The sequence below is a fragment of the Sphingosinicella sp. genome (assembly GCF_013911755.1).
Classification (GTDB): domain Bacteria; phylum Pseudomonadota; class Alphaproteobacteria; order Sphingomonadales; family Sphingomonadaceae; genus Sphingosinicella.
Genome location: NZ_JACESP010000001.1, coordinates 110,095 through 221,519 on the forward strand (window position 1 = coordinate 110,095; position 111,425 = coordinate 221,519).

Genomic DNA, 111,425 nt, shown 5'->3' on the forward strand with positions numbered 1-111,425 from the left:
TCGCGCGCAACACGCAGATCGTCATCCAGGAAGAGACGGGGATGACGAAGGTCGTCGATCCGCTCGGCGGCTCTTACTATGTCGAGGCGCTGACGCAGGACCTCGTCGATAAGGCGTGGGAGATCATCGAGCGTGTCGAGGCCGAAGGCGGCATGGCGAAGGCCGTGGCGGCGGGCTGGCCCAAGGCGATGATCGAAGAGGCCGCCGCCGCGCGTCAGGCGCGCGTGGACCGGGCCGAAGACGTCATCGTCGGTGTCAACAAATACCGCCTCGCCAATGAAGACCTTCTGGAGACGCTCGAAGTCGACAACGACAAGGTCCGTCAGGGCCAGATCGCGCGTATCAACGCCGTGAAGGCGTCGCGCGACGAGGCGGCCTGCCGCGCCGCGCTCGATGCACTGCGCGATGGTGCCGCGAAGCCTTCGAGCATCGAGAACAACCTCCTCGCGCTCGCCGTCGAAGCCGCGCGCGCCCGCGCCACGCTCGGCGAGATTTCCTCCGCGATGGAAGAGAGTTTCCAGCGTTATGGGACGACGCCGACACCCGTGAAAGGCGTCTACGCGGCGCCCTACAAGGGCGACAGACGCTGGGAGCAGGTGGTGGACGGCGTGAAGGCGGTCGAGCGCCGCTTGGGGCGCAAGCCGAAGCTTCTCGTCGCCAAGATGGGGCAGGACGGGCACGATCGGGGCGCCAACGTCATCGCGTCGGCCTTCGGCGACATGGGTTTCGACGTTGTATCAGGCCCACTCTTCCAGACCCCCGAGGAAACCGTCGTGCTGGCGCTCGAAAGCGCCGTTGACGTCGTGGGAGCCTCGTCGCTCGCTGCGGGACACAAGACGCTGATCCCGGAACTGATCCGAGGCCTGCGGGAAAACGGCCGCAGCGACATCAAGGTGATCGCGGGCGGTGTCATCCCGCCTCAGGACTACGACTTCCTGCGCGATGCCGGCGTGCAAGGCATCTACGGCCCGGGCACCAACGTCGTCGAGTGCGCGGCGGATGTGCTGCGCCTGCTCGGCCACAACATGCCGCCCGCCGGAATGTCCGAAGCGGCGGAGTAAGGTTTCAGCGCTGGGTGGCGGGTTTCCGCCGCCCCACGATGATGCCTGCAAGCCCGAAGCCGAGCAGCGCGAATATGCCTGACATCGGCGGTTTCAGGGCCATTTCCGCGAAGGCCGCGGCATCCGAAAAATGGCTGGCCGGTGCGGCCTTGCCGTTCACCGTCGCGTTCCCCGACGCTGCGACGACGCGGCCCCGCTCCGCGATCATCTCGTTGTCGGAAAGCGTCCCGGTGTTGGCGGGCGCCGAGCGGTTGGCGAAGAACGTCACGGTGCCCGGCGCGCGATTCACGAAGCGGTTGCCGTACACGCGCACGGGCCCGGGCGGATTCGCGTAGCTGCCGCCCTTTTGCATCTCGAAGCCATAGGCGATCGCTGTGCAGCAATTGTCGGGGCGAGGGCCTTTCACGAGGAGGTTATCGGCGATCGTGGCCGCGCCGCCCTCCGGCAGATCGATGAGGTAGGAGGCCGAGCCGTTCGTGTCGTCGATCCGATTTCCCGTAATCCGCGTATCGAGCGCGCGGGATTTGATGTAATGGCCGCGCGCACCGCGCTCGAACGTCGATCCCGTCACCACCAGCCGTGCGATGCCGTTCGCATAAACAGCATGGCCCACGCGGTCCGGCGCGCGGCTTGCCGTCTCCGTGAAGCGCGAACGGCGCACGGTCAGCACGCTTCCATCCACGCTGTTCGCAAGGATTCCCATCTCGTTCCCGATAAAGCGGGTGTCGGCCACGGTGAGGTTGCGCCCTTCGGCCCGAATTCCCGCGCCGTTGCCGTCCGCGGCGCGGGCGCCTTCGAACGTGAGTCCCGTGATCGTCGCGTCATCGCCGGAAATGACGAACAGGCCCTTGCCGCCGACCGCTTCGCCGCCCACCACGACGCTGCCGGGCAGCGCGTCTGCCGCGGCACGGATGGTGAGGCCGTCGGCATGGAAGCGCGCGCCCTCGTAGAGCCCGGGGGCGAGGACGATCGTATCGCCGGCCTTGGCATCGCGCGCCGCTTCGGTGAGCGTCGCATAGGCGCCGTTTCCGCCGACCGCGAGCGTTGCCGCCGATGCGCCGGCCGATTCGGTCGCGAGGGCCGCTGCCAGAGCGAATCGAAGTGTCATGTTCGCCAACCTCATTGCCGCCTTGCCGCGCGATGCCCCCGCTCGCGCCGGCCGCTCATGCCCTGCAAATGATGACGGTTTCAATCGCGCCCCTTTCGAAAGCCGGGTAGAGCGCGTGGCATACGGGACATTACGCACCCGTCCCGTGCCGAGCGCGTTTCCAGCGCTGTGCATAGTGTACGGCCGAAACGATCGTCAGGAAAGTTGCTGCAATCATCAGGGCTTGCAGCAGAAGTGGTGATTTGAGCGCGGGCGACAGCGGTAGCAGGATCAGCGCCACGAGCAGCATCTGCACGGCGTTCCCCGCCTTCCCGAACGGGCCGGGGCGCAACTCATCGGCGTGCCCACGCGCGCGGGCCCAGACGCTTGCGGCGAGCACCAAGCTCTCGCGTACCGCGACGACGAGTGCGAACCAGTCCGGCAGCAGCCCCGTCCACCACAGGAGCGCGATGGCCGTGCCGACGAGCAGCTTGTCGGCAATCGGGTCCATCAGCCGCCCGAACGTCGTGATGACATTCCACCGCCGCGCGATCCAGCCGTCCACGGCATCGGTGACGGCAGCGACGGCGAAGAGGATGCCTGCGCGCGTCAGGTCGCCCGAAATCAGGTACAGCGCCATCGGCGCCACAAGGAGCAGCCGGAAGATGGTGAGCAGATTGGGAATGTTGATAGGGCGCCTCCCATGCTGTTTTGGTCGCCAGTCTCGTTCGTACACGATAGACGAGGCATGAACGCCTTGCACGCCCGTGCCCGGCCCTTGTGGAGGAAACCATGTTCCTGAAGCTCAGCGAAACCGTTTCGGTCGCGCCGCAGATCACGGCTGCCGATGTCGGCGCCGCGAAGGCGGCGGGCTTCACCGCGATCATCAACAACCGGCCGGATGGCGAAGCGCCCGATCAGCCCCCGGGTGAGACGATCGCGGCGGCGGCGGCGGCCGAAGGGCTCGCTTACGCCTATATCCCGATGTCGCACGGCGGCATCACGCCTGACATGATCGAAGCCGTGCGCAAGGCGCTCGAAGGCCAGAACACGCTGATGTTTTGCCGTTCGGGCACGCGCTCGACGATGCTGTGGGGCCTTGCCGAAGCATCGGCGGGCAAGGATGCCGATGCGCTTGCAGAGGCTGCGCGCGCCGCGGGATACGACCTGTCGCCGATCTATGGCGTCATGCAGCAGATGGCTGCGCGGTAACGTCATGCTGGGCCAGACGCTGATCTCGATCGGCGGCATCGCGCTCGTGGTCCTGCTGGCGCGCTGGCTTGGCGCGCAGCGTCTGGCGGCAGGCCTTGATGCAAAGGCGGCGGCCGATCTCGCCGAGTTCACGCTTGCCGGGTTCGTGGCGGAGGATGTCGCGGTCGGCGCAGACGGCGGCGCGCTGGTTTCGGGGCAGGGCGGGCGCTTCGCGCTCATCAAACCGCACGGATCGCACTGGGCGGTGCGCGGGCTCGCCGCGCCGGTGCAGGTGACTGTCGAAAGCGCTGACTTGATCGTGGAGAGCGGTGATCCCATGTTCGGCGCGGTTCGCCTGCGGATCGGTGCGGAAGCGGCGGAAACGCTTGCCGCGCGGTTGCGGGCACAGGCTGGATAAGATCGATGGACTTGCCCGATCCCGTTGCGCTCGCCATTCCGGCGTTCATCCTGCTGATGGTGGCGGAGGTGCTCTGGATTCGCTTCGGCGGACGCGGCGAGTATGAGTGGCGCGATACCGCCACCTCGCTCGTCATGGGCTTCGGCAGCACGATCGCCGGCCTTATCACAGGCGGCGCAGTGATCGCGGCGGCCTACTGGCTGCATCAGTTCGCGATTGTCGACCTTGGCTGGCACTGGTGGGTGTTCGCGCTCTGCATTCTGGCGGACGACCTCGCCTACTATGTGTTCCACCGGAGCGCGCACCGCGTTCGCTGGTTCTGGGCCGCGCACGTCATCCACCATTCGAGCCAGCATTATAATCTCTCCACGGCGCTCCGGCAGACGTGGACGGGCTTCATCGCGCTCGCCTTCATCTTCCGGATGCCGCTGTTCCTCGTCTTCGATCCGGCGATGGTGCTGTTCGCTTCCGCGATCAACCTCGTCTACCAGTTCTGGATTCATACGGAGGTTGTCGGCCGGATGCCGCGCTGGTTCGAGGCGGTGATGAATACGCCCTCGCACCACCGCGTCCACCACGCGACGAACCCGCGCTATCTCGACAAGAACTACGCGGGCATGTTCATCATCTGGGACAGGATGTTCGGCACGTTCGAGCCCGAGCGCGACGACGAACCCTGCCGCTACGGCATCGTGAAGAACCTCGGCAGCTTCAATGTGTTCTGGACGGCGTTCCACGAATGGATCGGAATCGCGAAGGACGTGTGGCACGCGCCAACGTGGGCCGCGCGCTGGAACTACATGGTGAAGCCGCCGGGCTGGAGCCACGATGGCAGCCGCGACACGTCGGAGACGATCAAGGCGCGCTGGGCAGAGCGGCAGGCACGGCTTGTGGCTGAGCCCGCCGAATGATCTCCATCGGGCGCGGGCTCGCGATCGATCCGTCCGAGATCACGCTCAGCTTCATCCGCGCGAGCGGCCCCGGCGGCCAGAACGTCAACAAGGTTTCGACCGCGGTAGAGCTGCGCTTCGATCTCGCGCGTTCGCCGTCGTTGCCCGAGGCGGTGAAGCGCCGGGCCGCGCGGCTTGCGGGGCGGCGGTTGACGCTGGAGGGGGTGATCGTGCTGCGCGCCGATCGTTTTCGCACGCAGGAGATGAACCGCGAGGATGCGGAGGCGCGTCTCGTCGCGCTGCTCTCGGAAGCCGCCGTGCCGCCGACCCCGCGTGTCAAGACGAAGCCGGGCAAGGCAGCGAAGGCGCGGCGCACCGACGCCAAGACCGGGCGCGGCAAGGTGAAGGCGCTGCGCCGAAAGCCTTCGGATATCTGATCCGAAAAGGAGAGGGGCGGCGTGGTCGCCCACACCGCCCCGGGATTTTACGCAGGTACTGAACTCAGTAGTTGTAGGCGCGTTCGCCGTGTTCGCCGAGGTCGAGACCTTCGCGCTCGACTTCCTCGGTGACGCGGAGGCCGGTGACGACCTTGGCGATACCGAAGGCAATCGCCGAGCCCACCGCTGCCCAGATGATGGCGACCAAGACCGCCTGGATCTGGATGATGAGCTGGGCGCCCATGGCATAGTCTTCAGCACCCGGGCCGCCGAGCGCCGGCAGCATGGTGACAGCCGTGCCGATGGAACCGATGATGCCGCCCACGCCGTGGATACCGAACGCATCGAGCGAGTCGTCGAAGCCGAGCTTCGCCTTGATCTTCATCACGAAGATGCAGCAGGCGATGGCCGCGATCGCGCCGAGCAGGATGGCGCCGAACGGACCGGAGTTGCCCGCCGCCGGCGTGATCGCCACAAGGCCCGCGATGGCGCCCGAGCAGGCACCGAGCAGCGAGCTCTTGTGGCCGAGCACACGCTCGGTGAGCATCCAGAACAGGACGGCGGCAGCCGTGGCGACGAAGGTGTTGATGAGCGCCAGGCCCGCCGAACCGTTGGCTTCGAGCGCCGAGCCGGCGTTGAAGCCGAACCAGCCGACCCAGAGGAGGCCGGTGCCGATCAGCGTCATGGTCAGCGAGTGCGGCGCCATAACTTCCTTCTGGTAGCCGATGCGCTTGCCGAGGATGATCGCGCCGACCAGCGCCGAGACACCGGCGTTGATGTGGACGACCGTACCGCCGGCGAAGTCCAGCGCCCCCCAGCCGAAGATCAGGCCGGTCGCCTCATCCGTTCCGCCGAGATACCAGACCATGTGTGCGATCGGGTAGTAGACAATGAACAGCCAGACGATCGCGAAGACCATCAGGCCCGAGAACTTCATGCGTTCGACAAGGCCGCCCACCACGAGCGCGACGGTGATCGCCGCGAAGGTCATCTGGAAGGCGATGAACACGAATTCCGGGATCACCACGCCGTCCGTGAAGGTCGCGGCGGTCGAATCCGCCGTCACGCCCGCAAGGAAGAACTTGCCGGTGGAAAGGAACTGGTTCGCGTCACCGCCGAACGTGAGACCGTAGCCGAACATCACCCAGAGGACCATCGCGAGGCTCGCCACGGCGATGATCTGGGTGAGCACCGAGAGCATGTTCTTGGTGCGGACGAGGCCACCATAGAACAGCGCGAGGCCGGGGACGATCATGGCCATGACGAGCACCGTCGCCATGATCATCCAGGCGGTGTCGCCTTTATCGGGAACCGGCACGGTCGCAGCCGCTTCCTGTGCGAAGGCCGGCAGTGAAAACAGCAGCGGGGCGCTGAAAGCCAGCGCGCGTCCTGCCAATCCAAGAGTTGGTTTCATTCCTTACCCCCAGTCTTCTAAAGAGCGGTTTCGTTGGTCTCGCCCGTGCGGATGCGCACCGCGCGGCCGACGTCGAGCGTGAAGATCTTGCCGTCGCCAATGCTTCCGGTCGCAGCCGCGGCGGAAATGGTTTCAACGACGCGCGGAGCAAGGTCGTCGGTAACGACGATCTCAAGCTTGAGTTTCGGGACCATGTTCACGGTGTATTCCGCGCCGCGGTAGACCTCGGTGTGGCCCTTCTGGCGCCCGTAACCTTTTACCTCGGTGACGGTCAGGCCCTGCACGCCGATGTCGCTCAGGGCTTCCCGTACCGGATCGAGCTTGAACGGCTTGATGATAGCAATGATCAGCTTCATGCCTTGCCCCCTCCTGTGGTTGTGCCGGGGAGGCGTTTTGCAGGATGCGTGCCAACTGCTGCACCGCAGCAAAACGGGCGACTCCCGCCGCGCTCAGCGTGAGTTGTGATTAAAAATTAGGCGATGAAGAGTGTCCGCCTAGATTCTAGGCGAGAAAATTGACGAAAATTTAATCGTCGCTGTCGTCAAGAATTTGCCGCGCACGGGCAAGATCGCTCTCCTCCACCATGAGGCGGGCGGATGCGATGGGCCCGAGCCCGAGACTGGCCATGCCGGCATCGAACAGTACGGCGGGAATGTCCGCCGCTTCGAGCGCAAGGCGGGCCACATCGGCGTCGATGCGCCCTGCATATTCGCGAACCATCACCAGCGGCATCAGGCGTCTTCGCTCACGTAGCGATCGGTAACGCGGATCGGCAGCCCGTCGATGCTGCGAGTCCGGTCCGCGCGGCGTTTCAACCACGACCGAGGATCCGTCCCGGCCTGCCGATGGTATTTCACCAGCGTCTGGCGCTCGCGCTCCAGCGTCATATGCGGCACGCCCCAGCCGCAGCTCGTCTGCGTGCTCTCCACTGTGATGTCAAAGATCTGCCGTGTGCCCGGCAGTATCGTGAAATGGGTCGCAAGCGCCTCCCAGTCGGGGTCTTGGGGAAGCACCGGTCTGCCGTGTCCGTAGATGCGGAAGATGAGCGCGGGGTTGTCGAACGCGCAGAACATGATGGTGATGCGCCCGTCCGCCGCGAGGTGCGCGTGCGTCTCGTTTCCCGAGCCGCCGAGATCGAGATAGGCGACGCGTTTCGGCCCGAGCACGCGAAAGCAATCATAGCCTTTGGGGCTGAGGTTGATGCGCGCGTCCGGCGCGGCGGTCGCCACGAAGAATACGGGCTGGCGGCTGACGAATGCGATATGCTCTTCGGTCAGTGCGTCGAAGAAATCCGCCACGCGCTCGCTCTCCCGTCTCAGGCGGCGGTGCCGCCCACCGTCAGTCCTTCCAGCATCAACGTGGGCTGACCGACGCCCGCGGGCACCGATTGTCCGCCCTTGCCGCAGATGCCGACGCCTTCGTCGAGTTCGAGATCGTTGCCGATGGCGACGACCTTCTGCATCGCTTCGGGCCCCGATCCGATCAGTGCCGCGCCCTTGATCGGCGCGCCGAGCTTGCCGTTCTCGATCCGGTACGCCTCGGTGCAGGAAAACACGAACTTGCCGCTCGTGATGTCCACCTGTCCGCCGCCGAAGCTCTTGGCGTAGATGCCGGATTTGGCGCGGCTGAGAATCTCGGCCGGATCGTCCTTGCCCGCCAGCATGAACGTGTTCGTCATGCGCGGCATCGGCGCGTGCGCGAAGCTTTCGCGACGGCCGTTGCCGGTGGGGTCCACACCCATCAGGCGCGCGTTCAGCCGGTCCTGCATGTAGCCCTTCAGGATGCCGTCCTCGATCAGCACGGTGCGCGAGGTCGGCGTGCCCTCGTCGTCGATCGTCAGCGACCCGCGCCGGTGCTCAAGGCTGCCGTCGTCCACGATGGTGACGCCGGGCGAGGCCACGCGCTCGCCGAGCTTGCCGGAAAAGGTGGATGCGCCCTTGCGGTTGAAATCGCCTTCCAGCCCGTGCCCGACGGCCTCGTGCAGCAGCACGCCCGGCCAGCCCGGCCCCAGCACCACCGTCATTTCGCCCGCCGGCGCGGCGACCGCGTCGAGGTTCACCAGCGCCTGCGCGAGCGCGATGTCGATGGCGCGTTCCCACGTCGCGTCCTCGAACAGCTGGTCGTAGAGATAGCGCCCGCCGATACCGTGGAATCCGGTCTCGCGGCGCCCGTCCTTCTCGGCGACGATCTGCACGTTGATGCGTACCAGCGGCCGGATGTCGGACGCGCGGAATCCGTCGCCGCGCAGAATTTCGATCGCGGACCAACTCGCGGTAAGCGACGCCGAGACCTGCACCACGCGCGGATCGCGTGCCCGCGCGGCGGCGTCGATTCGCTCCAGCAGCGCCACCTTGCGCGCAAAGGGGATCGCACTGATCGGATCATCGTCCACGTAGAGCTTGCGGTTGGTTCGCGCGGGCGGCGCGGCCAGCGTACCGCCATGCCCGCCGCGTACCAGCGCCACGGTTTCGCCGGCGCGGCGGATCGCCGCTTCGCTGATCTCGTTGGCGTGCGCGAAGGCGGTGGTTTCGCCCGAAACGCCGCGCAGGCCGAAGCCCTGCGTCGTGTCGAAGCTTGCGGATTTCAGGCGGCCGTCGTCGAAGCTGAAGCTCTCGGCGACGGTGTGCTGCATGTAGAGCTCGCCATCGTCGGTGCCGGCGAGAACGTCGGCGACGACACGCTCGGCGTGGGCCGGGTCGAGCTGCGAATAAAACAGGCGGGTCGGATCGGTCATGCGCCCGATATGGGCGCTGCGGCCCTATTTGTCACGTGTGTCGGCAGGTCCGCCCGAAAGGATGAAGCGCCGGTCGCAATAGCCGCAATCGACGTAGCCGTGATCCATTTCCATGTAGACGCGGGGATGGCCGAGCGGTCCTTCGTCGCCGTCGCACCACACGCGCGTGGTGTCGGTGTAGCGGATTTCGGGGACAAACTCGTTTTTCGGAGCGGTGGCGTTCATGGATGCTGCGCTTAGCACCGGTTTTGCGGGGCCTCAAGCCTGCTCAGATAAAGTGCGGAGCGATGACCGGCCCAAGCGCGACCGCCGTTATGAAGGCGGTCTTGAGCGCGCCCAGCACCAGAACGCGTCGACGGGAGATGGGAGCCATGAACATCGCGCGACGATGGCGCGGAAAAGGTTAGCAAAGTCTTAATGTCACCGGTCCCGCAACGGTTCGGCGTGCGAATTCGCGCGGCACTCATCTAGCCGCTTGCCGCGTGCAGATGCGGACGGTATAGCCCGCGCCGGGAGCGGTCGTTTCGCGCGCGCCTCACCAGCTCGCGGGCCGAAACGGTCGGGGCAGGAGTTGCGTAGAATGATCGATACGGTTGAAGGAATGTCCGTCCTGGCCGACGACGACGATAACCACAAATCGGCTGCCGCGAAGGGCGTTGAATTGCCGCAGGGCTATGTTCCGTCCGAGGACGAGCCCTTCATGAACCCGCTGCAGCTGGCGTATTTCCGCAAGAAGCTTCTCGACTGGAAGGAAGACATCCACCGCGAGGCGAAGGAAACGCTTGCCCAGCTCCAGAAGGAGCCGCTGCAGGAAGCCGACGCCACCGACCGCGCATCAAGCGAGACCGACTGGTCGATCGAACTGCGCGCGCGGGATCGCCAGCGCAAGCTGATCAACAAGATCGACGCGGCGCTGCGCCGCATCGAGGCGGGCGAGTACGGTTACTGCGAGGTGACTGGCGAGCCGATTTCGCTGAAGCGTCTCGATGCGCGCCCGATCGCCACGATGACGGTCGAAGCGCAGGAACGCCACGAGCGCAACGAGAAGATCACGCGCGACGAATAGCGCGGCCCTGCCTTCAGGCAGATCGTTACGCAAAAGTCACGGAAACCCGCGCCTGCCTGCGGGATCGAGCGCATTCATCCGCAACGCCTCGTTAACTACGCAGCGGCTAGTTTGCACCACTGGGTTGCAAACTGGCGGGGCCGATGACGCCGATCGATGATGCCATACGGCCGGAGGAGCTGGCCGCGCTGGAGGCTGCCTTGCCGCGCAAGTGGTGGAGCGGCAAGCGTATTGTCACGGCTGCACTGATCGTCGCGGCCTTCGTCGCCGCGCTTTACGGTCTTCGGTGGGCGGCGGCACCTGGCGTTCTGACGCCCGCGATTCCCCATTATGTCGAGGTTCCGGCGATGATCGTGAACCTCCGCGCGAAGGGCGGTGAACGCCGCTACCTCAAGGTGCAGGTGGTCATCGAGGCCGCGACCCGTGAAGACGCCGCCGCGATCAAGGCCCGGCTTCCGGCGGTGATCGACGGCTTCCAGTCCTATCTGCGCGCGCTGCACCCGCAGGATCTCGGCGGCGCATCGGGGACTTACCGGATCAAGGAAGAGCTGATGGTGCGGATCAATCGCGCCGGGCCGGGGCGGGCAAGCGACGTGCTGGTGCAGGAACTGATCCAGCAATGACCAGCCGCAGCATGAAATTCGATCCCGAAGCGTGGCTCCGCGACGATATCGAGGCGGAGTGGGCGCTGACGCGCGATCAAATGCAGCGCGCCGCGCCGCAGGGTGGCCGCGCGCGCGAAACGCCGCGCGGGATACCGGCCTCCGATCAGGCGGGTATCGACGCCATCATCAACGCCGGACTCGTTTCCGCTGAGCGGCTGCCGATGCTCGATGTGGTCTTCGATCGTCTCGTCCGGCTGATGACGGCGAGCCTCCGCAGCCTCACCTCCGATACGGTCTCGGTCTCGATCGAAACGGTTGCCCCGGTGCGTTTCGGCGCGTTCCTCAACGATCTGCCCCGGCCGTCGCTGATCGCCGTCGCGCAGGTCCGGGCGTGGGACAATTCGGCGCTGCTCATCGTCCGCCCGGATCTGGCTTTCGCGACCGTCGACGTGCTGCTCGGCGGGCGGCGCGGCGTGCCCCCGGCGCGGATCGAAGGGCGCGGGTTCACAGCGATCGAAACGAAACTCGTCACGCGCCTTATCGATGTCGCACTCCACGATCTCGGCGCCGCCTTCGCACCGCTCGCGTCGGTCAGCTTCGCGCGCGACCGGATCGAAACCAACCCGCGTTTCGCCGGGATCGCGCGCCCCACCAGCGTTGCCGTCAACGCCCGCTTGCGTGTCGAAATCGATGAGCGCGGCGGGTTCCTTGATCTCGTGATCCCCCATGCGACGCTGGAGCCGGTGCGCGCGCTGCTCCTCCAGCGTTTCACGGGCGAGACGTTCGGCCGCGACAGAATATGGGAACGGCATCTGGCGTCGGAGCTTCAGCGCACCCGCGTCGAGGTGGAGGCCGTCCTTGGCGAGCAGAAGATGACGCTTGCCGAGGTGATGGCTTTCAGACCCGGCCAGACGCTGTTTTTCGGCACGCGCGAGGAGCACCCGGTCGCGCTGCGCTGCGGCGGCCGCACGATCGGGCATGGCCGCATGGGCCGCTCCGGCAATCAGGTGGCGGTGCGGCTCACCGACCGGGAAACCGAACCGCAGCCGGGAAAGACGTTCCGCCTGCGCGGCGAGGATTAAGCTGTGCGCCTCGCACCCCGACGTTTACTGCTGTTCGCCGTGCTCGCGCTGGCGATCCCCGCGCCCGTGTCGGGAGACGCGCCGAACGTGCGCGCCGCGCTGCAGGCGCTCAGCGTCGCGCCCGATGCCGAGCGCCCCGAGCGGCGCTGGCGGCTCGCGCAGGACTATGCCGCCGCCGGTCTCCATGCCGAGGCGGATGGCGTGCTCGGCGTGCTTGCCGCCGATTCCCCCCGCCGAGCGGAAACCTCTGAATTCCGACTTCTGCGCGCCGAGGTTCTGATCGCGCTCGGCGCGCCTGAAATGGCGCTGGCCGCGCTTGATACGCCTGCACTTGCCGAAGTCCCCGCCGCCTGCCTTCAGCGCCTCGCCGCGTCCGCGCGGCTGCGCGACCGCACCGGGGTTTCTGCCGCGCATCGCTGCGCCGCGCCTGCGCTCGCGGCGCTGCCGGCCACGGGGCGGGCGCCCTATCTGATGGCCGCCGTCCGCACCTATGCGGAGGCGGGCGACATGGATGCGGCTGCGGCGGTGCTGCGCCGGATGGATGGGCTGTCCCCGGTCCAGCAGGGCGAGGCCGAATATTGGCGGGGCGTCACGCTGCGCGGAAATGCGCCGGCGGCGCTCACGCATTTCCGGCGCGCGGCCGTGAGTCCCAATCCGATCGCGGCGCTGCGAGCCGAGGTCGCGGCCACCGAAATCGAGGTCGCGGCCGGGCGCCTCACCCCGAAAGCCGCGCTCGCGCGCCTTGAAGGTCTCGATAATGTCTGGCGTGGCGGCGCTGCCGAGCGCGATCTGCTGATGGCGCTCGGGAGTCTTCGGGATGCGACCGGCGACGTTTCCGGCGCCTTCGCGGCGTGGAGCGCGGTTGCAGGCGGTGTCCCGGACCTTTCGAAGCGGTTCTCAGCCGCTGTCGCAGACGCGCCGCCCCATCAGGCCGTCGCGTTGCTGGGCGCCTATCCCGATTATGCCCCGCAAGGCGCCGAGGCCGATGCCCTGATCCGCCGCCTCGCCGAACGCCTCGCCGCTGCGGGTCGCACAGCGGAGGCGGCGCGCCTCCTCGATCATCAGGTCGCGCACCGTCTCCAAGGTACGGCGCGGGCGAGCGTTGCGGTGCGGCTTGCCGAACTCCTCGTGGCGAGCGGAAACCCGCAGCGGGCGCTCACCGTCCTTGCGGAAACGCGCGCCGCGCTTCCCGCCGATCTCGATCTGCGCCGCCGTCAGGCGGAAGCCGCCGCGCGCATCCGCACCGGCGCCGCGGCCGCGGCCCGCACCCTGCTCGCGGGCATCGACGGTCGCCACGCAGATATTCTGCGTGCCGAAGCCGCCTGGGCACAGGGGGACTGGCCGGCGGTGATCGCGGGGCTCGAACCCATGCTGCCTGAAGGTGCGGCGTCCGCACGGGATGCGGGCCTGATCCTGCGCGTCGCCGTCGCCGCCGCCCGGCAGGGTGATCGCGACCGGCTCCGCAGTCTGGAGAGGCGTTACCGCACGATGCGCGGCCAGGCCGCCCGCGCGCTCGAAGCCCTTGTTAACGCCCCGCGCGATCCGCGTGTCCTCGCGGCCGTCACCGAGACGGTGTCAACCTATTCGGTGATCGAAGGCAGCGCGGCGTAGGCGGCGGGGTCGCCCCACGCGAGGAATGGCCCGTTGAGGTAATCCGCCTTGCCGTAGCGGAACGGCGCGCCTGCCGCGTCGACCATCGCGCCGCCAGCGGCGAGCAGCACGGCGTGCGCGGCGGCGGTATCCCACTCCGATGTCGGCCCAAAGCGCGGATACACGTCCGCCTCGCCCTCGGCGATCATGCAGAACTTGAGCGACGACCCGCTCGGCTTGACGTCCGCGCCGGGAATGCGCGCGACATAGGCCATCGTGCGATCGTCGTTGTGCGATCGGCTGGTGACGACCACGGGCCGCGCCGGAAGCGCCCGGCAGCGGATCGCGGTCCTCGTATCGCCATCGAACCGCCACGCGCCGTCCCCGACAGTGCCTGCCCAGACCGTACCCGTACGGGGCGCCATCACCATGCCGAAGACGGGGACACCGCTGACGATGAGGCCGATGTTCACCGAATAATCCGCGCCGCCGTCGAGGAAGCTCTTGGTGCCGTCGAGCGGATCGATCAGCCAGAAGCGCTCGGCGATGGCGGGCTTGCCATCCGCCTCGCAGGCTTCCTCGCCCACGATCTGCGTGTCGGGATCGATTTGCCGGAGCGCGGCGACGATCAGCGCCTCGGCGCGCTCGTCCGCTTCGGTCACGGGCGAACGATCGGCCTTGGTGCGCGATGCGGCGCCGTTTTCCCGGATTTGCTCGATGAGGGTTGCCGCGTCCCGGATCACCGGGAGCAGCGCGTCAAGAAAAAGGCGTGTCACGCATCCGCGGTATCGAAGAGTTCCGCGGGTTTCAAGCCGATCCGGTCGATGTGGCGGCGGATCGCCGGCCACTCGCGCGTCAGGAACTGTTTGCGCTCGTCGGCGACCAGCCGTTCGCGCGCACCCGGTTCCACGAACAGCCCGAGCCCGCGCCGTGCCGAGACGAGCCCGGCGGTCTGCAGCTCCTGATAGGCCTTAGAGACGGTGAGCGGATTGACCTGTTGCTCGGCGGCAAGCGCCCGCACGGACGGCAGCGAATCTCCGACGCCGTACTGGCCGTCAATGATCGCAGCCGCGATCAGATCGCGTATCTGCACATAGATCGGACGTGTCGTTTGCCACATAGTGTTATAAAACCATAAGACAGTAGCACGGTCAAGCCGCGCTCCACACGCTCACGACGTCTTCGAGGTCCGGGCGCGGGCGCTCTTCCAGCGGTTTCCCCGGTGTTCCGAGGAACATGAAGCCGACGATGCTGTCGCCGGGTTCGCCGAAGAGCCGCGTCACACCCTCCGAATAGGCCGCCCAGCCCGTCAGCCAACATGATGTGAAGCCCTCCGCGTGCGCGGCGTGCGCGAGCGTCATCGTCGCGGCGGCGGCGGAGGCCGCCTGTTCGGCAATCGGGATGTGCGATTCGGGTTTGGGGCGGAACAGCGTCACCACCAAAGTGGGCGCCTGCCGCGCGAAGTCTCGGATCGCCTCGCGTTCGATGCGTCCTGCGTCCGGTTTCTCGGCCACATAGATCGCGCCCAGCGCCTGCGCGAGCGCGGCGCGTTCGCTCTCCGGCACGATCACGAAGCGCCACGGCGCGAGCTTGCCGTGATCGGGCACGCGCGCTGCCGCGCTCAGGATGCGCCTCAGCTGCGCGTCATCCGGGCCGGGCGCGACCATGTCACGCGCCTTGCCGGAGCGGCGGGAGAGAAGCAGTGAGATGGGCGTGGTGAGGTCGTTGAACACGGTCACGGATGGTTGGCCTTCTTGCCGTTCGCCGATAGGCGGTTGCCGGGGGGAGGGCTGCTCGCTAGCAGAAGCGCCTCCCAAAAAGAAAGCAGGTCGCCATCTTGCGGTATCGTTTTTGCCTTTTGCTCGCCTCCGCCGCTCTAGCGCACCCCGCGTCTGCCGACGACACGATCGTCGTCACCGGCCATGCGCTCGAACAGCCGCTCGGCACGCAGGCCTATGCGGTGCAGGTGATCGACGGCGCGGCGCTGCAGGACGTGTCCGGCGGGCTGGAGACGGCGCTGGAGGCGGCGTCGGGCTTCCAGATGTTCCGCCGCACGGACAGCCGCTCGGCGAATCCCACGAGCCAGGGCGCCCAGCTTCGCGGCATCGGCGGCAACGCCTCGAGCCGCGCGCTCGTGCTGCTCGACGGCGTGCCGGTCGCCGATCCGTTCGCGGGCTGGATCCCGTGGCCGGCGATCCGCCCCGAAAGCCTCTCGTCGGTGAGGATCACGACCGGCGGCGGGGCCGGTGCTTTCGGTGCGGGCGCGCTCACCGGCGTCATCGAACTGTCGAGCGCGGGGCGCGACCGCTCGCCTGTCCTCGGTATCGACTACGGCAGCCGCGATTCGGTTGCGGCCTCTGCAGGTGTCACCGTCCCGCTCGGCGGCGGCTTCATCGCGCTCGACGCCGGATACGATCGCGGCGACGGATTCCATCTCCTCAAGCGCTCGCAGCGCGGCGCCATCGATATTCCGGCCTCCTACGAGCAATACGGCGGTTCGGTGCGCTTCGTCGTACCTGTCGGCGAGGAGACCGAGCTTCAGGTGCGCGGTGCGGCATTCGCCGACGACCGCGTGCGCGGCATCGACATCGTCGATTCGGCGAACAGCGGCGCGGACGCGAGCGTGCGGCTGGTGTCGCGCGGCACGCTGCCGTGGGAGGCCGTTGCCTACCTCCAGACGCGCGATTTCTCGTCGCGCTTCGCACGCATAGAGGCGGGTCGCGGCGCCGCTTTCCCCACGCTCGATCAGTATGCGGTGCCCGCCACTGGCTACGGCGCGAAGGTCGAGATTCGCCCCACGGTCGGCACGCACGTCCTGCGTCTCGGCGCGGACTGGCGCGGCGCGAGCGGTGAGACGAAGGAGTTCTACACGCCGGTGGCGAACGTCTTCACGCGCAAGCGCGAAGCGGGCGGCGACAGCAATGTTTACGGTGTTTTCATCGAGGACGATTGGCGGCTGACAGACGCGTTGCTGCTCACAGGCGGCGTCCGCCTCGATCGCTGGTCGCTCGCGAACGGCCATCTCGACGAGCGGCAGCTGACGGGCGCGGTGCTCACCGATACGGACTTCGCGAAGCGGTCGGGCACGGAGCCGAGCGGGCGTCTCGGCCTTGCGCTCTCCGCCACCCCGGCGCTCACGCTGCGCACCGCCGGGTATCTCGGCTTCCGTGTGCCGACGCTCAACGAACTCTACCGCCCGTTCCGCGTCGGCGCGGATGCGACCGCTGCCAACGCGGCGTTGAAGCCCGAACGCCTACGCGGCATCGAGGCGGGCTTCGATTACCGCCCGCTCAGCACCGCGCACCTCTCCGCTACGGTCTTCTACAACCGTGCGAAGAACGCCATCGGCAACGTCACGCTCGGGCAGGGGCCGGGCACCTTCCCCGGCGTCGGTTTCGTCGCGGGTGCGTATCGCCAGCGGCTCAATCTCGACGCGATCGAGGCTTGGGGCATAGAGGCGAACGCCGGCCTCGATCTCGGCCGCTGGGCGCTCAGCCTCTCCTACGCCTTCACCGATGCGACCGTCGAGGCGAGCGGCGTGTCCGCGGCGCTGGACGGGATGCGCCCGGCACAGACCCCGAAGCATCAGGCGAGCGCCTCGGCCAGCTGGCGATCGGATGGATGGAGCGCGGGCGTCGCCGCCCGCTACGACGGCGCGCGCTTTGAGGACGACCTCCAGACGCTCAGGCTGGACGCGGCACTCACGCTCGATGCCTTCGCCGAAGCGCCGCTGGGTAGCGGGCTTTCGCTGCGCCTCGCGGCGGAAAACCTCGCAGACGCGAATGTCGAGGCCGGGCGCACCAGCGACGGCATCATCGATCGCGGCCAGCCGCGCACGCTCTGGGTCGGCATCCGCTGGCGTCCCGGCCGCTGAATTCAAGCGAAGCGCTCTGCGGTCAGCGCTGGCGCCTCAGGCGGAACGGGACTTCCTTTGCGGTGCCTTTCTCGGTGATTTTCACCCACATGACGAGAGCATCCGGGCCGGTGCGTTCGATTGTCATGCCATCGAAGAACCAGCGATCCTTCTCGATGGCGACGAGCGGAAAGACCACGGGCTTGCCGGTTTGATCCTCCCAGCCGGTCATGTCCGGGTTGAAGTGGCGCACGCGATAGGCCAGCGACTGGCCCACGGGCACATAATCGACGATCTCGGTAAACGCGACGCCGCCCTTGCCGTCGGCCATGGCAAAATGGCCCGTGATCCGGCCGCCGAGCGGCGCGGAATAGGTTTCCGTCACCTCAGCGCCCATTCCCGTGCCGACCCAGCTTCCCGCCAGCCAGGCGAGTTGATCGATGGAAGCGGGCGGCGAAACGTTGCCGTCCAGCGAGCGCGTGTTCTGCGCGGCGGCGGGAGCGGTCAGAGCGAGCGTGACGGCGATCAGGGCGCGGATCATGACATTGGCCTCCGGTCGAACGCAGCATAGCGTTTCCAGATGCCAGGTCCATCCGGTGCCGCCGTTGCGGGCGTTGCGGCGCTTTCGGCCTGCACTGTCAAAAAAAGAAGGCTGAAGACGAACACGCTCCAGGCCGCCGAAACATTCTTTCAATGCGCCGGAGGCGGGGCTAGTCTCGCGCCATGGGAGAGCGGCGCGGCCTGATCGCTGCCGTTCCAAAAAGGGAAGAGGGTCCAAGACCAATGACTCAACCGACGGGGGCTGCCGCCGGCGCCCTTCCAGCAAGCGATTCCATGGGAACCATCCTCGGACATCCCAAAGGGCTGTTCGTGCTGTTCTTCGCCGAAATGTGGGAGCGCTTTTCCTACTACGGGATGCGCGCGCTGCTCATCTTCTATCTCGTCCAGCACTGGATGTTCTCGGATCAAGCCGCGTCGGTGATCTACGGCGCCTACACCGCGCTCGTCTACATCACGCCCGTGATCGGCGGCTATCTCGCGGACCGCTGGCTCGGTCAGCGCAAGGCGGTCCTGTTCGGCGCGGTGCTGCTCAGTTTCGGGCATCTGTTGATGGCGGTGGAAGGCGACGGCAGTCAGGGTGGTGCGGCGATCAGTATCTTCTGGCTGGCACTCGCCTTCATCGTCGTTGGCTCGGGCTTCCTCAAGGCCAATATTTCGGTGATCGTCGGGCAGCTCTATCCGCGCACGGACGTGCGGCGGGACGGCGCCTATACGATCTTCTACATGGGCATCAATCTCGGCGCCGCGATCGGCACGATCATCGCGGGCTATCTCGGTCAGACCTACGGCTGGGCCTATGGCTTCGGCGTGGCCGGCATCGGCATGATCCTCGGCCTTCTCGTGTTCATCTGGGGCAAGCCCTACCTCCTCGGCCGGGGTGAGGCGCCGGACCCTGCGGCCTTGTCGCGCCGGGTCGCCGGGCTTCCGCTCGAATGGCTGCTCTACGCTGTCGGTTTCGGAGCGGTGGCGATCGTGTGGGCGCTCGTGCAATACCAATCGCTCGTCGGCGGGCTCCTCGGCATCGCCGGCGCGGCGCTGGTTGCCTATGTGCTCTACACGGCGGTTGTGAAACTCTCGGCGGAGGACCGCGACCGGATTTTCGCGGTGATCTTCCTGATCCTCGGCTCGGTGCTGTTCTGGTCGCTGTTCGAGCAGGCCGGTTCGTCGCTCAATCTCTTTGCCGATCGCCATGTCGATCGCAGTTTCATGGGCGGCGAGGTTCCGGCCTCGCTGTTCCAGTCGCTGAACCCGATCTACATCATCCTGCTCGCGCCGCTGTTCGCATGGGCGTGGACGGCGCTCGGTCGGCGCGGGCTCGAACCCTCCGCGCCGGCGAAGTTCGGCCTTGCGCTCGTCCAGCTCGGCGCGGGTTTTCTCGTCCTCGTGGCGGGTGCCTATGCGGCGGGCACCGGCAATCCGACGCCGGTCATTTTCATCTTCCTCATCTACCTGCTGCACACGACCGGCGAGCTATGCCTTTCGCCCGTGGGACTCAGCGCGATGAACCGGCTCGCGCCCGCGCACATGGCAAGCCTCATCATGGGCGCATGGTTCTTCGCCTCGGCGGCGGGCAATTTCGCGGCAGGGCTGATCGCGGCGGCGACCGGGGCGGAGCACGGCACGGGCGAGGGCGCAGCGAAGGAGGTCGTGCTCGGCGTCTATTCGAATGTCGGCTGGGTCGCCATTGCGGTCGGCGTCGGCGTGCTCGTCATCTCGCCGCTGATCCGGCGCCTGATGCATCTCGATACGCTGAAGGACGATGGCGCGCTGGCGGGCGTCGCCGAGATCGGCGAGCCGCAGGCGGCGGGGATCAATACGGCAGCGGAGACGCGTTCATGAAGAGTCTGGTTTTTGCGCTTGCATCGGCGGCGCTGCTTTCCGCCTGCGCTGGTCAGCAGGAGGGGCCAAAAACCGCAGCCGGCAAGCCCACCCGCGATCTGCCGGTGATCGACAAGAATCCGTTCCCTTCGGTCTACAAGCCTTATGCATCGCAGCCGACGCTGATCCGCGGCGTCAACATCTATGATGGCGCTGGCGGCAAGATCATCGGCGGCGAAGTGCTGCTCGTAGACGGCAAGGTCGCCGCCATCGGCCAGAGCGTGGCGGCGCCCGAAGGCGTCACGGTGATCGACGGCGCCGGCAAGTGGGTGACGCCCGGTGTCATCGATGTTCACAGCCACCTCGGCAACTATCCGTCGCCGTCGGTGGAAGCACATCAGGACGGCAACGAGGTCACCGGCGCGAACACGGCGGACGTCTGGGCCGAACACGGCGTCTGGCCGCAGGACCCCGGCTTCACGCGTGCGCTGGCGGGCGGGATCACCACGCTGCATATCCTTCCCGGTTCGGCGAATTTGTTCGGCGGGCGCGGCGTTTCCCTGCGCAACGTGCCGGGTCGCACGGTGCAGGAAATGAAGTTTCCGGGCGCGCCCTACACGCTCAAGATGGCGTGCGGCGAAAACCCGAAGCGCGTCTACGGCAGCCGCAACCAGAAGCCGGGAAGCCGCATGGGCAACATCGCGGTGGACCGTGCGACGTGGGCGAAGGCGCAGGAATATGATCGCAAGTGGGATGAATACGAAGGCAAGGTGAAGGCGGGCACCGCCGCGCTGAAGGACGTGCCCGCGCGCGACATCGCGATGGACACGCTGCGCGGCGTGCTCGACGGCGAAATCCTTGTGCAGAACCACTGCTACCGCGCCGACGAAATGGCGCTCGTGCTCGATATGGCGAAGGAGTTCGGCTACAAGGTCACCACCTTCCACCACGCTGTCGAAGCCTACAAGATCGCCGATCTTCTGAAGGCGAACGGCACCTGCGCCGCGATGTGGGCGGACTGGTGGGGGTTCAAGATGGAAGCCTACGACGGCATCCGCGAGAACCTGCCCTTCGTTCATGCGGCGGGCGGCTGCGCGGTCACGCATTCGGACGACGATCTCGGTATCCAGCGGCTCAATCAGGAAACCGCGAAGGCGCTTGCGGACGGCAACCGTGCGGGGCTCGACATCAAGCCCGAAGCGGCGTGGACATGGATCGGCATCAACGCCGCGAAGGCGCTTGGCCTCGACAAGGAAATCGGCAGCCTCGCGCCCGGCAAGCGCGCCGACGTCGTGCTCTGGAACGGTGATCCGCTCTCGGTTTATGCAAAGGCCGAGAAGGTCTGGATCGATGGTGCGCTGATGTTCGATGCGCTGTCGCGGATGCGCCCGGTCAGCGATTTCGAGCTTGGCCAGCCCGGTGAAGGAGACCCGAAATGAAGCGTCTGCTCTCGCTCCTCGCGCTGACGATCGCGACGCCTGCGTTCGCGGAAACCATCGCCATCGTGAACGGCAAGGTCGCCACCATCGCGCGCGCCGAACCCATCGAGAACGGCACCGTCGTCATCCGTGATGGACGCATAGTCTCGGTCGGATCGAACGTCGCCGTCCCGGCGGACGCGCGCGTTGTCGATGCCGGCGGCGGCTGGGTGACACCGGGTCTGTTCGCGGGCTACTCGCGCGTGGGCATCGTCGAGGTCGATGCGGTCTCGGGCACCAACGACATCCAGGCCACCTCCGCGCCTTATGCGGCCGCGATCGACATCGCGCCCGCGGTGAACCCGCTCACCACCGCCATCGCCGTTACCCGCATCGAAGGCGTCACACGTGCCGCCGTGATGCCGGACGCGGGCAACGACATCTTCGGCGGGCAGGGCCTCGTGCTGTCGCTCGGCGAGGGAACGCCGATCACCCGGCAGCAGGCTTTCCAGTATATCGTGATGGGCGAGGACGGCGCGCGGCTCGCGGGCGGCTCGCGCGGCGCATTGTTCGCGCGTCTTGCCGACGCGTTCGCCGAAGCGGCAGCTTACGCGCGCAACCCTGCGGGCTATGGCTACGGCCGCGATCGTGGTTCACTGCTGAAACGGGCCGATGCCGCCGCGCTTGCGAAGGTCATCAGCGGCGAGGTTCCGGCGGTCGTCAGCGTCAACCGCGCCAGCGACATCGTGAACGTGCTTGCTCTCAAGAAAGCATACCCGCGCCTGCGGCTCATCCTCGCCGGTGCCGCCGAGGGCTGGACGGTGGCGGACAAGATCGCGGCGGCAGGGGTTCCCGTGCTGGCATCGGTCGCGCCCAATCTTCCTGAGAGCTTCGAAGCGCTTGCAGCAACGCAGTCGAACGTCGGGCGCATGATCCGTGCGGGCGTGAAGGTCGCGATCGTGCCGATCGGCCGCGATCTCAACCATCAGGTGCGGCTCATTCCGCAGCAGGCGGGCAATCTTGTCGCGCAGGGCCGGATTCCGGGCGGCGTTCAGGTCAGCCACGCAGAAGCGCTTGCCGCGCTCACACGCAACCCGGCTGAAATCTTCGGCCTCGGCGGTGAGCTTGGCACGCTCGAACCCGGCAAGCGCGCGGACGTCGTCGTCTGGTCGGGCGATCCCATCGAGCTTGCGTCGGCGCCGACAGCGCTGTTCATCGATGGTCGCGAAATGCCGCTCGTATCACGGCAGACGAAATTACGGGATCGTTACAATCCGCTGAAACAGGATACACTGCCCAAACAGTATAGCCGCTAGGAGAAGGGGAGGGCCGGGAAATGGCCGAGCTTGCAATCGCCGTTGCGTTGTTTGTGCTTACCCATTTCATCCTGTCCCACCCCCTTCGCGCACCGCTCGTCGCAAGGATCGGCGAGAAGGGCTTTCTCGGTCTCTATTCGCTCGTTGCCTTCGCGACATTGATCTGGGCGGTGCTCGCCTACCGCGCCGCGCCCACGGTTCAGCTCTGGGTGCCGCCCCTGTGGGTGGTGCATGTCGGCTGGCTCCTGATGCTCGTCGCCAGCATCCTCTTCGTGGGATCGTTTCTCGCGCCCAATCCGGCGATGGTGGAGGCGGGGAAGGTGCTTTCGAAAGGGACCGAGCCCAAGGGCGTGATGGGCATTACGCGGCATCCGATGATGTGGGCGTTCGGCCTCTGGGCTATTGTGCATGTCGCCTCGACCGGCCGCCTCGAAACGCTGATCCTTGCCGGTGGCATCGGCATACTGGCGCTCGTCGGCGCTTGGTTTCAGGATGGCAAGAAGGCCATGCAGCTGGGCGAAGCGTGGGCGGCCTATGCAGCGCACACCAGCTACTGGCCGCTTGGCGCGCAGCTGTCCGGGCGGCTTGGCTGGGCGCGGGTCTGGCCGGGCGTGCTGCCGATCGTGATGGGCCTCGCGCTCTATGTCATTCTCGTCATGACGCACCCGCTCGTCATCGGCAAATCGACTGGCGCGATGCTGTGGAACTGACTGGCAAGACCGTGTGGATCACGGGGGCGTCGTCGGGCATCGGCGCCGCGCTCGCCGAGGCGTTCAGCAGGGCGGGAGCGCAGATCATCCTCTCGGGGCGGCGGGAAGCCGCGCTCGCAGACGTTGCGCGGCGGCTTGAAGGCGAACGCTTCGCCCTGCCGTTCGAGGCGACCGACTATGCCGCATTGCCGGGCATCGTCGACCGCGCGTGGGCTTGGCGCGGCGCGATCGATGTCCTCGTCAACAATGCGGGCATCTCGCAGCGTTCGATGGCGCTCGATACCGATTTCGGTGTCTACCGGCAGATCATGGAGGTCGATTTCTTCGCGCCGCTCCGGCTCACCCAGTTCGTGCTGCCGAAAATGGTGGCGCGGGGGCAGGGACATTTCGTCCAGATCGCCAGCGTTGCGGGCAAGATCGGGGCGCCGATGCGCACCGGCTACTGCGCTGCGAAGCACGCGCTCGTCGGCTTTTCGGATGCGCTGCGCGCCGAAATCGCCCAGCACGGCCTTCGCGTTACCGTGGTCACACCCGGTTTCGTGCAGACGAACATCGCTGAAAACGCGCTCGATGGCCACGGCAAGCGCTTCGGCCCGAAGGAAGACCCGGTCGGCCACGGCATCACCGCTGCAGAGGCGGCCGACGAGATTCTCGCCGGCCTGCGCGCGGGCAAGCCCGAGATACCTGTGGGCAGGGGCCTTGAGATGCAGGCGCTCTGGCTGAAGCGGTTAGCCCCGCGCTATGTGTTCAGACGCGTCGCGAAGATGGCGCCGAAACGCTAGAGCATCGTGCGGAAAAGTGGGAACCGGTTTTCCGCACCCAACGATGCGACAATAAAGAGATAGAGCGCGCGTCCTACGTCAGATTTCATGCAGCGCGCTCTAAATTCGCAGCATCGCCAGCTTGGCCGGCGTATCGTAGCGTTCGCCTGCCGTGCCGCCCACGGGCGCGGCGGCGTTCAGTGCGGTGACGTCCGCGGCGGAGAGGGCGAGCTCGGTGGCAGCGGCGTTTTCTTCCAGCCGCTTCACCTTCTTCGTGCCCGGGATCGGAATAATGTCCGGCCCCTGCGCGAGCAGCCACGCAAGCGCGACCTGCGCGGGTGTCCCGCCGTGCGCGTCCGCGATGCGCTTCGCGGTGGCGACGAGTTCCATGTTCGCGTCGAAGTTCGCACCCTGATAGCGGGGGTCTTTCCGGCGATAATCCGTTTCGGGATAGTCTTCCGCCCGCTTCACCTCGCCGGTCAGGAACCCGCGCCCGAGCGGCGAATAGGGCACCAGGGCGATGCCGTGTTTGCGGCAGGCTGGCAGGATGTCGTTTTCGATCTCCCGCTCCCACAGCGAATATTCCGATTGCAGCGCGTCGATCCGGTGCGTGGCGGCGGCGCGTTCCAGCGTGCCGACACCGGCTTCGGAAAGACCGATAAAGCGGATTTTGCCTTGGGCCTGCAGGTCCGCCATCGTGCCGACGACGTCTTCGATCGGCACGTCCGGGTCGACGCGGTGCTGGTAGAACAGGTCGATCACGTCGGTCTGCAGGCGCTTGAGGCTCGACTCGCAAACGGCGCGGATGGTCTCGGGCCGGCTGTCGGTTCCCCGCACACGCCCATCGACAATCTTGAAGCCGAACTTGGTGGCGATGAACGCCTTGTCGCGCTTGCCCTTCAGCGCCTCTCCAAGGAATTCCTCGTTCTTGTAGGGGCCGTAGACCTCAGCGGTATCGAGGAAGTCGACGCCGATCTCGAGCGCACGGTGGATGGTGCGGACCGCCTCGTCGATGTCCACCTCGCCGTACATGGCCATGCCGCCAACCCCGGCGATCCCCATGCAGCCGAGCCCGATCGCGGAAACGTCAGTCGTGCCGAGGTTGCGCCGTTTCATCGTCGATACCCTTTCCGTAAATCGTGCCGGCCTTCACGCTGGCAAGGAAGCCGCTCACCTCGCGTCTCACGGGTACGGCCAGCAGCGCAAGCCCGATCAGGTTCGGCAGCACCATCAGGAAGAACAGGCTGTCAATAAGGTCCACCACCTTGCCGGGGGAAAGGACGGCGCCCAACGGTTGCAGGAGGCAATAGAAAAGCTTGAAGGCGAGTTCGCTCGTGCGGCTGTGGCCGAACAGGTAGCCCCATGCCTGGAGCCCGTAATATCCCCACGAAATCAGCGTGGAGAACGCAAAGAGCAGCACGGCGACCGACAGCACATAGGGGAACCATGCCGTCACGGTGCCGAACGCAGCGGAGGTCATGGCGATGTCCGTGTAGCCGTCGTTGTAAACGCCCGTGACGACGATGATGAGCGCGGTCATCGTGCAGACGATCATCGTGTCGAGCAGGGGTTCGATCAGCGCCACCATGCCTTCCGATGCCGGGTGGTGCGTTTTCGCCGCGCTATGGGCGATGACCGCTGTGCCGACGCCCGCCTCGCAGGAGAAGACGGCGCGGCGCATTCCGACGACGAAGCTGCCGAGTATGCCGCCTGCAACGGCGTCGGGCGAAAACGCGGCGCTCACGATGGTTGCGAAGGCGCCGGGAATCGCGCCTGCGTTTGCGGCGAGAATGACCGCGCCGCCGCCCAGATAGACGAAGCACATCACGGGGACGAGCCGCGCGGCGACCGTTGCGATCGACCGCACCCCGCCGATGATAACGATGCCAACCGCAATCGTGAGGATGAGCCCGTAGACGAGCCCGTTACCCGGCGTGCTCTCGATGCCGGTAATCACCGTCAGCTGGCTGAAGCTCTGGTTGACCTGGATCAGCGGCAATGCACCGCCGAGTGCGAAGAAGGCATAGAGGCCGCCGAGCTTCCGGCCGGTGTTCGGCAGGCCGATACGTGCGAGCCCGTTTTTCAGCGTATACATCGGCCCGCCGCGCACTTCGCCCGAAGCGCTGAACTCGCGGTACATCAGGCCGAGCGTCACTTCGGCGGCCTTCAGCGCCATCGCGAAAAAGCCGATCACGAACATCCAGAAGGCCGCGCCGGGCCCGCCAAGCGCGATGGCGATGGCGACGCCGCCGATGTTGCCGAGCCCGATCGTGCCTGAGAGCGCCGTCGACAGCGCCTGAAACTGGCTCACCGTTCCCGGCGCGCTGTCGTCGGCATGGCGGCCGCGGACCAGCTGGAGGCCGATGGCAACGCCGCGTAGCTGGGGAACGCCCAGCCACAGCGTAAAAAAGAACATCGCGGACGCGAGCGCCAGGACGACGAGCTCGATCTCGGTGCCGAAAAAGGGCACTTTCGTGAAGACGAATGCAGAGAGCTGGTCGATAAAACGACCCATTGCTTCGATCATTCCGTGCGGCCCGCCCTTCATTTTAACAATTTTGCGGCATAAAGAGCCTGTTATAGGCGCGTGTGCAAGACACGCCGGGGCTGGAGAGGACGATTATGGGCCGGCGCTATTTCGGCACCGATGGGATCAGGGGGCTCACCAACACCGTACCGATGACGCCGGAGATCGCGATGCGCGTCGGCCAGGCGGCGGGCGCGAAGTTCCTGCGCGGTGACCACAAGCACCGCGTCGTCATCGGCAAGGACACGCGGCTTTCGGGCTACATGATGGAATCGGCGCTGATCGCGGGTTTCACCAGCGTCGGCATGGATGTCGTGATGGTGGGCCCGGTGCCGACCCCGGCGGTCGCGATGCTCACGCGCTCGATGCGCGCCGATCTCGGCGTCATGATCTCGGCGAGCCACAATGCCTACCAGGACAACGGCATCAAGCTGTTCGGGCCGGACGGCTACAAGCTGTCGGATGCGGACGAGCTTGAGATCGAGGCGCTGCTCGAAGCCGAGCCGAAACTCGCGGCTCCCGAGCACATCGGTCGCGCCAAGAAGATCGAGGACGCGCGCGGGCGCTACATCCACTTCGCGAAATCGACCTTCCCGGATCACCTGCGCCTCGATGGGCTGAAGCTCGTCGTCGATTGCGCAAACGGCGCGGCGTACAATGTCGCACCGAGCGCGCTCTGGGAGCTCGGCGCCGATGTCGAGGTGATCGGCGTCAATCCCAACGGCTTCAACATCAACGACGATGTCGGCTCCACGAAGCCCGCGGCGCTCCAGAAAAAGGTGGTCGAGAGCGGCGCGCACATCGGCATCGCGCTCGATGGCGATGCCGACCGGCTCATCATCGTCGATGAGCGCGGGCAGATCGTGGACGGCGACCAGCTGATGGCACTTGTCACGCGCAGCTGGCACGCCGCCGGGCGTCTCAAGGGCGGCGGGCTCGTCGCGACGGTGATGTCGAACCTCGGCCTTGAACGCTATCTCGGCGGGCTTGGCCTCGCTCTGGAGCGCGCCAAGGTCGGCGACCGCTACGTGCTCGAAGCGATGCGCGCCAAGGGCTTCAACGTGGGCGGCGAACAGTCCGGCCACATCATCCTTTCGGATTACTCGACGACCGGCGACGGGCTCGTTGCAGCGCTCCAGGTGCTCGCCGTGCTGGTGGAAGACGGCAGGCCGGCGTCCGAAGTGCTCACGCTGTTCGAACCGCTGCCGCAGCTCCTCAAGAACGTACGCTTCAACGGCGGCCAGCCGCTCGACACCGATAGCGTGAAGGGCGTCATAGCCGCCGCCGAGGCGCGTCTCTGCGGCACGGGCCGGCTCGTCATCCGCAAGTCGGGGACGGAACCGCTCATCCGCGTGATGGCGGAGGGCGAGGACATGGGCCTCGTCGAACGCGTCGTCGATGAAATCTGCGAAGCCGTGGCAAAGGCTGCATGACCAGGCCCCAGCAGGCACGCGTCCTCGTCATCGCGGGGTCTGATTCCGGCGGCGGTGCCGGCATTCAGGCCGATATCAAGACGATCGCGATGCTCGGCGGCTATGCCGCGACCGCGATTACGGCCGTCACGGTTCAGGACACGAACGGCGTCCACGACGTGCACGCCGTCCCGGTCAGCGTGATCGCGGCGCAGATCGAGGCGGTGCTCGCCGATATCGGCGCCGATGCGATCAAGATCGGGATGCTCGGCAGCCAGGCGGTGATCGAGGCGGTCGCCGGTGCGCTCACCGACGTCGCCGTGCCGATCGTGCTCGATCCGGTCATGATCGCGAAGGGCGGCGCCCACCTGCTGCGCCCGGATGCGGTGGAGGCGCTCACGTCGCTGCTTGTGCCGATGGCGGACGTGGTGACGCCCAACATCGTCGAGGCGGAGGCGCTTTCGGGCAAGAAAATCCGCTCGCCGGAGGATGCCCGCGACGCGGGCGAAGCAATCCTCGGGCTTGGTGCGAAGGCCGTGCTGGTGAAGGGCGCGCATCTGAAGGGCGACCAGATCAGCGACTGGCTGGTGACGCCGGGCCGCGCCAAGGAATGGGTCGATTCCCGCATCGCCACGAAGCACACGCACGGCACGGGCTGCACGCTCGCCTCGGCGCTCGCGGTCGGTCTTGCGCAGAAGATGCCGCTCGAACAGGCGGCATGGCGCGCGCGCGATTATGTGCGCCAGGCGATCCTGGCGGCGCCGGGCTTCGGCGCCGGGCACGGGCCGCTCGGCCACGGATGGCCGCTCGCGCGGTGAGGGTCGTGCAGGGACCCGACTACAGCCACGAGGCGCGCTGCCGCGGCGTTGTGGCGGGCGTCGACGAGGCGGGCCGGGGGCCGCTTGCCGGCCCGGTTGTCGCAGCGGCGGTCGTCCTCGATCCCGCATGCATCCCGGAGGGGCTCAACGACAGCAAGAAACTGTCGCACGCGCGCCGCGAGGCGCTGTTCGACATCATCATGGGTTGTGCGCACATCGGGATCGGCGAGGCGAGTCCCGAGGAGATCGACCGCATCAACATCCTGCAGGCGACCTTCCTCGCCATGACGCGCGCTGTCGCGGCGCTGCCGGTCTCGCCCGATCATGTGCTGGTGGATGGCAACCGCACCCCGCGCTGGCGCTATCGCTGCGATGCGATCGTCGGCGGGGATGCGCTTTCGGTGTCGATCGCCGCGGCGTCGATCCTCGCGAAGGTCACGCGTGATCGCTACATGGTTCAGCTTCACGACGCCTTCCCGGGTTACGGCTGGCACGAGAACAAGGGCTATCCGACACGGGCGCATCTGGAAGCGGTCACGCGCTTCGGTATCACCGTTCATCACCGCCGCAGCTTCGCGCCGGTGCAGCGCGAGCTCGAATTCGCACATTGAGTCGTTTTCGCAACACCCACTAGGGCTGGCGTATGCCGATCTGCGCCATCGCAAGGGGTTGCGGTCAAGACTTCATGTTTAATGGAATCTTAAGTTAACTCTGCAACTCTTTGAATCCATGGACTCTTGACGCAAGAGTCCGTGCCGGGCCAAGGTCCGCGCGCATTTGGAGCAAGTGGGCGAACAGGGGGCATTATGGCGGCCAGACCGGACAGCATCGACGAGGCATCACGCGTCTCCTCGCGCATCATTCTCGGCGATTGCATCGCGGAGATGGAGGCCATGCCGGCAAAGTCGGTGGACCTTATCTTCGCCGATCCACCCTACAACCTTCAGCTGAACGGCGACCTGTTTCGCCCCGAAGGCAGCCGTGTCGATGCGGTCGATAACGACTGGGACAAGTTCGACACGTTCGGCGCCTACGACAATTTTACCTGCCGCTGGCTCTCCGCCGCGCGTCGCATCCTGAAGGATGACGGCACGATCTGGGTGATCGGCAGCTACCACAACATCTTCCGCGTCGGCACGGTGCTGCAGGATCTCGGCTACTGGATCCTGAACGACATCGTCTGGCGCAAGACGAACCCCATGCCGAACTTCAAGGGTACGCGCTTCACCAACGCGCACGAAACGATGATCTGGTGCTCGAAGTCCGAAAAGGCGCGCTACACGTTCAATTATCACGCGCTGAAGATGATGAACGACGACGTGCAGATGCGCTCGGACTGGACGATCCCGATCTGCACCGGCGGCGAGCGCGTCAAGGTCGGCGGCGTCAAGGCGCACCCGACGCAGAAGCCCGAAGCGCTGCTCTATCGCGTGATGATGGCGGCCTCGAACCCCGGCGACGTGGTGCTCGATCCGTTCCTCGGCTCCGGCACCACGGGCGCGATGGCGAAGAGGCTCGGCCGCAGCTTCATCGGCATCGATCGCGAGCAGGCCTATATCGAGGTCGCTGAAAAGCGCATCGCGGAAACGACGCCACTTTCGCCCGACGCCATGCAGATCACCCGTGGCAAGCGGCAGGCGCCGCGCGTTGCGTTCGGCACGCTTGTCGAGGCCGGGCTCATCCTGCCGGGTCAGGAACTTGTCGACACGGCACGCCGCTACAGAGCGCGTGTCCGCGCTGACGGCAGTCTCGCCTTCCGCGGCGACGCCGGCTCGATCCACCAGATGGGCGCGGCGGCGCAGGGTGCGCCTTCGTGCAACGGCTGGACCTTCTGGCACATGGAACGCGGCGGCGCGCTCGAACCGATCGATACGGTGCGCGAGGCCTACAGGCGCGACATCGCGGCCTGACACCGGCGCTGTGCGTCCCTCGACTTCGCTCGGGATGATGAACGTTTTACAAGGTACAAAGGCCCTTCATCCCGAGCGAAGTCGAGGGACGTATAACCGTTCTGTCATCCGGCAAGGTGAGCCATGAAAACCTATTTCCGCCCCACCGGCTTCGTTGATGCGCCCTTCGGCTACGACGGGCAGGTGCAGCGGCTTGCGGGCGGGCTCACCTGGTTCTCGGCGGTCGAGATCATTGAGCGCAGCGGCGGCAAGCGCGTGTCGCAGCGGCTGCTGCCGGTCTCCGAGATCGATACCACGCATCCGCTCTGGGCACGGCTGACCGCGCCGCGCGCGGCGATCCAGCTCGGCGAGCGCACGGTGCGCTTTTCCGAGCCCTCGGTGATGGCGATCCTCAACCGCACGCCGGACAGTTTCTCCGACGGCGGCCGCCACGCGACCGATGAAGAGGCCGCCGCTGCTGCCGTCGCCATGGCGGCGGAAGGCGCGGCGATCATCGATGTCGGCGGCGAATCGACGCGCCCCGGTGCCGCCGAGGTGTGGGAGCAGGACGAGATCGCGCGCGTCGCGCCCGTCATCGAGCGGCTGGCGAAGGCAGGTGTCGCGGTCTCGATCGACACGCGCAAGAGCGCGGTGATGGCCGACGCCCTGTCGCGCGGCGCGGGCATGGTCAACGACGTCTCCGGTCTCACACACGATGAACGCGCGCTCGAAACCATCGCAAACGCCGGCTGCCCCGTCGTCATCATGCACACGCAGGGCGGCCCCGAGACGATGCAGCGCGATCCGCAGTACGAAGATGCACTGCTCGACGTTTATGACTGGCTGGAAATACGCATCGATGCGGCGGTGGCAGCCGGTATCGCGCGCGACAAGATCATCGTCGATCCGGGCATCGGCTTCGGCAAGACCGTGCGGCACAACCTCGAAGTGCTGAACGGCCTCTCGCTGTTCCACGGCCTCGGCGTCCCCGTGCTGCTCGGCGCCAGTCGCAAGCGTATCGTCGGCGCGCTTGCGAACGAAGCGCCCGTCGATCGCCGTCTCGGCGGCTCGCTCGCGCTGGTGATGACGGCAATCGGGCAGGGCGTGCAGATGGTGCGCGTCCACGATGTCTTCGAATCGGTGCAGGCGATCCGCGTGTGGCGGGGCCTGCGCGACGCGGCGCTCAGCCCGCCCACGCTGTAGATCGTCGCCGGTGCGGCATCTGCCGCTTGTGAGCGCGCCCGGCCCCCGAGTAGAACGCTGCCGTATCTGACGGGAGTGGCCCCATTCGATTCGTGCTTGGATTGCTGGCTCTTGTCCTGTTCGCCGGAGCGGCTGCGCTCACGGGTGAGCGCATCGCTGCGCCCGGCGTGCCGAGCGCATCCGATGTCCGCGCTGCGCGCAATCTCGCCGTCGCGCTGGCCGAGGTCGCCGCAGCCGAAGAGCCTTCGCCGGTCACGGCCTCGATCGCGGACATGGAAGGCGCCGCGCGCGTCCTCACCAACGGCGTGCCCCGGCTTCGCCTGTCCCCCCGGGTCGCGGACGACGCGCTCGCCGTGAAGGCCGCCTTCCGCCTTTCGGACGGCACATGGCTCACGGGCGGCGTGCGCATCGCCGAGGTGGAGGACTACGGCTACCCGCGGATTTCGGCGAACATCGGCACGCTGCCGATCCCCGCTCTGCTGCTAGAGCCGCTGCTCGGCCTCGCCCACAAGGCGGCGGAGATGCGTGCCGGCACGCGCTTCCCCACGACGCGAGAGGCGATCCTCGCGTTCGAGGCGGGGAAGGGCACTGCGAATGTCGTGCTCGATCTCCCGCAGGGACTGCTCAAGGGGGTCAGCAAGCTCGCCCCCTCTGACGACGCCATCGATGGGCGCCTCGCCAACCGGCTGTACGTCGCGGCGCACCAGCGTCTGGGTGGTCGCGCGGTCGATCTGCCGGAAGTTTATGCCGCGCTGTTCAAGGGGGCGCCACGCACCGGCGAGGCGGCGCGCAGGCACGCGCGCGCGGCAATGGTGGCAGCCGCGATGCTTGTCGTCGGTCCACGCGCCGGGCGCCTTGCGCGCGATGGGGAGGCCTCGTTCAGCCCCATGCTGCCTGCCACGCTGTCCGTGACGCTGGCGGGGCGTGATGATCTTGCCAAGCACTTCACGCTGTCGGCGGCGCTTGCTGCCGCGGCCGATCCGGCGATTGGGCGCGCGCTCGGCACGTGGAAGGAACTCGACGACAGCCTTGCGGGCGGCAGTGGCTTTTCGTTCGTCGATCTCGCGGCGGACCGCGCCGGGCTTCGGCTCGGCGAGGCTGCAACAAGCCCGGTGCGGGCCGGAACGCTCTCGTCGCGGTTCGCGGCGGGTGTCCCCGAATTGCTGCCCCTCGCGGCGCTCGGTTTCGGCGAGGGGATGGGCACAAGCACGTTCGAACATCGCTACCGCGACGTCTCCAGCACCGAATATGCCGAGGCCGTCGCCCGGATCGACCGGGCGCTCGATACGCTTCCTGTGATGCAGCGCTGAAGTCGCGCTAGTTCAGGCGCTCGACTGCGAGTGCCGTCGCTTCGCCGCCACCGATGCAGAGGCTGGCGACGCCCTTCGTGAGCCCCGCGTCGCGCAGCGCGCCGAGCAGCGTCACGATAACGCGTGCGCCGCTTGCGCCGATCGGGTGGCCGAGCGCGCAGGCGCCGCCGTGGACGTTCACCTTGTCCTCGTCGAGCCCGAGATCGCGGATCGCGCACATCGCCACCACCGCGAAGGCTTCGTTGATCTCATAGCGATCAACATCATTTGCCGACCAGCCGACCTTCTTCAGCAGCTTTTCGATCGCGAACACCGGCGCGGTCGTGAACCAGGCCGGGGCCTGCGCGTGCGTCGCATGGCCGAGGATGCGGGCAATCGGCGTCAGGCCGCGTGCCTTCGCCGTCGATTCGCGCATCAGCACCAGCGCCGCCGCGCCGTCGGAGATGGAGGAGCTGTTCGCCGCCGTCACCGTGCCGTCCTTGGCGAACGCCGGTTTCAGCGTCGGGATCTTGTCGAGCTTCGCCTTGCCGGGCTGCTCGTCGATGCTCACGGTCACGTCGCCGCCACGGCCGCTGACCGTCACTGGCACGATCTCGCCCGCGAACTTGCCGTTCGCGATGGCGCCCTGCGCGCGTGTTGTCGAGCGCACGGCGTAAGCGTCCTGCGCCTCGCGCGTGAACTGGTAGTGCCGCGCGGTTTCCTCCGCGAAGGTGCCCATCGCGCGCCCCTTGTCGTAGGCGTCCTCAAGGCCGTCGAGGAACATGTGGTCCTTCACCTCGCCGTGGCCCATGCGGTATCCGCTGCGCGCCTTCGGCAGCAGGTAGGGGGCGTTCGTCATCGATTCCATGCCGCCCGCGACCATGATGTCGGCGCTACCGGCAAGGATGATGTCGTGCGCATCCATCGTGGCCTTCATGCCCGAACCGCACATCTTGTTGAGCGTCGTCGCGCCGACGCTTTCGGGAAGCCCCGCGCCGAGCAGCGCCTGACGCGCCGGGGCCTGACCCTGGCCCGCGCCGAGCACGTTGCCCATGATCACCTGATCGATATCGGCGGCCGGAACGCCGGCTTCCTCAAGCGCGGCGCGGATCGCGGCGCTGCCGAGCTGGCTGGCGGTCAGGCCGGAAAAGTCGCCCTGAAAGCCGCCCATAGGGGTGCGCTTGGCGCCGACGATGACGATTGGATCCACGGGTGCTACTCCTTTTTCGTTCCGGTCATCGCGAGACCCGAAAGCGGGTGCGCACCGGCGACATTGTTTTCCCAGCCCGTCACGCGCCGCGATACCAGCGACCAGCGGATCGGCGACAGGACGGCAATCAGCGGCGCATCCTCGGAAATCAGCCGGTTCGCGCGCCGCTGAAGCTGGATGCGCGTACCGGGATCGTCCTCGGCGGCCGCGTCGGCGAGTAGCTGGTCAACCGCGGGGTTGCAATAGCCGCCAAGCCGCACCGCGCAGGTGAACGGCTGAAGGAACGTGTCCGCTACCGGCGCGCGCGCGATGCGCTCGACGGCGGCAAGATCGAAGTCGCCCTTCTCGATCGCGCGCCGGTGCGAGAGCGTGCCGCGCGCATAGGCCTTCACGCGCACGCCGATCGCGCCCCACGAATTGCTGATCGCGGCAAGCAGGTCGGCATGTTCGCGGCCGTGGGGGATTGCGACCGACAGCGTCAGCGGCTGGTTGAACGTGTAGCCGGCTTCCGCGAGCAGCCGCACCGCCTCGCTTTCGCGCACGTCCGGCGCCCATCCGGCCCAGTCGCCCGCGCTTCCGGCGTAGGCGTCCGGCAGCGTCGGCGGCAGCGCGGAATAGGCGGGCTGCAAGCCGGCGACGCCGAACAGGCGTGAAAGGATCGCGCCGCGATCGAACGACATGGCAAGTGCGCGGCGCACACGCACGTCGGCGAGCGGGCCGGAGCTTGTGCGTGCCAGGTAGAAATAAAGTCCCCAGGTCGGTTCCAGCCGCAGCGTCTGCGAATCGACGGCCGTCCGTGCCGCGCGGAGCCCGGCAAGACGACCACCGCTCACGACATCGAGTTCGCCCGCGTTGAAACGCCGGATCGCGCGCTCTGCATCGACCCGCGAGAGCATGGCCCCGGCAAGCGAGACCGTATCGGCCGCATAATAGGCGCTGTTCTTCACGAGGTGCAGCGTGCCCTCCGCCTCGCCGGTATCGTCGGCCTTCATGAAGGCGCCCGAAGCCGGCGGGGCCTTGCCCGCGCGAACGATCGCCGCCGCCGGGTCTGCGAGCAGCTGCAGCAATGCCGGTTCGGGCTTGGTGAGCGTGATCACCACCGTGTCGGGCCGTGGATCGGAAACGCCGAGCATCCGCGCCGGCCGTCGGTTCGCGGTGATCAGCGCGGCATTTTCGATCATCATCAGCTCGTCGCGGAGCGGATTCCCCGAGCCGGGGCTGACGATGCGCCGCATCACGGCAACGACGTCGCCGGAGGTGAGCCGCCGCCCATCTGCCCAATAGGCCTCGCGCAGCTTGAACACGTAGGTGAGGCCGTCGTCGCTTACCCGCCAGCTGAGCGCCAGCGAAGGTACCACCCGCCCGCTCGGCTCCAGCGTCGTGAGCCCGATGTGCATGGCGCGCGCCGCGGCATTTTCGAGGCCGTCGTCGGCAACAAGGCTCGCGCCGTCGTCGTTCACGAAGGCCATGCGCAGCGTGCTGTCGCCATCGCCGTCCGCCGCGCGGTCGCAGCCGCCGAGGGCGAGCAGGATGCAGGCGGATATGAAGACGGGGCGGATCATCCCTCTGGTCTAAACCAGCAGTGTGGCAATTTCAGCCACGAGTTTTCCGCTTTCGTCACGAATCTGACCTGCCCGTACGCTAGGCTTGGATTCTCGAAGCGCGGAGGGGTCTTTACCTTCGCGTTGCGGTTCCCCCAAACCGACTTTGCCGGCGGCGCAGAAATGCGCCGCCGATCTTTCGTGCACCCTGTCATGAAGGCGCGATTGCATGGGGCGGCGCGCGTCGGTAAGCCTTGCATTCACCATGCCAAGTCACGTCTCCCGCGCGCCCGCGCACGATATCCTGAAGCTTATCGGCGGTACGCCGCTTGTCCGTCTGCGCGGCCCGTCCGAAAGGACCGGCTGCACGATCCTCGGCAAGTGCGAATTTCTCAATCCCGGCGGCTCGGTGAAGGACCGCGCGGCGCTCTACATGATCGAGGCCGCGGAGCGCGAAGGGCGCCTGAAACCCGGCGGCATCGTCGTCGAAGGCACGGCGGGGAACACCGGCATCGGACTTGCTGTCGTGGCGAATGCCAAGGGGTATCGCACGATCATCGTCATGCCTTCGAACCAGTCGGTCGAAAAGATGGCGACGCTGCGTGCGCTCGGCGCCGAGCTCGTGCTCGTGCCGCCCACCAAATATGCCGATCCAGAGCATTTCCAGCACCGCTCGCGGCGCATCGCCGAGGAAACGCCCGGCGCGATCTGGGCGGGCCAGTTCGACAATCTCGCGAACCGGCAGGCGCATATCGAAACCACCGCAGAGGAGATCTGGGCGGATACCGGCGGCGCGGTGGACGGCTTCACCTGCGCGGTCGGTACCGGCGGCACGCTCGCGGGCACGGCGATGGGCCTGAAAGCAAAGAACGCGGACATCCGCATCGCGCTCACCGATCCCTACGGCGCCGCCATGTATTCCTGGTTTGCGCGCGGCGTTCTGGAATCCGAAGGTTCATCGCTTGCCGAAGGCATCGGGCAGGGGCGGGTTACGCCGAATATCGAGGGCGCGCCGGTCGACACGCAGTTCCGCGTCAGCGACGAGGAGGGCGTCCGCGTCATGCACGACCTGCTGATCGAAGAGGGGATCAGCCTCGGGCTTTCATCGGGCATCAATGTCGTCGGCGCCGAGCGGCTCGCTGCTGAGATGGGGCCGGGCCACACCATCGTCACCGTGCTCTGCGATTCGGGGCTGCGTTACCTCTCCAGCCTCTACAATCCGGCGTGGCTCTCGGAAAAAGGCCTGCCGGTGCCGGACTGGCTCAGCGCGCCGTGACCTTTCGATGAGCACCCCATGAGCACCATCGTCCGCTTCGACAATGTCGGCCTGCGCTACGGCACGGGCGCGGAGGTGCTGCGCGACATCGGTTTCCGGCTCGAAAGCGGCGCGTTCATGTTTCTCGTCGGCTCGTCGGGGGCGGGCAAGACCTCGCTGCTGCGCCTGCTCTATCTCGCGCAGCGCCCGTCGCGCGGCCGCATCGACATGTTCGGGCGCGATATCACCAGCCTGCCGCGCACCGCGCTTCCCGCGCTGCGCCGCCGTATCGGCGTCGTGCTTCAGGACTTCCGCCTGATCGAGCATCTCACGGCCTTCGACAATATCGCGCTGCCGCTGCGCATCGCGGGCGTGCACGAGGCGGAGGTAAAGGCGCATGTTGATGAGTTGATGGCGTGGGTCGGCCTTGCCGAGCGGCGCGATGCACGCCCCGCCGTGCTTTCGGGGGGCGAGCAGCAGCGCGTCGCCATCGCCCGCGCCGTGATCGCGCGGCCCGATATCCTGCTTGCCGACGAGCCCACCGGCAACGTCGATCCCGAAATGGCGGGACGGCTTTTGCATCTGTTTCACGAACTCAACCGCCTCGGCACGACGGTTGTGGTGGCGACGCACGCGCTGCACCTGATGTCGCGCGTGCCGTCGGCGATCACGCTGCGGCTCGATCGCGGCGAAATGCTCGATCCGATGGGCGTGCTGCGCAATCCGCCGGCGGCCGAGCCCGCGGAGCTCAGCCTGTGATCGCCTGGCTGCAACCGCGCGCGCAGCGCTACCGTTTCCTTCCCGAAGGCCGGTGGGCGGGCGGTGCGCTGCCGTGGATCATCGGCATGATGACCTTCCTCGCGACGCTAGCGCTTGCAGGGGGCATGGCGCTTTCGAACGGCGCGGCGGCGCTCACCGGCGGGCTCTCGCGCAGCTTCACCGTGCAGATCGTCGAGCCGAACCCCGATGTGAAGCGCGAGCAGACCGCCGCCATCGCCGCGATGCTCCGCGCGCGCGCGGACCTTGCCGATGTCGTGGTGCTCGGCGACGCGGAGCTTCGCGCGCTCGTCGAACCGTGGCTCGGCTCGGGCAACATCGGCGAGGACCTGCCGCTGCCCGCGATGATCGACGCGCGCTGGAAGAGCGGCACGGGCGACATGGCGGCGATCGCCGAGGCTGTTCGCGCGCACGCGCCCACCGCGCGCATCGACACGCACGCCCAGTGGTTCCGTCCGCTTGCGGGCGTCGTCGAGGTGCTCAGATGGCTCGCCGTCTCGATCGGCGTGCTCGTCGTTGCCACCACAGCGGCGATCGTCGCACTCTCCGTCCGCGCGGCGCTCAGCACGCACGGCCCGACGATCGAAACGCTGCACATCATGGGAGCCGAGGATCGCACCGTCGCGGCGCTTTTCGAATATCGCTATGCCATTCAGGGCCTTGTCGGCGGCGTGATCGGGGCGCTCGGGGGGCTTGCGGTCATCCTCGTCATCGGCAACCTGCTCGGCCAGTTCGGCGGAGGACTTGCGGGCGAGGTCAGCCTGTCGCCACTCGGCTGGACGGCGCTCGCCGCCGTGCCGCTGCTCGTGGCGCTGCTCACGATCCTCACGGTACGCATCACGGTCGGGCGGAGGCTCAAGCAGCAGCTATGACCGCGGTACTCGTGCGCTCCGCCATGCTGCTTGCGCTCGCGTGGATCGCGGGTTTCGTCTGGTTCGTGCTCAGCCTGCCCGAACCCGCGCCGGACAGCATCCGCACCGAAGCCATCGTCGTTCTGACCGGTGGGCCGGGGCGCATCGCGCGCGGTGTCGACCTGCTGCGCGCGGGCAAGGCAGACCGGCTGCTCATCTCGGGCGTCGATGCGAGCGTGCGGCCGATCGAACTAGCCGTCGAGCTCAACGTGCCCGCGGACGTGTTCGAATGCTGCATTGATCTCGGCAAGGAGGCCGCGGACACGCGCGGCAACGGCGCGGAGATGGCCGCGTGGGTGAAGCAGCACAAATACACCTCCGTGCGCCTCGTCACGTCGCAATTTCACATCAAGCGCGCGACGGCGGAAGCGCGCGCGCGGATCGGCACGGGCGTCACGCTCGTGCCCGATGCGGTGCCCGCGCGTCTCTCTGCGCGCCTGCTCGCGCTGGAATACAGCAAATTCCTGTTCCGGCGTTTGCTGCTGCTGATGGGTGAAGCCTGATGGTTGTCCTGCGTTCGATTGCCTTTGCCCTTGTCTTCTACGTCGTGGGCGCGCTTCTCGTTATCGCCGCGGCGTTTGATGCGCTGATTTCGCGTCGCCGTGCGCACGTCGGCGCGCGGCGCTGGTCGGCGTTCTTCCTGTGGTCGTCGTCGCGGATCGCGGGCGTGCGGCTGAAGATCGTCGGCGAACCGCCAAAGGGCCCGGTGATCGTCGCGATGAAGCATCAGGCGGCCTACGAGACGATGGCGACGCCGCGCCTGTTCCACTGGCCCGCCGTGGTGATGAAGGCGGAACTGATGCAGATTCCGGTCTGGGGCTGGGTCGCGCGCCGTCACGGCTCGATCCCGGTCGATCGCGATGCGTCGTCGGCGGCGATGCGCACGATGCTCCGCGTTGCCGAGCAGGCCGTCGCTGAAGGCCGCGAGATCGTGATTTTCCCCGAAGGCACGCGCACGCCCGTGGGCGAAGCGCCGCCCCTGAAGCCCGGTGTGGCGGGGCTCTACCGGCTGATGAAGCTGCCCGTCGTTCCTGTCGCGCTCGATTCGGGAACGCTTTGGCCGCGCCGCGGATTCTGGAAGCAGCCCGGTACGATCACCATGCGCTTCGGCGAGACGATTCCGGCCGGGCTCGACCGCAAGACGTTCGAGATGCGGCTGCACGCTGCCATCAACGAGGTGCCGTGATGCATCGTCTACCGTTCTGGGTGCCGGTGCTGCCGCTGCTGCTGGGGCTCGTCGCTTATTGGCTCTACTGGCAGGGCGAGGCGAAGGCATTCGGCGCGGTTGTCGCGGCGAGGCTGGGCGGGCCCGTGGAAACCACCGGCTTTCCGTACAGGATCGAGGCGCGCGCCGCCGACATCGCCGTTCAGCGCCAGACGCGACAGCTTTCGGTTGCCATGCATGCATCGCAGATCGTCATCAATCGCCAGCCGTGGCGTACGGGCCACGTCGTGATCCAGGCCGAGGCGCCGCGCTTGCAGATCGCGCTTGCGCGGCTTGCAGGCATGCGCCTTGATGTCGAAGCGCCCGCGATGCTGGCAAGCGTCCGGCGGCCGGGGGACACGCTTGAACGCCTCTCGATGCATTTCGAAACCGCGAAGGTGTGGCTGCCGTTCGCGGGCGGGCCTTTCGACGCGACGGACTTCGAACTGCACCTGCGCGAGACTCCGGGTGGTGCGCCGCAGGGCCGATCCCCGACGCTGCCGGTTCAGGCCGAGGCGCGAATCGCCGGAACGCTGGACCGCGCAGGGGTCAGCCTTGGCATCGATGTACCGCTGTTCGTGACCGCCCGCACGCCGATCGCCTCGATCGACGGCTGGCGAAATGGCGGCACGATCGAGGTGAAAGGTGCGCAGCTTCTGGCGATGGGCAAGCCGCTGGCAGACATCGACGCCACGCTCGCGCCGCTCCCCGACGGTCGCATCGCGGTTTCGGGCACGATCAGGAGCGAATGCCCGTTCACCGTGAAGGCGCTCCTCGAAGGTGCGGCCCCGGCGGCGGAGTATCGCGCCCGCCGCGCCCGAACGATGACGCTCACCGGCGATAGTGCGGGGGGGGTCGCGGTCGGCGAACCCGAAGGCGCTACCGGTGGTCCCGTCCGAAGTCAGGAGCCGCCGTGTCCTGTCCTGCGTCGATGATCGTGCGGCGGATGTCGCGCGTGCGCGTGAACAGGTTGAACAGCGTGTCGCCGTCACCCCAGCGGATCGCGCGCTGAAGCGCGGTCAGGTCCTCGGTAAAGCGCTGCAGCACCTCGAGCACCGCGTCCTTGTTGGCAAGGAACACGTCGCGCCACATCTGCGGGTCGGACGCGGCGATGCGCGTGAAGTCGCGGAAGCCGCCCGCCGAGTATTTGATGACCTCGGACCGCGTCACGCCTTCAAGGTCTGAAGCCGTGCCGACGATCGAATAGGCGATCAGGTGGGGCAGGTGGCTCGTCACCGCCAGCACCAGATCGTGGTGCTGCGCATCCATCGTCTCGACCTTGCTGCCCAGCCGTCGCCAGAACTCGGCAAGGCGCTCGATCGCCGTCTCGTCGGTGCCGGGAAGCGGCGTCAGGATGCACCAGCGCTGATGAAAAAGCTCGGCGAAGCCTGCGTCCGGGCCCGATTTCTCGGTGCCCGCCACGGGATGCGCGGGAATGAAGTGCACGCCCTCGGGCAGCAGCCCGGCGAGCGCCGCGACGCTCGCCTTCACCGATCCGACGTCGCTGACGATGGCGCCCTGGGGCAGGTCGTCGCGCATCTCCTCGATTGCGGCGCCCATCTGTCCCACCGGCACGCACAGCACCACGAGGTCGGCGTCGATCACGGCGGCGCCGGGCGTGTCCGCGACATCGTCGACGAGGCCAAGCTCATCGACACGCGCGCGAACAGCGGCGCTGCCGTCGTAGCCCACGAGCCGCACGGTCGGCATATGCAGCCGCACGGAACGCGCGAGCGAAGAGCCGATCAGCCCGAGCCCGATGATGGCGACGCGCGAAAAGGGCAACATCAGGAAAGAAAGGCGCGCAGCGCGCCGATCACGGCCTGTGTTTCCTCGTCGGTGCCGATCGAGATGCGAAGCGCGTGGCCGAGGCCCTGGTTCGGCAGCCAGCGTGTCAGGAAGCCACGCTCGGTGAGGTACACGTTTGCCGCCTCCGCCGTATGCGCGCCCGTTTCCGGGAACGTCACCAGCACGAAGTTCGCCGCAGAAGGCACCGCGCGCAGCCCCTTGTTGCCGAGCGCCTCGATGGCCTCGACGAGCGCTGCGCGGTTGCGGGCGTTGTCGGCGCGGCATTTCGCCACCCAGTCCTGATCGGCAAGCGCTGCGACCGCGCCCGCCTGTCCCGCGCTCGTCACGTTGAACGGCCCGCGGATACGGTTCACCATGTCGATCACGCCCGGCGCGCCATAAGCCCAGCCGATGCGTTCGGCGGCGAGCCCATAGATCTTGGAGAAGGTGCGCGCCATCACGACGTTCGGGTGCACGCGCGCCAGCGCGGTGCCGTCGTCGTAGCCCGGCTCCTCGACATATTCGGCGTAAGCGGAATCGATCACGAGCAGCACATGCGGCGGCAGCCCCGCGTGCAGGCGTTCCACCTCGCTCTGCGCGATCAGCGTACCCGTGGGATTGTTGGGGTTGGCGAGATAGACGATTTTCGTCCGCTCGGTGACGGCTGCGAGCAGTGCATCGACATCCGCCGTATAGTCGGTGTCCGGCGCCGCGACCGGCGTCGCGCCCGCGCGCTCGGCGGCAATCGGATAGACCATGAAGCCGTGGCGCACGTAGAGCACCTCGTCGCCCGGCCCTGCGTAGGCGAGGGCGATGCACTGCAGAATCTCGTCGGAGCCGGTGCCGCAGACGATGCGGTCCGCCTCGAGGCCGTGCAGGGCGGCGATCGCCTCGCGCAGGTCGTGGCTGCTGGCGTCCGGGTAGCGGTTCGCCTTGCCGACGACGGCGCGCATCGCCTCGATCGCCTTCGGGCTCGCGCCGCGAGGGTTCTCGTTCGAAGAAAGCTTGACCAGCGTCACGCCCGGCGCGGCTTTGGCGCGGCCCGGCACGTAGGCCTCGATGGCGCTGATCCAGGGCTTCGCGGTGGGGGCCTCAGTCATCGGTTTCGGGCTTCCTGCTCTCGGGTTCGAACGCGACGCGCATTGGACGATGCGAGGCGCGGTTGCAAGAGAACGCTGCCGAAAATCATATCAGCAGTGAAACCATTGATGAAACCAAACGCGCGATCCGCGCGTTGGCGGCTTAGTGAAAACAACAGGGAGACCAGCCGTGGATAAAGGCAGTCGCACTATAGTCATCGTCGTTGCCGTCATCGTGCTGCTGGCCGTGGTCGGCTATGCGCTAGGCTTGTTCAACGTCGATGCCAGCGGCGATCTCAAGACGCCGGAGGTGAGCGTTTCGGGCGGCGAGATCCCCGAGGTTCAGCTCGAAACCGGCGATATTGATGTAGGTACCGAGGAGACCACGATTGATGTTCCGACGGTCGATATCGAGCCGGCCGGAGACGACGGTAAGACCAACCAGTAACAGTTGAACTTACCGTCGCGCGCCCCGGTGGAATCCCCCTCCGCCGGGGCGCCTAAGCTTTGCGCGACAGGTGGTCCGCCAGCTTGAATGACAGGGCGAGAATGGTGAGCGTCGGGTTCGCCCAGCCGCCCGTGGGAAACAGCGAACTCCCCGCCATGTAGAGATTGTCTACGCCGTGGACGCGGGCATCGCCGTCGCACACGCCTTCGGCAGGCTCCGCCATGCGTGTCGTTCCCATGTGGTGATAACCGCCGATCGGGTTCTTGGAGATCAGCGGATCGAATTCCCACGGGTTCGCCGGATCGTCGAGCCATGCCATCGGCTCCACCCGACCGACGCCGAGCCGCCGGAATTCCCGGTCGAGCGCCAGCATCGTTGATTTCACGCTACGCTTGTCGATCTCGCTCAGCGCCCAGTGCAGTTCAGCGCGCGGCATGCCGAGCGCGTCCGTTTCGTCCAAATTCAGCATCACACGGCTGTCGCGGTTCGGCGCCTGCTCGCTGCGCACGACCGCATAGATGCGCCGGTCGCTGGTTTTCGTCAGCATCCACGGGCGATACGGGTCGATCCACTCCTGGAAGCGCGTGCCGGTGTGCTTCAGGGCGTACCAGCTCTTGCGCCAGAACTTGTTCGGCACCGCCATCGAGTGGCGCATGAAGTTGAAGCCCTGCATGAACGCGCCCATCGGGCGCCCCGGCGGCTTGCGCACGTTGATCGTGAAGCTGGCATTGAGCACGCCTTCGCTGCGCTGCACGGGTACGCCCGGGCGCAGCGCCGCGGCGAAGCGACTGCCGTGGAAACGGAACGACTTGCCGAAGGCGAGGGCGGAGATGGGCTTGTCCGCAACGATCTCGCCGCCGCGGCAGTGCACATGCTCCATGAAGCTGCGGCCGACCCAGTCGGTATCGTTGCCGACACCCGCCGGGCGCACCGAGCGCGAGGCGAGCAGCAGGCGCGCGTTCTCGATGCCGCCGCACGCGATCACGTACTGCTTCGCCTTCACGCTTCCGCGCTTGCCGGAAAGATTGGCGACGTCGAGCCGCTCGACGGTGTTGCCGTCGCCGTGCAGCACCACTTCCGTCACCGTCGCGCCGGTCATCACGGTGATGCGCGGATGTTTCAGCACGTCGTCGCGATAGGCGGCGGTGAAGCGGTCGATGTGATGATCGAACTGCCAGTAGGAGGCGTCGATCTCGTCGCGGTTCAGCTCGGGGATGCCGTGCATCCGGTCGAGCACGTGCGCGCTTCGGTAGTCGCTGATGAGGCCGAGCCGCGCTTCCGCCAAGTCGTAGAACGGCGCGAGTGCTTCGGGGCCGAACGGCCAGCCGGAATGCTCCACCCAGGGGCGCTTTTCGAAGTCGATCGAGTCGAGCCGGCAGGTGCGGCCGCCCCAGATCGCCGTGGTGCCGCCGAAGAAACGCAGCCGCGCGCGGTAAAGGTCGTAATAAGGAACACCGGTGTTCGCGGCGCGATTGAGCTGCTGCACGGTCTCGTCGAAATCAAGCCCACCCGATTCGAGCAGCAGAACATTGCGGCCCTTGTCGGCGAGCGCCTTCGCCACCGTCTGCCCTGCGGCACCCGCGCCGACCACGCAGACATCCGCCGAAATCTCACTGCCGCCTGTCACGTCCTGAAACGACGAGAGCATATTCCCCCCTGACACGCCTCCCTGAGAGGCGCTGAACGGCCCGATGACCGCTGCGTTGCGATGCTCTATGCAGCATCGGCATGGGCATCAAGTACGAAGCGAATCCGGGGCAGGAAGGCCCGATGAGCGTGGCGCTTGGCGCGGCGCGGGCGGCGGCGGCGCGCGGCGAGGTGCCGGTGGGCGCGGTGATCGTCGATGCGGACGGAACCGTGCTCGCGGCAGACGGCAACCGGACGCGTGAGCTTTCCGATCCCACCGCGCACGCCGAGATGCTGGTGATCCGCGCCGCGGCGGCACGTCTCGGCTCCGAAAGGCTCGCCGGATGTGACCTCTATGTCACGCTGGAGCCGTGCCCGATGTGCGCGGCGGCGATCAGCGCGGCGCGCATCCGGCGGCTCTATTATGGCGCGTCCGATCCCAAGAGCGGCGGCGTCGAGCATGGCCCGCGCATCTTCTCGGCGCCCTCCTGCCATCACCGGCCGGAGGTTTACCCCGACATTTCCGCCTCGCCCTCAGCGGCGCTGCTGCGCGAATTTTTTGCGGCACGGCGTTAACACTCGCCTCAGCATTTGCGTCTAAGTGCCGATGCCGGATAGATTTTTATCCGAATCATGGGTTGCGGGAGTGCAAGGGGTCGTCACCGCAAGGGGACGCGTAAATGTTGTTTAAAAAAGTGCAGGCGTTCGTGGACAAGGCCAAGAAGGCCGACGACCTGCTGACCCTGACCGATCTTACACAAGCCATCACCGAAGAACTCGGCTTCGATTGCTTCGCATTGCTGCATTCGCCGCGGCAGAACAGCGTGCCCGCCGAAACCGTGCAGCTCACCACCTATCCGGGTGCGTGGGTCGAAGTGGTTCGCGACCGCGCGTACTGGGTGGATGACCCCGTGTTCGCGGCCTGTGAGATCGCGGTCGCCGGCTTTCCGTGGACGCATATTCCCGACATGGTGGTGCTGAGCGAGCGCCAGCGCGACGTGATGCGCCTCGCGCGGGACGAAGGTCTGCTCGACGGCTTTACCGTTCCCATGCCCAAGGGCGGCACGACCGTCGGCCTTTGTTCCTTCGCGACACGCCGCGAACACGGGAACGACCACCGCAGCGCGGCCGCAGCGCAGTCTGTGGGCTGGTTCGCGTTCGAAGCCGCCCGCCGCATCAGCGCACACGAGCCGATCCTGTTGCCCCCGGCGGCAGCGCTGACACCGCGGCAGCTCGATTGCATCGTGCTGTATGCGCGCGGCAAGAGCGACGCGACGATGGGCCGTCTGCTCGGCATCAGCCCCAAAACCTGCAACGAGTATATCGAGATCGCCAAGCGCCGCTACGGCGTCGCGACCCGCCAGCAGCTGCTCGCCCGTGTCCTATGGAATGGCCAGCTCAGTTTCGCGGATATCCTGAGCTGAGCGCCGCACTCAGGGGCCCATGACTCAAAATTGCCTCAAAGGTGAAACAGGTTTGCCGTCCCCGGTAGTTACCGGGATAGTAACCATGCATATTTTTGAGTTAAGAAGGAAATACTGCTGGTGCGCTGTTCGGCGCGGTGTTTCGTGAGGGGGCTATGATCAAGTTCATAACGGCGAAGAACAAGTCGCAATATCGGGCGCTCATCGATCAGATGCACCAGGACCGCAAGCGCGTGTTCGTGGACTGGCTGAAGTGGGATATTCCGGTCGTCGGCGACAAGGAAATCGACCAGTACGACACCGACGACGCCATCTACATCATCGATGTCGATGCGGAGGGCAACCACGTCGCTTCGATCCGCCTTCTGCCCTGTTCGGTGCCGACGTTGATGGCGGAGCATTTCGCCGACATGGTGCAGAGCCCGGTCCCGGCGGACGACACCGCGTGGGAAATGACGCGCCTGTGCGCCAATCCCAACGTCAAGGACAAGCTCGCGCAGTGGACGGGCCGCAAGAACATCACCGTCGCCGCGATCGAATTCGCGCTGATGCGGGATATCAAGCAGTTGATCTTCGTCACGCATTCGAGCTGGGTGCCCACGATCCTGTCGGTGGGCTGGGACATCGAGCTGCTCGGTCTGCCGCGCAAGGATGGCACGGAATCGATCGCCGCGATGCGGATCAACGTCACGCCTGAAACGCTGGCACTGATCCGCCGCAACTGGGGAGTGAAGGAATCGCTGCTTCCCGCCGAAGAGGCGCTTTCAGCGGTTGCCTGAGGAGGCGTCACCCCGAGAGGGGTGACGAGTTCGAAACATGCTGGACACCAGAGTCGCGGATTCGCGGCGCGATGCCGCGCGTTCTTGCAAGAAGCCAATCGGCAAATCGAATGTGTTGTAATTGCCGGTCATGCGCGGCGTTCGCGCTGGCCGGCCGGGTCAGCGAGGCGAAGGCGCTGCTCGATGCGATCAATGTCGGGGGATTGTTTGATCCGGGACAGGACGAGGATGCGCGCATGGCAGGCAAGGCGCTACTCGATGTGGTGCGGAAACGTCTTGCCGACGGCGTCGAAGACGCGCGCCGCCTGCCGGCGGTCTGCGATCAGCCGGGAGGGCCGAGCGTCTTGAGATAGGCGACGAGGTCGTTGATCTGCTCCGGCGAGAACTCGAACGCCGGCATGTCGCCATGGCCGACGAACACGCCTTCGGCAAACGCCTCGGCGATGTAGTCGGGCGGATAGCTCGTGAACAGCGTCGCGAACGATGGCGCGGAGGCGTGCGCGCTCTTCTGTCCCGGCGCTGTGGCGTGGCAGCGCGTGCAGTTCGCCTCGGCGAGCGCCTTGCCGCGCGTGATGGCGGGAACGTCGCGCGACAGTTCCGATGGCGGTGGCGGATTGCCTTCGGGCAGCCGCGCAGCCGGCGCTGCCGCAGGCGTCTGCGCCGGCTGCGACGCGGCGGTCTCGCTTTCGGCGGGCTTTTCCGCGTCCTTCTTCTTTTCGCACCCGGCAAGGACAAGCCCCCCCGCGAGCGCGATCATTGCCAGCCTTGCTGTAACCCCGGGAACTCCGATGCGCATACCTGTCTCCTCGGCGCGCACAATGCCGTCTGCGCGCGCCGCGTCAACGGGGCGATTGATGCAGGGCGCTCGCTGCGCGCCGGGCCGGGGGCCACTCGTCGCATTCCGGGGGAACCCGCGCGATGCCGTCTCGTTGGTTGGACAGATCAAAAGAAGGAGGAGCAATATGCAGACAGCCAATACCAGCGAAACCCACGACCTCATCTCGTCGGAGAAGGTGGACGGCACTGCCGTTTATGGCCGCGACGGCGAGCGTATCGGTTCCGTGAAGTCGCTGATGATCGAAAAGCGCGGCGGCCGTGTGACCGACGCGGTTGTTTCCGTCGGTGGTTTTCTCGGCCTCGGCGAGAAATACCACAGTCTTCCGTGGTCGACATTGAAGTATGACACGGATGTCGATGGCTACCGGCTCGATGTGACCGAGGATCAGCTGAAAAGTGGTCCGACGTTCGACGACGCGGACACGGATACCGCGCTCGACCGCGCCTATCAGACCCGCGTCTATTCGCATTACGGTGTGAACCCCTACTGGTAAGCGCGTACCAACGCTGACGGCGGCTCGCGGCCCCTTGGGTCCGCGGGCCGCCGTTTGCGTTCGCGCGCCGCGCGGCCTATTGCGCGTTTCCATGCGTATTCCCTTCTTGCTGGCGCTTGCCGTCGCCGCCTGCGGCAACGCCGCCCCGCCCGCCGTTGAGCCGGTTGCCGTGGAAAGTGCGGCCGTTCCGTTCGATGCGCGTGACGCTGCACGGATGGGGGAGGGGCGTCTCCGCTACGCGGGCGGTATCGTCCTGAGGTCGGAGGTGTCGTGGTTCGGCGGCCTTTCGGCGCTTCGCTGCCCGGATCGCTGCTACGCCGTGGGCGATGCGGGCGTCTTTCTCAGCTTTGACCGTGTCGAGCGGAACGGCAAGCTTGTGGGCATTGAAAATGTTCAAGGCGGCGCGCTGCGCGATCAGGATGGAGCCGCCGGCGACAAGGCGACACGCGACGCCGAATCGCTCGTGCTCAGTCCCGGCGGCTCGGACGCGCTCATCGGCTTCGAGCGGACGAACAGCCTGTGGGTGGTTCCGCTCGGACAGCCGGAATGGCGCGCCCGGCAGGTGTATCGTCTTCCCGAAATGAAGGACTGGCCGCTGAACGGCGGCGCCGAAACGCTGGCGATGCTGCCGGGCGGTGTGCCGCTCGTCATCGCGGAGGAAGCCGCAGGCGGCGGCGATCGGCCCGGCATCGCGATCGGTGCCGTGAAACGGCCCGACGGAACGCGCGCGAACCTCGCGTTCCGCTACCGCCCGCCCGCGGACTTTTCACCCACGGATGCGGCGCTGCTTGATGACGAACGCCTCATCATTCTGAACCGCGCCTTCTCGCCGCTCACCGGCGTCGCGATGGCGCTTGTCGAGGTGCCGCTTGCCGACATCAGGGAGGGCGCCACCGTCTCGGGCCGAGAAATCGTGCGCCTGCGACCGCCTGCGAGCATCGACAACATGGAAGGCCTCGACATCCGCCGCGAGGACGGGCGCGTGTTCATCTATCTCGTCAGCGACGACAACTTCAACGCCGCGCAGCGCACGTTGCTGCTGAAATTCGAGCTGCTCCCCGAATAGAAAAGGGCCGGCGGATCATCTCCACCGGCCCTTCGAAATCTTCGAAAATGAACCCGCTCAGGCAGCTGCGGCGGCGTTCAGCTTCTTCTTGATGTCGCGCTTCAGGCGGCGCGCCTTCAGGCTCAGCTTCTCGTCGCGGGTCTTCACCAGCCAGTTGTCGAGCCCGCCGTTGTGCTCCACGGAGCGCAGGCCGTGCGTCGAAACCTTCAGGCGAACGGTGCGCCCGAGCGTATCGGAAATCAGCGACACGTTCTGAAGGTTCGGCAGGAACACCCGCTTGGTCTTGTTGTTGGCGTGGGACACATTGTGACCCACTTGGCGGCCCTTACCGGTCAGTTCGCAAACGCGCGACATCGTTTTCGTCCTCGAATCTTGAGTTTCAGCCGTGGCTTGAAAGTGGGCGCCTATAGGGGAGGGAGGCGTTCCCGTCAACCACGCTCATCCGCTGCCGAGCTTCGAAAGCACGAACGCGAACAGGAATCCCGTCACCGCGATCAGCCCTGCGAATTCCGGCGTTTCCTCTGCGGCCTCGGAGACCGTCGTGTCAACGAGCATGGCGGGTTTGCCGCGCACCGTCTTCATGTGGGGCGCCTGGCTTTCGCTGGGGCGGTGCCCGATCGCTTGCGGCAGCGTGTCCCCCGCACACCTCGCTGATGCCCCGGCACAGCGGACTGTACCCCAAAAGTCTCGCTGCGGCGGCGACGCGCAAACCGCTCTTTCATCGCTGATCTTTCCGTTCTAGACGGGAATCATGCCTTTTTTCGCGATCCACTGCATAGACAAGCCCGCCAGCGGGGACCTGCGCACCGCAACGCGGCCCGCGCACCTCGAACATCTGGAGCGCGTCGGCGATCGTCTGCTCGTCGCCGGGCCGCTGCTCGATGAAGAAGGGCGGCCGATCGGCTCGCTGCTCATCATCGACTTCGACGATCGCAAGGCCGCAATCCAGTTTGCGGCGGATGATCCTTATGCGCTGGCCGGGTTGTTCGCATCGGTCGCGGTGACGGCATGGCGGCAGGTTCTTCCAAAGTAGCGGTTTGCATCCCGGTGCGGGTGCGATGGGCGGTCGAACCCTGTCGCCCATGCGATGAATCGGCGCGTTTCGTGACGTCATGACGTTGACGCTCACCGCGCACTACGGCACATGCGCCTTATCGGGTCTGTAGGCGTTTCTCTTTCATCGGCACTCCGACGCGACGGATCTTCATGGACGTTCTTCGGCATTTCGGTTTGAAGCATGTGCTGTTCCGGCAGGAACCGCATGGGCAACTCTATCTGCATCATGCCTTCGAGACGGCACTCTCGGAGATCGTGGACGCCGTGCTGGCGTGCGAGGCTGTAACGCTCACGGGCGCTGCGGGCATGGGCAAATCGCAGCTGCTTGCTGCGGCAGCGCGAGAGCTTGCCGCGCGCGGCGTGTCGGCGGCGAGCTTTGCCGGTCCCGCGCTCGTCGCGCAGGCCGATTTCACCAATCTCGATGCGATCTTCGTCGACGAGGCCGATGCCGCCGCGCCGCGCGTGCTGGATGCCGTGCTTGCCAAGGCCGCCCAGCACCGTGTCACCCCCGTGCTTGCCGCGCTCGACTCTTCGCGGATCGGCAAGCCGGGGCGGCTCGTAAGGCTGGCGCCGATGGCAGGCAGCGAGATCGCGGACTTCCTCGTTGATGCGTCTGCCGCTGCGGGCCGGCCGGATCTGTTCACGGTCGCCGCGCAGGAAGCGATCGTCGAGGCGGTCTCGGGCAATCCGCGCGTTCTGAAGCAGATCGCCGGCGCTGCGCTTCTGGAGGCGATGTTCGAGGGCGGGGTCGTCGTCGAGCAGCGCCACGTGCTCGCTGCGCTTGCCGCGCGGCCGCCGCTTCCCGCGGCGGAGCCGGATTACATGCTCGATGCACCCCAACGCGTGCCGCAGCGCCAGTTGCAACCCGAGCCCATCGTCGTCGCTGCACCGGAACCCGAAGCGCCCCAGCCGATGAAACCGTGGATGGCGGAAGAACCGCGCCGCCGCTTCGGCGCGCGCGGCTTCATTGCGGCTACGGGCGCACTCGGCCTGCTGATCGCGGCAGCGCTGGCTTATGCGGTCGATACCTTCGGGTGGGACCGGATCGCCGCGTTCCTGCACCTTCCCGATGCCGCGCGGTCCGCAACCAGCGAACTGCGCCCGGTCCTGCAAGGCCCCGCGCCGGGTTTCTCCGAACCCGAACTCACTGTCCTGCCGGACACCGGCGATATCATCGACGAGCCCGTCGCGCTCCCCGCGCTTACCGAGACGCTTTCGGATGGCAGCACGGTGGTGCCGCCGCCGGTGCCCGATGCCACGACGCCGGGCTACCGCCCGCCTTCAGCGACGCTGCCCACGATCTCGGCAGCCGTTCGCGCGGGCATCGCCAATCCCTCAGTCGGAAAAACGCGGGGCGCCGCCGCGGCACTGCCGCAGGAAGGCCCCGCGATCGAAGGCCGCGAGGCCCTCGCGGAGCCTCACGCACCTACCGTCGAAGCCACGCCGCTCCCTGCGATCGAGGATTAGCGCCGCCGAATCCCCTCGGCGATCATTTCGTTGGCGAGCGTCGCGACGGTTTCCGGGTCGGACGAAGCATCGAGCACGCAGTAGCGCAGGCCGAGGAAGACGTTGACGCCCATGATCGCCCAGGCGTGGGCCTCGCTCACGTCCTCGCGAATCTCGCCGCGCGCGGCGCCCACTTTCAGCCTGTCCAGGATGCGCTGCGCCGTGCCCTGATAGTGCTGCCGGTAACTTTCAGGGTCCGCGAACTCGGCCTCGTCGATGATTCGGTAGACCTCCTTGTGCTCGCGCGCGAACTCCAGGAACGCCGTCAGCGCCGCCCGCTCGCCTGAAAGCGTGTCCGTGGTGCGCGCGATCGCTTCGCCTGCGCGCGCGCCGACGCGGGCGGACATGTCGCGCACGAGCGCCCGGAAGATTTCATCCTTCGATTCGAAGTAAGTGTAAAAGCTGCCGAGCGCGACGCCCGCGCGCCGCGTGATCCCGCTGATAGATCCTTCGTGAAAGCCCTTTTCGCCGAATTCGATGGCGGCCGCATCCAGTAGCGCGCGCTGCGTTTTCCGGCCTCGCGCCGTCCGCGGCTCGCGGTCCACCTGTTGCGAATCTGCATCGGTCTGCATCGACCTCCCCCTTCTTCGTTCGCCGATCCATAATTCAATTTGAAAGGTGGTTCAACTTTCAGTATTGGCGATTCAACACAAGAGCCATCGGGCTCGGCCTTACAGCATTGGGGAGGAAGAATGCGCCGCATTTCGATTCATTCCGTTCTTGTCGCAACCACCGCGCTCGCCGCGTTCGCGCCGCTTCCGGCGTTCGCACAGGACACGGCCGTCAACGAGGTGCTGGAGGACGCGATCGTCGTCACCGCGCGCCGCCGCGAGGAGAGCCTGCAGGACGTGCCGATCGCCGTCACTGCGGTCAGCGGCGCCCAGCTCGAGCAGCAGGGTGCGCTCGACATCACCGAGATCGGCGAAAGCGCGCCGAACGTGACGCTCGAAGTCTCGCGCGGGACCAACACCACGCTCACCGCCTTCATCCGCGGCGTCGGCCAGCAGGATCCGGTGGCCGGCTTCGAGGCGGGCGTCGGTCTCTATCTCGACGATGTGTACCTTAACCGCCCGCAGGCCGCCGTGCTCGACATCTATGATGTGGAGCGCATCGAGGTGCTGCGCGGTCCGCAGGGCACGCTCTACGGCCGCAACACCATCGGCGGCGCGGTAAAGTACGTCACGAAGAAGCTCGATGCCGATCCCATGCTGCGTCTGCGGGGGACGCTCGGCACCGATGAGCAGGCGGACCTCGTCGTCACCGGCAGTATGCCGGTGGGCGACGGCACGCTCCGTCTCGGCGGCTCGCTCGCGCGTCTCAGCCGTGGCGGTTTCGGCAAGAATCTCACCACGGGTGACGACAACTACAACAAGGACGTCTGGGCCGGCCGCGCCACCGCCGAGATTCACGGCGATGCCGTGTTCGTGCGCCTGTCGGGCGACTACACCAAGGACAAGAGCAACCCGCGCGGCGGCCACCGCCTGATCGCGGGCATCGCCAGCGGTACGCCGGTGCTCGACGACGTGTTCGACAGCCGTGGCGCGCTTGATGATCCCAAGCAGGAAGTGAAGGCGTGGGGCACCACGCTGTTCGTGGAAGCAAACCCGTCCGATTTCGTGACGCTGCGCAGCATCACCTCCTACCGCAAGGACGACAGCGGCACCCCGATCGATTTCGACGCGCTGCCTGCCGTCGATGTGGACGTGCCCGCGACGTACAACAACAAGCAGCTCTCGCAGGAAATCCAGTTCCTCTACCAGAACGGCGGTTTCAGCGGCCTCATCGGCGGCTATTTCCTCGATGCGAACGCGAAGACGGCGTTCGACGTGCGCCTGCCGGGCGGCGTCACCGCGCTCACCTTCGGCGATGTCGATACCGAGACGTTCGCGATCTTCGGTGATTTCACCTACGATCTCAGCGATCAGTTCAGCGTGTCGGTCGGCGGCCGCTACACGTGGGACGAGCGCAGCTCCACGGTTCTCAGGCAGGTCTTCCTCGGCGGCGGCTCGCCGTTCTTCGGTGGCGGCGGCACACTCTTCGCCACCACGTCGAATTTCTCCGGCACCGCGAACTTCAAGGAGTTCACGCCGCGCGCCTCGGTCAGCTTCAAGCCGAGCGAGAACCACAACCTCTACGCAAGCTATTCGAAGGGCTTCAAGGGCGGCGGCTTCGATCCGCGCGGTGTCAGCACGGCGGCGCCGGACGCGAACGGCGACGGCGTCCGCAGCTATGACGAAATCTTCGATTTCATCTCGTTCGAACCTGAAACCGTCGACAGCTACGAAATTGGCTGGAAGGCTTCGCTGTTCGATCGCCGCCTCCGCTTCAGCCTCGCGGCGTTCCATGCTGACTACAAGGACGTGCAGATCCCGGGTTCGGTCGGCACCGTCATCGGCGGCCAGCAGACCTTCATCGGCGTGACGACGAACGCCGGCAAGGCGCGCATCCAGGGCGTCGAGTTCGAAGGCAACGCCGTGCTTGCGGAAAGCTTCGGCGCTGCGGACGATCAACTCAGCTTCAACTGGGCGCTCGGCTACATCAATGCCGACTACAAGCAGTTCATCGACAGCCGCGGTATCGACGTCGCCGATCGCCGCAACTTCCAGAACACGCCGGAATGGACGGCCGCCGGAACGCTCGCTTATTCGGTGCCGGTCGCTTCGGGCACGCTGAATGCGAGCACCACGCTCTCGTATCGCAGCAAGACCTATCAGTTCGAGCTGCCGGCCGAGGGCCTCGACCAGAAGGGCTACGCGCTCTGGGACGTCAGCCTTGTCTGGTCGTCGGATAGCGATCGCTTCAGCCTCGGCCTCCACGGCAAGAACATCCTCAACAAGGAATACATCACGTCGGGTTACGTGTTCCTCAGCCAGAACGCCGACACGGGTGCCTACAACCGCACGGGCGCGGGCGCGCTCATCCCGACGCTCGGCGCGGACGGCGTGCTCACGGCCTACTATGGCAACCCGCGCCAGGTGTTCGTCACGGCCGGGTACAAGTTCTGAACGGTTCCTCCACCAGCCTTGGCCCCGGCACGCATACCCGCGTGCTGGGGCTTCTTCTGCTGGTCTACACGTTCAACTTCATCGATCGGCAGATCATCGGCATCCTCGCCGGGCCGATCAAGGCGGACCTCGGCCTTTCGGACACTGAGCTCGGCCTCATGGGCGGGCTTGCCTTCGCGCTGTTCTACTCGGGCCTCGGCATTCCCATCGCCATCGCCGCCGACCGCATGAGCCGCAGCAACATCATCGCCGTCTCGCTCGGCCTCTGGAGCCTGTTCACCGCCGCCTGCGGACTTGCCGGAAACTTCTGGCAGCTGTTCCTCGCGCGGCTTGGCGTCGGGGTGGGGGAGGCGGGCGGCGTCGCGCCGTCCTATTCGCTCATCGCCGATTACTTCCCGCCCGATCAGCGCGCCCGCGCGCTCGCCGTGTTTTCGTTCGGCATCCCCGTGGGTTCGGCGCTCGGCGTCATGCTCGGGGGCTGGGTGGCGAGCACGGTCGACTGGCGCTTCGCGTTCATGGCCGTGGGCCTCGCCGGCCTCCTCATCGTCCCCATCTTCAAGCTCGGCGTGCCGGAGCCCGAGCGCGGCCGCTTCGATCCCCCCGCCGGAGAGCGCCCGCCGGTCCGGCGCGTGCTCGCCACCGTGGTCGGCAAGCCCACCTTCTGGTTCATTTCCTTCGGCGCATCGTGCAGCTCGATGTGCGGCTACGGCCTCATGTTCTGGCTGCCGTCCTATTTCGGGCGCAGCCTCGGGCTCGGCCTTGCCGAGATCGGCCTCTATATGGGCGCGATCCTGTTCTTCGGCGGCATCGCGGGCGTTTGGGCGGGCGGCTGGCTCGGCGACCGCCTCGGTCGCGCCAGCAAGCGCGCCTACGTGCTGGTGCCCGCAGCGGCCTTCGTGGTCGCGGTGCCCTTCTACACCGCGGGCATCCTGCAATCGTCGTTGATGGCGGCGTTCGTGCTGTTCCTCGTGCCGCAGGCGCTCGCATTGATGTGGCTCGGCCCCGTCATCAACGCCGTGCAGGGCCTCGTCCCGCCCACGATGCGCGCCACGGCATCCGCCTGCTTCCTCTTCGTCAACAACCTCCTCGGCATCGGGGCGGGCACGCTCTTCTTCGGGGCTGTGTCAGACCTCTACGGCAGCCGCTTTGGCGACGAATCGCTGCGCTACGCCATCCTCACCGGCCTCGGCTTCTACCTCCTCGCGGCGGTATTCCTCTGGCTCGCCTCTCGCCGCATCGAGCGCGACTGGCATCGTTTCACCTAACCAAGGCTTCGTATCCTCTCCCATCGAGGGAGAGGTTGGTCTGTATCCCCTCTCCCTTGATGGGAGAGGGAGGGGCCCGCCGCGAAGCGGTGGGAGGGTGAGGGTGGCTAAAAGTTAACGAAAGGTAAATTTCTACCTTGGCGGCGGTCGTTGCGATGCTATCAATACGCCATGCGCATTTTGCATCGGATCGGACGCCTGTTCAAAATCACCAACGGCTTCGAGGCCGGGGTGATCATCTACGCGCTCGCTCTTGGCGCCGCGTTGCGCGGTGAAGCGTATCTGAAGGCCTATCCGGGCGGCTTCGGCTGGGCGCTGTTTGCGGCGTGTCTGCTCGCCGTGCTCATGGCGGGGGCGGCGCTCGTCGATGGGGTTCGCGCGGCAAATCCGGAGCTGGCTGCCGAGCGGCGGCTCCTGCGCGTGACGCGCGCTGCACGCGGCCCACGGGGCTGACCGCAAGCCCGTCCGTTTTCCTTGCAAGCACGAAGTGGATGCCGCCGAGCGCGGGAAGCAGGCGCGTCAGCGGCCGGTCCAGCCATTTAAGGCCGCGCACCGGCGGCGCCACCAGCGCGGTCTTCCACGCGACGGGCTCGAACATCGCCTCGCGCAACAGCGCGCTGAGGCCGTTTCGGCCATAGGGCTGACCCTGTCCGAAGGGGGTCGATTCGAAATGCGTCCATACGCCCGCGCGGTTCGGCACGATCAGGATTAACTCCCCCGCAGGCGCCAGCACACGCCAGAGTTCGCGCAGCAGCTTCGGTGGATCGGCGAATTCGAGCGCGTGCACCAGCAGCGCCTGATCGAACAGCGCCTCCGTGAAGGGCAGATCGGTCTCGCGCGCGCTCACCGCGCAGCAAGGCCCCCGGCGCGGCCATGCCCGCGCGCCCTGATCGGCAGGCATCACCATGCACAGCCGCTCCACGCGCGCAGGGTCTAGGCCTTGCAGCAAAGGCGCGGGGTAGCCCATCGCAAGCAGCCGCGCCGAGGCATCGGTGCGGACGGCAGGGGCGACGATCTGCGCGAGCAGCCGTGCCGTCCGGCGCCCGTCGGCGTCCGCATAATAGGCCCTGAGCGTGTCCAGGCCCGGCCGCATCACGGTGCCGGTGCTACCGCTCCACGCACAGTGCGATGCCCATGCCGCCGCCGATGCAGAGCGTGGCAAGGCCCTTCTTCGCGTCGCGGCGCTGCATCTCGTGGAGCAGTGTCGTCAGGATGCGCGCGCCCGAGGCGCCGATCGGGTGGCCGATGGCGATGGCGCCGCCGTTGACGTTGAGCTTTGCAGGATCGAAGCCGAGTTCCTGCCCCACGCACAGCGCCTGCGCCGCGAAGGCTTCGTTCGCTTCGATGAGGTCGAGGTCGCCGACGCTCCAGCCCGCTTTCTCCAGCGCCCTGCGCGAGGCCGGCACCGGGCCGATGCCCATGATGGAAGGGTCGACACCCGCGCTCGCCCACGATGCGACACGCGCCAGCACCTTCGCGCCGCGCTTCGCCGCTTCGTCCGCCGACATCAGCACCAGTGCCGCGGCGCCGTCGTTGAGGCCGCTGGCGTTTGCCGCCGTCACCGTGCCGTCCTTCTTGAACGCGGGCTTCAGGCCCTGCAGGCCCTCAATGGTGGCACCCGCGCGGATATATTCGTCCTGATCCACAACGGTGTCGCCCTTGCGGCCCTTGATCGTCACGGGGACGATCTCGTCCTTGAAGCGGCCCGCAGCGCGCGCGGCCTCGGCCTTGTTCTGGGATGAAACCGCGAAGGCATCCTGCGCTTCGCGGTTCACCTGATATTTCTCGGCGAGATTCTCGGCGGTGATGCCCATGTGATAGCCGTTGAAGGCATCCCACAGCCCGTCCTTGATCATCGTGTCGACGAATTCGATCGCGCCCATCTTCTGCCCGGCGCGCAGGTGCTGCGCGTGCGGCGCGAGGCTCATCGATTCCTGCCCGCCCGCGATCATGATGCTGGCGTCGCCGTTCTGGATCGCCTGTGTGGCGAGCGCGACGGCGCGGAGCCCCGAGCCGCACACTTGATTGACGCTCCACGCCGGCGTTTCCTTCGCGATACCAGCGGCCATCGCCGCCTGCCGCGCCGGGTTCTGCCCCTGCGCCGCGGTCAGCACCTGCCCGAGGATCACTTCGGAGACCGCGTCCGGCTCCACGCCCGCCTCTGCAAGCGCGGCGGAAATGGCGATGCGCCCGAGTTCGTGCGCGGGGGTGTTCGCGAAGCTGCCGAGAAAACTGCCGACCGGCGTACGTTTTGCGGCGACGATGACTGCGTCCATGGGGAATCCTTTCCGATTTCCCGGCCTATGTAGTGCGCTTCAGCCCGTGAGCCAATCGGCGAGCGGCTGCCAGAGCTGCGCGCGTGCGCTTGATCCCACCATCATGCCGACATGCCCGGCATCGATCAGCCGTGTTTCACCGAAGGGCTCGACCGCGATCGCGGGTACCAGCCGGTCGCTCCGTGAGACGATGTTGAGCGTGGGTTTCACCGGCGGGCCGATCATTTCGCCGCCCACGCGCCAGCCGCCTTCGATGGGGACGTTGGCGCCGAAGAAATCCTCGAAGCATTCGCGCGCCGCCGGAATCGTCAGGGGGGCTCCGGTGTTCGCCCAGTCCTCGACCGCGACGAACAGCCGCGCGGCCTCCGAGGCCGGATCAAGGCCACCGAAGCGCTCATACTTCGCAATCGCGCCCGCCGGATCGAGCGACCAGAAGGCGGGCTGGACAAGGTCCATCGGCATTCCGCCGAGCGCGGGTAGGGAAGGCGCCACGCCCTGCCAGTACGCGGTGAGTTCCTGACGCCGCGCCGCCGGATAGCCCGCGAAGTCCCACGGCGCGGCGATCGTCGCCACGCGCCGCACCAGCGGGTGCGACGCGGCCGCGAGGGCCATCGTCCCGCCGAGGCAGTAGCCGACAAGTTCGAGCGGCTCGCCCACGCTATCCAGCAGCGGCCGCAGCCGCTCGGTCACGTACCCGCCCACGGAAAGCGCGGCCTCCGCCGCCCCGGGCGCCTGCCAGTCGACGAGCAGCGGCCGCACGCCGCGCCCCGCGAGATACCGCAGCAGCGATCGCTCCGCCGTCAGGTCGAGCACGTCGGCGGTGTTGACCAGCGAGGGCACGAACACGGCAGGCCGCCCGCTGCCGCCATAGTCGCGCAGCACTGCGCTGCCGCATGATGCGATCACCGGCATTTCGGGCAGATCGCGCTGCCAGCCGGATTGTTGATAGGCGGCAAGCGCACCGAGAAACCGTTCCATCCGCGCGCGGTCCGCGCCGATCGCCTGCCGGGCATGATCCAGGAACAAAGGCAGCGGATGCGGGCCGCGCGGGGCGCCCGATGCTGCGTGTTGCTGCGCAGCATCGCCGCGTGCTATGGCTTTCGCAACCGCAGCATCGAGGTCGTTCATGTCCGACGAAGAAACCAAATCCGACCCGATCATCATCAAGAAATACGCCAACCGCCGTCTCTATAACACCGGCTCGTCGAGCTACATCACGCTCGATCACCTCGGTGAGATGACGCGCGCGGGCGTCGACTTCAAGGTCGTCGATGCGAAGTCGGGGGAGGACATCACCCGCTCGGTGCTCACCCAGATCATCATGGAAGAGGAAAACCGCGGCCAGACCATGTTGCCGACGCCGTTCCTCCGCCAGCTGATCGCGATGTACGGCGATTCGATGCAATCGATGGTGCCGCCCTATCTCGAAGCCTCGATGGCCGCGCTGCGTCGCAATCAGGAACAGTTCCGCAAGTCGATGGCGGGCGCGTTCAATCCGTTCGAGACGATCGCCAAGCAGAACATGGCGATGTTCGAGGCCGCCGCCAGCATGATATCGGGCAAGACCCCGGCCGAAGGCGCGCCGCCCGCCGACGAGGCATCCGAACTCGCCGAGCTCAAGCGCGAAATGGCCGAGCTTCAGGCCAAGCTGGACAAGCTCGGGAAGAAGTAACGGGAAGGGGCGTCAGCGCCCCATCGCCAGGAACTTCGCCCGCCGGTCATCGCGCACGGCGTCGGCGCCCATGCCGTCCATCGTCGCGAGCTGTGTCTCCACGGCATCGCCCAGCATCTTGATCGCCGCTTGCGGGCTCCTGTGCGCGCCGCCCACGGGTTCAGGCACGATCACGTCGATCAGGCCCAGCCCTTTCAGATCCTGCGCGGTCTGCTTCATCGCCGCTGCCGCGTCCGCTGCCTTATCCGATGTGCGCCACAGGATGGAGGCGCAGCCTTCGGGCGAGATCACCGCGTAGACGGAGTGTTCGAGCATGATGATCCGGTTCGCGGTGGCGAGTGCTACGGCGCCGCCCGATCCGCCCTCGCCGACGATCGCCGCGACCATCGGTGTGCCCAGCTTCAGGCAGGCCTCCGTCGATCGCGCGATGGCTTCGGCCTGTCCGCGTTCCTCGGCATGGATGCCGGGGAACGCGCCCGACGTGTCGACGAAGCTGATGACCGGCAGTCCGAAGCGGTCCGCCATCTCCATCAGGCGCACTGCCTTGCGGTAGCCCTCGGGCTTCGCCATGCCGAAATTGTGCTTGAGGCGGCTTGCCGTGTCGGAGCCTTTCTCGTGCCCCATCACCATCACGGGTCGGCCCCGGAAGCATCCCGGTCCGCCGATGATCGCGCAGTCCTCGCCGAACTTGCGGTCGCCCGAAAGCGGCGTGAAGTCCGTGATGAGCGCGGCGGTGATGTCTTTCAGGTGCGGCCGCGCGGGGTGGCGCGCCACCTGCGTCTTCTGCCACGGCGTCAGCTTGGCGTAGATCGCCTTCAGCTGCGCCTCGACCTTGGCTTCCAGCTTCTTCACCTCGGCGTCGATGTTGACCGCGCCTTCGCCGGCCGACGCCTTCAGTTCCTTGATGCGCGTCTCCAGCTCGGCGACGGGCTTCTCGAATTCGAGATACGTAATCATCGCCCCCGCCTAATCGTCTTGGCGCGTGCCCGCAAGCGGATGCGCGCGGTTGACGAGTTCGACGAGGTGTGCGGACTGGACATGCGTGTAGATTTGCGTCGTCGCGATGTCGGCGTGGCCCAGCATAGACTGGAGCGCGCGAAGGTCCGCGCCGCCTTCCAGAAGATGCGTCGCGAACGCATGGCGCAGCACGTGCGGGGAAACGCGCAGCGGCGAGATTCCGGCAGCCGCCGCCAGAGTCTTGACGATCTGGAACAGCCGCACGCGCGACATGTGCGCATTGCCGGAGGGGAACAGATACTTTTCACCCGGCGTCAGCGTCGCCGCCCACGCCGCCACGGCCTCTCCGGCGCGCGCCGAAACGGGCACCATGCGTTCCTTGTCGCCCTTGCCCTTCAGCACCGCGTAGGGCGTGCCCGGCTTGATCGCCGCGCGCGGCAGCGAGACGAGTTCCGTCGCGCGCAGCCCCGATCCGTAGAGCAACTCGATGAGCGCCTTCAGCCGCAGCCCCGCCGGGCCGGACGCTGCCTCCTCCTCGACGACCGCGAAGATTCGGTCCACCTCCTCGCGCGACAGCGTCTTGGGCAGCGGCCGGCCTTTTGTGGGAGACGCGAGATCGCCCGCCGGATTGTCGCCCCGCAGCCCTTCGGAAACGAGGAACGCGAAGAAGCGCCGCACAGCCGAGAGCTTGCGCGCAAGGCTCGTCGCCGCAAGGTCGCGCCATTCGTGGATCAGCCGTTCGAGCGTTCGCGCGTCGGCCCCGGCAAGCCCGCCGGAAAGCGCCGCGCTCGCCTGCGCAAGGTCGCGGCCATAGGCGGCGATCGTGTTCGCTGCCGCGCCGCGCTCGGCGGCCATCATGTCGAGGAACAGCGCGATCGCGCGGGCGTCGTCGAGCGCGGTCAACGCCGCGTCACCGCCTCGATCGCCATCATCCGCGCCTCGCGCGTGAACCCCGCGCGATTGAGCGCCCCGACGACGACCGAAAGCTGCGCGGGAGACACGCCCGCCCAGTTCGATTGCAGCCCGACCCCCGCAAGGATCGCCACCTCGCCGCGCCGTTTTTCGAGCGCGGCCGCTGCGATCCGCCGCGTGTAGCGATTGTCGATCGCCTCGACGCCAAGGTCTTCGGCAAGGCTCTGCCAGTCGCCGTTGGGGTCAAGCGCCTGCATCGCGGCAGCGAACATCGCGGCCTTGCGGTCCCCGCGTTTACCCGAAAGCGAACCGTGCCACGCGCGCGCTTCATCGAGGTCGCCGTTCGCGATCCGCCCGGTCCGGTCGGCAAGCGCCAGATACGGCCACGCCGCGCGGCGCGCATCCTCCGGTCCGTCCGCCAGCACCGGCCACCACTTCAGCGCCTCGCGCACATATCCGGCCGAAAGCATCGATTCGATCAGCCCCGGCGCATCGTCCGCCTGCGCGGCGGCGGGCGGGATGCGCGCGGCGGCGGCGGCGGTGCGCACAAGCGCGCCGTAGCGTTCCTGCGGCGTTTTCGCGGCCTGCCAGATGCGCTGCATCGCGGCGATACGCTCCTCGGCATTGCGGCCTGCATAGGCGGCCCGGATGTCGGTGATCGCGTCTTCGCCTTCGGCGCCCGGCTCGATCGCGGCGATGCGCGCGGCGGCGAGCGCCGCGAGTTCGCGCGCCGAAGCGATGCCGTAGGCGGCGGCGATGGGCGCCGCCTTGGAGCGCGCGGCGATCGAAAGCCCCGGCGCGCGCATCATCCACCCGGAAAGCGCCACCGATGGATGCGCCACCAGCGGCTCGGGAATCTCGATTCCCGAAGCTGTCGCCAGTCCGAAGCGGTACGCACTCAGCGACTTCACCTCGTCCCAATCCACATTTGCACCGCGGCCTTCGCCGGTCACCACGGTTGCGGCGCGCTCGGCGAGCACGATGTCGATCATCGGCATGGCGCGGCGCGCGCGGAGCCGGTCGAACTGCGCGGCGGCGGTAATGTCGTCGCCTTCCAGCCCCGCGCAGATCGCGTTCGCGGCATCCCAGAACGGCAGCTTCGAAAACGCCTTCGCGTTGGGCGCGAGCGGGCAGAGCGCCGGAATGTCTCCAGCAGCGAGGTGGACCTGGCTCGCCACGGCATAGAGGCGCGGCGTGTAGCGATCGAGCGGCAACGCATCGACGAGCAGCTTGGCGCCGTCCACCTCGCCCATGCGCAGCAGCAGCAAGGCGCGCTCGGCGAGCCAGTCGGCGGGGCGCACGCCGCGCGGCGTCGGCACGCGCGAAAGCAGCGCGCGGCGCAGCAGGATATGCCCCCAGCGCGATGCGATCGGCGGCTTGGTGCGTTGCAGAAGGCCGTTCAGGAATCGGCCGTCGCTGTTCTGGAACGCGCCCACGCCGTATCCGCCGAGCCGCGCGGTGAGCGGCCCCGCGATATCGAAGCTGCCCGCACGCGTCGGTTCGGCGAAAGGATCGGCGGCAACTGGCGTTGCCGGGGCCGGTGCACCGGGAAGCCCGGGTACAGGGACGCCCTCAGGCGCGGCCGGGGTCTCGTCCGCGCCGGGCGTGGCAGGTGCGACCGGTCGCGGCGCTGGCGGCGGCGCTTCAGGCGGCGCCGCGCCGAACACGTCAGGCAGCAGCGACTTCGGGGCATCCTGCCCGGATGCCGCCGTTGCGATCAAAAGCGCGGCAAGGGCGGTGCTAGAGACCCAGCGTTTCATTCGAAACCGGTTGCTCCACGCGCGCAGTCGTGTGCGGAATATCGACGAACATCAGGATCACGCCGCCGATGACGACGACGGCGAGGATGATGACAAACAGCCAGAGTAACAGGCGGGACAATCGTATCTCCGGAGCAATCGCGTTGGTTTCGGTTCGCTCCAGGCGTGAGCACGGCGGAGCGCGCTTGGCCTTCGGCAAGGCGCCTGTGTATAGCGAGTGCGATGAACGCTTGCGAACCAAAAAACGCCTCCCCGCCGCCTGTTCGCCGCAGGCGCGGTCTCAGCCGTTCCGTCGTGCTGGTGGGGCTGATGGGCGCGGGGAAAACCACGATCGGGCGCCGCCTTGCGAAGCGCCTCGGCCTTGAATTCGTGGATGCCGACGAAGCGATCGAGGAGGCTGCCGGCCTTACGGTTTCAGAGATTTTCGCGCGCTACGGCGAGGCGCATTTTCGCGAAGGTGAGCGCCGCGTGATCGCGCGTCTCATTTCCGGTATGCCCAAGGTGGTCGCTACCGGCGGCGGCGCGTTCGTCGATCCTGAAACGCGTGCGCGTGTTCTCGAAAACGCCATCGCCGTCTGGCTCGATGCCGACATCGATACGCTCGTCGAGCGTGTTTCCAAGCGCGATCACCGCCCGCTGCTGAAGGACAAGGATGCCGGGCAGGTGCTTCGCGATCTCGCGGCGGTGCGCAATCCGCTTTATGCCGAGGCGCAGATTCGCATACCGAGCCAGCCGGCGCCGCATCATATCGCCGTCGAGGCCATCGTGGCGGAACTCCGCCGTTTGGGAGAATCCGCGTGAAGGACGTCGTTCGGGTCGAGCTTGGCGCGCGCGCCTACGATATCGTCATCGCGCCAGGCATCCTCGCCGATGCGGGGCGCGAGATCGCGCTTCCCAAAAGCGGCCGGCCGCAGCTCGTCGTCACCGATGAAACCGTCGCGGCCGCGCATCTCGAAAAGCTGGCTTCTGCTCTGGATCGCCCGATCGATCCCGTGATCTTCCCGGCAGGCGAGGCTACCAAGAATTGGCGGTCGCTCGAAACGCTCGTCGAGCGCATCCTTGCCGCAGGCGTGGAACGGGGTGACGCGGTTATCGCCTTCGGCGGCGGCGTCATCGGCGACCTTACCGGCTTTGCCGCCGCCGTCGCGCGGCGCGGCTGCGAGTTCGTGCAGATCCCGACGACGCTGCTCGCGCAGGTCGATTCGTCGGTCGGCGGCAAGACGGCGATCAACGCGGCGGCGGGCAAGAACCTCGTCGGCGCCTTCCACCAGCCTTCGCGCGTGCTCGTCGATCCAGAGCTGCTCGACACGCTCGGCCCCCGCGAAATGCGCGCGGGCTATGCAGAGGTCGTCAAATACGGCCTCCTCGGCGACGCGGATTTCTTCGCGTGGTGCGAGGGCAGCGGCGCCGCGCTCCTCGCCGGAGACCGCGCCGCGCAGGTCCATGCCATCGCACACAGCTGCCGCATGAAGGCGGCAATCGTCGCGGAAGACGAGCGCGAGACGAGCGGCCGCCGTGCGCTCCTCAATCTCGGCCACACCTTCGGCCACGCCTTCGAAGCCGAAGCCGGCTTTTCCGATCGGCTTCTGCATGGCGAAGCGGTCGCGATGGGTATGGTCATGGCCTTCGCCTTCTCGGCAGCGCGCGGCCTCTGCAGCGCCGAAGACGCCGCCCGCGCGCAGGCCCACCTCGCCGCATCGGGATTACCGGTCAGCCCCGGCGGTTTCGGTTTCAAAGTGGACGCCCTCGTCCACCACATGCAGCAGGACAAGAAAGCCGCAGGCGGCACCACCCCCTTCGTCCTCGCCCGCGCAATCGGCGACGCCTATCTCGACAAGACCGTAGCGCTGGCAGACGTAGCGGCCTTCCTCGCGCCAAGACTGTAAATGCACCATCTTGGGGCTTCCGAAATAGGATTGCCCATGCAAGGCAGGGCCGCTGCTCTTTGAAGCGCGCGGCCTTCTGCGCGTATGGATATCCCCAACATCGAACGCGCAGAATGTCGGCGCGCAGAAACCCGCGCATGCCCGCGCGGAGCATGTCTCAACTTCATCAACTTCGTGGGAAATCCGGGCCTCAGCGGCACACCGGAGCGGCCACTCCAGCCGCTCCGGTCCTATTTTACAAGCCCGATCAGGCGATGCGGTTCGTGCCCGGCCGCACCACCGCGCTGTGCGTGGCCGCGATTGTCGTCGATCGTGCCCGGATCGTTTCAAGGAAATGCCAGTCGCACTGCGCCGCGTCGGGCGTCAGCGACAGCGTCATGTAGCCCCGGTGCTGCGTCTCGCACCATTTGAGTTCGGGGTTCGTGGCGATCAGCGCCGCCGCGACCTGCTTCGGATCGGCGCCGCGCATGTAGCTTTCCATGCCCGGCGAAGTGACGCCCTGCACGCCGAACTCGACGCCCGCCGGCTTGCCGCCGTTCGCAAGGTCGTAGGCCCAAGCGTTGTGACTGTCGCCAGCGAGGTTCACGAGGTTGGCACCCGCCGCCTGCGCGCTCGCTAGGTAGCGCGCCCGCGCCGCCGGATAGCCGCCCCACGAATCGAAGTTGAACGGCAAGCCCACCTTTCCGGCAAGCACGCCCGCCTGAAACCGCTGTTTCACATAGTCGGGCGGCGTGCCACCGAGCCACGAGGCGTCGGCATCCATGGGCGTCTTCGTCTCGCCCGCAAGGATCTGCTGCGCGACAACCTGCCAACGCGTGCCGCTTTTCACGGAAGCCGCGAGCGCATCGGCCAAAAACGCTTCCTGCGGCGCACCGAGCATCTGCCGCGCAGAGTCGGCCCACACCGTGTCGCGAAACGCGCCGAGCGCCTTCGCCGGATCATCGGCGAGCTTGAAGGCGTCGGCGAGTTCCAGTTGCCGGTCGCGGCCCTCGGCGCGCGTATCGAGCCGGATCAGCGTCGCGAGGTCGCCGATCTCATAGGCCTTGTAGGGCTCGTCCGACATCGGCAGCCAGTGCCGGTACGCCGCCTTCGCCGCCGCCTTGCGCGTCTCCCACGGGCCTTCGGTCTCGCTCTGATGGTTCTGCGCGCCGTCCTTCCACGTGTCATTCGTGAACTCGTGATCGTCCCAGATCGAAATCATCGGGAAGCGCTGGTGCAGCGCCTGCAGATCCTGATCCCGGCGATAGGTGGCGTAGCGCAGATGATAGTCGGCGGGCGTCACGATCTCATTGGCCGGCTCAAGGATACGCCCCGGCATCGCCTCGGCGGCACTCGGGTAGGTGCCGCGTCCATATTCGTAAATATAGTCGCCGAGGTGGACGAGAAGGTCGATGTCCTGCCGCTCTGCCGCGTGGGCGTAAGCGTTGAACAGGCCGAACGGCAGGTTGGAGCACGAAAAGACCGCAATGTTGAAGCGTCCCGTCCGCCCCGCCGGCAGCGTCCGTGTCCGGCCCGTGGGCGAGGTTTCGCCCAACGCCGTGCGGAAGCGGTAGTAGTACCAGCGACCCGGCTCCAGCCCCTCGGCACGGGCGCGGGCGCAGTGATCGGTGGAGGCGTCCGCAAGGGCTTCGGCGCGCGCCACGATCCGCGTGAAGCCCGAATCCTCGGCGACCTCGGCGGTCAGCGCTGCCGCATCCCCGGCGGGCACATAGCGCGTCCACAACAGCACGCCCGTCTGCGAAGGCTCGCCGCTTGCGACATTGTGCGTGAAGCCGCGGCTCAGTGTGGTCGCCCATGCGCGGCCGGGCATGGCGGCCGCAAGGCCGGCGACGCCCGCTCCGAAAAGATCGCGGCGGCGGAGGTGGATGCTCATGATGGCCCTTCCCGATGGTATTCGGCAGCCTGTTAGGCGCGGAATGTGACAGGCAGATCACGCGCTCCAAACCCCGAAACCTGCCAGCTTTGATTTGTGGCCCGGCTGGGGCACACTCGGTGAAAGGCTGAATCACCCCGGGAGATTATCATGGCCACCGCGATCCAGATGCCGTCGGTGCAGAGCAAGGTTTCCGATGAGGAATGGAGCGCCCGCGTCGATCTCGCGGCGGCATACCGCCTCGTCGCGCTCTATGGGTGGGACGACATCATCTTCACGCACCTCTCGGTGCGCGTGCCGGGACCGGAGCATCACTTCCTCATCAATCCATACAATCTGATGTTCGAGGAGATCACGGCGTCGAGCCTGGTGAAGATCGACGTACACGGCAACGCCGTCGGCGAGACGCCCTACGTCACGAATCCGGCGGGTTTCACGATCCACTCGGCGATCCACATGGCGCGCGAGGATGCGAAGGCTGTGGTCCACCTCCACACGCCTTACGGGCAAGCGGTTTCGGCGATGGAATTCGGTCTGTTGCCCCACACGCAGACCGCGATGATCGCGCAGCACGACGTTGCCTACCACGACTATGAAGGCATCGCGACCGACCTCGACGAACGCGAACGGCTGGTTGCCGACATCGGCACGAAGAACGCCATGATCCTGCGCAACCACGGCACGCTCACGGTGGGTGAGACGGTGGCGGACGCCTTCATGCGCATGTATTTCCTGGAGCGTGCCTGCGAAGCGCAGGTCCACATGCTCGCCGCCGGACGCGAGAACCTGAACACGCCGCCGCAGGGCACCCCCGAAAAGGTAAAGGACCAATCGACTGGGCAGGGGATGATGCTCCTCACCCGGATGCTGGCATGGCCTGCGCTCCTTCGGAAGCTGGACCGGATCGACCCCTCGTTCCGCAACTGACCGCGCGCCGTTGTACGCGGGCGCACCGCCCAATAAGGTGCTGCCGGCATGGACAATCTTACACACTCGCTCGCCGGATGGGCGCTCGGCGAAGCGGGCCTGAAGCGCAGGACGGGGCTCGGCGTCGCCACGCTCATCATCGCGGCCAACCTGCCTGATATCGACGTGATCGGCCTCGCATTCGGCGAAAATCTGGCATTCCGGCGTGGCATCACCCACGGGCCGCTCGCATGGGCAATCATGATCCCGGGCCTTGCCCTCGCCATGCAGGCATTCGACCGCTGGCAGGCCCGGCGTGGCACGCGGCCGGAAAGTCGCCCGCCTCTGCATCTGGGTTGGCTGCTCGTGCTTTCCGCCATCGGCGTGCTCTCGCACCCGGCGCTCGATTTCCTGAACGTCTACGGCATCCGCCTGCTGATGCCGCTGTCCGAGCGCTGGTTCTATGGCGACACGCTGTTCATCATCGACGTATGGGTCTGGCTTGCGCTCGGCCTCGGCGTGTTCCTTGCCCGCCGCCGAAAACGGGAAGGCCCGGCGCGCGCTGCGCTCGCCGTCGTGGCCGCCTACGTCGGTCTGATGGGCTACGGTAGCCACGTCGCGGAGGTGAAAACGGCCCAAGCGGTGAACGCTGCGGGCTACGGCAAGCCCCGACAGGTCGTGGCGAACACGCCGCCGATCAACCCGTTCCGCCGCCAGATGATCTACGACGTGGGAGGCCGCTACGGTTACGGGGAGACGAGCCTGCTCCCGCCGCGCCTGTCGCTGGCGGCACCGTTCGCGACGCACATGGACGACCCGGCGATCCCGGCCGCGGCTGCGCAAAGCAAGGAGATTGCCGATTTCCTCTACTGGTCGCGCTTGCCGTTCGCCGAGGTCAAGCGCGACGCAGGCACAGCCCGCGTCGTGCTCAACGATGCCCGGTTTTTGGATCGTCGCGGCCCATCGCTGTTCCGCGTGGAGGCGATCGTGCCGGAGCGCTCCCAATGAACGACCTTCCCCCCATCGTGCTCGGCCCCGTGGTGCTTTGGGCGGACCTCGCGGGTATTTTCGTCTCCGCGCTCGGCGGTGCGCTGCTCGCCGTGCGGCACAAGCTCGATGTGTTCGGCGTGTTCGTGCTGGCGATTGTCACAGGGCTTGCGGGCGGCATGGCGCGCGACGTTCTGATCGGCGCAACGCCGGTCGCGGCGCTTGCGAATCCCCTCTATCTGCCTTCCGCGCTTGCCGCTGGTGCCGTCGTTTTCTTCGGGCACCGGTTGATCGAACGCGCGAGCCAGCCGGTGATGCTGTTCGATGCGATGGCGCTCGGTTTCTTCGCCGTCGCCGGCGCGCGCAAGGCGCTCACCTACGGCATCGACCCGCTGCCCGCCGTGCTGCTCGGCGTGCTGACGGCGGTCGGCGGCGGCGCGCTCCGCGATGTGCTCCTTGCCGAGGTGCCGCGCGTGCTCAAGGTCGGAGAACTCTACGCGCTTGCGGCGATGTTCGGCGCGGCGATCGTCGTTGCGGGAGACGCGCTCGGCCTCCCGTCGACGCTTGTGGGTATCGCCGGGGCTCTCGGGACCTTCGCGCTGCGCATGGTAAGCGTCCGCTTCGGCCTCACGGCCCCGCGCGCACCAGGCAGCGACTGATGCTCACGCGCCGTTAACCGTTTCTCCTTAGGCCTTTGAACAGGCAGGGAGTTGCGTATGCTTAAGGTGGGGGCTTTCGTTCAACTCGCGTGTGTTGCTGCGGCGCCGCTCGTGCTCTGGCTTTCCGCGCCGACCGCGTACATTCGGGGCGTCGATCTCGAAGGCCGCGATGCGATACGTTTCGCGGCGCCCCTCGCTTCCCGCGGTGCCCAAGTCGTGCAGATCAGTCCTGATGGGAAAACGGTCGTTGCCCGGGGCAGGCCAGGCGTTATGGCGTTTACGCTGTTGCGTGCCGGGGCTTTGCCGCTTCCCCTCGCCGGGCCGGGCGGAGCGTGCGCATCGAGCGCCGGAGCCCAGACATGAGCGATGCGGCCCTTGTTCCCATCCGCCGCGCCGGCGCGCGTCTCCTCGTCGGTGCGTTTGCCGCAAATTGCGTGGTGCTCGGCGCGGTCGGGTTGACCGCTGGCAAGTCGGGGGCGTTTCCAGTCGTCGCCATTGCCGTCGCGCTTACGCTGATCCCAACGGTCTGGGTTTTCCGGTCTGAGACCGTCGATGCGGCGCAGCGCATCGCCCTCGCGCTCACTGCGGTCTGCTTCCCGGGCCTGTTCCTCTATCTGATGAGCGGACACCTGTGGCAGATGGACATGCACATGTACTTCTTTGCCATGCTGGCCGGGCTGACGGTGCTGTGCGATCGTCGCGCACTGATCGCGGCGGCCGGACTCATCGCCGTTCATCACCTTGCCTTCAGCATTCTCGCGCCCGACTGGGTGTTCGCAGGGGGCGGGGATATTCCGCGTGTCATGTTGCACGCCGTCATCGTAGTGCTGCAAACGGGTATGTTGTTGTGGGTCGTCGGTCAGCTCTCAGCCCTCATCACCGGCAAAGCGGAAGAGGTGCAGCGTAGCCTTGCACTGCAGGTGGAAGCGGATGTGGCGAGGGGCGAGGCCGAAGCCAGTCTGAAAGCGCTGAAGATCGCACAGGCGGAGGCGGAACATCACCGCGCTGCGGAAGAAAGTATGCGCCGCGCTGCCGAGGCGGCAGACCGCAGGCGCCTTGTCGCCGATGCGCTGGAGGCACGGCTCGGCGCGATCGTTTCCGATCTCAACAGCATGGGCGTGCAACTCGCGAGCAGCAAAGAAGAGCTGGTGCGTCTTCTCTCGGGCGCTGCGCTTCGGTCCGAGCAGCTTCGCAAATCCCACCGGCGCGCCGAACAGGAAGTGCGGGCCGTGGCTGCTGACACGGGCGCGCTGGTTTCTTCGATCCATGCGGTCGGCACGAATTCCGGTGAGGTCCGTGATACGGCACGGGCAGCGGCCAGCGCGACGCGGCAGTTGGAACCGGAAATCAATTCGCTCGGCGGTACCGTCGACGCCGCGAGCCAGATCCTTGGCATTATTTCGCAGGTTGCGGCGCAGAGCCATATGCTGTCGTTCAACGCTGCGATCGAGGCGGCACGCCAGTCCGGGGATGGCTCTGGGTTCCTTGTCGTTGCCAGCGAGATGAAGCTGCTGTCCTCCCAAACCGCAGAGGCGACGCGCCAGATCGAGCGCCATCTCACGGACATCCGTGCTGCGACAGCGAGCGTTTCGAGTGCGATCTCGGATGCGACCGGAAAGGTGCTATCGATCGATGTTTCGACCGCGGGCATCGTGGAAGCGGTCAGCGATCAGATCAGGGCAACGACCGAGATCGCGTCTGCCGCCGATGAGATGGCCGCGCAGATTGATGCGGCATCCGGCGACGTCGAGGCGCTCGACAGGGTTCTCAGCGAGGTCGCTAAAGCGATGCAGCAGGCCGATCAGATAGCGACCAGTGTATCGGCACGATCGGTGGAACTCGATCAGACCGTGCGCAGCGTCCTTGCCGAACTTCGCGCGGCCTAGTCGGCGACCTTCACCACGGCCTTGCCGAAGTTCTTGCCCTCAAGAAGCCCGATGAAGGCCTCGGGCGCATTCTTCAGCCCTTCGGTCACGTCCTCCCGGTAGACGAAGAGTTTTTCGCCTTGCCAGCGTGTCATGTCGGCAGCGAACTTCGGCATGGTCTCGGCCCAGTAGTCGCTGACGATGAAGCCTTCGAGGTGCAGGCGCTTCACCAATACGGCGCGCATCAGTTCGGCCATCAGGATGCTACCGGAGAGTTCCTCGCGGCTCGTCGCATTGTAGGCTGCGATAAGGCCGCAGACGGGGACGCGTGCGAAGTCGTTGAGGCGCGGGAGGACAGCTTCCCAGACCTTGCCGCCGACGTTCTCGAAATAGATGTCGATACCTTTGGGGGCGGCTTCCTTGAGTGCAGCGCCGAGGTTTGCGTCGTGGTGGTCGAGGCAGGCGTCGAAGCCGAGCTCGTTCACGACGAAATCGCACTTCTCCTTGCCGCCGGCGATGCCGATTGTGCGACAACCGAGGCGCTGCGCGATCTGTCCGACGATCGATCCGACTGCGCCCGATGCGGCAGCGACGCAGACGGTTTCGCCCGCTTTCGGCTGACCGATCCGCATTAGGCCCGTGTATGCGGTGAGACCGGGCATACCGAGCATCCCGAGGTGATAGGAGAGCGGGAAGGGGCCTTTGGGGAGCGCGCGCAGTTCAGCGGCGGGCAGAACCCAGTGCGATTGCCAGCCCGAACGCCCGGCGACGATGTCGCCCGGCTTGAAGCGGCTGTCGCGAGATTCGATGATCTCGCCGACCGTCTCGCCTTCCATCACGCCGCCCACCGGTACAGGCGAAGCGTAAGATGCTCCCTCCGACATGCGGCCGCGCATGTAGGGATCGAGCGACATCCACAGCGTGCGGGCGAGCACCTGTCCCTCGCCCGGTGCGGGAAGCTCGGTTTCAACCCATTTGAAGTTGTCCGCCGTGGGCGCGCCCTGCGGACGGCTGGCAAGTGTCCATTGCTGCGAGATGGTCATGGCGCGTCTCCCGATTCGAATCGGGAGACGCTAGCGCGTTTTAGCGCGCCGCGCCGCTATTCAACGCATCAGGCGCGAAGCGCGTGCCAGATGAGCAGTGCCCAGCCGGCGATCATCAGCACGCCGCCGATAGGTGTCACTGCGCCGAGCCAGCGCGGCAGGCCGAGTGCCATCAGATAAAGCGTGCCCGAAAAGACAAGCGCGCCGAACGTCATGCTCCATGCCGCCGCAGGCGCGCGCGTCATCACGGCAAGTGCGGTCGCGGCATGGGCGAGGCCATAGACGGCGCCGGTCGCGACCCAGGCCTTTGCCTGCGGGTCCGTCATCGCGTGCGCGCCGAACGCACCGACGATCACCGCGAGGAGACCGTTCAGCGCCGCCAGCGCGCCGAGCATCAGTTCGCGGCCCGCATGAGTTCACGTGCGATTACGACTCGCATGATCTCGTTGGTGCCCTCGAGGATCTGGTGGACGCGAAGGTCGCGATACAGCTTCTCGATCGGATAGTCCTGCAGATAGCCATAGCCGCCGAACATCTGCAGCGCGCGGTCGACGACCGACATGCCAGTGTCGGTTGCGAAACGCTTCGCCATCGCCGAGAACTTGGTCTTATCGGGCGCCTGCGCCGTCACCTTGGCGGCGGCAGCGTAGAGCAGGATGCGCGCGGCCTGAAGTTCCGTCTCCATGTCGGCGAGGCGGAACTGCGTGTTCTGGAAATCGGCGATGGCCTTGCCGAACTGGCTGCGCTGCCGTGTGTAGGCGAGCGCTTCGTCGATCGCACGCTGTGCGCCGCCCAGGCTGCACGCGCCGATGTTGAGGCGGCCGCCGTCGAGGCCGGCCATGGCGATCTTGAAGCCGTCGCCCTCGCCGCCGACGAGGTTTTCGACCGGAACGCGCACGCCGTCGAAGTTGACCTGCGCGGTCGGCTGTGCGCGCCAGCCCATCTTCTTCTCGTTGGCGCCGAAGCTGACGCCCGGCATGTCCTTCTCGATGACGAGGCAGGAGATCCCCTTGGGGCCTTCACTGCCGGTGCGGACCATCGTGACGTAGACCTCGTTCTGTCCCGCGCCCGAGATGAACGCCTTCGAGCCGGTAACGACATAATGGTCGCCGTCGCGTACGGCCTTGGTCTTGAGTGCCGCGGCGTCCGACCCCGAACCCGGCTCGGTGAGGCAGTAACTCGCGATCCGGTCCATCGTGACGAGGCTGGGCAGGTACTTCGACTTCACCGTCTCGGAACCGAAGCTGTCGATCATCCACGAGGCCATGTTGTGGATCGAGATGAACGCGGAGACGGCTGGGCAGCCGTAGGCCATCGCTTCCATGATGAGCGCCGACTCCAGACGCCCGAGGCCGATGCCCCCGGACTCTTCGGATACGTAAATCGCGGCGAAGCCGAGTTCGGCGGCGGATTTGATCGTGTCGCGCGGGAAGACGTGGTCCTCATCCCACTTTGCGGCGAAGGGGGTGATGGCGTCGGCGGTGAAGCGCTGCGCCATTTCCTGGATTGCGCGCTGATCCTCGGTGAGGTCGAACTGGGTCATAGGCTGGTCCCTATAATGGCCTCCGCCTCGATTTCCACCTTCCATTCGGGACGCAGCAGCGCCGCGACCACGACCATCGTCGAGGCAGGACGGATATCGCTGAAAACCGCGCCGTGTGCGCGGCCGACAGCATCGGCGTCGGCGGCATCGGTGAGGTACATGCGCGTGCGCACGACGTCGGTCGCACTGCCGCCGAGTTGCTCGATCGCGGCAACGATGACCGCAAGACAGCGCGCGGTCTGCGCTTCTGCGCCGCCGGGCGTGGAGGTGCCGTCGGGCTCGACGGGGGCGGTACCCGAAACCAGGATGCGGTCTCCCACGCGGACGGCGCGTGAGAAGCCGATCGTAGCCTCGAAGGGTGAGCCTGAGCTGGCTTTGGTTCGTGTGGTCATGGTTCCTCGCTTACGCCTTCCGCGGCGGGGGGTGTTGAATGCTGCGCTTGTTAGCCGTCCCGTGTCGCCTTGTGGAGGGGGGATGGGCGAGCAAGCAAGACCCCACGAACTGTGCATATTCAAAGCCCTCCCCCTAGGAAGAGGGGTTTGAACGGATCACCCCATTGTGGGGATGACAAAGGCGTTACTGCCGTCTGGCGAGCCGTCGGGCCAGCGCTGGGTGATGGTCTTCACCTTGGTCCAGAACTTCACGCCCTCCATGCCGTGCTGGTTGGTGTCGCCGAATGCCGAGCGCTTCCAGCCGCCGAACGTGTGGTAGGCGACCGGCACCGGGATCGGCACGTTGATGCCCACCATGCCAACGTTGACGCGCGCGGCGAATTCGCGGGCGGCGTGACCGTTGCGCGTGAAGATGGCGACGCCGTTGCCATACTGATGCTGCGTCGGAAGCGTCAGCGCGTCCTCGAAGCTGTCGGCGCGCACCATCTGGAGCACAGGGCCGAAGATTTCCTCCTGATAGGTCCGCATATTCGTCTTCACGCGGTCGAACAGGCTCGGCCCGACGAAGAATCCGTCCTCGTGGCCCTGCAGGCTGAAGCCGCGGCCGTCGACGACAAGCTCGGCGCCCTCATCCACGCCCATCTGGATGTAGTTCTCGATCTTCGCCTTGTGCGCGGCCGTGACGACGGGGCCGTAGTGCGCCTCGGCGTCGGTGGAGATGCCAACGCGCAGCGCCGCAATTGCAGGGAGCAGCTTTTCGCGGAGGTTCGCAGCGGTCTTGTCGCCGACCGGCACGACGACCGGAAGCGCCATGCAGCGCTCGCCCGCGGAGCCGAAGGCGGCGCCGGCGAGATCGTTGACCACTTGGTCGAGATCGGCGTCGGGCATCACGATGCCGTGGTTCTTCGCGCCACCCATCGCCTGCACGCGCTTACCGGCGGCGGCGCCGCGCTGGTAGACGTAGTGCGCGATGTCCGACGAGCCGACGAAGCTCACGGCGTGGATATCGCCATGGTCGAGGATGGCATCCACCGCGCTCTTGTCGCCGTGGACGACGTTGAGCACGCCCGCCGGAAGCCCTGCTTCCATCATCAGCTTTGCAAGCTCGATCGGCACCGAAGGGTCGCGTTCTGAAGGCTTCAGGATGAAGGCGTTGCCCACCGCGATGGCGACGCCGAACATCCACATCGGGATCATCGCTGGGAAGTTGAACGGCGTGATACCCGCAACGACGCCGAGCGGCTGGCGCATCGAATAGACGTCGATGCCGGGGCCGGCGCCCTGTGTGTATTCGCCCTTCAGCGCGTGCGGGATGCCACAGGCGAATTCGATGACTTCGAGCCCGCGCTGGATGTCGCCCTTCGAATCGGCGATCACCTTGCCGTGCTCCGACGACAGCAGCTCAGCGAGCCTGTCCATATCGCGCTCGATGAGGCGCTTGAACTCGAACATCACACGCGCGCGGCGCTGCGGATTGGTCGCGGCCCAGCCGATTTGCGCAGCCTTCGCCACCTCGACCGCGCGGGCGATCTCGGCATCAGTTGCGAACTGGACGCGCGCCTGCACCTTGCCGGTATTGGGGTTGAACACGTCGCCGAAGCGGCCGCTCGTGCTGCGGACGGTTTCGCCGCCGATGAAAAGGTCGATCTCGCGCAAGGTGCCGGACATGCTCGTTCCCCAAGGATAGGCCGAAAGTGGCGTTGGCGCGCTTATCGGCTTTCGCATTTCGGCAGGCAATTCCCCAGATTCGCATTACGCTGCTGCGATTTTGCAGTATGGAAACCCGGTGAATTGGGATGACCTGCGCATTTTCCTGTGCGTCGCACGCACGCAGCGGCTGAATGCGGCGGCGCGCGAACTGGGCGTCGATGCGACCACGATCGGTCGGCGACTGGCGCGGCTGGAGCGGGACGTGGATGCCACGCTCTTTGAGCAGGGGCCTGCGGGCTATGTGCTGACCGAGCGCGGCCGCGCGCTTGTGGAGCATGCGGAGGCGGCGGAGCAGGCGGCGCTGCGCTTCGGCGGTGATGTCTCCGGCGAGGCCGGGCCGGGCGGTACGGTGCGGGTCAGCGTCGTCGAAGGTTTCGGCACATGGATCGTCGCCCGCGCGCTTCCCGATTTCCACCGCCGCCACCCGCGCATCGTTATCGATCTCGTCGCGGGCAGCGGCGTGCTTAGCCCGTCGCGGCGCGAGGCGGATATCGCCATCATGCTCGCGCGCCCGCAGCACGGGCCTCTCGTCGCACGCAGGCTCACGGATTACCGGCTCGGCCTTTATGCGAGCCCCGCCTATCTGGACAGCGCGGGGATGCCCGGCGCGCGCGCCCATCTCCTCGATCACAGCATCGTCGGCTACGTGCCCGATCACATTTTCACGCCCGAACTCGATTATCTCGGCGAGGTGCTGCCGGGCCTTGAACCGGCGATCCGCAGCACCAGCATCAATGCGCAGTGGGAAATGATCGCTGGCGGCGGCGGCATCGGCGTGTTGCCGCGCTTCATGGCTGCCGAAGATGCGCGTCTCGTGCCCGTGCTCGCGGACGACGTTTCCATTCTGCGCAGCTTCTGGCTGGTGATGCACCGCGACATGCGCCGCTTCGCGCGCATTGCGGCCTTTTCACAGTGGATCGACGAGGCCGTGGCGCAGCGGCGGGACGTGTTGCTGTAGTCTACGCGCTGCGTTCCGGCACCATGTCATCGTCGTCGATAGCCTGCGGGATTTCGCCGAGACCTTCGTTCGCGGGCAGCGGATAGGTGCCGTAAGTCAGGTCGAGCCCCGCACGAAGATCGCCGCTCGCGACCTGAAGGGCGAGACGTTCGCTGTCGCGCTGGCGATATTCTGCTTCGATCTCGTCGATGGACTTGTCATCGACGTCGGCGGCTTTCAACGCCGCGCGGCCCATCACCACAGCGCTCTCATGCACCTCGCGCACCACCGCGTCGCAGTCGGCGTTGACAAGCTGGATGACGTGGCGCCGGTCGAACGCGCGGATCAGTATCTTCAGATTGGGGAATGCGCGGCGCACGGCGCCGAGCATCTCGTTCGTCATCTGGTGGCCGTCATTGCAATAGATGAGCAGGCGCGCTTCCTCCGCACCCGCGATTCGCAGCACATCGAGACGGGTGCCGTCGCCGTAGTAGACCTTCTGGCCGAAACGGCCGGAAAGCTCGATCTGCCCTGGCTTGCGGTCGATGAGCGTCACGGGGATGCCGCGCGCGGCGAGAAGCTGGTTCACGGTCTGGCCGAAACGGCCGTAGCCCACGATGATCGCCGGCGCGTTCTCGGCCTTTTCGGGGCCGTCGACATCGTGGCCGTCATCCTCGCGCTCGATGAGCCTGTCGACCCCGGCGATGAGAAGTGGTGTCAGCGCCATTGAGACGGTGACGGCGGCGGCGAACAGGCTGGAGGCTTCAGAGGCGAGCAGCATACCGCTTTCGGCCGCTGTCAGCACGACGAAGGCGAACTCGCCGCCCTGCGCGAGATGAACGCCCGTGAGCGCTGCATCCCGCCAGTTCGAACCGAACAGGCGGGCGAGGACGGCGATCACGGTGAATTTTACTCCGAGCAGGATGAGGACATACAGCAGGATGCGGGCCGGCTCCTGGAGAATGATCGACAGGTCGAGCATCATGCCGACGGCCATGAAGAACAGGCCCAGCAGGAGGCCCCGGAACGGGTCGATATCCGCCTCCACCTCGTGCCGGTAAGGGCTGTCCGCGAGCATCACGCCCGCGATGAACGCGCCGAGCGCCATCGAAAGGCCGAAGCTCGCCATCAGGAAGGCCGAGCCCACGACCATCAGCAGCGCACCGATCACGAACACCTCACGCGTTCCCGTCTGTGCGATCAGGCGGAACAGCGGGCTCACGAGGAAGCGCCCGGCGAGCACGAGTGCGCCAATCGCGACGAGCGACTTCCACACGATCTCCCAGCCCTCGGGCGTATCGGGCGTCGGCGTGCGGGAGAGAGCGGTGGTGACGATCAGCAGCGGGACGATCGCGAGATCCTGCATCAGGTGGATCGAGATGATGCGCGTGCCGAGCGGCGTGTTGATCTTGCCCTGATCGCGCAGGATCTGCACGTCGAGCGCGGTGGAGGAGAGGGCGAGGGCAAGCCCGATGACGAGCGCCGCCTGCCAGGTGAACTCGGTGGTGACGAGTAGTGCGCCGGTGATCGCGAACCCGCACAGCAGCACCTGCGCGCTGCCCAGCCCGAAGATATCATAGCGCAGATCCCACAGGCGTTTGGGACGCAGTTCGAGCCCGATCACGAACAGCAGCAACACGACGCCGAACTCGGCGAAGGTAAGCGTCGCTTCAGGATCCGTGACGAGGCCGAGCAGATGCGGCCCGATGATCATGCCCGCGACGAGATAGCCGACCACCGCGCCGAGCTTCAGCCTGTGAAACAACGGCACCACCGCGACCGCCGCCGCGAGATACACGACACCGTCGCGAAGTAGGGTCGAATCGCCGCCGACCGCCATCAGCGCGCGGTCCGATTTGCGATGCGCGGGGCAGGCCGGTAGATACGAAGGGAGCAAAACGGAGGCATCGTCACCGGTCATGAAAATCGAGGAAGATAGCCCACAGGTACGCTTCCCGCCGCCGCTCGTCTACGCCGGGATGCTGCTTCTGGGGCTCGGAATCGGGCGCCTGCTCGACGATCCGCCGATCGGGCTCGACATCAAGGTCGCGAGTTTTGCCGGCATGATTCTGGCCATCGCGGGGCTCGGCCTCATCTTCGCGGCGCTGCTGCGCTTCCGGCGGGCGGGCACGAATCCGGAGCCGTGGCGGCAGACGACGGCGTTCGTGGCGAGCGGCGTCTATCGCTGGACGCGCAATCCCATGTACCTGGGCATGGCGCTGATCTTCGCGGGGCTGGCGCTCATCTTCGACAGCCTTGCAACGCTGCTGCTGCTTCCCTTCGTGGTGATCCTGATCGACCGGCAGGTGATCGCGCGCGAGGAGCGCTATCTCGAAGCGAAATTCGGGGACGACTACCGCGCGTACAAGGACAAGGTCAGGCGCTGGCTGTAACCGCCGCGTCTTCCGCCGCGCTCGCGGCTGCATCGAAGGCGAGCAGGATCGAGGGGTGGCGCGCCTTGTAGGCCTGCGCCGGGCGGAAGATTTCGAGGTCCGGCCAGCCTTCCGGCGCGCCGCCTTCTCCCTTCAGGAATGCGGCGAGCGCGACGTGCGCGGCACGGAGTTCCGTGGCCGATCTGCCGAGCACGCCAGCGCCGAGGATCGAAGCCGAGGCCTGCCCGAGCGCACACGCGCGTACCTCCTGCCCGAATACGGCCACACGGCCTTCGGCGTCGAGACCCACGTCGGCGGTGACACGGCTGCCGCAGATCGGCGAGACCTTGCGGCTCGTGCCCTGCGGCGCGGCAAGGCGCATCTGGTGCGGGATCGTCGCGGCGAGGCGCAGGATCGCGGTGTTGTAGAGCGGTTCGGACATCGCGGCCGATATAGGGTGGACGGGCGCCGCTAGCCAGCCTCACCGTCTTCGGCGCGGCCGTGGACGAAGCGGTCGACATAGTCGTTGCCGCTGTTTTCGAGGTCGGCGACCTTGCCTTCCCAGTGGATGCGGCCGTCCTTCAGCATGGCGACGCGGTCGGCGATGCGGCGCGCGCTCGCCATGTCGTGCGTGATGGTGACGGCAGTGACGCCGAGATCGGTGACGAGGCTGCGGATCAGCCGGTTGATCGTATCCGCGCGGATCGGATCTAGGCCCGTGGTGGGCTCGTCGAAGAAAATGATCTCCGGTTCCGCCGCGATGGCGCGGGCGAGCGCGACGCGCTTCTGCATCCCGCCCGAAAGCTCGGAAGGCTTCAGGTCCGCGACCGGCGCATCGAGACCGACCTTCGCAAGCAGATCGACCGCCTTCGCGTGCATCGCCTTCGCGTTTGTGGCGCGGCCGCGCGTTAGCGCAAAGGTGATGTTGCGCCACACAGGGAGCGAATCGAACAGTGCGCCGCCTTGGAACAACATGCCGATGCGGTTCCGAAGCTCCGTGCGCTCGGCGCGCGAGGCACCGGCGAGGTCGACGCCGTCCAGCCGGATCGTGCCGCCGTCGATCGGCAGGATACCGAGCACGCACTTCAGCATCACCGATTTGCCGGTGCCGGACCCGCCGATGACCACGAGCGATTCGCCCGGTTCTACCTTCAGGTCTATGTGATCGAGAACCACCTTCGGCCCGAACGTCTTGCGGACCCCGACAAGCTCGATGCTGCCGCCGCGCATCTCCGCGCTCATGTGCCGAACACCAGCACGGTGATGATGAGGTTCGCGAGCAGGATCAGCACGAACGCGCTGACGACGGCGTTCGTCGTCGAGCGCCCGACGCCCGCCGCGCCGCCCATGCTGCGGAAGCCGTGGTAGCAGCCCATCATCGCGATGATGAAGCCGAACACCGCCGCCTTCACGAGGCTCGACGAGACGTCGTCCCACTCGAGGTACTGGCGCGTCGTGGCGAGGTAGGAGGTGACGTTGAAGCCGAGCCGCTGCGTGCCGATGAGGAAGCCGCCCATCACCCCGAGCGCGTTCGAAACGAGCACGAGCAGCGGCAGCACGAGCACGGCAGCGACGAGACGCGGCGCGATCAGATACTGGAACGGGTCCGTCCGCAGCGTCGTCAGTGCATCGATCTGTTCGGTGACGCGCATCGTGCCGAGTTCCGCCGCCATCGCGGAGGACACGCGGCCCGCCACCATCAGCCCGCCGAGCACGGGGCCGAGCTCGCGCACGATCGCGATGACGGTGACGGCGGGCACGGTGCTTTCCGCATTGAAGCGGCTACCGCCGACGAAAATCTGCTGCGCGAGTGCCGCGCCGGTGAACACGGCGGTGAGGCCGACGACCGGCAGCGAGAACCAGCCGATGATCAGCATCTGCTCCAGGAGCCGGCCGAAATAATAGGGCGGACGCACGGCGGCGCCGAGCGCACGCAGCGTGAACAGCGCGACGCGGCCGATGCTGGCAAGCGCGGCGAGCGTGGCGCGGCCCGGATGGGCGAAGAAAGCGACGAGTGCGTTCATGCGTAGACGCGCTCATAGCGGGCGCCGAGCCCAGTCAGCAACTCATACTCGGAAATTCCGGACTGGGCGGCGGCTTCGGCAAGGTTGTAGGCAATGTCCACCCAGTCGCCCGGCGCCACGGCCGGGGTGTCAGTAATGTCGATGATGATCATGTCCATCGACACACGCCCCACGACAGGCGCGCGCTTGCCGCCAATGAGGGCCGCACCGGTGTTTGAAAAGCCCCGCAGATAGCCATCCGCATAGCCGATGTTGAGCACCGCGAGGCGGCTGTCGCGCGCCGCCGTCCACGTCGCGCCGTAGCCTGCTGAGTCGCCGGCGGGCACGTCGCGGCACTGGATCACGCGCGCGGAGGGAAACACGACCTGGTGCAGGCCCGCGCTGCCGCCATAAAGCCCGATGCCGGGGCGCACGTGGCCGAAGGCATAATCGTGCCCGAGGAAGATGCCCGCGGTGTTCGCCAGCGCGCCGCGGATGCCGAGTGCCACGACCACCGCTTCAAAGCGATCGCGCTGCAGCCCGTTCAGCGGATGCTCCGGCAGGTCCGCGCAGGCGAGGTGAGAGTGAACGGTGTCCACATCCATCCCCGCAAACATCTCGGTGCAGAAGCCGCGCCAGTCGAGGCCGAGACGGTTCATGCCGGTGTCCACCATGATGTCGCAGCGCCGGCCTTGGCCGTGGGCGCGCCACAGGGCCACTTGCTCGGGGCTGACGAGTACGGGGTCCGCGTCGATGGAAAGCGCGGCCGGAAGATCGCCGGCATCGACGCCGTGAAGCACCTTCACGCGTAGGTCCGGCGGGTGACCTGCGAGCGCTCCGGCCTCCTGCCAGTTCGACACGTAAGCCGTCCGGCAGCCTTCGGCGTAAAGGCGGTCCATCACGGCCTTTGCTCCGAGGCCGTAGCCGTTCGCCTTTACCGCAGCGCCGGCATCCACGCCGGAAAGAGCGCGGAGCTGCCGCCAGTTGGCTGCAAGTGCGTCGAGGTCGATGCGGAGGCGGAGAGGAGACGGCGGGTTCATGTGTGAGGACGGATAGCCGTGCAGCCCCTGATGCGCAAATGCCTGTTGGGGGTGGCGAGTATCCCCTCTTCCCGGCCGGGAGAGGGAGTTGTGTTTCGTGCGGGTGATCGATATGTTCTTTTTATGTTCTTGATCTCGGGTGGTGAATGGCGCGGCTGAAAACCCAATTTGTCTGTCAGGCGTGCGGCGCGGTGAGCCCGCGCTGGGCGGGGCAGTGCGGTGAGTGCAAGGAGTGGAACAGCATCGTCGAGGATGCGGGCGCGGTGGTGACGCCCTTCTCGGCGAAGCAGTCGCTGTCGCGTGGCGGTGCAGCGTTTCGCCTGCAGTCGCTGGATGAAGATACGCCGCTGCCGCCCCGGCTGCCCACCGGGATCGCCGAGCTTGACCGCACGCTCGGTGGCGGCGTGGTTCCGGGCAGCGCGATCCTCATCGGCGGCGATCCAGGCATCGGAAAATCGACGCTGCTGCTGCAGGTCGCGGGCAAGATGGCGCTGGCCGGCAAGCGAATCGTCTATCTGTCCGGCGAGGAGGCGGCCGATCAGGTGCGGCTGCGCGCGCAGCGCCTTGGGCTCGGCAAGGCGGATGTGGCGCTCGCCAGCGTGACCTCGGTGCGCGACATCCTGACGACGCTTGCCGAAAACCCGGTGCCCGACCTGCTGGTGATCGATTCGATCCAGACCATGCATTCGGACATGCTGGAGGGCGCGCCCGGCACGGTGAGCCAGGTGCGGGCCGCCGCGCAGGAGCTGATCCGCTATGCGAAGTCCGAAGGGGCCGCGGTGGTTCTTGTCGGGCACGTGACCAAGGACGGGCAGATCGCCGGGCCGCGCGTGCTCGAACACATGGTCGATACCGTACTCTATTTCGAAGGCGAGCGCTCGCACCAGTACCGCATCCTGCGCGCCGTGAAGAACCGCTTCGGCGGCACGGACGAGATCGGCGTGTTCGCGATGGGAACGCTCGGCCTCGAAGAGGTTTCGAACCCCTCGTCGCTGTTCCTCACGCAGCGCGAGGCGCCGGTGCCGGGATCGGTGGTGTTCCCCGCGATCGAGGGCACGCGGCCGGTGATGGTGGAGGTGCAGGCGCTCGTCGTGCGTCTGCCTTCGGGCGCGACGCCGCGCCGCGCGGTTGTCGGCTGGGATTCGGGGCGGCTCGCGATGATCCTTGCGGTGCTGGAGGCGCGCTGCGGGCTCAACTTCTCGACCTGCGAGGTTTATCTCAACATCGCGGGCGGCCTGCGCATCTCGGACCCTGCGGCGGACCTCGCGGTCGCCGCCGCCCTTGCCTCGGCGATGGCGGAGCGACCGATCCGGCTCGATACGGTGGCGCTCGGCGAAATCGCGCTTTCGGGCGAGGTTCGCGCCGCGCCGCACCTCGGACTCCGCCTCAAGGAAGCGCAGAAGCTCGGCTTCGAGCGCGCCTTCCTGCCGGGCGGCGCGACCGCGAAGGGAGACGGCGTGCCCAATGGTATGAAAGCCACAGGCTTCAAACATTTGTCGGGGCTTGTTGACCACCTCTGCGGCTCGGATTAGGGCCGCGAAATATGGACATGACCGGGTTCGACATCGTCGTTCTGCTCATCGTGGGCGCGCTTGCCGTGCTCGGCGCGATCCGGGGGTTCGTTACCGAGATTCTCACCCTGCTCGCATGGGTCGCGGCGGTCGTCGCGCTCAAGCTCTTCTACCCGGCGGGCAAGCTCATTGCGGCGGGCATGGTCGGCAGCGAGGTCGCGGCGGCGGCGATCGCCTTCGTCGTCATCTTCTTTGGCACCTTCTTCCTGTTCCGCCTTGTCGGGCGGTTGCTCGGCGACCGGACCAAGCGTTCGGTGATCGGGCCGATCGACCGCGTGCTCGGGCTCGGCTTCGGGGCGGTGAAGGGGCTCATCGTCGTCAGCCTCGTGTTCCTCGTGGTGACGCGCGGTCACGCGCTCATCTGGGGCGGGAACGAAAAGCTGCCGGAATGGCTGATCGCCGCGAAGACGGAGCCGTTGCTTGACATCACCAGCCGCGCGATCATCGACTATGCCGAAGACCGGCAGGAAGGGCTCGGCCTTGGTGACGACAGGCCGCGCGCGTCTCCCGAAGACCAGCACTACAGCGATACGAGCAGCGGCGAGGGCTACACCCACGAAGAGCGCGACGCGCTCGACGACCTGCTGGACGATTCGAGCGGCACCGAGATTTAGCCGGAGTTTCCTTCGCTGCGGATTCGCGCTAGGGGCGCGATCATGACCGAAATCCGCCTCTACAACACGCTGACGCGCCAGAAGGACGTCCTCACGCCCGCCGACAAGAACCGGGTGACGATGTATGTGTGCGGCCCCACGGTCTATAACCGCGCGCACATCGGCAACGCCCGGCCCGCCGTGGTGTTCGACGTGCTGTTCCGGCTGCTCCGCCACACCTATGGCGACAACGCCGTGCACTACGCGCGGAACTTCACCGACATCGACGACAAGATCATGGCTGCGGCCGAGGCCGAAGGCGTGCCGATCGAGACGATCACCAAGCGCTACGAGGATTTCTACCGCGCCGACATGGGCGCGCTCGGCGTGCTGCGCCCGACGTATGAACCGCGCGCGACGGAGCATGTGCAGCAGATGGTCGCGATGATCGAAGCGCTCATCGAGAAGGGCGCGGCCTATGCCGCCGATGGCCATGCGCTGTTCGACATCACGAAGGATGCCGCCTACGGCACGCTGTCTCGCCGCCCGATGGACGAGATGATCGCGGGCGCGCGTGTGGAAGTGGCGCCGTACAAAAAGAGCCCGGGCGATTTCGTGCTTTGGAAGCCGAGCGCGGCGGGCCAGCCGGGCTGGGACTCTCCGTGGGGACGCGGGCGCCCCGGCTGGCACATCGAATGCTCGGCGATGATCGAAGCGCACCTCGACACCACGATCGACATCCACGGCGGCGGCCTCGACCTCCAGTTCCCACACCATGAAAACGAATGCGCGCAAAGCCGCTGCGCCCACGACGGCGCGCCGCTCGCGAAAGTCTGGATGCACAACGGCTTCCTCTCCATGGACAAGGAGAAGATGTCGAAGTCGCTCGGCAACGTGGTGACGGTGGGCGAACTGCTGGAGCAGGGACACAAGGGCGAGACACTGCGCCTTGCGCTGCTTATGGCGCACTACCGCCAGCCGCTCGATTGGAACGAGCGGCTGTTGGAAGAAGCCCGGAACAAGCTCAATTACTTCTATGGACTCTTGCGCGACGCGAAGCCTGTCGCGGAGCGTTTCGACTCCGCAGTAAATGCAGATCGCAACGGTGATCGTGAATTGCACTTGGGCTTTGAGTTGGCGTTGCTTGACGATCTGAACACACCCCAGGCCATCGGCTGTTTGCATGAAATGGCTGGTTTCTTAGCGAACTCGCTTTCGGCGAATGACTCCGTAACGCCAGATCGGGCTATCCGTGAGGGTGGCATATATATCAATCGGCAAAATCTGCTTCGCGCCGCCAATATTCTTGGCCTTCTAGAGCAAGACCCGGATGAATGGTTCACTGGCGGCGCGGATGCTCGTGTCGAAGAACAAATCGCCGCCCGCACAGCCGCCAAAGCCGCGAAGAACTGGACAGAGGCTGACCGTATCCGCGATCAGTTGAAAGCGGAGGGCATCCTTCTTGAGGACAAGCCGGACGGGACGACGGTCTGGCGACGCGCGTAGGCGCAGCGGTCAGTAGATCGCCGCGACCTCGCGGACGATCATGATGCCGAGCGCCACCCATGAAAGCGCGAACAGCGCGAAGCGGATCATCACGCGGTTGATGGTCGCCTGCACCAGCGAATGGAGCGCGCGCAGGATCACGTAGGCCCATGCCGCAAGCACGTGCCACTGGTCAGCGTGGCCGAGGAGCACGATGGCGATGACCATCGCGTAGAAGAGCGTCGGCGCCTCGAAGAGGTGGTTGTAGTTGTCGGCCACCCGCCGCGCCTCGCTCGGGAGCGTGTTCAGCGACCCCGGATGCTGCGCCGATTGCGGATCGATCTTCGCCTGGTTCATCGCGGGAATCCGGGTGGCGTACATCCACACGAACATCACCAGATTGAGCAGTCCCATCGCGACGATGGTCTGCAGCATCGAGATCACGTTGCTGTTCAAGGTCATGGGCATCCTCCCCCTGTTGGCTCCCAAGCGCGGAACCTGCGCCTTCGGCCGCCCGAGCGCAACCCTCACGGTCGACAGGGCGATTCCGTCCCGATATGGTCCGCCCATGCGTGAAAAAGAGCTTCGGCTGGCCCTCGTTTGCTACGGCGGCATCAGCCTTGCCGTCTATATGCACGGCATCACGCAGGAAATTTGGAAGATGCTGCGCGCAAGCCGCAGCTGGCATGACGCCGATCCGGAGCCACCCGGCGGCGACACCGAGCCTGTCTATCACGAACTGCTCGATGCGATTGGGCAGCACGTCCGCTTACGTGTGCTCGTCGATATCGTCGCGGGCGCGTCGGCGGGCGGCATAAACGGCATCTTTCTCGCGCAGGCGATCTCCAGCGGGCAGAGCCTTGCGCCGCTCGCGGATCTTTGGCTCGACAAGGCGGACGCCGACGAGCTTCTCGACCCTGCAGCGGTGCCCAAATCGCGCTGGAGCAAGTTCTACGCGCGGCCGCTGCTCTGGATGGCGCGCGGGCAGATCGATCCCTTGGACGAGATCGTCGAGAAGGGCGCGCGCGAGGAACTGCGCATCAAGGTTTCGCGCTTCATCCGCTCGCGCTGGTTCGAGCCGCCGTTTTCGGGCGAGCATTTCACCGAACTGCTGATGGGCGCGTTCGAGGCGATGGCCGAGACGAAGGCAGCTTCGCCGCTGCTGCCGCCCGGCCAGCCGCTCGACCTCTTCGTCACCGTCACCGACTATCACGGCTACCCCGAGCGGCTACGCCTCCACAGCCCCGAGGAGGTGATGGAGGTGGAGCACCGGAAGCTCATCACCTTCCGCGATTCAAGCGAGCGCGGCGCGGAGCGGAAGCTCGCCGACATCCCCTCGCTCACCTTCGCGGCGCGTGCGACGGCGTCGTTCCCCGGTGCCTTCCCGCCGTTCCAGCCGAGCGAACTCGACCGTGTGCTTGCAAAGGACGGCAAGCCCTGGCCGGAGCGCACCTCTTTTCTGTCGCGCGTGTTCCCGCACCGCGCCACCGGCGGTCTCGATCCGTCGAACGCGGTGCTGCTCGACGGCAGCATCCTCAACAACGCCCCCTTCGCGCCCGCCATTGCCGCGCTCCGCCAGCGCCCGGCGCACCGCGAGATCGATCGGCGCTTCGTTTATATTGATCCCAAGCCCGGCATCCGCAGCATCGGCACCCGTACCGACGCTTCGAAGCCTCCGGGTTTCTTCTCGACGATCCTGCGCTCGCTCTCCGACATTCCGCGCGAACAGCCGATCCGCGACGATCTCGATCACCTCGCCGGCCTGTCCTCGCGCGTGCGCCGCCTCAGCCATGTCGTGGAGGGTATACGCGCCACTGTGGACGAAGCGATCGAGGATGCGATCGGCCGCCGCCAGCTGCGTGCGAAGGTATCGCCCGCCAAGCTTCAGCAATGGCGGGCACAGGCGAATGCAGAGGCGGTGCTGCGTGCGGGCTTCACCTATCCCGCGTACGCGCACCTGAAACTGAGCCAGATCGTAGAGGAAATGGCACGGCTCTTCGCCGACCTCGGGGGGCACGAGCGCGATGTGGCCGAGCGCGTCCGCAAGGAGGTGTGGCGGCACGTCCGCAAGAACGGCATCGACCGGGTCACGAAGACGACGCGCCCCAAGGACGCCGACACCGATGTCTTCGTCCAGTTCCTGCGCCGATATGATCTCGGCTTCCGCATCCGGCGCCTGCGTTTCATCGTCCGCCGCGTGAACGAATGGGGCGATGCGGGCGGGTCCGAGGAGCTTCAGAAGACCGAGGCATTGAAGACGGCGCTCTACGATCTGCTCGCGCCTTATCTCGACCGCCGGCGTCTGGCATTTTACGGCCCGTGGGTGCGCGACCCCGCAGCGACCGCGAACAACGACCCCATCCCCGTGATCGAGGCGTACGGCGAAGCGCTCGGACTCACCGACTTCGATGCGCTCGGCGATGCGCGGCTCGCTGCCATCATCACGGACTGCACAGCCCCAGATCTTCGCGCGCAGCTGCTCAAAGCCTATCTCGGCTTTCCCTTCTACGACATCGCCACCTTCCCCCTGCTGCAGGGCGAGGGCCTTGACGAGTTCGACGAGATCAAGGTGGACCGCATCTCGCCGGACGACGCGCGCGCGATCCGTGAAGGCGGCGCGCTTGCGACATTGAAAGGCATCAAGTTCAACAGCTTCGGCGCGTTCTTTAGCCGCGCCTATCGCGAAAACGACTATCTCTGGGGCCGCCTGCACGGCGTCGATCGCGTGATCGACATCGTCGTGTCGGCGCTTCCAGAAGGCAAACGCCTCGACGCCGGGTTCGTCACCGGCATCAAGAAACGCGCCTTTCATGCCATTCTTGATGCCGAGGAGGCGCGGCTTACGGCAATTCCGGACCTGATCGAGGAGCTGCGCAAGGAGATCGGGTAAAAAATTTATCCCCAGCATTTCCACAGAGCACGGCGCGGAAAGCGATGTATAGTGCATCCATGCTGACACCGCTCCGTGCCGTACCGGCTCCTGCCGCTGACTCGCCGACTCTCCCGCACAACCTTGATGCGGAGGCTGCGCTGCTCGGCGCCATGATGATCGACAACCGGCTTGCCGAGGACGTGCAGCTGAAGCTGCGCCCCGAACATTTCTTCGAGCCGGTGCACGGTGAGATTTACGCCGCGATCCTGAAGCTCGTGGACCGCGCCATGCTCGCAACGCCTGTGACGCTGCGCCCGATGTTCGCCGATCACCCCGCGCTCGCCGAGCTCGGCGGCCCTGCGTACCTCGCGCAGCTTACCGAGCAGTCCGCAGCGCTGATCGCGGCGAAGGACTTCGCAGCGCAAATCTACGACCTCGCACTGCTGCGTGAACTCGTGCGCGTCGGACGCGAGATGGTGGTGAGCGCGTCTGACACCTCGCAGGACGTGAACCCGCACGATCAGATCCAGCAGGCCGAACTTGCGCTCTACAAGGTCGCCGAGGAGGGTGAGGTCTCGAACTCGGTGAAGAGCTTCGCCCAGTCCGCGACGCTCGCCGTGCAGATGGCCGAGCGCGCCAAGCAGTCCGGCGGACATCTTTCGGGTATCACCACGGGTCTCAATGCGCTCAACACCAAGATCGGCGGACTTCATCGCTCCGATCTCATCATCCTCGCCGGGCGTCCTGCGATGGGCAAGACCGCGCTTGCCACCAACATCGCCTTCTCGGCCGCCGAACGCCTGATGAAGGATCGTGCCGATCAGATCGACAAGACGAGCGGTGCGGGTGTCGCGTTCTTCAGCCTCGAAATGTCGGCGGATCAGCTCGCGACGCGTATCCTTGCCGAGCAGGCGCGGATCAGCTCCGAAGACCTTCGCATGGGCAAGATCAATCAGGCGCAGTTCCGCGATCTCGTGCGTGCGTCTGCGGCGCTGCAGGACTTGCCGCTCTACATCGACGATACGCCCGGCCTCACCATCGCAGCGATGCGTTCCCGCGCGCGACGCCTCAAGCGGCAGAAGGGTGTCGGCCTGATCGTGGTCGACTATCTTCAGCTTCTGCAGGGCAGCAGCCGGCAGTCGAACGAAAATCGCGTGAACGAAATCTCGGAAATCACGCGCGGCCTGAAGACGCTCGCCAAGGAGCTCAATGTACCGGTGATTGCGCTGTCGCAGCTCTCACGCGCTGTCGAGCAGCGCGAGGACAAGCGGCCCCAACTCGCCGATCTTCGCGAATCCGGCACTATCGAGCAGGACGCCGACATCGTGCTGTTCGTTTACCGCGACGAATATTACCACGCCCAGAAGAAGCCCGAGGACGGCACCGAGAAGTTCGAGAAATGGATGGAGCGGGGAATCGCCATCCGTGGACGCGCTGAGGTGATCGTGGCCAAGCAGCGTCATGGCTCAACAGGTATCGTCGATCTGCATTTCGAAGCTGTGCACACGCGATTCAGCGACCTCGCCGACGACGCGCATCTGCCCGAGCGGGATTACGAATAGAGGCTATTTCGTCTTCAGATATTGCGGTTTCACGAGCGCGCGGAGCGCGTCTGTCATCGGCACATCGATCTCGAAATCGCCTTCTGCATAAGGGCCGGCGACATACGGTGCGAGCAGGATGCGGAAACCGGAGATGTCCTGTCCCGGCCAAGACGCCAGCGCCACGGGCTGATCACCGAGCGGTGGGCAGTCGTCGAACATGTCGTTCTCGATCTCGCCGCGCCGCGAGACACGCTCCGCATCGAGCGCAGTGCAATAGGCAGGGGTGAGCAGTTTCTCTGCAGCGGTCCAGTCGGTGAAGAGATCGCTGAAGCTGATTTCGCGGCGCTCGATCTTGTCCCAGTATTTCACCGCGAAGCCGTGGTTTGGGTGCGCACCGCCCGTATACATCGAGATGTCGGCGCGAACGTTCAGCAGGGCGGGTGTGTCGGCGGCGACCGTCCAGTCCTGCACGAAGAAATGCGATATCTTCGGTGCGTCCGCTGGCCGCAGCTTCATGTCTTCCACTGCGCCTGCCTGCATCTCCTCCGCGCTTGCAAGCGCCTGCGCGCGCAGAGTGGAAAGGAGCGTCGGTGCCTCTGCAAGTTCCGGCGGCGCACGCCACAGGAAATCGAGTTCGGCTGTCTCGCGCTTCACGAGCAGATCGGTTGCCGGAATTGGCGCTGCTGCTCCGACAGACGGTGTGCTGTTCGTCTCGGCGGCGACGGCGCTTGTTTTTTCGGCTTCCCTCGCATCGCACGCCGCCAGCGTGAGCGTTGCCACAATCATTACGCAAGCGCGCTTCATATCGCTTCCTCCGCTCCGATCTCCGGCGGCAGCTTACCGGGCGATTTCGCGGGGGGCAATTACGCTCGCCTAGTGCAGATTCACTTCGGCAACCTTATCCTTGTAGGCTTTCTTCGGATCGATTCCGAGGAGAAGCTTCACGCCGGCAAAAAGACTGTTCTCGTTCAACCAGACTTCCGCGTGTTCGGCGTCCAGCCTTAGCAGCGCGAGCTTCGGGTCGGTTTTTCCGCCTTCGTACCATGCGGCGATGTATGGATTCCACAAGCGTTCGATAACGACCTGATCGTTATCCATCCACAGCGTGCCGTGAACCGTGGCGAACAGGTCGTGATCCTTGGCGGCGAATGTCGCGATCGCACGCTGTCCATCATCCAGCGCCTGAACAATCCCGTTGTCGCGGGCCGTGAAGAACCAGATCGGCCCGCGACCTTCCTCCTCCACCATTGCCGTCATGGGACGCGTATGACCGTCCTCGACGCCGTCGAGTCCAAGCATCATCGTTCGGTCTGACTTCAGTGCTTTCCAGAAGCGGGTTTCCATTTCGGCTTCGTTCGCCATGTCGAATTCTCCCTCGTGTAGGAAGGAAACAATTGCCGCCCTTAGCGGTTCCGACATGCGCTGGATCGTTTTTCGTTATTCGGCAGCCTCGGACAGGTCGTCGGCTTCCGTCTGCTGGCGCATCCACATTTCCGCGTAGAGGCCGTTTGTCGCGAGCAGACCGTCGTGGCGGCCGCGCTCGACAATGCGGCCTTTGTCCATGACGAGGATCTCGTCGGCATCGACGATCGTCGACAAGCGGTGGGCGATGACGAGCGTCGTGCGGCGCGCCGACACATTCGAGAGCGCGTCCTGGATAGCGGCTTCGGTGCGACTGTCGAGCGCGCTCGTCGCCTCGTCGAGGATCAGGATCGGGGGATCTTTCAGGATCGTGCGTGCGATGGCGACGCGCTGCTTCTCGCCGCCCGAGAGCTTGAGGCCGCGCTCGCCGACGACCGTGTCGTAGCCTTGCGGCAGCGAGACGATGAAGTCGTGGATCTGCGCTTGCCGCGCGGCCGCCTCGATTTCCATCTGTGTTGCGCCGGCGCGGCCGTAGCCGATGTTGTAGCCGATCGTGTCGTTGAACAGCACCGTGTCCTGCGGAACGATGCCGATGGCGGCGCGCACGCTCGCCTGCGTCACCGTGCGGATATCCTGATCGTCGATGGTCACGCGGCCCGTCTGGATATCGTAGAAGCGGTAGAGGATGCGGGAGAGCGTCGACTTGCCGGCACCCGATTCGCCGACGATGGCGACAGTGTCGCCGGGGGGGATTTCGAAGCTGACGCCGTGCAGGATCTGGCGTTCGGGATCATAGCCGAAATCGACATTCTCGAAACGCACCGCGCCGACGCTGACCGCAAGTGGCGGGGCGCCGGGCGCGTCGGCGATCTCGGGCACGGTGTCGAGCAGGCCGAACATCGCCTCCATGTCGATGAGGCCCTGCTTGATCTCGCGGTAAACCCAGCCGAGCATGTCGAGCGGGCGGAAGAGCTGCATGAGCAGCGTGTTCACCAGCACCACATCGCCGACGGTGAACTTGCCCTGGCTCCAGCCCCACACCGTGTAGGCCATGGCGCCCGCCATCATGATGTTGGTGATCAGCGACTGGCCGATGTTGAGCGCGGCGAGCGAATTCTCGCTCTTGATCGCGGCGCTCGCGTAGCTCTGCAGCGACTGGCTGTAACGCTGCCGTTCCAGCGCTTCGGCGCTGTAGTATTTCACCGTTTCGTAGTTGAGCAGCGAATCGACGGCGCGCTGCGTGGTGCGGTTGTCGGTATCGACCATGCGGCGGCGAAGCTCGCTGCGCCATTCGGTGACGCGGCGGGTGAACCAGATGTAGAGCGCGACGATGACGAGCGTCGCCGCGACGATCTCGAAGCCCATCTTGATCTGGAAGATCACGCAGACGGCGATGAGCTCCAGGATCGTGGGGGCGATGTTGAAGGCGAGGAAATAGAGCATCGTGTCGACGCTCTTGGTGCCGCGCTCGATGATGCGGGTGAGCGCGCCGGTGCGGCGTTCGAGGTGGAATCGCAGCGAAAGGTCGTGGATGCGGGTGAAGACCTCCCCGGCGAGGTCGGCGCCGGCGGTCTGGCCGACACGCTCGAAAATGACGTTGCGGATGTTGTCGAAAAATACACCGCCGAAGCGTGCGGCGGCATAGGCAAAGACGAGGCCGACGCCGAGCAGGAAGCCCTGGTTCGTGGGCGTCGCCATCGAATCGATCACGCCCTTGTATGCGAAGGGCATGATCAGCATCGTCGCCTTGGCAATCAGGACGAGGATGAGCGCGAAGACGACGCGTACCTTGAGGCCCGGCTTGTCGGCGGGCCAAAGGTAGGGGAGGAAGCGGCGCAGCGGGTGCTGCTGCGAGGTGGTCGTCATGCCCTGTAGATAGGCGCTCAGGCCGGCGCCTTCCAGCATGTGCTGACGTGATCGTTCACGAGGCCGACCGCCTGCATGTACGCGTAGATGATGGTCGAGCCGACGAAGTTCATGCCCGCCTTCTTGAGCGCCTTCGAAATGGCGTCGCTGAGCGGGGTGGAGGCGGGGACGTCCTTGAAGCTTTTGGGGCGGTTCACAAGGGGTTTGCCGTTCACGAAGGCCCACAGCCACGCATCGAAACTGCCGTGCTGGCGCTGCATCTCGAGGAACACGGCGGCGTTTCTGCGCGCGGACCAGACCTTCAGACGGTTGCGGACGATGTTTGCGGTGGCGAGCACCGTTTCAAGCTCGGCGTCCGTCATTGCTGCGACGCGGATCGGATCGAAATCGTGGAAGGCGGCGCGGTAACCTTCGCGCTTTTTCAAGACGGTTTCCCAGCTGAGCCCGGCCTGCGCGCCTTCAAGGATCAGCATCTCGAACAGCGTGCCGTCGTCGTGGACGGGAACACCCCACTCGTCATCGTGATACGCGGCGTAGAATTCCTTGCCGGGACTGTTGCCGAAACAGCGGGGTTTCGCGTCCATCACTAATCGAAGAGGCTGGAAACCGAGGATTCGTCAGCGATACGGCGGACAGCTTCGCCGAGCAACGGGGCGATGGTGAGCTGGCGCAGCTTCTTCGCATTCGCGATCTCGGGGCGCGAGATCGAGTCGGTGATGACAAGTTCCATCAGTTCCGAGCCTTCGACGCGGGCGACTGCACCACCCGAAAGCACGCCATGCGTACAGTAGGCGACCACGGCCTTGGCGCCCGCGGCACGGAGCGCGGCGGCGGCGTTGCAGAGCGTACCCGCCGAATCGACGATGTCGTCGACGAGAATGCAGAAGCGGCCCTCGACGTCGCCGATGATGTTCATGACCTCGGACTCGCCGGCGCGTTCGCGGCGCTTGTCGACGATGGCGAGCGGGGCGTTATCGAGCCGCTTGGCGAGCGCGCGGGCGCGCACCACGCCGCCGACGTCGGGCGAGACGACCATCATGTTTTCCGAGCCGTAACGAGCGAGGATGTCGTCGCTCATCACCGGGGCGGCGTAGAGGTTGTCGGTCGGGATGTCGAAGAAGCCCTGAATCTGCCCCGCGTGGAGATCGACCGAAAGTACGCGATTGGCGCCCGCAACGGTGATGAGGTTGGCGACGAGCTTCGCGGAAATCGGCGTACGCGGGCCGGGCTTCCGGTCCTGCCGCGCATAGCCGAAATAGGGGACGACGGCGGTGATGCGCTTGGCGCTCGCGCGCTTCAGGGCGTCGATGCAGATGAGAAGTTCCATCAGGTTGTCGTTCGCCGGGAAGGCTGTGGACTGGACGACGAACACGTCCTCGCCGCGTACATTCTCGTGGATTTCCACGAACACCTCTTCGTCCGCGAAGCGGCGCACGCTCGCCTGCGTCAGCGGCATGTCGAGGTAACGGGCGATATCGCCCGCGAGCTGAAGGTTGCTGTTGCCCGCAAGCAGCTTCATGGCGCGCGAATCCCTGTTTTTGGCGGTGACGAGTCGGTCGGTTCACTAGCGGCCGCAGGCGGCGCGGGCAACGCCTATGACATCTGTGTTGCAGCGGGGGTCAGGCGGGAAGCCCGATCAGCGCGATCTGCCGCCCGTAGTCGGCCTCTCCCCGGTGCGTCGCGCGGCGGAAGCTGAAGTAGGCCTGCGCGTTCGCATACGTGTCCGCGCCGAGCAGCTCGACGTGCCCGATGCCCGCCGCCGCAAGCCTTGCGCCCACGTAGGCCTCAAGGTCGAACTGGTGGTGCCCGGCGCGGCCGTCGAGGAAGAAACGCTCGTTTTCCGGGTCCGCTTCGCAGAAACGGCGGAAGAAACCCTCGTCCACTTCATAGGACGCGCGGGCGATGCAGGGTCCGACGGCGGCGGCGATGCGCTCGCGGCGCGCGCCGAGCGTTTCCATCGCCGCGACGACGCTGTCGGTGACGCCGCCGAGCGCACCCTTCCACCCGGCGTGCGCCGCGCCGACCACACCCGCCTCGCGGTCGGCGAGCAGCACGGGCGCGCAGTCCGCCGTGAGGATGCCGAGCAGCAGGCCCGGCGTGGCGGTCGCGAGCGCATCGGCGTGCGGGCGGGCATCGTCCGGGTACGGCGCGGTCACCGCGATCGTGTCCGGGCTGTGGACCTGATGTAGTGTCACGAGCTTTGCGCCCGGCAGCACGGCCTCCACCGCACGGCAGCGGTTTTCCGCGATGGCGGCGCGGTCGTCCTGCGACCCGAGCCCGACGTTGAGCCCCGCGACGATGCCTTCGGAAACGCCGCCCCGCCGCCCGAGGAAGCCGTGGGGGAGGCCGTCCAGTGCACGGGCGTGAAGGACGGGAACGTTCATGGGCGCAGCACCTTGCGATAAATGAAATCGTGATCGGCCTGTTCGCCCACCATGAAGCGGTAGTCGCCGACCTTCTCGAAGCCGTAGTTCTCGTAGACCTTCTGCGCCCGGTAGTTCTCCGACCAGACGGTGAGGTACATGTCCTGCCAGCCGCCCGCGTTGGCCCATTCGAGTGCCCACGCCATCATGGGCTGGGCGATGCCGCGCCCGTGCCACGCCTTCAGGATGTAGAGCTGGCGCAGCTCGCACTTGCTGCGACCGTCGTCGTCCACGGGAAGGTAGGGCGGGCCGACCTTGCAATAGGCGACCATCTGTCCGTCGGCTTCGGCGACACGAAAGGCGTAGGCCGGGTCCGCGAACTCCACGGGCATCCCCTCGGGGCCGAACACGGTGACGAGGAAGTGGTCGAGATCGTGCTTCGCATAGAGATGGCCGAAGGTCTCGATGAAGGTTTGACGACCGAGTTCGCAGAGCGCCAGAAGGTCGGCGGCTGTCGGTGTGCGGAATGTGATGCTCATGCGCCGAAGCCCGCTGGCTCGGGCCAATCCTTGTGCGTGAATGCAAGCACCTTGAACAGGCTCCCCATGGCCTGCGGCAGGGTCAGTCGCCGCATCGCGCCCGCTATAGCATGGCGGGCTTCCGGGTCGAGGCTGCGTGAGAGACGCTCGGCGCGGGCGTCGATGCCGAGCGCGAGCAGGAACGGGCCTTGTAGGGCGAGGGGTGAAACATAGACGCCGGCCGCGCGGGCTGCTTCGGCGAGGGCGGTGAAATCCACGTGGGCGGTGAGGTCGTGTTCGCCCGGTGCCGCGAGCGGATCGGCGGCGGCGTGGGCGGCGAGGGCTTGCAGGGAATCGCCTTCGGCTGGGCCTTCGTAGCCGTAGTCGATGAGGAGGGCTGCGCCGCCGTCTGCTGCGATCCGGTTTGCGAGGGTGGTCGCGTATTCGGCGCGGGCTGGGGCGGTTTCGCGGATGGGGTCGCCTTTGGGGATGTAGACGAAGTTGTCGGCCGCGATGCCGATGCGGCGCTCGTGCCAGGCGCCGTCAAAGTAGACCTCTTGCCGGATGGGGAGGGCGTCGAAGAACTCGTTGGCGATGACGAGCAGGGGGGTGCCTTGCGGCACCTCGGCGAGATCATTGTGCCACTCGGCTGCCGGGACGCGCTGCGCCTGGGCCGCGCGGAGGGTGGGGCTCGTTTCCACGAAATGGACGCGGATCGCGTCGGCGAAGGCGGGCAGCGCGCGGGCGGCGCGCAGGAGGTCGGCCATGAGCGTGCCGCGTCCCGGGCCGAGTTCGACGAGGTTCACGCGGGCGGGCCGCCCGGCGCGGTCCCAGAGGTCCGCCATCCACAGGCCGATGATCTCCCCGAACATCTGGCTGATTTCGGGCGCCGTGGTGAAGTCGCCGCCGCGCCCGAACGGATCGCGCCCGGCGTAGTAGGCCGCGACGCATTCCGCCATGTAGCGATCGACGCCGATCGGGCCGCGCGCTTCGATCTCCGCGGCGAGCTTGCGCCCGAGCGGGGTCATTTCGCGAGCGCGCGCCTGCCCGCCGTCGCGACGAAGTAGGCACCCGCGACGATCATCGTGGTGGACAGCGTCTGGCCCATGGTGAGGCCCCACGACAGCGTGCCGAGCTGCGCGTCGGGCTCGCGGAAATACTCAACGACGAAGCGGAACACGCCGTAGCCGAGCATGAACGCGCCGACGAGGAGCCCGGGCTTGTAGCGTGCATCGGTCTTCCAGAAGAGATACCAGAGGATCGCGAACAGCACGATGCCTTCAAGCCCCGCCTCGTAGAGCTGGCTCGGGTGACGGAGCACGTCGCCGCCGGTAGGGAACTTCATCGCCCACGGCACGTCCGTCGCGCGGCCCCAGAGCTCGCCATTGATGAAGTTGGCGATACGCCCGAAGAACAGACCGAACGGGATGGTGCAGGCGATATAGTCGTGCACGCGTAGCCAGCTCAGCTTCTGCTGCCATGTGTAGATAAGGAGTGCGATCGAAACACCCGCCGCGCCGCCGTGGAACGACATGCCGCCTTCCCACAGCTTGAACACGTCGGAGATATGGCCTTCGGGGCCGAAGAAACGTTCGAAATCGTAGAACAGCACATAGCCGACGCGGCCGCCGAGGATGATGCCGAGCGTGACCCAGGTGACGAGATCGTCGGCGTGGCGCCGCGCCATCGGCGCGCCGGGCTTCGCCAGCATCTTCAGCAGATACCACCACGCGACGACGATGCCGCCGATGTAGGCGAGACTGTACCAGCGGATCGGCAGTCTTGTGTCGGTGAAAGGCAGGGGAATGTGGAACCAGACCGGATCGATGCTGGGGTAGGTGAGCGCGGCCTCGATTGCGAACATACGACTGTCTGCCCTCAAAAACGACGGGATTGCCCCTGTGGACGCCGCGCACCATAGTGCCGGGGGAGCATAACGCAATCGGATGCGGGGAGGGTTTTGGCCTATGGCCGAGCCGCTGGAGGAGTTTCGCGGCGAAACGCGCGCGTGGCTGGAGGTGAACTGTCCGCCGGAGATGCGCGAGCGTGTTCTGGAAGAGGCCGACGTGTGCTGGGGCGGTCGCAATTTCCGCTTCAAGAACGACGCGCAGCGGGTTTGGCTGGAGCGTATGGCAGCGCGCGGCTGGACGGTGCCGGAATGGCCGAAAGCGTATGGCGGCGGCGGGCTCTCCGCCGAGGAGGCCAAGGTCCTCGCCGAAGAGATGCGGCGCATCCACGCACGGCCGCCGCTCAGTTCGTTCGGCATCTGGATGCTGGGACCGGCGCTGTTGAAATACGGCAATGAAGCGCAGAAGGCCGAGCATCTTCCGAGGATCGCGCGCGGCGAAATCCGCTGGTGCCAGGGCTATTCGGAGCCGGGCGCGGGGTCCGACCTCGCTGCGCTGAAGACGAAGGCGGAGGACAAGGGCGACCACTGGCTGGTGAACGGCTCCAAGATCTGGACGAGCTATGCCGATCAGGCCGACTGGATCTTCTGCCTTGTTCGCACCGAGCCAGACGCGCCCAAGCACGAGGGCATCAGCTTCCTGCTGTTCGACATGGCGTCCGAAGGTGTTTCGACCTCGCCGATCAAGCTGATCAGCGGCTATTCGCCGTTCTGCCAGACCTTCTTCGACAATGTGAAGGTGCCGAAGGAAAACCTCGTCGGCACGCGCGGCAAGGGCTGGTCGATCGCCAAGTATCTGCTCACCCACGAACGCAGCTCGATCGGTGCCGACTTCGGCACCGGGGGGCGCGACACGGCGGCGCAGATCGCAAAGAAGCGCGTCGGCACGCGCGCCGACGGCACGCTGGCCGACGAAGGCCTGCGGGTGGACCTCGCGCGGCACGACATGGATACATTGTGCTTCGCGCTCACCATGGAGCGGGTGAAGGACGAAGCGAAAGCCGGGCAGGACATCGGACATTTGTCATCGATGCTGAAGCATGTGGGATCGGAACTGAACAAGTCGCGGCAGGAATTGCTGATGAGCGTTTTCGGAAGCGACGGGCTGCTGTGGGACGGCGAGCGCGCGCACGACGGTGACATGGCGAAGGCATGGCTGCGTTCGCGCGCGAACTCGATCGAGGGCGGCACGGCGGAAGTGCAGCTCGGCATCATCGCCAAGCGCGTGCTCGCGCTGCCCGATGCGTAAGGAGTGACGATGGCGCTGGTGCTGACTGACGAACAGGCGATGATCCGCGAGGCGGCGGACGGATTCTTCGCCTCCGAAGCGCCGGTATCGGAGCTTCGACGGCTGCGTGACGCTGCCGACGCGACCGGCTTTTCGCGCGACCTCTGGAAGCAGATGGCCGAGATGGGTTTCGCGGGCGTGCTCGTGCCCGAGGCGCACGGGGGCAGCGGGCTGGGCCTCGTCGCCGCGAACCTCATTCAAGAGGCGGTGGGCCGCAACCTGTCACTGTCGCCGTTCCTTTCGACCGCCGTGCTTGGTGCGACGGCGCTTTCCGGCGCCAGCGAGGACCAGAAGGCGGCGCTGCTGCAGAAGCTCGCGGCGGGCGACCTGCTGCTGGCGCTGGCGAGCGATGAGGCTTCGCGCCATGCGCCGCACCTGATCCGCACGCGCGCCGAGGCAGCCGGGAACGGCTTCCGGCTTACCGGCGCCAAGACCTTCGTGCTCGACGGGCATGTCGCCGACCGGCTGATCGTCGCCGCGCGGACCTCGGGCGAGGACGGGGACCGGGACGGCATCACGCTGTTCCTCGTCGACCCGAAGGCGGCCGGCGTCGATGTGCGCCGGACGATCATGGTCGACAGCCGCAACGCCGCCGATATCCGCTTTGACGGCGTGCAGGTGGACGGCGCGGACGTGATCGGCGCGGTCGGTGAAGGCGCGGCGATCCTCGATCGCGTGCTCGACGCGGGCCGCACGTGCCTTGCCGCCGAGATGGTCGGCGTGTCGGCGCAGAGCTTTTCAATGACGGTCGGCTATCTGAAGGAACGCGATCAGTTCGGCCGCAAGATCGGCAGCTTTCAGGCGCTCCAGCATCGGGCCGCGCAGCTTTACTGCGAAATCGAACTGGCGAAATCGGCGACGCTGAAGGCCGCGCAGGCGCTCGACGCCGGCGACAGGGACGCGCCGCTCTACGCCAGCCTCGCCAAGGCTAAGGCGGGCGCGGTGGCGCGGCTCGCGACGAACGAAGGCGTGCAGATGCACGGCGGCATCGGCATGACCGACGAATACGACATCGGCTTCTACATGAAGCGCGCGCGTGCCGCCGAAACGAGTTTCGGCGACCTGTCGTTTCATGGCGATCGTCTCGCCCGCATGCTAGGGTATTGAAATGCTGACCGAACTCGACAAGGCGCAGGACAAGGCTATCGCAGCGATCACGGCGCCCGGCGGCCAGCTGGAAGTGATCGAAAAGACGGTCAAGGGCGTACCGCTCAAGGTCTTCAAGAACGCGCCGCCGACAATGCGCGAGTTTTTCCAGTTCTTCTTCGCGCACAATGCCGCGCGCGAATTCCTCGTCTATGGCGAGGAGCGGATGACCTTCGCGGACGTTTATGCGAAGGCGCTGCGCATCGCGGCGGCGGTGCAGCACAAATACGGCATCGCCAAGGGCGACCGCGTGGCGATCGCCATGCGAAACTATCCCGAATGGATCATGGCCTATATCGGCCTCGTCCATCTCGGCGCGGTGGTCGTACCGATGAATGCATGGTGGCAGCCCGAAGAGCTTGCCTATGGCCTCTCCGACAGCGGCGCGCGGCTTGTTATTGCGGACGAGGAGCGTCTGCGCCGGCTCGGCGCGATCGAGGGCCTGTCGGTGCCGGTGGTTGCTGTCCGGACCAGCCATGGTGTGGTCGCCGAGCACGGTGCGGACCTTCTCGACGACATCCTGGAAAGCAGCCCGACGGATACGTGGTATCTGCCGCCGATCGCGCCCGACGACGATGTGAGCATCCTCTACACGTCCGGCTCGACCGGATTCCCCAAAGGCGCCGTGGCGACGCATCGCGGCGTCGTGCATGGCGCGTTCTCGTATCTGGTGCAGGGCCTTGCGCTGTTGAAGCTGTCCGAAGCCTCGGGCGCATATGTGCCGCCGCAGCAGATCATGCTGCTGACCGTGCCGCTGTTCCACGTCACGGGCCTTGTACCGCTGATGCTCGTGTCGGTGGCGATCGGCCGCAAGTTCATCATGATGCACCGCTGGGACGCGGGCGAAGCGATCCGGCTGATCGACAAGGAGAAGTGCACCTATTTCGTCGGCGTGCCGACGATGACGCACGAGATCATGTCGCACCCGGACCGCGACAAGTACGACCTTTCCACGGTTACGGACTGGGCCGCCGGCGGCGCGCCGCGCCCGGCGGAACATGTCGAGCGGCTGGCGAAGGCGATTCCCACGGGGAAGCCGGCGATCGGTTACGGCCTTACCGAAACGAACGGGGTGGGCGCCGGCATCCTCCGCGAATCCTACCTCGCGCGTCCGACCTCGACGGGTCGTGCTTCCAAGCCCGTCGTCGAGATCGCGATCCTCGACGACGAGGGGAATGCGCTTGCGCCGCAGGCGGTGGGCGAGGTGTGCATCCGTTCGGCGGCGAACGTGCGCGGTTATTGGCGGCGCCCGAAAGAGACGGCGGAGGCTTTCGACAAGGCGGGATGGTTCCACACCGGCGACGTCGGCTACCTCGACGAGGACGGCTTCCTGTTCATCGTCGACCGCAAGAAGGACATCATCATCCGCGGCGGCGAGAATATCAGCTGCCAGGAAGTCGAGGCCGCAATCTATGCACATCCGGCCGTGCTGGCGGCAAGCGTGTTCGGGCTTCCCGACGACCGGCTCGGCGAGATCGTGGGTGCCGTGGTCTACCTGAAACCGGGCGAGAAGGCGGAGCCGGAGGCGATCATCGACTTCACGCGCCAGCACCTCGCGGCGTTCAAGGTGCCGGCGCGGCTCTGGGTTTCCGACGAGCCGCTGCCGCGTCTGGGTTCGGAGAAGATCGACAAGGTGAGCCTGCGCAAGACCTACCGCGAACGGCATCGCGGCGAAGCGGCCTGAAGGGCGAGCGGAGACGCCGCATCGACAGGCCGTTTCGTCCGCGATAAACCGCAGGGATGGACGCCAAGACACCACCGCCCGCCCAACGGAAACGGGAGCTTCCGAAGCTGCCGCAGATTTCACGCCGCAAATTGCTGATCGGCATCGGCGCGGGCGCGGGGCTCGCGATTGGTTACGCGGTGTGGCCGCGCCGGGTGCCGCTCAATCTCGCGGTGCGCGAGGGCGAGACGCTGGTGAACGCGTGGCTCAAGATCGGCGCGGACGGGCGCATCGCGATCGCCGTGCCGCAGGCGGAAATGGGGCAGGGCGTCTACACGTCGCTACCGCAGCTTCTGGCGCACGAACTCGGCGCGGACTGGAAGATGATCTCGGTGGAACCCGCGCCGCTGCATCCGGTCTATGCCAATCGGGCAATGGCCGAAGGCATGGCGGCGGAAGCGCCCGGCTTCCTGCAAGGCATCGTGCGCTGGGCAGCGACAACGATGGTGGAGCGGTATTCGCTGCAGCTGACCGGCGGTTCGACCTCGGTCGCGGCCTATTGGGAACCGCTGCGGACGGCGGGCGCTGCAGCGCGCGCGCTGCTCTGCGCGGCTGGCGCGAAACGGCTGGGCGTCGATGTGGCGGCGTGTGATACCGCGAACGGCTTCGTCGTCGCGCCGGGAAACAAGAAGATCGCGTTCAAGGATCTGCTCGCGGATATCGATCCCGACGATGCGCCCGAGGAACCCGAATGGCGGCCGGACGGCAAGGGGCCCTTCCTCGGTCAGCCGATGCCGCGCCTCGATACGCCCGCGAAGGTGGACGGCAGCGCGCAGTTCGGTGCGGACGTTCGCCTGCCGGGCATGATTTACGCGGCGATCCGGGGCGTGCCGCACGGCGCGAAGGAACTGGCATCGGCGCAGCTTCCGAAGTCGGCGCGCAAGGGTGGCGTGATCGGGCTCGTCACCGGCGCGCGCTGGTACGCTGTGACGGCGGACACGTGGTGGGCGGCGCGGCAGGCGCTCGACCTCGTCGATCCTGATTTCGAGCCCGGCGAGACGATGGCCGACAGCCTCGCGATCGAGGAAGCGCTCGATACCGCGCTCCACGGCGACGACGGCACGATCTTCGAATCGAGCGGCGACATCGATGAGGGGCTTGGAGCGGGCAAGCGGATCGAAGCCGATTATTCGGTGCCGTTCCTCGCGCACGCCTGCATGGAGCCGATGACGGCGACGGCGCGCTTCGAGAGCGGCAAGGTTGAGGTTTGGGTGCCGACGCAGTCCGCGACGCTCGTCGTGTGGCGCGTCGCCGAGGCGCTCGGTATCGCCGAGCAGGATGTGACGGTTTTCCCGACGCTGCTCGGCGGCGGTTTCGGACGCAAGGCGGAGGTGGACGCGGCGGTGCAGGCGGCGCTGATCGCGCGCGATGCCGGCAGAGCCGTGCAGCTGATCTGGCACCGCGAGGAAGACATGGCGCGCGACATGTATCGCCCGCCCGCCAAGGCGCGGCTGCGGGGTGCTGTGAACGCCGACAAGAAGATCGGCGCGTTCGACATCAAGATCGCCGCGCCGAACCTCGGCGAGAGCTTCATGTCGCGCAACATCCCCGCGCTCGCGAGCGGCGGCGACAGTGCGGCGATGCTGGAGGGCGCGCTTGCGCTTCCCTATGCGGTGCCCGTGTTCCGCGCCGCGCATGTCGACGTGCCGACGCCGGTTCCGCTCGGCTACTGGCGCTCGGTGGGGCACAGCTACACGGCGTTCTTCTGCGAAAGCTTCGTCGACGAGCTGGCGCACGCCGCCGCCGTCGATCCGTTCGAGTTCCGCCTGCGCATGATGGAGGAGGGCTCGCGCGAAGCTGAAGTGCTGAAGACCGCCGCGTCGCGCGGTGCGTTCTCGGCGGTGAGCGAGGATCACATCGGCCGCGGCATCGCCATCCACAAGAGCTTCGGCTCGATCGTCGCCGAGGTCGTCGAGGTCGAGGCGCCGAGCATCGAGCAGGTGACGGTGAAGCGCGTGAGCTGCGTGATCGATTGCGGGCGCATCGTGAACCCGGACATCATCAAGGCGCAGATGGAAAGCGCGATCATCTTCGGCCTGTCCGCCGCGCTGCACGGGCAGGTGCGCTTCACGGACGGGGAGGCGGAACAGCTCAATTTCGACACGTATCCGCTGCTGCGGCTCGACGAGACGCCCGAGATCGACGTGCACATCATGGAATCGGATGCGCCCCCAAGCGGCGTGGGCGAACCCGGCGTGCCGCCGCTCGCCCCTGCGCTCGTGAATGCGATTTTCGCAGCGACGGGCGAGCGCCTGCGCGACCTTCCGCTCTATCGCTACTGATGCTGCCGCAAGGTCATCCGCCGGTCGCTGACCCAAAGGTCGGTGTGCTCATCGTCAACCTCGGGTCGCCGGACGCGCCGGAGCCGGCGGCGGTAAAGCGCTACCTGAAGGAGTTCCTGTCGGACCGGCGCGTGGTCGAGATCCCGGCGCTCCTCTGGCAGCCGATCCTGCGCGGCATCATCCTCAATACGCGCCCGGCGAAAAGCGCCGCGCTCTACGCCTCCATCTGGGACCGCGACCGGGGCGATTCGCCGCTTCGCGTGATCACGGCCGACCAGGCGTCGGCATTGCAGGCTGCGCTTCCCGACGTCCGCGTGGATTTCGCCATGCGCTACGGCAATCCTTCGATCCCGGACCGGCTCGCCGCGCTCAAGGCCGCAGGCTGCACGCGCATTCTCGTGATGCCGCTCTATCCGCAATATTCGGCGGCGACGACGGCGACCGTCATCGACAAGGTCGGCGATACGCTGAAGGCCATGCGCTGGCAGCCCGCGCTGCGCTTCCTGCCGCCCTATCACGACGACCCACTCTATATCGCCGCGCTCGCAGAGGACGCGCGCACGGCGCTCGCGGCGCTCGATTTCGAGCCCGACGTGCTTGTCGCGTCGTTCCACGGAATGCCCGAGCGCACGCTTGAACTCGGCGATCCCTATCATTGCCACGCCCAGAAAACGGCGCGGCTGCTCCGCGAGGCGCTGGGGCGCGATGAAACGGATTTCCGCACCGCGTTCCAGTCGCGTTTCGGCAAGGCCGAATGGCTGAAACCCTATCTCGACAAGACACTCGAATCGCTGGCCCGCGAGGGCGTTCGCAAGATCGCCGTGATCGCGCCGGGCTTCAGCGCCGATTGCATTGAAACGCTCGAAGAGATCGCGATTCAGGGGCGTGAGCTGTTCCTCCACGCGGGTGGAACACATTTCGCTTATTTGCGCTGTCTCAATGCCGAACCGGCCGGAATGCGGATGCTGAGAGAACTCGCCGCGCGCGAACTTGCCGGTTGGCGCGAATCGGGTCATTGATTGCAACAGAATTGAAAAAAGCGAGCAGTACCGGCCAATTGCACTTGGGAGGAGAGTCATCATGGGTCGCGTAGCTATCGTCACGGGCGGATCGCGTGGCATCGGCGAGGCGATCAGCCTCGAACTTCAGAAAATGGGCATGAAGGTGGCCGCGAACTATGCGGGCAACGACGAGAAGGCGCGTGAGTTCACCGCGCGCACGGGCATCCCGACGTACAAGTGGGACGTCGGCGATTTCGATGCCTGCCAGGAAGGCGTCCGCAAGGTCGAAGCCGATCTCGGGCCGGTCGACGTGCTCGTCAACAACGCGGGCATCACGCGCGACGGCACGCTCACGAAAATGGACCGCAAGAGCTGGGACGAGGTGATCGACGTCAACCTTGGCGGCTGTTTCAACATGGCGAAGGCGGTGTTCGACAGCATGAGATCGCGCGGCTACGGGCGTATCGTCAACATCGGCTCGATCAACGGGCAGGGCGGCCAGTACGGCCAGGTGAACTATGCCGCCGCCAAATCCGGCATCCACGGTTTCACCAAGGCGCTCGCGCAGGAAGGCGCGCGCTTCGGCATCACCGTGAACGCGCTTGCACCAGGTTATATCGATACGGACATGGTGGCGGCGGTGCCCGAAGCCGTGCTCGAGAAGATCGTCGCCAAGATCCCGGTCGGGCGGCTCGGCAAGGCGAGCGAGATCGCGCGGGGCGTCGGCTTCCTTTGCGCCGAGGATGCAGGCTTCGTCACCGGGTCAACGCTGTCGATCAACGGCGGCCAGCACATGTATTGAGACGTGTCGGGGCTCATCAAGCGCTCGGTGACGATCGCCGGGCATCGCACCTCGGTGAGCCTCGAACCCGTGTTCTGGGATGCGCTCGTGGCGGCGGCGGAGGCTGAGGGGCGTTCCGTCAACGCGCTCGTCGCCGAAATCGACGAGGCGCGGACCACCAACCTTTCAAGCGCGATCCGGGTTTTTCTGTTCGAGCGGCGGGGTGGCTGACGGGTTGTACGTCCCTAGACTTCGCTCGGGATGAGTACCCTTTTTTACTCTACGTCCATCATCCCGAGCGAAGTCGAGGGATGTACACCGTTCTACTCAAGCCAGGTGACGTGGCCCATCTTGCGGCCGGGCTTCACTTCGCTCTTGCCGTAGAGGTGCAGGTGCGCGCGGGGGTCCGCGAGGATCGCCGCCCAGTCGTTTGCGTCTTCGCCGATCAGGTTCTTCATGCGCACGGCGCGCGCGCTAAGGCCGGTTTCGCCGAGCGGGAGACCGCAGATGGCGCGGATATGGTTCTCGAACTGGCTGGTGTGCGCGCCCTCGATCGTCCAGTGGCCGCTGTTGTGGACGCGCGGAGCCATCTCGTTGAACACGGGCCCATCGGCGCAGCCGAAGAATTCGAGCGTCAGCAGCCCCACGTAATCCAAGGCATCGGCAACCTTGCGCGCCATTGCGGCGGCGTCTTCGACGTGTGCGGCGAGCGCGGCGGGGGCGGGCACTTCGGATAGTGCGAGGATGCCGCTCTCGTGCGTGTTGCGCGGCGCCGGGTAGACAACGCTGCTGCCGTCCTCGGCGCGCGCGAGCAGGATCGAGAATTCGGCGTCGAAGCGGACGAAGCCCTCGTAGACTGACGGGTTTTCGCCAATGTCTGCCCATGCCGTGTCGAGGGACGTATCGGCATTGATGCGGACCTGCCCCTTGCCGTCGTAGCCGAAGCGACGTGTCTTCAGGATGCCGGGGGTGCCGATCTCGCGCACGGCCGTTTCAAGCTCGGCGCGTGAGGAGACGGAGCGGTAGGGCGCGGCACGGCCGCCGAGGCCGGTGAAGAAGTCCTTTTCGGCAAGCCGGTCCTGCGCGATGCGCAGCGCGCGGGCGCCGGGGCGCGTCGGCACGCGCGATTCGAGGAATTCGAGGCTCTCGGCGTCGACGTTCTCGAACTCTACCGTCACCACGTCCACCGCGGCCGAGAAGGCTTCGAGCGCGGCATGATCGGTGTAGGCCGCGCGGGTGACGGCGGCGGAAACGTCGCCGGCGGGAAGCTCCGTCTCCGGCGCGAAGATGTGGACGCGGTAGCCCATGCTTGCTGCCGCCATCGCAAGCATACGGCCAAGCTGGCCGCCGCCCAAGATGCCTATCGTGGAACCGGGTGCGATCATTCGGGTTTTTCGGCGACCGCCTCGGTCTGCTTCGCGCGCCACTGGACCAGACGCTCGTGGACGGCGGCATCATGCGTGCCGAGAATCGCGGCGGCGAGCAGCGCGGCGTTGATGGCGCCCGGCTTGCCGATGGCAAGCGTGCCCACGGGGATGCCGCCGGGCATCTGGACGATGGAAAGCAGGCTGTCCATGCCCTTCAACGCCTTCGATTCGACAGGAACGCCGAGCACCGGGAGCGCGGTCATCGACGCGGCCATGCCCGGCAAATGGGCGGCGCCGCCCGCGCCGGCGATGATCACCTTGAGGCCGCGTGCTGCCGCGCCGTGCGCGTAGCCATATAGCCGGTCAGGTGTCCGGTGCGCTGAAACGATGCGCGTTTCGTGTGTGATTTCAAGCGCTTCGAGCGTTTCCGCGGCATGACGCATGGTTTCCCAGTCAGACTGGCTGCCCATGATGATGCCGACCAGCGGCTGTGTTTCCGACATGCTTTCCCGCGCATCCTTCCCCGAAAGCGGCGCAACCTACTTTCGGCTCGCCGCGCTGTCTATGTTCACCTTACGCACATTATTTTATGCGCAGAATGCCTATCATGGCCCGCAACTGGCCGGGAGAAAAGGATGACGCGGATCGAGGAGGGCGGACGCGCCGCGCGTGCCTATGGGCGCGTGCAGACACGTGCCGCGCTCGCATCGGTGCCTGCCCTGGGCGACGCTCTGGCCGGGATTCCCGAAGCTGAACCTGCCACCGCGATCGCGGAGGTGGCAGCGGCAGCCCTGCCGGAGCATCTGCGCGATGCCTTTGTCGCGCTGCTCGCGGAAACCGAGGAGCTTCGCCGGACGCTCGCCATCGCGCGGCGGCGCATCGAGGAGCTTGAACGGCTTGTGGAGGCGGACGAGCTGACCCCGGTCGCCAATCGGCGCGGGCTGATCCGCGACCTTGCACGCACGCTCGCGGAGGTCGGGCGGCACGGCGTCCGGGCGGCGCTGATCTTCATTGATGTCGACAAGCTGAAAATGGTCAACGACCAGTATGGCCACCTCGCGGGGGATGCGGCGCTCGTCCATATCGGCGAGACGCTGCGCGCGAAGCTGCGCGAATCCGATACGGTGGCGCGCCTCGGCGGCGACGAGTTCGCGGTGATCGTGCGCCATGTCGATGCGCAGCAGGCGCAGGCGAAGATGGAGCAGATCGTGGCGGCGGTCGCGGCGACGCCGGTGCGGCTGGGCGATGAAAGCTTCACCATCACGATTTCGGCGGGCCTCCATGTGCTGTCGCCCGGCGAGACCGTGGAAAGCGTGCTGCGGTTCGCGGACAGCGCGATGTACGTGCACAAGGCGGACAAGCGCTGACGGGCAAAAAATGTCGGCGCTGCACTTCCGAAGGCGCGTTCCGATGGAAATGTAACCTCCGCGCGCTATAAGCGGCGGCATGTCCGATGATGTTCTGGAAAAGGATCTGGTTCCGGTGCCGCGCGAGGCGCTGGAAGACAACCGGCTGACGGGCGCTTTCGTCGATGAAGTGACGGACGCGCTTGCCGCCGGCGATACCGCGCGCGTGCAGGAACTCGTCGAGCCGCTGCACCCCGCCGATATCGCCGACCTCATCGAACAGGTGGAGCCGGGCGAACGCCAGGTTCTCGCGGCTGCGCTCGGCGATGTGCTCGACGCGGACGTCATCTCGGAAATGAACGAGGTGGTGCGCGAGCAGCTGATCGATGTGCTCGATGCCGGTCAGGTCGCCGACGTTGTCACCCAGATGGAGACCGACGACGCGGTCGCCATCCTCGAGGACATGGACGAGGAGGACCAGGCCGAAGTCCTCCGCTCGCTCCCCGCCGACGAGCGCGCCGCCATCGAGGAGGCGTTGAGCTACCCGGAAGAGTCCGCCGGGCGCCTGATGCAGCGCGATCTGATCGCGGTGCCGGAATACTGGACCGTCGGTCAGGTCATCGATTTCCTGCGGCAGGCGGGCGACGATGTGACGAGCGATTTCTGGGAAATCTTCGTCGTCGACCCGTCGCACAAGCCGCTGGGCACGATGCGGCTTTCGCTGGTGCTGCGTTCGCCGCGCAACGTCCTCGTCAGCGACGTGATGGAGCGCGAGCAGACATTGATCCCGGTCGATATGGACCAGGAAGAGGTCGCGCTGCGCTTCCAGAAATATGCGCTGATTTCGGCCGCGGTCGTCGATACGTCCGGGCGCCTCGTCGGTGTGATCACCGTCGACGACGTCGTCCATATCATTCAGGAAGAGGCTGACGAGGATATCCTCCGCCTGTCGGGCGCCGGCGACGGCGACATCAACGACAATGTACGCGAGATCGTTTCCACGCGCCTGCGCTGGCTCGTTCTCAATCTCGGCACGGCGATCATTGCTTCCATCGTCATCGGTTTCTTTGCGGGCACGATCGAGAAAATGGTGGCGCTCGCCATTCTGATGCCCATCGTCTCTGCGCTCGGCGGCAATGCTGCGACGCAGACGATGGCGGTGACGGTGCGCGCGCTCGCCACCGACCAGCTGACCGA

General features: G+C 66.5%; 114 protein-coding genes (2 of these 114 only partly in view). 61 read left to right on the forward strand and 53 right to left on the reverse strand.

Annotation, left to right across the window (positions count from 1 at the left end; all coding sequences use genetic code 11):
- On the forward strand, window positions 1–1,061 hold the final stretch of the coding sequence (gene scpA, locus H2052_RS00605; protein WP_293776666.1) for a methylmalonyl-CoA mutase. Its footprint begins 1,096 nt before the window's first position; only the last 1,061 of its 2,157 coding nucleotides appear in the window; the start codon falls outside the window, past its left edge; the stop codon is at window positions 1,059–1,061.
- Between the two features lie 4 nt (window positions 1,062–1,065).
- Here scpA and H2052_RS00610 read toward each other — a convergent pair whose 3' ends face one another.
- Window positions 1,066–2,169, reverse strand: coding sequence for a right-handed parallel beta-helix repeat-containing protein (locus H2052_RS00610; protein WP_293776669.1), 1,104 nt, complete (start codon window positions 2,167–2,169; stop codon window positions 1,066–1,068).
- Between the two features lie 130 nt (window positions 2,170–2,299).
- Window positions 2,300–2,911 (reverse strand): CDP-alcohol phosphatidyltransferase family protein, encoded by a 612-nt coding sequence (locus tag H2052_RS00615; RefSeq protein ID WP_366484151.1) that lies wholly within the window; start codon window positions 2,909–2,911, stop codon window positions 2,300–2,302.
- A 29-nt stretch (window positions 2,912–2,940) separates the two neighbouring features.
- Between H2052_RS00615 and H2052_RS00620 the strand changes: the two genes are divergently transcribed.
- From H2052_RS00620 to arfB, 4 genes are read left to right on the forward strand one after another with little or no spacing between them, the layout of a single operon-like run.
- Entirely contained in the window at window positions 2,941–3,360 is a 420-nt protein-coding gene (locus H2052_RS00620; RefSeq protein WP_293776675.1) for a TIGR01244 family sulfur transferase, read from the forward strand.
- A gap of 4 nt (window positions 3,361–3,364) precedes the next feature.
- Window positions 3,365–3,757, forward strand: a complete 393-nt coding sequence (locus H2052_RS00625; RefSeq protein ID WP_293776678.1) for a hypothetical protein — start codon at window positions 3,365–3,367, stop codon at window positions 3,755–3,757.
- A gap of 5 nt (window positions 3,758–3,762) precedes the next feature.
- Entirely contained in the window at window positions 3,763–4,668 is a 906-nt protein-coding gene (locus H2052_RS00630) for a sterol desaturase family protein (protein ID WP_293776680.1), read from the forward strand.
- The gene (gene arfB, locus H2052_RS00635; protein ID WP_293776682.1) at window positions 4,665–5,084 is read left to right on the forward strand and encodes an alternative ribosome rescue aminoacyl-tRNA hydrolase ArfB; all 420 of its coding nucleotides are present in this window, start codon (window positions 4,665–4,667) and stop codon (window positions 5,082–5,084) included. The genes H2052_RS00630 and arfB overlap by 4 nt, the downstream gene beginning before the upstream one ends.
- Before the next feature lie 64 nt (window positions 5,085–5,148).
- On the opposite strand, the gene H2052_RS00640 is transcribed toward arfB, so the two are convergent.
- From H2052_RS00640 to H2052_RS00665, 6 genes are all read right to left on the reverse strand, one after another.
- The gene (locus H2052_RS00640) at window positions 5,149–6,498 is read right to left on the reverse strand and encodes an ammonium transporter (protein ID WP_293776684.1); all 1,350 of its coding nucleotides are present in this window, start codon (window positions 6,496–6,498) and stop codon (window positions 5,149–5,151) included.
- Window positions 6,499–6,515: 17 nt separating this feature from the next.
- The gene (locus H2052_RS00645) at window positions 6,516–6,854 is read right to left on the reverse strand and encodes a P-II family nitrogen regulator (protein ID WP_293776686.1); all 339 of its coding nucleotides are present in this window, start codon (window positions 6,852–6,854) and stop codon (window positions 6,516–6,518) included.
- Between the two features lie 169 nt (window positions 6,855–7,023).
- Window positions 7,024–7,230 carry a DUF2007 domain-containing protein gene (locus tag H2052_RS00650; protein ID WP_293776689.1) on the reverse strand — a complete coding sequence of 69 codons (207 nt, stop codon included), beginning with the start codon at window positions 7,228–7,230 and terminating at the stop codon, window positions 7,024–7,026.
- Window positions 7,230–7,796 carry a pyridoxamine 5'-phosphate oxidase family protein gene (locus H2052_RS00655; protein WP_293776691.1) on the reverse strand — a complete coding sequence of 189 codons (567 nt, stop codon included), beginning with the start codon at window positions 7,794–7,796 and terminating at the stop codon, window positions 7,230–7,232. The genes H2052_RS00650 and H2052_RS00655 overlap by 1 nt, the downstream gene beginning before the upstream one ends.
- Before the next feature lie 17 nt (window positions 7,797–7,813).
- Window positions 7,814–9,232: a metalloprotease TldD gene (gene tldD, locus H2052_RS00660; protein WP_293776693.1), complete on the reverse strand. Its 1,419-nt coding sequence runs from the start codon at window positions 9,230–9,232 to the stop codon at window positions 7,814–7,816.
- Between the two features lie 24 nt (window positions 9,233–9,256).
- A complete protein-coding gene (locus H2052_RS00665) occupies window positions 9,257–9,457 on the reverse strand; it encodes a zinc-finger domain-containing protein (protein WP_293776696.1) in 201 nt (66 codons plus the stop codon).
- A gap of 376 nt (window positions 9,458–9,833) precedes the next feature.
- Between H2052_RS00665 and dksA the strand changes: the two genes are divergently transcribed.
- The 4 genes from dksA to H2052_RS00685 all read left to right on the forward strand — a co-directional run bounded on the left by dksA (window position 9,834) and on the right by H2052_RS00685 (window position 13,596).
- Window positions 9,834–10,298 (forward strand): RNA polymerase-binding protein DksA, encoded by a 465-nt coding sequence (dksA, locus tag H2052_RS00670; protein ID WP_293777208.1) that lies wholly within the window; start codon window positions 9,834–9,836, stop codon window positions 10,296–10,298.
- Window positions 10,299–10,441: 143 nt separating this feature from the next.
- Window positions 10,442–10,921 carry a flagellar basal body-associated FliL family protein gene (locus H2052_RS00675; protein ID WP_293776698.1) on the forward strand — a complete coding sequence of 160 codons (480 nt, stop codon included), beginning with the start codon at window positions 10,442–10,444 and terminating at the stop codon, window positions 10,919–10,921.
- The gene (gene fliM / locus H2052_RS00680; protein WP_293776700.1) at window positions 10,918–11,985 is read left to right on the forward strand and encodes a flagellar motor switch protein FliM; all 1,068 of its coding nucleotides are present in this window, start codon (window positions 10,918–10,920) and stop codon (window positions 11,983–11,985) included. Before H2052_RS00675 ends, fliM begins: the two co-directional genes overlap by 4 nt.
- A gap of 3 nt (window positions 11,986–11,988) precedes the next feature.
- A complete protein-coding gene (locus H2052_RS00685) occupies window positions 11,989–13,596 on the forward strand; it encodes a hypothetical protein (RefSeq protein WP_293776703.1) in 1,608 nt (535 codons plus the stop codon).
- On the opposite strand, the gene cysQ is transcribed toward H2052_RS00685, so the two are convergent.
- The 3 genes from cysQ to H2052_RS00700 are packed head-to-tail and all read right to left on the reverse strand — an operon-like array spanning window position 13,566 to window position 15,308.
- The gene (cysQ, locus tag H2052_RS00690; protein ID WP_293776706.1) at window positions 13,566–14,351 is read right to left on the reverse strand and encodes a 3'(2'),5'-bisphosphate nucleotidase CysQ; all 786 of its coding nucleotides are present in this window, start codon (window positions 14,349–14,351) and stop codon (window positions 13,566–13,568) included. The genes H2052_RS00685 and cysQ overlap by 31 nt on opposite strands.
- Window positions 14,348–14,668: a GntR family transcriptional regulator gene (locus tag H2052_RS00695; RefSeq protein ID WP_366484153.1), complete on the reverse strand. Its 321-nt coding sequence runs from the start codon at window positions 14,666–14,668 to the stop codon at window positions 14,348–14,350. The genes cysQ and H2052_RS00695 overlap by 4 nt, the downstream gene beginning before the upstream one ends.
- Before the next feature lie 58 nt (window positions 14,669–14,726).
- Entirely contained in the window at window positions 14,727–15,308 is a 582-nt protein-coding gene (locus tag H2052_RS00700) for a nitroreductase family protein (protein WP_293777211.1), read from the reverse strand.
- A gap of 104 nt (window positions 15,309–15,412) precedes the next feature.
- On the opposite strand from H2052_RS00700, the gene H2052_RS00705 reads away from it, so the two are divergent.
- Entirely contained in the window at window positions 15,413–17,449 is a 2,037-nt protein-coding gene (locus H2052_RS00705) for a TonB-dependent receptor (RefSeq protein ID WP_293776710.1), read from the forward strand.
- A gap of 22 nt (window positions 17,450–17,471) precedes the next feature.
- On the opposite strand, the gene H2052_RS00710 is transcribed toward H2052_RS00705, so the two are convergent.
- On the reverse strand, window positions 17,472–18,206 hold the full coding sequence (locus H2052_RS00710; protein ID WP_293776712.1) for a DUF6265 family protein: 735 nt from the start codon (window positions 18,204–18,206) through the stop codon (window positions 17,472–17,474).
- A gap of 56 nt (window positions 18,207–18,262) precedes the next feature.
- On the opposite strand from H2052_RS00710, the gene H2052_RS00715 reads away from it, so the two are divergent.
- From H2052_RS00715 to H2052_RS00735, 5 genes are read left to right on the forward strand one after another with little or no spacing between them, the layout of a single operon-like run.
- Window positions 18,263–19,828 (forward strand): peptide MFS transporter, encoded by a 1,566-nt coding sequence (locus tag H2052_RS00715; RefSeq protein ID WP_293776715.1) that lies wholly within the window; start codon window positions 18,263–18,265, stop codon window positions 19,826–19,828.
- Complete coding sequence (locus H2052_RS00720; RefSeq protein ID WP_293776718.1) at window positions 19,825–21,246, forward strand: amidohydrolase; 1,422 nt, start codon at window positions 19,825–19,827, stop codon at window positions 21,244–21,246. The genes H2052_RS00715 and H2052_RS00720 overlap by 4 nt, the downstream gene beginning before the upstream one ends.
- Window positions 21,243–22,541, forward strand: coding sequence for an amidohydrolase family protein (locus H2052_RS00725; protein WP_293776721.1), 1,299 nt, complete (start codon window positions 21,243–21,245; stop codon window positions 22,539–22,541). Before H2052_RS00720 ends, H2052_RS00725 begins: the two co-directional genes overlap by 4 nt.
- A 20-nt stretch (window positions 22,542–22,561) precedes the next feature.
- Window positions 22,562–23,251 carry an NnrU family protein gene (locus H2052_RS00730; protein WP_293776723.1) on the forward strand — a complete coding sequence of 230 codons (690 nt, stop codon included), beginning with the start codon at window positions 22,562–22,564 and terminating at the stop codon, window positions 23,249–23,251.
- Complete coding sequence (locus tag H2052_RS00735) at window positions 23,242–24,033, forward strand: SDR family oxidoreductase (protein WP_293776724.1); 792 nt, start codon at window positions 23,242–23,244, stop codon at window positions 24,031–24,033. Before H2052_RS00730 ends, H2052_RS00735 begins: the two co-directional genes overlap by 10 nt.
- A 99-nt stretch (window positions 24,034–24,132) precedes the next feature.
- Here the strand turns inward: H2052_RS00735 and H2052_RS00740 are convergent, their stop codons facing one another.
- Entirely contained in the window at window positions 24,133–25,128 is a 996-nt protein-coding gene (locus H2052_RS00740) for an aldo/keto reductase (protein WP_293776726.1), read from the reverse strand.
- Window positions 25,100–26,539, reverse strand: coding sequence for an alanine/glycine:cation symporter family protein (locus H2052_RS00745; protein ID WP_293776729.1), 1,440 nt, complete (start codon window positions 26,537–26,539; stop codon window positions 25,100–25,102). Before H2052_RS00745 ends, H2052_RS00740 begins: the two co-directional genes overlap by 29 nt.
- Before the next feature lie 95 nt (window positions 26,540–26,634).
- Here H2052_RS00745 and glmM point away from each other — a divergent pair, with 95 nt between their 5' ends.
- From glmM to H2052_RS00775, 6 genes are all read left to right on the forward strand, one after another.
- A complete protein-coding gene (glmM, locus tag H2052_RS00750; RefSeq protein WP_293776733.1) occupies window positions 26,635–27,972 on the forward strand; it encodes a phosphoglucosamine mutase in 1,338 nt (445 codons plus the stop codon).
- Window positions 27,969–28,769, forward strand: coding sequence for a bifunctional hydroxymethylpyrimidine kinase/phosphomethylpyrimidine kinase (gene thiD, locus H2052_RS00755; protein WP_293776736.1), 801 nt, complete (start codon window positions 27,969–27,971; stop codon window positions 28,767–28,769). Before glmM ends, thiD begins: the two co-directional genes overlap by 4 nt.
- 5 nt (window positions 28,770–28,774) lie before the next feature.
- Window positions 28,775–29,380 (forward strand): ribonuclease HII, encoded by a 606-nt coding sequence (rnhB, locus tag H2052_RS00760; protein ID WP_293776739.1) that lies wholly within the window; start codon window positions 28,775–28,777, stop codon window positions 29,378–29,380.
- Between the two features lie 195 nt (window positions 29,381–29,575).
- On the forward strand, window positions 29,576–30,679 hold the full coding sequence (locus tag H2052_RS00765; RefSeq protein ID WP_293776742.1) for a DNA methyltransferase: 1,104 nt from the start codon (window positions 29,576–29,578) through the stop codon (window positions 30,677–30,679).
- A 123-nt stretch (window positions 30,680–30,802) separates the two neighbouring features.
- Complete coding sequence (folP, locus tag H2052_RS00770; RefSeq protein WP_293776745.1) at window positions 30,803–31,861, forward strand: dihydropteroate synthase; 1,059 nt, start codon at window positions 30,803–30,805, stop codon at window positions 31,859–31,861.
- A 101-nt stretch (window positions 31,862–31,962) separates the two neighbouring features.
- Entirely contained in the window at window positions 31,963–33,171 is a 1,209-nt protein-coding gene (locus H2052_RS00775; RefSeq protein WP_293776748.1) for a hypothetical protein, read from the forward strand.
- Window positions 33,172–33,178: 7 nt separating this feature from the next.
- Here the strand turns inward: H2052_RS00775 and H2052_RS00780 are convergent, their stop codons facing one another.
- Entirely contained in the window at window positions 33,179–34,360 is a 1,182-nt protein-coding gene (locus H2052_RS00780; RefSeq protein WP_293776750.1) for an acetyl-CoA C-acyltransferase, read from the reverse strand.
- A 5-nt stretch (window positions 34,361–34,365) separates the two neighbouring features.
- A complete protein-coding gene (locus H2052_RS00785) occupies window positions 34,366–35,922 on the reverse strand; it encodes a peptide ABC transporter substrate-binding protein (protein ID WP_293776753.1) in 1,557 nt (518 codons plus the stop codon).
- 244 nt (window positions 35,923–36,166) lie between these two features.
- Between H2052_RS00785 and H2052_RS00790 the strand changes: the two genes are divergently transcribed.
- From H2052_RS00790 to H2052_RS00815, 6 genes are read left to right on the forward strand one after another with little or no spacing between them, the layout of a single operon-like run.
- Window positions 36,167–37,177, forward strand: coding sequence for a cysteine synthase A (locus tag H2052_RS00790; RefSeq protein ID WP_293777214.1), 1,011 nt, complete (start codon window positions 36,167–36,169; stop codon window positions 37,175–37,177).
- Window positions 37,178–37,195: 18 nt separating this feature from the next.
- On the forward strand, window positions 37,196–37,915 hold the full coding sequence (gene ftsE, locus H2052_RS00795) for a cell division ATP-binding protein FtsE (protein WP_293776756.1): 720 nt from the start codon (window positions 37,196–37,198) through the stop codon (window positions 37,913–37,915).
- Window positions 37,912–38,805 (forward strand): FtsX-like permease family protein, encoded by an 894-nt coding sequence (locus H2052_RS00800; RefSeq protein WP_293776759.1) that lies wholly within the window; start codon window positions 37,912–37,914, stop codon window positions 38,803–38,805. Before ftsE ends, H2052_RS00800 begins: the two co-directional genes overlap by 4 nt.
- On the forward strand, window positions 38,802–39,347 hold the full coding sequence (locus H2052_RS00805; RefSeq protein WP_293776761.1) for a YdcF family protein: 546 nt from the start codon (window positions 38,802–38,804) through the stop codon (window positions 39,345–39,347). The genes H2052_RS00800 and H2052_RS00805 overlap by 4 nt, the downstream gene beginning before the upstream one ends.
- Window positions 39,347–40,030 (forward strand): lysophospholipid acyltransferase family protein, encoded by a 684-nt coding sequence (locus H2052_RS00810; RefSeq protein ID WP_293776764.1) that lies wholly within the window; start codon window positions 39,347–39,349, stop codon window positions 40,028–40,030. Before H2052_RS00805 ends, H2052_RS00810 begins: the two co-directional genes overlap by 1 nt.
- A complete protein-coding gene (locus H2052_RS00815) occupies window positions 40,030–40,983 on the forward strand; it encodes a DUF2125 domain-containing protein (RefSeq protein WP_293776766.1) in 954 nt (317 codons plus the stop codon). The genes H2052_RS00810 and H2052_RS00815 overlap by 1 nt, the downstream gene beginning before the upstream one ends.
- On the opposite strand, the gene H2052_RS00820 is transcribed toward H2052_RS00815, so the two are convergent.
- Both H2052_RS00820 and hisC read right to left on the reverse strand, forming a co-directional pair.
- Entirely contained in the window at window positions 40,928–41,836 is a 909-nt protein-coding gene (locus tag H2052_RS00820) for a prephenate/arogenate dehydrogenase family protein (RefSeq protein ID WP_293776769.1), read from the reverse strand. The genes H2052_RS00815 and H2052_RS00820 overlap by 56 nt on opposite strands.
- On the reverse strand, window positions 41,836–42,936 hold the full coding sequence (gene hisC / locus H2052_RS00825) for a histidinol-phosphate transaminase (RefSeq protein WP_293776771.1): 1,101 nt from the start codon (window positions 42,934–42,936) through the stop codon (window positions 41,836–41,838). Before hisC ends, H2052_RS00820 begins: the two co-directional genes overlap by 1 nt.
- A gap of 169 nt (window positions 42,937–43,105) precedes the next feature.
- Here hisC and H2052_RS00830 point away from each other — a divergent pair, with 169 nt between their 5' ends.
- Window positions 43,106–43,363 (forward strand): hypothetical protein, encoded by a 258-nt coding sequence (locus tag H2052_RS00830; protein WP_293776773.1) that lies wholly within the window; start codon window positions 43,106–43,108, stop codon window positions 43,361–43,363.
- Window positions 43,364–43,415: 52 nt separating this feature from the next.
- Here H2052_RS00830 and H2052_RS00835 read toward each other — a convergent pair whose 3' ends face one another.
- Window positions 43,416–45,011, reverse strand: a complete 1,596-nt coding sequence (locus H2052_RS00835) for a GMC family oxidoreductase (protein ID WP_293776775.1) — start codon at window positions 45,009–45,011, stop codon at window positions 43,416–43,418.
- 122 nt (window positions 45,012–45,133) lie between these two features.
- Between H2052_RS00835 and H2052_RS00840 the strand changes: the two genes are divergently transcribed.
- The 4 genes from H2052_RS00840 (at window position 45,134) to H2052_RS00855 (ending at window position 47,545) form a co-directional block, all read left to right on the forward strand.
- A complete protein-coding gene (locus H2052_RS00840; RefSeq protein ID WP_293777217.1) occupies window positions 45,134–45,565 on the forward strand; it encodes a nucleoside deaminase in 432 nt (143 codons plus the stop codon).
- A 104-nt stretch (window positions 45,566–45,669) separates the two neighbouring features.
- Complete coding sequence (locus H2052_RS00845; RefSeq protein ID WP_293776777.1) at window positions 45,670–46,413, forward strand: LuxR family transcriptional regulator; 744 nt, start codon at window positions 45,670–45,672, stop codon at window positions 46,411–46,413.
- A 155-nt stretch (window positions 46,414–46,568) separates the two neighbouring features.
- Complete coding sequence (locus tag H2052_RS00850) at window positions 46,569–47,192, forward strand: acyl-homoserine-lactone synthase (protein WP_293776779.1); 624 nt, start codon at window positions 46,569–46,571, stop codon at window positions 47,190–47,192.
- 110 nt (window positions 47,193–47,302) lie between these two features.
- Window positions 47,303–47,545, forward strand: coding sequence for a hypothetical protein (locus H2052_RS00855; RefSeq protein WP_293776782.1), 243 nt, complete (start codon window positions 47,303–47,305; stop codon window positions 47,543–47,545).
- Here H2052_RS00855 and H2052_RS00860 read toward each other — a convergent pair.
- The gene (locus H2052_RS00860; RefSeq protein WP_293776785.1) at window positions 47,515–47,988 is read right to left on the reverse strand and encodes a cytochrome c; all 474 of its coding nucleotides are present in this window, start codon (window positions 47,986–47,988) and stop codon (window positions 47,515–47,517) included. The genes H2052_RS00855 and H2052_RS00860 overlap by 31 nt on opposite strands.
- Before the next feature lie 166 nt (window positions 47,989–48,154).
- On the opposite strand from H2052_RS00860, the gene H2052_RS00865 reads away from it, so the two are divergent.
- Both H2052_RS00865 and H2052_RS00870 read left to right on the forward strand, forming a co-directional pair.
- On the forward strand, window positions 48,155–48,523 hold the full coding sequence (locus H2052_RS00865) for a PRC-barrel domain-containing protein (protein ID WP_293776788.1): 369 nt from the start codon (window positions 48,155–48,157) through the stop codon (window positions 48,521–48,523).
- 91 nt (window positions 48,524–48,614) lie between these two features.
- Entirely contained in the window at window positions 48,615–49,589 is a 975-nt protein-coding gene (locus H2052_RS00870) for an esterase-like activity of phytase family protein (protein ID WP_293776790.1), read from the forward strand.
- A 57-nt stretch (window positions 49,590–49,646) separates the two neighbouring features.
- Here H2052_RS00870 and rpmB read toward each other — a convergent pair whose 3' ends face one another.
- Window positions 49,647–49,943, reverse strand: coding sequence for a 50S ribosomal protein L28 (gene rpmB / locus H2052_RS00875; RefSeq protein ID WP_293776792.1), 297 nt, complete (start codon window positions 49,941–49,943; stop codon window positions 49,647–49,649).
- 84 nt (window positions 49,944–50,027) lie between these two features.
- A complete protein-coding gene (locus H2052_RS00880) occupies window positions 50,028–50,171 on the reverse strand; it encodes a hypothetical protein (RefSeq protein WP_293776795.1) in 144 nt (47 codons plus the stop codon).
- A gap of 169 nt (window positions 50,172–50,340) precedes the next feature.
- Here H2052_RS00880 and H2052_RS00885 point away from each other — a divergent pair, with 169 nt between their 5' ends.
- Both H2052_RS00885 and H2052_RS00890 read left to right on the forward strand, forming a co-directional pair.
- A complete protein-coding gene (locus H2052_RS00885; protein WP_293776798.1) occupies window positions 50,341–50,622 on the forward strand; it encodes a YciI family protein in 282 nt (93 codons plus the stop codon).
- A 173-nt stretch (window positions 50,623–50,795) separates the two neighbouring features.
- Window positions 50,796–52,112, forward strand: a complete 1,317-nt coding sequence (locus H2052_RS00890) for a hypothetical protein (RefSeq protein WP_293776801.1) — start codon at window positions 50,796–50,798, stop codon at window positions 52,110–52,112.
- Here the strand turns inward: H2052_RS00890 and H2052_RS00895 are convergent.
- Window positions 52,109–52,723 carry a TetR/AcrR family transcriptional regulator gene (locus tag H2052_RS00895; protein ID WP_293776803.1) on the reverse strand — a complete coding sequence of 205 codons (615 nt, stop codon included), beginning with the start codon at window positions 52,721–52,723 and terminating at the stop codon, window positions 52,109–52,111. The genes H2052_RS00890 and H2052_RS00895 overlap by 4 nt on opposite strands.
- A gap of 120 nt (window positions 52,724–52,843) precedes the next feature.
- Here H2052_RS00895 and H2052_RS00900 point away from each other — a divergent pair, with 120 nt between their 5' ends.
- Window positions 52,844–55,156 (forward strand): TonB-dependent receptor, encoded by a 2,313-nt coding sequence (locus tag H2052_RS00900; RefSeq protein ID WP_293776805.1) that lies wholly within the window; start codon window positions 52,844–52,846, stop codon window positions 55,154–55,156.
- Window positions 55,157–55,197: 41 nt separating this feature from the next.
- Entirely contained in the window at window positions 55,198–56,421 is a 1,224-nt protein-coding gene (locus H2052_RS00905) for an MFS transporter (protein ID WP_293776807.1), read from the forward strand.
- A gap of 343 nt (window positions 56,422–56,764) precedes the next feature.
- On the opposite strand, the gene H2052_RS00915 is transcribed toward H2052_RS00905, so the two are convergent.
- Genes H2052_RS00915 through H2052_RS00925 form a run of 3 tightly spaced genes read right to left on the reverse strand, consistent with a single transcriptional unit; the run spans window position 56,765 to window position 59,825 of the window.
- The gene (locus H2052_RS00915) at window positions 56,765–57,583 is read right to left on the reverse strand and encodes a class I SAM-dependent methyltransferase (RefSeq protein ID WP_293776811.1); all 819 of its coding nucleotides are present in this window, start codon (window positions 57,581–57,583) and stop codon (window positions 56,765–56,767) included.
- On the reverse strand, window positions 57,528–58,697 hold the full coding sequence (locus H2052_RS00920; protein WP_293776813.1) for an acetyl-CoA C-acetyltransferase: 1,170 nt from the start codon (window positions 58,695–58,697) through the stop codon (window positions 57,528–57,530). Before H2052_RS00920 ends, H2052_RS00915 begins: the two co-directional genes overlap by 56 nt.
- Before the next feature lie 39 nt (window positions 58,698–58,736).
- Window positions 58,737–59,825 (reverse strand): alpha/beta hydrolase, encoded by a 1,089-nt coding sequence (locus tag H2052_RS00925; RefSeq protein ID WP_293776815.1) that lies wholly within the window; start codon window positions 59,823–59,825, stop codon window positions 58,737–58,739.
- On the opposite strand from H2052_RS00925, the gene phaR reads away from it, so the two are divergent.
- Complete coding sequence (phaR, locus tag H2052_RS00930; protein ID WP_293776817.1) at window positions 59,824–60,369, forward strand: polyhydroxyalkanoate synthesis repressor PhaR; 546 nt, start codon at window positions 59,824–59,826, stop codon at window positions 60,367–60,369. The two genes, H2052_RS00925 and phaR, sit on opposite strands and share 2 nt — an antisense overlap.
- Before the next feature lie 12 nt (window positions 60,370–60,381).
- On the opposite strand, the gene H2052_RS00935 is transcribed toward phaR, so the two are convergent.
- The 4 genes from H2052_RS00935 to H2052_RS00950 are packed head-to-tail and all read right to left on the reverse strand — an operon-like array spanning window position 60,382 to window position 64,119.
- Window positions 60,382–61,326: an acetyl-CoA carboxylase carboxyltransferase subunit alpha gene (locus tag H2052_RS00935; protein WP_293776820.1), complete on the reverse strand. Its 945-nt coding sequence runs from the start codon at window positions 61,324–61,326 to the stop codon at window positions 60,382–60,384.
- Window positions 61,327–61,335: 9 nt separating this feature from the next.
- Complete coding sequence (locus tag H2052_RS00940; RefSeq protein ID WP_293776822.1) at window positions 61,336–62,229, reverse strand: tyrosine recombinase; 894 nt, start codon at window positions 62,227–62,229, stop codon at window positions 61,336–61,338.
- Window positions 62,226–63,998: a hypothetical protein gene (locus H2052_RS00945; protein ID WP_293776825.1), complete on the reverse strand. Its 1,773-nt coding sequence runs from the start codon at window positions 63,996–63,998 to the stop codon at window positions 62,226–62,228. Before H2052_RS00945 ends, H2052_RS00940 begins: the two co-directional genes overlap by 4 nt.
- Window positions 63,979–64,119, reverse strand: coding sequence for a hypothetical protein (locus tag H2052_RS00950; protein WP_293776827.1), 141 nt, complete (start codon window positions 64,117–64,119; stop codon window positions 63,979–63,981). The genes H2052_RS00945 and H2052_RS00950 overlap by 20 nt, the downstream gene beginning before the upstream one ends.
- A 101-nt stretch (window positions 64,120–64,220) precedes the next feature.
- Here H2052_RS00950 and H2052_RS00955 point away from each other — a divergent pair, with 101 nt between their 5' ends.
- A complete protein-coding gene (locus H2052_RS00955; RefSeq protein ID WP_293776829.1) occupies window positions 64,221–64,799 on the forward strand; it encodes a shikimate kinase in 579 nt (192 codons plus the stop codon).
- Complete coding sequence (gene aroB, locus H2052_RS00960; protein WP_293776833.1) at window positions 64,796–65,884, forward strand: 3-dehydroquinate synthase; 1,089 nt, start codon at window positions 64,796–64,798, stop codon at window positions 65,882–65,884. The genes H2052_RS00955 and aroB overlap by 4 nt, the downstream gene beginning before the upstream one ends.
- 247 nt (window positions 65,885–66,131) lie before the next feature.
- Here aroB and H2052_RS00965 read toward each other — a convergent pair whose 3' ends face one another.
- Window positions 66,132–67,757, reverse strand: coding sequence for an alkaline phosphatase D family protein (locus H2052_RS00965; RefSeq protein ID WP_293776836.1), 1,626 nt, complete (start codon window positions 67,755–67,757; stop codon window positions 66,132–66,134).
- Window positions 67,758–67,907: 150 nt separating this feature from the next.
- Here H2052_RS00965 and H2052_RS00970 point away from each other — a divergent pair, with 150 nt between their 5' ends.
- From H2052_RS00970 to H2052_RS00985, 4 genes are all read left to right on the forward strand, one after another.
- Window positions 67,908–68,684, forward strand: a complete 777-nt coding sequence (locus H2052_RS00970) for a class II aldolase/adducin family protein (RefSeq protein WP_293776837.1) — start codon at window positions 67,908–67,910, stop codon at window positions 68,682–68,684.
- A gap of 48 nt (window positions 68,685–68,732) precedes the next feature.
- Window positions 68,733–69,671 carry a metal-dependent hydrolase gene (locus H2052_RS00975; protein WP_293776840.1) on the forward strand — a complete coding sequence of 313 codons (939 nt, stop codon included), beginning with the start codon at window positions 68,733–68,735 and terminating at the stop codon, window positions 69,669–69,671.
- Window positions 69,668–70,309: a trimeric intracellular cation channel family protein gene (locus H2052_RS00980; RefSeq protein ID WP_293776843.1), complete on the forward strand. Its 642-nt coding sequence runs from the start codon at window positions 69,668–69,670 to the stop codon at window positions 70,307–70,309. The genes H2052_RS00975 and H2052_RS00980 overlap by 4 nt, the downstream gene beginning before the upstream one ends.
- 359 nt (window positions 70,310–70,668) lie before the next feature.
- Window positions 70,669–72,195 (forward strand): methyl-accepting chemotaxis protein, encoded by a 1,527-nt coding sequence (locus H2052_RS00985; protein ID WP_293776845.1) that lies wholly within the window; start codon window positions 70,669–70,671, stop codon window positions 72,193–72,195.
- Here the strand turns inward: H2052_RS00985 and H2052_RS00990 are convergent.
- From H2052_RS00990 to H2052_RS01010, 5 genes are all read right to left on the reverse strand, one after another.
- The gene (locus H2052_RS00990) at window positions 72,192–73,217 is read right to left on the reverse strand and encodes an NADP-dependent oxidoreductase (RefSeq protein WP_293776848.1); all 1,026 of its coding nucleotides are present in this window, start codon (window positions 73,215–73,217) and stop codon (window positions 72,192–72,194) included. The genes H2052_RS00985 and H2052_RS00990 overlap by 4 nt on opposite strands.
- A gap of 68 nt (window positions 73,218–73,285) precedes the next feature.
- Window positions 73,286–73,612: a DUF423 domain-containing protein gene (locus tag H2052_RS00995; RefSeq protein ID WP_293776850.1), complete on the reverse strand. Its 327-nt coding sequence runs from the start codon at window positions 73,610–73,612 to the stop codon at window positions 73,286–73,288.
- On the reverse strand, window positions 73,612–74,760 hold the full coding sequence (locus H2052_RS01000; protein WP_293776853.1) for an acyl-CoA dehydrogenase family protein: 1,149 nt from the start codon (window positions 74,758–74,760) through the stop codon (window positions 73,612–73,614). The genes H2052_RS00995 and H2052_RS01000 overlap by 1 nt, the downstream gene beginning before the upstream one ends.
- Window positions 74,757–75,152, reverse strand: a complete 396-nt coding sequence (locus H2052_RS01005; protein ID WP_293776855.1) for a RidA family protein — start codon at window positions 75,150–75,152, stop codon at window positions 74,757–74,759. Before H2052_RS01005 ends, H2052_RS01000 begins: the two co-directional genes overlap by 4 nt.
- A gap of 156 nt (window positions 75,153–75,308) precedes the next feature.
- Entirely contained in the window at window positions 75,309–76,820 is a 1,512-nt protein-coding gene (locus H2052_RS01010; RefSeq protein WP_293776857.1) for a CoA-acylating methylmalonate-semialdehyde dehydrogenase, read from the reverse strand.
- A gap of 118 nt (window positions 76,821–76,938) precedes the next feature.
- On the opposite strand from H2052_RS01010, the gene H2052_RS01015 reads away from it, so the two are divergent.
- Window positions 76,939–77,820 (forward strand): LysR family transcriptional regulator, encoded by an 882-nt coding sequence (locus H2052_RS01015; protein WP_293776859.1) that lies wholly within the window; start codon window positions 76,939–76,941, stop codon window positions 77,818–77,820.
- Window position 77,821: 1 nt separating this feature from the next.
- Here H2052_RS01015 and H2052_RS01020 read toward each other — a convergent pair whose 3' ends face one another.
- Window positions 77,822–79,720 (reverse strand): monovalent cation:proton antiporter-2 (CPA2) family protein, encoded by a 1,899-nt coding sequence (locus H2052_RS01020; RefSeq protein WP_293776861.1) that lies wholly within the window; start codon window positions 79,718–79,720, stop codon window positions 77,822–77,824.
- Here H2052_RS01020 and H2052_RS01025 point away from each other — a divergent pair.
- Window positions 79,719–80,192 (forward strand): isoprenylcysteine carboxylmethyltransferase family protein, encoded by a 474-nt coding sequence (locus H2052_RS01025; RefSeq protein WP_293776863.1) that lies wholly within the window; start codon window positions 79,719–79,721, stop codon window positions 80,190–80,192. The genes H2052_RS01020 and H2052_RS01025 overlap by 2 nt on opposite strands.
- Here H2052_RS01025 and H2052_RS01030 read toward each other — a convergent pair.
- Genes H2052_RS01030 through alr form a run of 4 tightly spaced genes read right to left on the reverse strand, consistent with a single transcriptional unit; the run spans window position 80,176 to window position 83,214 of the window.
- Window positions 80,176–80,613: an iron-sulfur cluster assembly scaffold protein gene (locus H2052_RS01030; protein ID WP_293776865.1), complete on the reverse strand. Its 438-nt coding sequence runs from the start codon at window positions 80,611–80,613 to the stop codon at window positions 80,176–80,178. The genes H2052_RS01025 and H2052_RS01030 overlap by 17 nt on opposite strands.
- 29 nt (window positions 80,614–80,642) lie before the next feature.
- Window positions 80,643–81,413 carry an ATP-binding cassette domain-containing protein gene (locus tag H2052_RS01035; RefSeq protein WP_293776867.1) on the reverse strand — a complete coding sequence of 257 codons (771 nt, stop codon included), beginning with the start codon at window positions 81,411–81,413 and terminating at the stop codon, window positions 80,643–80,645.
- Window positions 81,410–82,195, reverse strand: coding sequence for an ABC transporter permease (locus tag H2052_RS01040; RefSeq protein ID WP_293776869.1), 786 nt, complete (start codon window positions 82,193–82,195; stop codon window positions 81,410–81,412). Before H2052_RS01040 ends, H2052_RS01035 begins: the two co-directional genes overlap by 4 nt.
- Window positions 82,192–83,214: an alanine racemase gene (gene alr / locus H2052_RS01045; RefSeq protein ID WP_293776871.1), complete on the reverse strand. Its 1,023-nt coding sequence runs from the start codon at window positions 83,212–83,214 to the stop codon at window positions 82,192–82,194. Before alr ends, H2052_RS01040 begins: the two co-directional genes overlap by 4 nt.
- A gap of 146 nt (window positions 83,215–83,360) precedes the next feature.
- Here alr and radA point away from each other — a divergent pair, with 146 nt between their 5' ends.
- From radA to cysS, 3 genes are read left to right on the forward strand one after another with little or no spacing between them, the layout of a single operon-like run.
- A complete protein-coding gene (radA, locus tag H2052_RS01050) occupies window positions 83,361–84,746 on the forward strand; it encodes a DNA repair protein RadA (protein WP_293776873.1) in 1,386 nt (461 codons plus the stop codon).
- A 17-nt stretch (window positions 84,747–84,763) separates the two neighbouring features.
- Window positions 84,764–85,399, forward strand: a complete 636-nt coding sequence (locus tag H2052_RS01055) for a CvpA family protein (RefSeq protein ID WP_293776875.1) — start codon at window positions 84,764–84,766, stop codon at window positions 85,397–85,399.
- Window positions 85,400–85,441: 42 nt separating this feature from the next.
- Window positions 85,442–86,884, forward strand: coding sequence for a cysteine--tRNA ligase (cysS, locus tag H2052_RS01060; RefSeq protein ID WP_293776877.1), 1,443 nt, complete (start codon window positions 85,442–85,444; stop codon window positions 86,882–86,884).
- Window positions 86,885–86,893: 9 nt separating this feature from the next.
- On the opposite strand, the gene H2052_RS01065 is transcribed toward cysS, so the two are convergent.
- Entirely contained in the window at window positions 86,894–87,325 is a 432-nt protein-coding gene (locus tag H2052_RS01065; RefSeq protein WP_293776879.1) for an MAPEG family protein, read from the reverse strand.
- 106 nt (window positions 87,326–87,431) lie between these two features.
- Between H2052_RS01065 and H2052_RS01070 the strand changes: the two genes are divergently transcribed.
- Window positions 87,432–89,753, forward strand: coding sequence for a patatin-like protein (locus tag H2052_RS01070; protein WP_293776881.1), 2,322 nt, complete (start codon window positions 87,432–87,434; stop codon window positions 89,751–89,753).
- A gap of 59 nt (window positions 89,754–89,812) precedes the next feature.
- A complete protein-coding gene (locus H2052_RS01075) occupies window positions 89,813–91,297 on the forward strand; it encodes a replicative DNA helicase (RefSeq protein WP_293776883.1) in 1,485 nt (494 codons plus the stop codon).
- Between the two features lie 3 nt (window positions 91,298–91,300).
- Here H2052_RS01075 and H2052_RS01080 read toward each other — a convergent pair whose 3' ends face one another.
- The 9 genes from H2052_RS01080 to lgt form a co-directional block, all read right to left on the reverse strand.
- A complete protein-coding gene (locus tag H2052_RS01080; RefSeq protein ID WP_293776884.1) occupies window positions 91,301–92,083 on the reverse strand; it encodes a hypothetical protein in 783 nt (260 codons plus the stop codon).
- 69 nt (window positions 92,084–92,152) lie between these two features.
- The gene (locus tag H2052_RS01085; protein ID WP_293776886.1) at window positions 92,153–92,641 is read right to left on the reverse strand and encodes a pyridoxamine 5'-phosphate oxidase family protein; all 489 of its coding nucleotides are present in this window, start codon (window positions 92,639–92,641) and stop codon (window positions 92,153–92,155) included.
- A gap of 75 nt (window positions 92,642–92,716) precedes the next feature.
- Window positions 92,717–94,507, reverse strand: a complete 1,791-nt coding sequence (locus H2052_RS01090) for an ABC transporter ATP-binding protein/permease (RefSeq protein WP_293777220.1) — start codon at window positions 94,505–94,507, stop codon at window positions 92,717–92,719.
- A 17-nt stretch (window positions 94,508–94,524) separates the two neighbouring features.
- Window positions 94,525–95,091, reverse strand: a complete 567-nt coding sequence (locus H2052_RS01095; RefSeq protein WP_293776888.1) for a DNA-3-methyladenine glycosylase I — start codon at window positions 95,089–95,091, stop codon at window positions 94,525–94,527.
- A 2-nt stretch (window positions 95,092–95,093) separates the two neighbouring features.
- Complete coding sequence (locus H2052_RS01100; RefSeq protein WP_121052045.1) at window positions 95,094–96,026, reverse strand: ribose-phosphate pyrophosphokinase; 933 nt, start codon at window positions 96,024–96,026, stop codon at window positions 95,094–95,096.
- Between the two features lie 100 nt (window positions 96,027–96,126).
- Complete coding sequence (pgeF, locus tag H2052_RS01105) at window positions 96,127–96,891, reverse strand: peptidoglycan editing factor PgeF (RefSeq protein ID WP_293776896.1); 765 nt, start codon at window positions 96,889–96,891, stop codon at window positions 96,127–96,129.
- Window positions 96,888–97,409 carry a GNAT family N-acetyltransferase gene (locus H2052_RS01110; RefSeq protein WP_293776898.1) on the reverse strand — a complete coding sequence of 174 codons (522 nt, stop codon included), beginning with the start codon at window positions 97,407–97,409 and terminating at the stop codon, window positions 96,888–96,890. The genes pgeF and H2052_RS01110 overlap by 4 nt, the downstream gene beginning before the upstream one ends.
- Window positions 97,406–98,416: an SAM-dependent methyltransferase gene (locus tag H2052_RS01115; RefSeq protein ID WP_293776900.1), complete on the reverse strand. Its 1,011-nt coding sequence runs from the start codon at window positions 98,414–98,416 to the stop codon at window positions 97,406–97,408. Before H2052_RS01115 ends, H2052_RS01110 begins: the two co-directional genes overlap by 4 nt.
- Window positions 98,413–99,252, reverse strand: coding sequence for a prolipoprotein diacylglyceryl transferase (lgt, locus tag H2052_RS01120; protein WP_293776902.1), 840 nt, complete (start codon window positions 99,250–99,252; stop codon window positions 98,413–98,415). Before lgt ends, H2052_RS01115 begins: the two co-directional genes overlap by 4 nt.
- A 103-nt stretch (window positions 99,253–99,355) precedes the next feature.
- Between lgt and H2052_RS01125 the strand changes: the two genes are divergently transcribed.
- The 7 genes from H2052_RS01125 (at window position 99,356) to H2052_RS01155 (ending at window position 107,746) form a co-directional block, all read left to right on the forward strand.
- Window positions 99,356–100,543 (forward strand): acyl-CoA dehydrogenase family protein, encoded by a 1,188-nt coding sequence (locus tag H2052_RS01125; protein ID WP_293776904.1) that lies wholly within the window; start codon window positions 99,356–99,358, stop codon window positions 100,541–100,543.
- Window positions 100,544–100,552: 9 nt separating this feature from the next.
- Complete coding sequence (locus H2052_RS01130; protein ID WP_293776905.1) at window positions 100,553–101,689, forward strand: acyl-CoA dehydrogenase; 1,137 nt, start codon at window positions 100,553–100,555, stop codon at window positions 101,687–101,689.
- 1 nt (window position 101,690) lies between these two features.
- Window positions 101,691–103,412: a class I adenylate-forming enzyme family protein gene (locus H2052_RS01135; RefSeq protein WP_293776907.1), complete on the forward strand. Its 1,722-nt coding sequence runs from the start codon at window positions 101,691–101,693 to the stop codon at window positions 103,410–103,412.
- A 56-nt stretch (window positions 103,413–103,468) separates the two neighbouring features.
- The gene (locus H2052_RS01140; RefSeq protein ID WP_293776909.1) at window positions 103,469–105,733 is read left to right on the forward strand and encodes a molybdopterin cofactor-binding domain-containing protein; all 2,265 of its coding nucleotides are present in this window, start codon (window positions 103,469–103,471) and stop codon (window positions 105,731–105,733) included.
- Window positions 105,733–106,752: a ferrochelatase gene (gene hemH / locus H2052_RS01145; protein WP_293776911.1), complete on the forward strand. Its 1,020-nt coding sequence runs from the start codon at window positions 105,733–105,735 to the stop codon at window positions 106,750–106,752. Before H2052_RS01140 ends, hemH begins: the two co-directional genes overlap by 1 nt.
- A 61-nt stretch (window positions 106,753–106,813) precedes the next feature.
- On the forward strand, window positions 106,814–107,536 hold the full coding sequence (phbB, locus tag H2052_RS01150; RefSeq protein WP_293776913.1) for an acetoacetyl-CoA reductase: 723 nt from the start codon (window positions 106,814–106,816) through the stop codon (window positions 107,534–107,536).
- Window positions 107,537–107,539: 3 nt separating this feature from the next.
- Window positions 107,540–107,746 carry a ribbon-helix-helix domain-containing protein gene (locus H2052_RS01155; protein WP_293776915.1) on the forward strand — a complete coding sequence of 69 codons (207 nt, stop codon included), beginning with the start codon at window positions 107,540–107,542 and terminating at the stop codon, window positions 107,744–107,746.
- Between the two features lie 92 nt (window positions 107,747–107,838).
- Here the strand turns inward: H2052_RS01155 and H2052_RS01160 are convergent, their stop codons facing one another.
- Both H2052_RS01160 and purE read right to left on the reverse strand, forming a co-directional pair.
- Window positions 107,839–108,900 (reverse strand): 5-(carboxyamino)imidazole ribonucleotide synthase, encoded by a 1,062-nt coding sequence (locus H2052_RS01160; protein WP_293776917.1) that lies wholly within the window; start codon window positions 108,898–108,900, stop codon window positions 107,839–107,841.
- The gene (gene purE, locus H2052_RS01165) at window positions 108,897–109,385 is read right to left on the reverse strand and encodes a 5-(carboxyamino)imidazole ribonucleotide mutase (protein WP_293776919.1); all 489 of its coding nucleotides are present in this window, start codon (window positions 109,383–109,385) and stop codon (window positions 108,897–108,899) included. Before purE ends, H2052_RS01160 begins: the two co-directional genes overlap by 4 nt.
- A 132-nt stretch (window positions 109,386–109,517) precedes the next feature.
- On the opposite strand from purE, the gene H2052_RS01170 reads away from it, so the two are divergent.
- Window positions 109,518–110,249 (forward strand): GGDEF domain-containing protein, encoded by a 732-nt coding sequence (locus H2052_RS01170; RefSeq protein WP_293776921.1) that lies wholly within the window; start codon window positions 109,518–109,520, stop codon window positions 110,247–110,249.
- Window positions 110,250–110,328: 79 nt separating this feature from the next.
- Window positions 110,329–111,425, forward strand: partial view of a magnesium transporter gene (mgtE, locus tag H2052_RS01175; RefSeq protein ID WP_293776923.1) — the 5' portion only. 310 nt of this gene lie beyond the right edge of the window; the window shows 1,097 of its 1,407 coding nt (coding positions 1–1,097); its start codon is at window positions 110,329–110,331; its stop codon lies off the right edge, out of view.

Bases quoted from the DNA above. Each gene is read 5' to 3' on its own strand.
- H2052_RS00885 (WP_293776798.1), top strand. From the start codon at position 50,341: ATGCCTTTTTTCGCGATCCACTGCATAGACAAGCCCGCCAGCGGGGAC.
- H2052_RS01110 (WP_293776898.1), bottom strand. From the start codon at position 97,409: ATGAGCATCACATTCCGCACACCGACAGCCGCCGACCTTCTGGCGCTC.
- H2052_RS00715 (WP_293776715.1), top strand. From the start codon at position 18,263: ATGGGAACCATCCTCGGACATCCCAAAGGGCTGTTCGTGCTGTTCTTC.
- cysS (WP_293776877.1), top strand. From the start codon at position 85,442: ATGACCGAAATCCGCCTCTACAACACGCTGACGCGCCAGAAGGACGTC.
- folP (WP_293776745.1), top strand. From the start codon at position 30,803: ATGAAAACCTATTTCCGCCCCACCGGCTTCGTTGATGCGCCCTTCGGC.
- H2052_RS01065 (WP_293776879.1), bottom strand. From the start codon at position 87,325: ATGACCTTGAACAGCAACGTGATCTCGATGCTGCAGACCATCGTCGCG.
- H2052_RS00935 (WP_293776820.1), bottom strand. From the start codon at position 61,326: ATGATTACGTATCTCGAATTCGAGAAGCCCGTCGCCGAGCTGGAGACG.
- H2052_RS00995 (WP_293776850.1), bottom strand. From the start codon at position 73,612: ATGCTCGGCGCGCTGGCGGCGCTGAACGGTCTCCTCGCGGTGATCGTC.
- purE (WP_293776919.1), bottom strand. From the start codon at position 109,385: ATGTCGGAAACACAGCCGCTGGTCGGCATCATCATGGGCAGCCAGTCT.
- H2052_RS00650 (WP_293776689.1), bottom strand. From the start codon at position 7,230: ATGCCGCTGGTGATGGTTCGCGAATATGCAGGGCGCATCGACGCCGAT.
- fliM (WP_293776700.1), top strand. From the start codon at position 10,918: ATGACCAGCCGCAGCATGAAATTCGATCCCGAAGCGTGGCTCCGCGAC.
- H2052_RS00765 (WP_293776742.1), top strand. From the start codon at position 29,576: ATGGCGGCCAGACCGGACAGCATCGACGAGGCATCACGCGTCTCCTCG.
- H2052_RS00790 (WP_293777214.1), top strand. From the start codon at position 36,167: ATGCCAAGTCACGTCTCCCGCGCGCCCGCGCACGATATCCTGAAGCTT.
- H2052_RS01035 (WP_293776867.1), bottom strand. From the start codon at position 81,413: ATGAGCGCGGAGATGCGCGGCGGCAGCATCGAGCTTGTCGGGGTCCGC.
- H2052_RS01000 (WP_293776853.1), bottom strand. From the start codon at position 74,760: ATGACCCAGTTCGACCTCACCGAGGATCAGCGCGCAATCCAGGAAATG.
- H2052_RS01170 (WP_293776921.1), top strand. From the start codon at position 109,518: ATGACGCGGATCGAGGAGGGCGGACGCGCCGCGCGTGCCTATGGGCGC.
- H2052_RS00720 (WP_293776718.1), top strand. From the start codon at position 19,825: ATGAAGAGTCTGGTTTTTGCGCTTGCATCGGCGGCGCTGCTTTCCGCC.
- H2052_RS00820 (WP_293776769.1), bottom strand. From the start codon at position 41,836: ATGTTGCCCTTTTCGCGCGTCGCCATCATCGGGCTCGGGCTGATCGGC.
- H2052_RS00920 (WP_293776813.1), bottom strand. From the start codon at position 58,697: ATGGACGCAGTCATCGTCGCCGCAAAACGTACGCCGGTCGGCAGTTTT.
- H2052_RS01085 (WP_293776886.1), bottom strand. From the start codon at position 92,641: ATGGCGAACGAAGCCGAAATGGAAACCCGCTTCTGGAAAGCACTGAAG.
- ftsE (WP_293776756.1), top strand. From the start codon at position 37,196: ATGAGCACCATCGTCCGCTTCGACAATGTCGGCCTGCGCTACGGCACG.
- H2052_RS01010 (WP_293776857.1), bottom strand. From the start codon at position 76,820: ATGTCCGGCACCTTGCGCGAGATCGACCTTTTCATCGGCGGCGAAACC.
- H2052_RS00845 (WP_293776777.1), top strand. From the start codon at position 45,670: ATGTTGTTTAAAAAAGTGCAGGCGTTCGTGGACAAGGCCAAGAAGGCC.
- H2052_RS00630 (WP_293776680.1), top strand. From the start codon at position 3,763: ATGGACTTGCCCGATCCCGTTGCGCTCGCCATTCCGGCGTTCATCCTG.
- hisC (WP_293776771.1), bottom strand. From the start codon at position 42,936: ATGACTGAGGCCCCCACCGCGAAGCCCTGGATCAGCGCCATCGAGGCC.
- phaR (WP_293776817.1), top strand. From the start codon at position 59,824: ATGTCCGACGAAGAAACCAAATCCGACCCGATCATCATCAAGAAATAC.
- H2052_RS00815 (WP_293776766.1), top strand. From the start codon at position 40,030: ATGCATCGTCTACCGTTCTGGGTGCCGGTGCTGCCGCTGCTGCTGGGG.
- H2052_RS00890 (WP_293776801.1), top strand. From the start codon at position 50,796: ATGGACGTTCTTCGGCATTTCGGTTTGAAGCATGTGCTGTTCCGGCAG.
- H2052_RS01095 (WP_293776888.1), bottom strand. From the start codon at position 95,091: ATGGACGCGAAACCCCGCTGTTTCGGCAACAGTCCCGGCAAGGAATTC.
- arfB (WP_293776682.1), top strand. From the start codon at position 4,665: ATGATCTCCATCGGGCGCGGGCTCGCGATCGATCCGTCCGAGATCACG.
- radA (WP_293776873.1), top strand. From the start codon at position 83,361: ATGGCGCGGCTGAAAACCCAATTTGTCTGTCAGGCGTGCGGCGCGGTG.
- H2052_RS00900 (WP_293776805.1), top strand. From the start codon at position 52,844: ATGCGCCGCATTTCGATTCATTCCGTTCTTGTCGCAACCACCGCGCTC.
- glmM (WP_293776733.1), top strand. From the start codon at position 26,635: ATGGGCCGGCGCTATTTCGGCACCGATGGGATCAGGGGGCTCACCAAC.
- H2052_RS01075 (WP_293776883.1), top strand. From the start codon at position 89,813: ATGCTGACACCGCTCCGTGCCGTACCGGCTCCTGCCGCTGACTCGCCG.
- H2052_RS00990 (WP_293776848.1), bottom strand. From the start codon at position 73,217: ATGACCATCTCGCAGCAATGGACACTTGCCAGCCGTCCGCAGGGCGCG.
- H2052_RS00850 (WP_293776779.1), top strand. From the start codon at position 46,569: ATGATCAAGTTCATAACGGCGAAGAACAAGTCGCAATATCGGGCGCTC.
- H2052_RS01130 (WP_293776905.1), top strand. From the start codon at position 100,553: ATGGCGCTGGTGCTGACTGACGAACAGGCGATGATCCGCGAGGCGGCG.
- H2052_RS00810 (WP_293776764.1), top strand. From the start codon at position 39,347: ATGGTTGTCCTGCGTTCGATTGCCTTTGCCCTTGTCTTCTACGTCGTG.
- H2052_RS00620 (WP_293776675.1), top strand. From the start codon at position 2,941: ATGTTCCTGAAGCTCAGCGAAACCGTTTCGGTCGCGCCGCAGATCACG.
- H2052_RS01080 (WP_293776884.1), bottom strand. From the start codon at position 92,083: ATGAAGCGCGCTTGCGTAATGATTGTGGCAACGCTCACGCTGGCGGCG.
- H2052_RS00730 (WP_293776723.1), top strand. From the start codon at position 22,562: ATGGCCGAGCTTGCAATCGCCGTTGCGTTGTTTGTGCTTACCCATTTC.
- H2052_RS00665 (WP_293776696.1), bottom strand. From the start codon at position 9,457: ATGAACGCCACCGCTCCGAAAAACGAGTTTGTCCCCGAAATCCGCTAC.
- H2052_RS01100 (WP_121052045.1), bottom strand. From the start codon at position 96,026: ATGAAGCTGCTTGCGGGCAACAGCAACCTTCAGCTCGCGGGCGATATC.
- H2052_RS00955 (WP_293776829.1), top strand. From the start codon at position 64,221: ATGAACGCTTGCGAACCAAAAAACGCCTCCCCGCCGCCTGTTCGCCGC.
- H2052_RS01160 (WP_293776917.1), bottom strand. From the start codon at position 108,900: ATGATCGCACCCGGTTCCACGATAGGCATCTTGGGCGGCGGCCAGCTT.
- H2052_RS01030 (WP_293776865.1), bottom strand. From the start codon at position 80,613: ATGTCCGAACCGCTCTACAACACCGCGATCCTGCGCCTCGCCGCGACG.
- H2052_RS00865 (WP_293776788.1), top strand. From the start codon at position 48,155: ATGCAGACAGCCAATACCAGCGAAACCCACGACCTCATCTCGTCGGAG.
- H2052_RS00925 (WP_293776815.1), bottom strand. From the start codon at position 59,825: ATGAACGACCTCGATGCTGCGGTTGCGAAAGCCATAGCACGCGGCGAT.
- H2052_RS00880 (WP_293776795.1), bottom strand. From the start codon at position 50,171: ATGAAGACGGTGCGCGGCAAACCCGCCATGCTCGTTGACACGACGGTC.
- H2052_RS00785 (WP_293776753.1), bottom strand. From the start codon at position 35,922: ATGATCCGCCCCGTCTTCATATCCGCCTGCATCCTGCTCGCCCTCGGC.
- dksA (WP_293777208.1), top strand. From the start codon at position 9,834: ATGTCCGTCCTGGCCGACGACGACGATAACCACAAATCGGCTGCCGCG.
- H2052_RS00985 (WP_293776845.1), top strand. From the start codon at position 70,669: ATGAGCGATGCGGCCCTTGTTCCCATCCGCCGCGCCGGCGCGCGTCTC.
- H2052_RS00980 (WP_293776843.1), top strand. From the start codon at position 69,668: ATGAACGACCTTCCCCCCATCGTGCTCGGCCCCGTGGTGCTTTGGGCG.
- H2052_RS00840 (WP_293777217.1), top strand. From the start codon at position 45,134: ATGAGCGTGGCGCTTGGCGCGGCGCGGGCGGCGGCGGCGCGCGGCGAG.
- H2052_RS01070 (WP_293776881.1), top strand. From the start codon at position 87,432: ATGCGTGAAAAAGAGCTTCGGCTGGCCCTCGTTTGCTACGGCGGCATC.
- H2052_RS01125 (WP_293776904.1), top strand. From the start codon at position 99,356: ATGGCCGAGCCGCTGGAGGAGTTTCGCGGCGAAACGCGCGCGTGGCTG.
- H2052_RS01115 (WP_293776900.1), bottom strand. From the start codon at position 98,416: ATGACCCCGCTCGGGCGCAAGCTCGCCGCGGAGATCGAAGCGCGCGGC.
- H2052_RS01040 (WP_293776869.1), bottom strand. From the start codon at position 82,195: ATGAACGCACTCGTCGCTTTCTTCGCCCATCCGGGCCGCGCCACGCTC.
- H2052_RS00975 (WP_293776840.1), top strand. From the start codon at position 68,733: ATGGACAATCTTACACACTCGCTCGCCGGATGGGCGCTCGGCGAAGCG.
- pgeF (WP_293776896.1), bottom strand. From the start codon at position 96,891: ATGAACGTTCCCGTCCTTCACGCCCGTGCACTGGACGGCCTCCCCCAC.
- lgt (WP_293776902.1), bottom strand. From the start codon at position 99,252: ATGTTCGCAATCGAGGCCGCGCTCACCTACCCCAGCATCGATCCGGTC.
- alr (WP_293776871.1), bottom strand. From the start codon at position 83,214: ATGAACCCGCCGTCTCCTCTCCGCCTCCGCATCGACCTCGACGCACTT.
- H2052_RS00855 (WP_293776782.1), top strand. From the start codon at position 47,303: ATGTGTTGTAATTGCCGGTCATGCGCGGCGTTCGCGCTGGCCGGCCGG.
- H2052_RS01090 (WP_293777220.1), bottom strand. From the start codon at position 94,507: ATGACGACCACCTCGCAGCAGCACCCGCTGCGCCGCTTCCTCCCCTAC.
- H2052_RS00965 (WP_293776836.1), bottom strand. From the start codon at position 67,757: ATGAGCATCCACCTCCGCCGCCGCGATCTTTTCGGAGCGGGCGTCGCC.
- thiD (WP_293776736.1), top strand. From the start codon at position 27,969: ATGACCAGGCCCCAGCAGGCACGCGTCCTCGTCATCGCGGGGTCTGAT.
- hemH (WP_293776911.1), top strand. From the start codon at position 105,733: ATGCTGCCGCAAGGTCATCCGCCGGTCGCTGACCCAAAGGTCGGTGTG.
- H2052_RS00645 (WP_293776686.1), bottom strand. From the start codon at position 6,854: ATGAAGCTGATCATTGCTATCATCAAGCCGTTCAAGCTCGATCCGGTA.
- H2052_RS00640 (WP_293776684.1), bottom strand. From the start codon at position 6,498: ATGAAACCAACTCTTGGATTGGCAGGACGCGCGCTGGCTTTCAGCGCC.
- H2052_RS01140 (WP_293776909.1), top strand. From the start codon at position 103,469: ATGGACGCCAAGACACCACCGCCCGCCCAACGGAAACGGGAGCTTCCG.
- H2052_RS01005 (WP_293776855.1), bottom strand. From the start codon at position 75,152: ATGACCACACGAACCAAAGCCAGCTCAGGCTCACCCTTCGAGGCTACG.
- rpmB (WP_293776792.1), bottom strand. From the start codon at position 49,943: ATGTCGCGCGTTTGCGAACTGACCGGTAAGGGCCGCCAAGTGGGTCAC.
- H2052_RS00610 (WP_293776669.1), bottom strand. From the start codon at position 2,169: ATGACACTTCGATTCGCTCTGGCAGCGGCCCTCGCGACCGAATCGGCC.
- H2052_RS00675 (WP_293776698.1), top strand. From the start codon at position 10,442: ATGACGCCGATCGATGATGCCATACGGCCGGAGGAGCTGGCCGCGCTG.
- tldD (WP_293776693.1), bottom strand. From the start codon at position 9,232: ATGACCGATCCGACCCGCCTGTTTTATTCGCAGCTCGACCCGGCCCAC.
- H2052_RS00970 (WP_293776837.1), top strand. From the start codon at position 67,908: ATGGCCACCGCGATCCAGATGCCGTCGGTGCAGAGCAAGGTTTCCGAT.
- H2052_RS00870 (WP_293776790.1), top strand. From the start codon at position 48,615: ATGCGTATTCCCTTCTTGCTGGCGCTTGCCGTCGCCGCCTGCGGCAAC.
- H2052_RS00805 (WP_293776761.1), top strand. From the start codon at position 38,802: ATGACCGCGGTACTCGTGCGCTCCGCCATGCTGCTTGCGCTCGCGTGG.
- H2052_RS00860 (WP_293776785.1), bottom strand. From the start codon at position 47,988: ATGCGCATCGGAGTTCCCGGGGTTACAGCAAGGCTGGCAATGATCGCG.
- H2052_RS00835 (WP_293776775.1), bottom strand. From the start codon at position 45,011: ATGCTCTCGTCGTTTCAGGACGTGACAGGCGGCAGTGAGATTTCGGCG.
- H2052_RS00945 (WP_293776825.1), bottom strand. From the start codon at position 63,998: ATGAAACGCTGGGTCTCTAGCACCGCCCTTGCCGCGCTTTTGATCGCA.
- H2052_RS00625 (WP_293776678.1), top strand. From the start codon at position 3,365: ATGCTGGGCCAGACGCTGATCTCGATCGGCGGCATCGCGCTCGTGGTC.
- H2052_RS01135 (WP_293776907.1), top strand. From the start codon at position 101,691: ATGCTGACCGAACTCGACAAGGCGCAGGACAAGGCTATCGCAGCGATC.
- H2052_RS01025 (WP_293776863.1), top strand. From the start codon at position 79,719: ATGAAAATCGAGGAAGATAGCCCACAGGTACGCTTCCCGCCGCCGCTC.
- H2052_RS00725 (WP_293776721.1), top strand. From the start codon at position 21,243: ATGAAGCGTCTGCTCTCGCTCCTCGCGCTGACGATCGCGACGCCTGCG.
- H2052_RS01020 (WP_293776861.1), bottom strand. From the start codon at position 79,720: ATGACCGGTGACGATGCCTCCGTTTTGCTCCCTTCGTATCTACCGGCC.
- phbB (WP_293776913.1), top strand. From the start codon at position 106,814: ATGGGTCGCGTAGCTATCGTCACGGGCGGATCGCGTGGCATCGGCGAG.
- H2052_RS01055 (WP_293776875.1), top strand. From the start codon at position 84,764: ATGACCGGGTTCGACATCGTCGTTCTGCTCATCGTGGGCGCGCTTGCC.
- H2052_RS00740 (WP_293776726.1), bottom strand. From the start codon at position 25,128: ATGAAACGGCGCAACCTCGGCACGACTGACGTTTCCGCGATCGGGCTC.
- H2052_RS00895 (WP_293776803.1), bottom strand. From the start codon at position 52,723: ATGCAGACCGATGCAGATTCGCAACAGGTGGACCGCGAGCCGCGGACG.
- H2052_RS00745 (WP_293776729.1), bottom strand. From the start codon at position 26,539: ATGATCGAAGCAATGGGTCGTTTTATCGACCAGCTCTCTGCATTCGTC.